Origin of the sequence: Mesorhizobium sp. M1B.F.Ca.ET.045.04.1.1 (assembly GCF_003952465.1) — a bacterium.
Taxonomy (GTDB): domain Bacteria; phylum Pseudomonadota; class Alphaproteobacteria; order Rhizobiales; family Rhizobiaceae; genus Mesorhizobium; species Mesorhizobium shonense.
The window spans coordinates 2085001-2199126 of the sequence record NZ_CP034448.1 but is presented as its reverse complement, the minus strand read 5'-3'; the positions used below and the strand labels follow the sequence as shown (position 1 = coordinate 2199126).

The window sequence follows — 114126 nt, the reverse complement described above, 5'->3', positions numbered from 1 at the left end:
CGACAGCGCATGCCGCGGCTTCGCTCCGCTCGGCCCCAATGCATCACTCGAAGGGGCTTCGCGCCGAAGGGCATCGGGCTTGGGTATGGAGGCAGCAATCTCAGCCACGCTTCTTGCCTCCGAATTCGAGATAGGCCCACGGCACGATGACGATCACCACCGAGAGCAGCATCATGGTTGAGGCGGCAAAACCCTGGCCAAGGTTCTGGGCGAAGAACATGTAGTCGTAGACGTATTTTGCCGGCACTTCGGAAGCGATGCCCGGCCCGCCGCTGGTCTGGGCGACGACCAGGTCATAGACCTTGACGATGCCGGCGGCGATGATCACCAGCGTGGTGATGAAGACCGGCCGCATCATCGGGATGACGATGAAGAGATAGGTCTTCCACATCGGTATGCCGTCCACCCTGGCGGCCTTCCAGATGTCCTCGTCGATGCCGCGCAGGCCGGCAAGCATCAGGCACATGATCAGCCCCGTGCCTTGCCAGAGTGCCGCGATCGAAATGCCGTAGATGACGATGCTGGAATTGTAGAGCGGGTCGAAGCTGAAGCTTTCCCAGCCGAGATCGCGCACGACGCGCTGGATGCCGAAATCGGGATTGAGCAGCCACTGCCAGACCAGCCCGGTGACGATGAAGGACAGCGCGAACGGGTAGAGGAAGATGGTGCGGAACGTGTCCTCGAAGCGGATCTTCTGGTCGAGCAGTGCCGCGAGGATGAAGCCGATCACCAGCGAGAACACCAGCGAGATCACGCCGTAGATCAACAGGTTCTCGATCGACACCAGCCAGCGCGGCGTCGCCCACAACCGGTAATACTGGTCGACCCCGACGAAGTTCAGCCGCGGCAGCAGCTTCGAATTGGTGAAGGAATAGAGCACCGTCCAGGCCGTGCCGCCGACGAAGACCACCAGCGCGGTCAGGATCATCGGGATCGATGCGACCTTGGCGTTGAGGTTGCGGAAAATCTGGTTGGGGCGTTCGCTGTTGCTCATCTCGGCAGCCGGGCTGGGACAATGAGGACATCATGCTCCCGACCCCGGATAGGCGGGGGCCGGGAGCTGGCGGGGGCGCCGTTGATCAGTCGGCCGAAGCGATGATGTCGGCAAAGCGCTTCTGCGCCTCTTCGAGGCTCATGTCGGGCTTGGCGAAGAATTCGGAGAACAGATCCTCCTTCTGCTTCTGGCTGTCCTGCGAGAGCAGCTGGTCCGTCCACGGGATGACGGCGCCCTTGGCGAGGATGGCGAGACCCTTCTTCATGCAGTCGTTCGCCGTGTTGAGGTCGACGTCGCCGCGCACCGGCAGCGAGCCCTTCTTGAGATTGAAGGCGACCTGGGTCTTCGGATCGAGCAGTGTCTCGGCCAGAACTTCCTGCGCCTTGGCCTTGTCGGCGTCCTTGAGCAGCGGGAAGTAGAAGGCGTCGCCGCCGGTGGCGATGACCTCGTTCAGGCCGAGGCCCGGCAGGCAGCTATAGTCCTTGCCGGCGGTCTTGCCGGCGACCTGGAACTCGCCCTGCGCCCAGTCGCCCATGATCTGTCCGCCGGCCTTGCCGGTGATGACGAGATTGGTCGCCTGGTTCCAGTCCTGCACATTGGTGTTCTTGGCCATCTTGCGGGCGTCGTCGGCCGCCTTGAACACCTTGGCGATCTCGGGACCGCCGGCGAATTTGGCGTCCTTTTCCTTGTAGACCTTGAGGAAGGCGTCGGTGCCGCCGACCGCGGCGAGCAGCACGTCGAAGGCGCCCGATGCCTGCCAAGGCTGTCCGCCGACGGCCAACGGGATGATGCCGGCCTTTTCCAGCGCCGGAGCGGCCGCCACGAATTCGTTCCAGTCCTTAGGCATCGGCACGCCGGCCTTCTGGAAGGCTTCGTTCGACAGCCAGAGCCACTGCCAGGAATGGATATTGACCGGCACGCAATAGATCTTGCCGTCGATGGTGCAAGAGTCGAGCAGGCTCTTCGGTCGCACGACTTCGGTCCATTTGCCCTTGGTGGCGATGTCGGTGAGGTCGCGCATCAGGCCGGCCTGGACGAGTTCCTCCGCCTGCCGGCCGTGGTTGAACTGGGTGGCGCCCATCGGATCGCCGCCGGTGATGCGGCTGATCATGATCGGCCGCGCCGTGCCGCCGGAGCCGGCGATGGCGCCGTCGACCCAGTGATTGCCGGTCGCATCGAAGGCCTTGGCAAGTTCAGCCACCGCCGCCGCCTCGCCGCCCGAAGTCCACCAATGGGTGACTTCGAGGTCGGTCGCGGCAGCCGGTCCGGCGAAGTTCAGCGCGACCGTCGCGGCGAACGCGGCAGTCAGGAATTTGTATTTCATTTCGGTTCCTCCCAGAATCTGAAACGTTACAGATTTTCGATACGGCAAATGGCCGGCATAGGCAACCCCTCGAATGAACTTGGTCCAAGATTTTTTCGAGGCGCGAACAAAATCCTTCTCCTGGGAGGGCCCAAACACGCTCAGCTTGACCGAATAGCGCCAAAAGCTGCAAGAAACTGAGATTTCTTTGCGATTCCAGTAGCCTTGGACCGACTTCGTCAGCGTTGACCGCGAGGATCGCGGTTTGCCTTCCGGCCTCAGGCGTTGGCAATCTGTAACGTTTCAGTATATTGAACCGTGTCACGGGCTGAAAGCCGCGAAATGTCAACGCGCACGATTGCCGGTAGGCCTCGCGGCTGCTATGCGCCGGATGGGCGGGACGAATGGATAGACGAGCTACCGAGAAGGACGACGAGACGTCGGCCAAGGAACGGCCGACGCTGAAGACGCTTGCCTTCATGACCGGGCTGGGCGTCACGACCGTCTCGCGTGCGCTGAAGGATGCGCCCGAGATCGGCGCCGAGACCAGGCGCCGCGTGCAGCTCGTCGCCAAGCAGATCGGCTACCGGCCGAACCGTGCGGGCGTCAGGCTCAGGACCGGCAAGACCAACGTCATCAGCCTGGTGCTGAACACCGAGCACGAGATCATGAGCTTTGTCTCGGACATCATCTATGGCGTCACGGAGGTGATCGCCGACACGCCCTATCACCTGATCGTCACGCCCTATTCGCGCTCGCAGGATCCGCTGGATCCGGTGCGCTACCTGGTGGAGACGGGCTCGGCCGACGGCGTCATCATTTCACGCACCCAGCCCAACGACCCCAGGGCGCGCTACATGCTGGAGCGCGGCATTCCCTTCGCCACGCATGGCCGCACCGACATGGGGCTGGTGCATCCCTATCATGACTTCGACAACTACGCCTTCGCCGGCGAGGCGGTGCGCCACCTTGTCGGCATGGGCCGTCGACGCCTCGCCTTGGTGACGCCCCCGGTCGGCCTCACCTATTACGGTCATACGGTGAACGGCTTTGCCGATGCGCTGAGCGAAGTCGGCGCCAGCGAAGTGCCGTTCAACACCGTTTCGATCGACCACACGATCGAGCAGATCAGGATGCGGACCGCGCAATTGATGCGACGCGAGAACCGCCCGGACGGCATCGTCTCGAGCGCCGCCGCCGCGACGCTCGCCGTCGTCGCCGGCATCGAGGACGCCGGCCTGAAGCTCGGCCGCGACGTCGACGTGGTTTCGAAACAGTCGTCGGAACTGCTGCACCTGTTCCGCCGGGAACTGCTGGTCGTCAACGAGAATTTCCGGCTCGCCGGCTCCGAGCTCGCCCGCGCGGTGCTCGGCTGGATCGGCGGCGCCGCGCCCGGCTCGCTGCAGTCGCTCAGCACACCGGGCGAGGTCCAGGCCTATCGGCATTCGGGAGACCAGTGACGCTGCGCCTTTCGCGACAGCGATCCTCATGCAAAGGGGTTCAGGTCGGGCTTCGCGGTCATCAACGCGACAATGAGCGCAAAGAGCGTGATCATGGTCAGGCGTCCAACCAGCGCGCGTTTGTCGCCAGCAAAGGCTTTAACCTCGACGGCGGAGACGGCGCCGCGAAGTGCTGTTTGAGCTTGCGTCGCCCATGGGCGCACGAGCTTGTGCTCGACCGCCATCAAGGCAGCGACTAGCGCAACCGACGCCACCAGCCACGGCGTCAGCAGGGACCAGCCGCCAAGAAACACAAGGACGATGCCGGCAAGCACACCGGGGCCCACCAGAAGCCCCGCAAAGCGACTGGCGAAGAAGGCCATTCTGGCCGGCCCTGGCTGCCCTCTTCGGGCAGGAATTAGCAGAAATTCATTCACCACGAACAACAGCAACGCGGCGCACATGGCGTATGCATGGAGTCCCAAAACAATCTCATAGAGCATCTGTCGTCATCCGCATCGTTAGAGCATTGGTGGACATAATGCGAGCGATAGCTCACAATTGTCTACTCGCATCGGAATCGACAGGAACATGCCGCCTAAGCCGCTCACGAACCCAAGGAAAAGCGCCTCTCAGGAGAGGTCGCGCGCGACGGTGGACGCGCTTGTCGAGGCGACCGCTCGCATTTTGGTCCGGGACGGTTTCGACAAGGCCAGCACCAACCGGATCGCCGCGGAGGCCGGCGTGAGCATCGGCTCGCTTTACCAGTATTACCCGTCCAAGGAAGCGCTCGTTGCCGCCGTCATCGATCGTCACAACCAGGATATCATGCAGGTCGTGCGCGCGGCGTTTGCCGAGGTCGCCTTGCAGCCGGTCGAGAAGGCGGCGCGGAAGCTTATTGCCGTCGCGATCGAGGCGCATCGCATCGACCCCAAGCTGCATCGTGTCCTTGCCGAACAGATTCCGCGCACGGGACGCCTCGAAAACGTGGAGGCCTTCAACCGCGAAGCCCATGCCCTCTTCAAGAGCTATCTCGAAAGCCACAGCGACGAGCTACGCGTGGCCGACCCTGGGCTTGCGGCCTTCGTGTGCGTGACTTCGATCGAGGCGCTGGCCCATACCGCCGTGCTGCACAGCTCTGAAAAGCTATCGGATGAAGCGGCCGAAGCGCTCATCGACGAGGCTGCCCGGCTGGTTATCGGATATCTGAAATAGACGTTCCGCGTGAGCGGCGCGTCTCACCCGCTCGCGCCGCTGCCCCACGGCCCGTGGAACGCGCCCTGCTCGCCGATGCGCTCGAAGCCGTGCGCGCCGAAGAAATCGCGCTGCGCCTGGATCAGGTTCGAGGTGCCGCGGCCCTGGCGGTAGCTGTCGAAATAGGCGAGCGCGGAGGACAGCGCCGGCACCGGCGAGCCGGCCTCGGAGGCCCCCGCTACGATGCGCCGCAGCGACGGGTGCGCTTCCTTCATCATCGCGATGAAAGCCGGCGCCATCAGGAGATTGGTGGACGCGCCGCCCGCGCCGAAAGCCTCGGCCATCGTGTCCAGCATCTGCGAGCGGATGATGCAGCCGGCGCGCCAGATCTTGGCGATGGTCGGCATCGGCAGGTTCCAGTTGAACTCCTTCGAGGCGCCGCTCATCACCGCGAAGCCTTGCGCGTAGGCGGCGATCTTGCCGGCGAACAGCGCGAGTTCCAGATCCTTCAAAAGGGCCGCCTTGTCGCCGGAAATCTTCCCGACGCCAATATTGCCATAGGCCTTTTCCGCCGCCTGCCGCTCGTCCTTGATCGACGACAGCACGCGCGCCGCGACCGCAGCCTCGATGGCTGTTGCCGGAATGCCGAGCTGTTGCGCCTCGATGACCGACCATTTGCCGGTGCCTTTCTGACCGGCGCGGTCGAGGATGATGTCGACCACCGGCTTGCCGGTCTTGGGGTCGTCGGCGGCCAGGACCTTGGCGGTGATCTCGATCAGGTAGGAGTTGAGCCGGCCCTTGTTCCAGTCTTCGAAGACCTTGCCGATCTCCTTCGGCCCCATGCCCAGGCCGTCGCGCAGGATGCCGTATATCTCGGCGATCATCTGCATGTCGGCATATTCGATGCCGTTGTGGATGGTCTTGACGAAATGGCCGGCGCCGTCGGTGCCGAGCCAGGCGGCGCAGGGCTCGTCCTTGAACTTGGCCGAGATCGCCTTCAGCACCTTCTCGACGCGCTTCCAGGAATCCTCGGTGCCGCCGACCATGATCGACGGCCCATGGCGCGCGCCCTCCTCGCCGCCCGACACGCCCATGCCGATGAAGGTCAGGCCGGAGCCGGAGAGTTCGGAGAAGCGCCGCATCGTGTCGCGGAAATTGGCGTTGCCGGCATCGATGACGATGTCGTTGTCGGAGAGCACCCCGCGCAGCGCCGCGATCTGCTCGTCGACCGGCTTGCCGGCCAGCACCATGATGATGATCGGCCTCGGCGGCCGGATCGCCGCAGCCAGTTGCTCCAGGCTGTAGCAGGGAACGACCATGTCCTTCAGCGCTCCGGCGCTCTCGACGAAGGCGTCGGTGCGCGATGGCGTGCGGTTGAAGACGGCGATGCGGTGCCCGTGCTCGGCGATGTTGAGCGCCAGGTTGGAGCCCATCGTGCCAAGGCCGATCAGGCCGATTTCGGCTTTTTCCATCGTTTCTTCCCTGCTTTCGAATGCTTTTGTTGAGCCCGTCGATTTGCAGGCGATGATTGACCAGCCTTCGCCGCGGCGTCAACCGCCTCGCCGAATTGTGTCTCGGTCTAGGTTACTGGGCTCTGATATCAATTGGCGCCTCTATCTTCACCATCTCGAAGTCGGAGACCAAAATGTCGAGGCGAGCGTTCCATCGACCGGATATCGGGATGACGAGATTGTCGATCCGCCAGGTGCCGTCGCCGGGTTTCGTCGCCGGCCGCTTGATCGGTTCGATGCCGGAATCCGGCTTCGACAGCACCAGCGTCACCTGCTTGGCATCGAGCGGGCCGAAATCGCCCGTCATCACGACGATCGAAGCCGCGACCTGTCCCGCATGGCCGGGCGTGATGCTGAGATCGGCCATCGCCTTCAGCGTGTGGATGTGGACCGACACCGGCTGCGCCGCGGCGATCGCCAGCGCGCGCGGCGGCGGCGTGAAGCGCCAGCCGGCGGCGACGCCGAAGACGGCGAGCGCGATCAGCATCTCGATGCCGATCGAACGCACCAGCCGCCGCTGCACTTCGGTGTCGCCCGCCTCGGCTGGGGCGGTCAGCGTCCACCGGTTGACGGAGGCCAGCGTGAACAGGAACAACAGCAAGGCCAGTTTCAACAGCAGCAGGCGGCCATAGGCGGTGTTGATCAGCGCCGCAGGCTCCCGCACCTGGATAACCGACATCACGATACCGCTTGCGGCAAGCACGGCAACGACGGGCAGGATCGTGCGCGAGAACCGGCGCAGGAAAACCTTCGCTTCAGCCGGCTGGTGTCGCAAAACGAGGCCGAGCGGCGCCAGCGCGCCCGTCCAAAAGGCAATGGCTGTGCCGTGCAGGAACACCAAAGGCCGCATCAGCCATTGCGGCTCGGCCGCACTTGCATGTCCGCTGGCGGCAAGCGCTAAGCCCACGCCGACAAGTCCTGCCAGCGCAAGCAGCTTGCGAGAAGCGCCCGGTGCGACAAGGGACAGCAATGCCAGCCCAAGCGCGATCAAGCCAACCAGCACGGTCCAACTGAAGCTGGTTTCAATCGCGGTCTGCCAGACGACCGGCGCCGCGAACCGGACGAGCGGCGCGCCGAGCGAGTCCAGTCCCTGCAAGCCAAGCGAAAACGGGGCGGCGGCCAGCCCGCAGAGCAGAGCGCCGATGACGAAGCGCTGGCCGCAGCGGCGGTATTCGGCGAGCCAGGCGAGAGAGAAGGCGCCGCCGACGCCGAGAAAGAGGCCGGCATAGAGGAAGAACTTTCCGATCCAGATCATCGTGCGCAGCGACCAGTCGACGGTTTCACCGGCGACAGGCGCCGCGGTTGGCGCGCCGACGGAAAACAGCGCCGAACCGCCGACCGGATGGCCGTCCTCCGAAATCACCCGCCAGCTCAGCACATGCGTGCCCGATTTGAGCGTCTCGGGATTATCGATCTCGACGGTCCGTTCCGTGAGACGGAATGAGGTCAGCGCAAGCCGCGTGCCGTCCGGTCGCACGAGAGTGAGGACCAATGGCGAGACCGGCTCACTGAAGGTCAGCGAGAAATGCGCAGGATTCTGCATCAGCACGGTGCCGTCGGCCGGATCGGTTGCGACCAGGGCCGCATGCGCGAAGGCGCGGCAAGGCGAGACCAGCAGCGCGATCAGCACGAAGGCCGCCACCAGGCTACTGGTGACTGGGCTGATGCGGGTGCCGCTCAGGCGGGCGGGGAAAATTGCTGCGTTCATGCGGTCTTTCGAGAAGCGATGGCGCGCCCGAATAGGACGCGCCATCAAGAGATCATTTCTTCGGCAGCAATTTGATGCCGGGCGCCGGATTTTCCAGCGCATCCTCATCCTGGCCCGCCGCCGGAATTTCGATCCAACGAGCGGCGGCATCGCCGCATTCCTGCACCACCGGGAAATAGAGCATCTGGCCGGCCGGCAGATCGGCCGCGAGGGACGCGCGGAAGACGAACTCGTCATAGAAGTCGTCAGGCAAATTGCCGCCGCTCCAGTCGACCTCCTTGACGCCGGTGGTCAGCGTCTCGCCATAGAGCTGGTACGACTTTTCGTATCTGCCCTTCTTGGTCTGCAGCGTCCAGCCGGGCTTCGGCATCGGCTTCACCGAAATGACGCCTTCCGGAATCTGCACCCGCACCGCTGTCGTCGCCTTGCCTTCACAGCCATGCGGCACCCGCAAGACAGCCTTGTAGGTCGAGCCGACGGCCGCTTCCTGGGTTTCGAGCGTAATGTGAGCGAGCGCGGCATTGGTGCCAAGCGCGCAAAGCGCGCCCACCGCCAAAAGATACTTTTTCATGAATTGTCCCTCTGATTTCGAATTGGCGGATGGCGGATTCACTCGGCGTGATCGTCCATACCACCCATTTCGCCCATGCCTTCGACGGCGAACTCGACGGTGACGCTGCCGGCCTTCTCGAAGGTCAAAGTGGCCGGGAATTTCTCGCCCTGCTTGGGCTGCCGCTTGAGGCCGACGAACATCAGGTGGTAGCCGCCGGGCTTCAGCTCGACCTTGCCACCGGCCGGAATTTCCAGCCCGCCGCTGACCGGCCGCATGGTCATGACGCCGTCCTTGACGCCCATCTCATGCAGTTCGGCCTTGTCGGAGACCTCGGAGGAAATCGACTGCAGCCGGTCGGGCGCGCTGCCCTTGTTGGTCACGGTGAAATAGCCGCCGGCCACCTTGGCGCCGGGCGGCGTCGCGCGCGACCACGGGTGCCCGATTTCCAGGTCGCCGGCCTTGAATTCATGCGCGATGGCACCGGGAACGCAGGCGAGCAGGAGAAGGAGGGCGAACACGGCAAGGCTGAAGTGTTCGAAGCCGCGCTGAGCATGCGCACGCGCTGCAAGAAGAAAACTGGACATGGTTGCTCCATGGATACGAGGTCGCGCCGTCATCCGGTCGCGAGCAGTCTGACTTGGATGAATGCACCCGCGAAAGGTTCCGCGGGTCGTGCCGTCAGACCGTAGCCGGCGGCGCGCGCGGATTGGCCGGAGAGCGGTCGCGGGCGAAATCGAGATGCCGGAAGGCGGGAAGCTGGAAAGCGACCGCCTCGAAAACGAGTGTTCTGGCTAACGCGCCGGCATCTTGCGGCGGCATATGCGCCGGCGATACCATGCTGCAGCCAAGCGAGCAGCAGGTCGGCATATGCTGCCGAGGCGGATCGCCGCCTGGAAGCTTGACCGCCCCTTCATGTGTACAGATGACGTTGCCGAAGGCATCGAGCTGCGAAGGCGCGCCGAAGGCAAAGGCGCCGAGTGCCGACTGGACCAACAGCAGCAGCGCCGCGACGAACGCGGCTGGCATGCTCCATCGTCTCAGCCGGATATCCAACAGACTGCCTCTTCCAAGCAAGTTGACAGACCCTAGCATGCGGGCAGCAACCGGAAAATCGGCAAAACCATCCTGCGGCAACGCGGCGCGATGTGCCGCATCAGGCAGGCTGTACCTGCCGCCCTTCCGGAATGGAGCTCAGCAGCGTCTGGCGCGCCGACTTCAGATGCTTTCGGCAAGCGGCATCCACCTTGCCGGGATCGCGCGATTTCAGCGCCACGATATAGGCCAGATGCTCCTGGACCGCGACCTCATTGCGCTCACGTTCCTGCGCCTTGTTCCACTGGTAGTGGTAATGGAAGATCATCGCGATCACATCGTAGAAATCGACGATGAAGCGGTTGTGCGAGGCGCGGTGGATCAGCCGGTGGAAGCGCTCGTCGAGCTCGGAGAATTCGTTGAAGCGGGTGGCGATCTCGCCGGCCAGTTGGCGGTGCTCCTCCTCCAGCCTGTCGAGATCGGCCCAGACCGCGCTCTCTTCCGGCAGCGCGACGAAAGCGGCAGCCGAGCGCAGCTCGAACATTTCGCGGATTTCGGTCAGCTCCAGCGCGAAAGCGCGGGTGAAGCCCTTCAGCACCCAGTGGCTGTTGCGTCGCTTTTCGATCAGGCCGAAGCGCGAGAAGCGGATCAGGAATTCGCGCACGCTGGTGGTGCCGACGCCGATCTCGCGCGCCAGCTCCAGCTCGTTGAGCTGCATGCCGGCTTCGGCGCCTTCGGCAAGCAGCCGGCGCATGAAGGAGCGCTCGATGATTTCGGCCAGCGAATCGGTCTCTTCCTCGGGAAAGAAATCTTCCGGCTTCGGCGCCCGCAGCACGGTCTTGTTGCGCTTGTTCCAGGCGATCAGCCCGGTCTCCTCCATGCGCGAAAGGATGCTGCGCACCGTGGTGCGGCTGACGCCGAGCAGCGTCCCAAGCTCCGGCTCCGACGGCAGGCTCTTGGTTTCATCGAGCAGCCGCAAGCCGCGGTTGAAGGCGTCCTTGTAGACGTTGTTGCTCTTCGACATGCCCCGTATCCCCAACGCTTGCGGCGGCCCGCCGGAAGCGCGATATGATCGGTGTTCCTAGCGCAAGCCTCCAAAAGCGGAACGGCTTTCGCCGGCTTGCCGAACGAGCAATTGCGCACCGAAAGAACGCGCGCCGCTCGCGGTGAAAAAACAATTGACGCAAAAATGTTTTTTCACGATAAAAGACATTATCCTCAAACGGGCGCATGTCAATCCGCCCACATTCCCAGGACTACCCAGGACAGCCGCCCGTGAACGCCGCAAACACCATCCTTCTTTCCCCCGCCGACAATGTCGCGGTCGCCAATGGCCGCATCGAGATCGGCACGGCCTTGCCCGGCGGCGCGGTTGCCGTGGCAGCGATAGACCCCGGCCACAAGGTGGCGATCAAGCCGATCGCGGCCGGCGAAGCGGTGGTGAAATATGCGCAGGCAATCGGCCGCGCAACGCAGGACATCGCGCCGGGCGAGCATGTCCACTCGCACAATCTGGTGTTCGAGAGCGGGCGCTTGCCGGTGGTGCCGCCGAGCGCGGCCGAGCATGCCACCGAGGCCGACCGCAAGCGCACCTTCATGGGCTATCGCCGCGCCGACGGCCGCGCGGGAACGCGCAACTTCATCGGCATTGTCGCCAGCGTCAATTGCTCGTCCACCGTCTGCCATGCCATCGCCGACGAGGCCAACCGCACGCTTTTGCCCAAATATCCCGGCATCGACGGCTTCGTGCCGATCGTGCACGGCCAAGGCTGCGGCATGAGCGCCACCGGCGACGGCATGATGGTTCTGCATCGCACGCTCGCCGGCTATGCGCGCCACCCGAATTTCGGCGGCGTGCTGATGGTGGGGCTGGGCTGCGAGGTCAACCAGCTCACGCTTTACGGCCAGAAAGGCGTCGCGGCGGGAAAACGCCACTTCAATATCCAGGAAGCCGGCGGCTCGCGAAAATCCGTCGAGAAGGCGATGGGCGTGCTGGCGGAGATCGCCGAGGAAGTGGGCCAGTTGAAGCGCGAGCCGATCCCGGTCAGCGAGATCGTCGTCGGCCTGCAATGCGGCGGCTCGGACGGCATGTCCGGCATCACCGCCAACCCGGCGCTGGGTGCCGCGGTCGACATCCTCGCCGGCGTCGGCGGCATAGGCATTCTGTCCGAGACCACCGAGATTTACGGAGCCGAGCATCTGCTCGCCTACCGCGCCGCCTCGCCGGAAATCGCCGCCAAGCTCGACAGCTATGTCAAGTGGTGGGAAGACCATACTGCCAAGCACGGCGCCTCGATCGACAACAACCCCTCGCCCGGCAACAAGCGCGGCGGTCTGACCACGATCCTGGAGAAGTCGCTGGGCGCGGTCGCGAAGGGCGGCCAGACGCCGCTCAACGGCGTCTTCGGCTATGCCGAAAAGGTCAGCGGCAGCGGCCTGGTGTTCATGGACACGCCCGGCTACGACCCGGTCTCGGCCACTGGCCAGGTCGCCGGCGGCGCCAACGTCATCGTCTTCACCACCGGCCGCGGCTCCTGCTTCGGCTGCCGGCCGACACCGTCGATCAAGGTCGCCACCAACTCGACCATGTACCACCAGATGGAGGAGGACATGGACGTCAATTGCGGCGTCATCGCCTCAGGCGAGAAGACCATCGCCGGCATGGGCCGCGAGATCTTCGAGCTGATCATCGAGACGGCGTCCGGCCGCAAGACCAAGAGCGAGGCGTTCGGCTACGGCGATAACGAGTTCGTGCCCTGGCACCTCGGCGCAACGCTCTAAGTATTTCAAAACATCGGCCGGGCGAACGGCAAGGGGAGGCTTTGATGAACAAACGCCGGATCGGCACGACTGCGCTCGAAGTGACCGAAATCAGCTTCGGCGGCGCAGCGATCGGCGGGCTTTATCGCGCCTGTCCGCGCGAACCCGCGATGGAAACGCTGCAGACGGCCTGGGATGGCGGCCTGCGCTATTTCGACACCGCGCCCTTCTACGGCTTCGGCCTGTCGGAGCGCCGGACCGGCGACTTCCTGCGCGAGAAGCCGCGCTCGTCTTATGTGCTCTCGACCAAGGTCGGGCGCCTGTTCCGGCCGGTGCCGGAGGACCAGGTTCCCGATCACTCCTATGTCGATCCGCTGCCCTTCGCGCTCGACTACGACTATTCCTATGACGGCATCATGCGCTCAGTGGATTTTTCCTACGCGCGGCTCGGCCTCAACAGAATAGACATCCTGTTCGTCCACGACATCGGCATCTACACGCATGGCGTCGAGGCGACGAAAATCCATTTCCGCCAGCTCATGGATGGCGGACTGAAAGCGCTGGAAGAACTGAAGTCATCCGGCACGATCTCAGCCTACGGCCTCGGCGTCAACGAGGTGCAAATCTGCGTCGACGTGCTCAGCCGCGCGCCGCTCGACTGCATCCTGCTCGCCAGCCGCTATTCGCTGCTCGACCGCAGCGCCGAGCCCGAATTGCTGCCGCTCTGCCGCACAAGGCAGACATCGCTGATCATCGGCGGTGTCTTCAACTCGGGCATATTGGCGACGGGCCCGGTGCACGGCGCGCATTTCGATTATCTGCCGGCGAGCAAGGATATCCTCGACCGGGTCGGCGCGATGGAAAGGATCGCCGCGGAAGGCGGCTACCCGCTGGCCGCCGCCGCGTTCCAGTTTCCACTGCATGAGCCGGTCGTCGCCTCGGTGCTGACCGGCACGGCCAAGCCCGCCAATCTGACGCGCAACCTCGAACTGCTCGACATCGAGGTGCCAGCGGCTGAGTTCGCCAAATACGACCCTTACACGGTCGTCCAGCAGCTCGGTTGAGATGCCGATGGCTACGTGCTTGTTGGCACGTGTCGGCTTCACAATCGTGCGATTTCCCGAATCGGAATGAATATTCCACATTGACATAATTATGGAATTGACGTTCCATATTGGAAGGGAGGATCGGAAGCATCTGGGTGCCGCATAGGAGGAGCCGGCGAAGCGGACGCGCCGGCCGGCACCACGCAAAAGACATCAGACACCGCTTGCATCGGCCGGATCGATGCACTATCAAAAGGCGGCAAATGTTTTTTATTGATAAAGTTCTGTTTGGCTCGCGCCTGTCCAGATGGAGCTTCCGAACCTTCACCAGGCGACCTTAGGGAGGAACCTAATGAAATTCGTGACCAGCCTTCTCAACCGCCGCGCCTTCGTGGCTCTCGCCGCCGCCTCGATGCTCGCGGGCGCGATGCATTCCGCACCAGCCTCGGCGGCCGACGTGACCATCCCGATCATCGTCAAGGACACCACCTCCTTCTACTGGCAGATCGTGCTGGCCGGCGCGCGCAAGGCCGGCAAGGACCTCGGCATCAACGTGCCGGAGCTCGGCGCGCAGGCTGAGACCGATGTCAACGGCCAGATCTCGATCCTCGAGAACGCCGTCGCCGGCAATCCCGCTGCGGTCGTGATCGCGCCGACCGAGGCCAAGGCGCTCGGCAAGCCGATCGACGAGGCGGCTTCCAAGGTCAAGGTCATCGGCATCGACTCCAGCGCCGAATCCAAGGCCTTCACCTCCTTCCTGACCACCGACAACGTCCAGGGCGGCCGCGTCGCGGCTGACGGTCTGGCGGCGGCGATCGGCGCGGCCAATGGCGGTAAGGTCGAGGGCAAGGTTGCGCTGATCACCGCGCTGCCTGGCGCCGGCTCGCTCGAGCAGCGCGCGCAAGGGTTCAAGGAAGAGCTCAAGGCGAAATATCCCGGCCTCGAGCTCGTCGCCGACAAATATGCCGACGGTCAGGCCACGACCGGCCTCAACATCGCGACCGACCTGATCACCGCCAATCCGGACCTCAAGGGCATCTTCGCCTCGAACCTGATCATGGCGCAGGGCGTCGGCCAGGCGATCGCCGAGAACAGCCTTGCAGGCAAGGTAGCGCTGATCGGCTTCGACAGTGACGAGAAGCTGATCAAGTTCCTCAACGACGGCGTCATCTCCGGCCTCGTCGTCCAGGATCCGTACCGGATGGGTTACGACGGCATCAAGACCGCGCTCGCCGCCTCGAAGGGCGAGAAGGTCGAGGCCAATGTCGACACCGGCGCCAACCTCGTCACCAAGGACAACATGAAGGATGCGAAGATCGACGCGCTGCTCAACCCGAAGCTTAACTGAGCGGCATCGCGACAATCGTTTCCGGGGCCTCGCCGCCCCGGAAACATCCACCGCAAGCGGTTTGGAAATTCGTCGGCTTGCCCTGCGCAATTCCAGGAAAAGTGTGTAGCGGTTTTCCGTACGGAATTGCGTAAACTAGCTTTAGGCTCCGCCAACAAGATGCGCGCCAGACGCATCGCTGCGTACCCAACGGTTGAGATCGATCTGGAGGACTGTCATGACGTCGACGGCGCAGGAACTGCACCCCGCACCAACGCTGGAGCCCGGCCGGACGATCCTGGAACTCAAAGGGCTCGAAAAGCGCTATCCCGGCACGCATGCGCTGAAGCCGGTGGACCTTGCCTTCAAGGCAGCCGAGATCCACGCCATCGTCGGCGAGAACGGCGCCGGCAAATCGACGCTCATCAAACTTTTGACCGGCGTCATGCCGCGCACCTCCGGCGAGGTGATCTGGGAAGGCAAGGCGGAAGCGCTGGCCACGCCGCATGAGGCGATGGCGCTCGGCATCAATGCCGTCCATCAGGAGGTCGTGCTCTGTCGCCACCTCACCGTCGCCGCCAACATGTTCCTCGGCGAGGAGAATTCGCGCTTCGGTCTGCTGCAGCAGCGCGCCATGGTGAAGGAAGCGCAGAAGATCATCGACGGGCTGGGCTTCGACCTGCCGGCGCATGTCATGCTCGGCGACCTCACCATCGGCCAGCAGCAGCTGATCGCCGCAGCCCGCGCCACGGTGCGCGGCACCAAGTTCCTGATCTTCGACGAGCCGACCGCCTATCTCACCCGCAAGGAAGCCGACCAGCTCTTCAAGCTGATCCGCCGGCTGAAGGGCGAAGGCGTCACCATCATCTATATCAGCCACCGCATGGAGGAGGTCTTCGAGCTTGCCGACCGCGTTTCGGTGCTGCGCGACGGCACCCTCGTCGGCACCCGGAAGATCGCCGAGACCAACGAGCCGGAACTGGTCAAGCTGATGATCAACCGCTCGATCGAGCAGATCTATCACAAGGAGCATTTCACGCCGGGCGCGACGATCGTCGAGACGCGGAGCCTCTCGGGCAAGGGTTTCGAGAACGTTTCGGTGACCGTCCGCGCCGGCGAGATCGTCGGCCTTTACGGCCTGATCGGCGCCGGCCGCAGCGAGTTCGTCACCACGCTCTACGGCCGTCACAGGAAGTCGGCCGGCCAGATTTTTTGGCAAGGCAAGGAGGTGCAGGTCAATTCCGAGCATGATGCTATAAGGCTCGGTATGGCGCTGGCGCCGGAAAGCCGCCGCGACCAGGGCCTTTGCCTCAACCTGCCGGTCGGCATGAACCTCAACCTGCCGATCTACAAGCGCATATCGAGCAATCTTCTGATCTCCGGCGCACGCGAGAAGGCCGAAGCCGACCGCCAGATCGCCGATCTCAGGATCAAGACGCCGACGCGCAACGCGCTGGCCTCCAGCCTGTCGGGCGGCAACCAGCAGAAGATCGTCATCGGCAAATGGCTGGCGCATGGCGCCAAGCTGTTCATCTTCGACGAGCCGACGGTGGGCGTCGATGTCGGCACCAAGGCCGAGATCTACCGCCTGTTCTCGACGCTTTTGTCCAAGGGCGCCGGCATCATCCTGATCTCGTCCTATCTGCCGGAAGTCTATGAGCTCGCCGACACGCTGCATGTGTTCCGGCGCGGCAAGCTGGTCGCCACGCATGGTTTCCGCACCGCCAGCCACGAGGACATTTTGGGTCAGGCGCTGGCCGAGAAACAAGAAAAGTCGGGAGGACAAAAATGAGCACCGAGGCGATCCCCGCCGAAAAACCCAAGCGCAATTTCAATGCCTTGTTCGGGCTGACGCTGCTTGGCCTTTTGCTGCTGATGTGGATCGTGCTGGCTCTCGCCACGCCTTCCTTCGCCACGGCGCTCAACATCACCAATCTTCTGCGCCAGGGCTCGCTGATCGCCATCCTCGCCGTCGGCCAGACCTTCGTCATCATCACCGGCGGCATCGACCTTTCCGTCGGTGCCGTGGTCGGTTTCACTACAGTCGTCGTCGCGCTACTGATCAACGCCGGCTGGCCGATCTGGGCGGCTGTGCTGATCACCCTGCTGGTCGGCGTCGCCATCGGCCTCTTCCACGGTTTCGGCATCGTCAAGATGGGCCTGCCGCCCTTCATCATCACTTTGGCCACCATGACGTCGCTGCGCGGCATCGGTCTCCTGATGACCAACGGCAACTCGATCTCGATCAACAGCGATTCGTTCCAGGCCTTCTCGCGCGGTTCGCTGCTCGGCATCCCCTACCTCTTCTGGATGGTGATCCTGGTCGCGATACCGTCCTACGTTTTCCTGCACCACACGCGCTGGGGCCGCTATTTGTTCTCGGTCGGCTCCAACGCCGAGGCCGCGCGCCTGTCCGGCGTCAACGTGCCGCGCACCATCTTCATGGCCTATATCCTGTCGGGCCTGCTGGCGGCCTTCGTCGGCGTGCTCTTGGCGTCCCGCATCGGTATCGGCAATCCGACGCAGGGCGACACCTATGAACTGCAGGCCATCGCCTCGTCGGTGATCGGCGGCACCTCGCTGTTCGGCGCCATCGGCTCGGTGCACGGTCCGCTGATCGGCTCCTTCATCCTTTCCACGATCAACAACGGCGCCAACCTGCTCAACGTCAACACCTTCTGGCAGCGCGTCATCACCGGTGTCTTGATCATCGTCATCGTCTACTTCGACGGCCTGCGCCGTCGCGGCAAATAGTCCCTGAAATGACGCGCCGGCCTGATCGACCGATGGGCCGGCGCTCTCTTGAATACTGGATCAGCGCATGAAAGCCGTCGTCTGCCGCTCGCCCGGCGACCTTGTTCTCGAAGACCGCGCCGCGCCCGGCGCGCCGCCGCCCGGCTGGGCGCGGGTGGCGGTCAGCCATGTCGGCATCTGCGGCACCGACTACCACATCTTCGAAGGCAAGCACCCTTTCCTCGCCTATCCGCGCATCATGGGCCACGAGGTTTCGGGCACAGTCGTGGAAAGCGGTGAAGGCGTCGACCTTCCCGTCGGCGAGCCGGTGATCATCAATCCCTATCTCGCCTGCGGCAAATGCATCGCCTGCCGGCACGACAAGCCGAACTGCTGCGTCAGGATCGAGGTGCTTGGCGTACACCGCGACGGCGCCATGTGCGACGAGATCCTGGTGCCGGCCGAGAATCTTTACCCGGCAAACGGCCTGACGCTGGCCGATGCGGCCGCGGTCGAATTCCTGGCGATCGGCGCGCACGCCGTTCGGCGTTCGCTTGGTGCGCAAGGCGCGCGCACGCTGGTCATCGGCGCCGGTCCGATCGGACTCGGTACAGCGATCTTCGCGCGCATTGCCGGGTTTAACGTCAGCCTGCTCGACATGAGCACGGAACGGCTCGGTTTCGCAGAAGGCGCGCTCGGCTTTGCCGCGCTCGACGGTTCGAAAGCACCAGCGACCGACCTGGTACGGGAGGCGACGAGCGGCGAAGGCTTCGACCTGGTCTTCGACGCCACCGGCAACACGCAGTCGGTAGAGTCGGCCTTCGCCCATGTCGCACATGGCGGCACGCTGGTGCTGGTCAGCGTCGTCAAGGACGACATCACCTTCTCCGATCCCGAGTTCCACAAACGCGAGATGACGCTGGTCGGCAGCCGCAATGCGCTCCGTGCCGATTTCGACCACGTCGCCGCCTCGATCCGCAATGGTGCGGTGCCGCTCGGGAAACTCGTCACGCATCGCACGACGCTCGCCGGAACGCCGCGCGATCTCGCGCGATGGGCGCATGAGAAGTCGGGATTGATCAAGGCGGTTATCGAGGTTGGGTGAGACGCTGGTTCGCAGGTCGGCTTGCGTCGGCGATTGGCGGAAAACGCCAAGGGAGTCGTCCTAGGGTGAAGCAAGGGGCGAAGACTCTGGGACCCTATGACTTCAGAACGCCTCAGCAGCGCAGCACTCCGAAACGCTGGCGGGACAGCACCCCCCTCTGTCCTGCCGGACATCTCCTCCGCAAGGGGGGAGATCGGATGTTGCGCGGCTTTCGCCAATTGTCGACGTCGAAGAAGGGCGCGGCGCTTAAGCTGCCAATCTCCCCCCTTGCAGGGGAGATGTCCGGCAGGACAGAGGGGGGTGTGAAAGAACGCGGCGTCACAGTACCTTTCTTAATCGTCTTTATCCAAGGGATCTCCGCGACGGAGCTTCGCTCCTGCTACGCCCCGGATGACGACGTCGAAGGCTAATCGTTCGCCGAAAGCCTGAGTTCCACCCGCTCCGCGGGAAAGCGCGACTCCGCGAACTGGATCGGCTGGCCGTCGAGCGTGACGTTGACCGCAACCGCCACCAGCACGATGGCGCCAGGCTGCAAATCCAGTGCGGCAAGATCGTCGGCATCGGCATGACGGGCCGACAACACCGTCGAGTGCCTCAGATAGTCGTTGATGCCGAAGCGCTTGAGCGAGGCGGTGATCGATCCCGTCTCCGCCATCGCGGCCTCGATGCCGGCGAAGCGCTTGGCGTCGAACCAGGTCGTCGCCCGCGACACCGGATGCCCGTCGGCCTCGCCGCGCGTTTCCAGCCGGATCACCGCTGCCCCCCTGGCGATCCCGAGCGCCTCGGCGATGCGCCGGTTGGCCGGCTCGGTCGAGGACGACAACAGAGCGATGTGGCGCTCGGTCGTCTGTCCCTGCAGCCCGGTCGAAAAGCGTGTGCGGGCGCCGATCGGATAGGACAGCCGCTTGCGCGATAAGACGAAGGTGCCGCGCCCCTGCTCGGCCTTGAGCACGCCGTCCTGCACCAGGGCTGCAATGGCGCTGCGCACCGTATGGCGATTGACGCCGTAGCGTTCCGCCAGCGCGACCTCGGGCGGCAGCGCCGCGTTCTCGGCGAAATCGCCGCTCGCGATCCCCTGCAATATCTTGTCGGCGATCTGGCGCCACAGCGACACGCCGCTGCGCCTTTCAATGCTGCTCGCAATTCCGATCATTTCCCCGCCGCCAAACTTTTACGCTCCTTTGTCATCCACCCGTCATGGACTCTCGCTAGGTGATGAGTATAATTTGTATAGTTGTCTATATCAATAGATAAATTATCTTCATGCGAGGAGTGAAGCCATGCGAGGACAGGAAGCGCGCGAGCAGGCCGAGCGGAAGGCTATGATGGCGACGCTGGCGCATGCGGCGGCCGATGAAATCACGCGTCTTTGGAACGGCTCCGGCCTGCCCTCCGAGGCCGAACTGCTGCGCGGCCCGGAAACCGGGCTGGTGACGGTGCGCGGGCGGATCGGCGGCGGCGGCGCGCCCTTCAATGTCGGCGAGGCGACGGTCACCCGCGCCACCGTGCGGCTGCCCTCCGGACAGGTCGGCCATTCCTATGCGCTCGGCCGCGACAAGGGGAAGGCGAAGCTCGCGGCAATAGCCGACGCGCTCTGGCAGGACCCGGCTCATCGCGAGGCGGTCGAGAGAAAACTGGTCGCGCCGTTGCGCGCGGTGCTCGAGGCGGCGCACGAGAAGCGGCGTGTCGAGACGGCGGCCACGAAGGTCGATTTCTTCACCATGGTGCGCGGAGAGGACTGATGGACATCGCCACGCAATCGATCGAAGGCGGCTTCGTCGATCCCGTCTTCAACGCTCAAGTCGTGTTTCGCGCCATCATGGATGCGATGGCGCGCCCCGGCAGCGTGCAGGCCCTGCCGCCGCTCGCCCATCCGCCGGCGCCGCTGTCGGCGACCGCCGGCGCCGTGGCGCTTTCGCTCTGCGACAACGACACGCCGATCTGGCTCGATCCACGGCTGCAGGCGGAAGCTTCCGTCAAGGCCTGGCTCGGCTTCCACACCGGCGCGCCCTTGGCCAACACGCCGGCCGATGCCCATTTCGCTTTGATCGCCAATCCGGCGGAGATGGCGGCGCTCGACGGCTTTTCGCAAGGCACGCAGGAATATCCCGACCGCTCGACGACGCTGATCCTGTTGGTCGACGATCTCGCCTCCGGTCCGTCGCTGCTGCTTGAAGGGCCGGGCATCGAGAAGACCGCGATGATCGCGCCGACAGCCATGCCGCGCCATTTCGTCGAGCAGTGGAAGCAGAACAACCAGCGGTTCCCGCGCGGCGTCGACATCGTCCTCGCGGCGCCCGGCAGCCTCGCCTGCCTGCCGCGCACCACCCGCATCAAGACGATGGAGGCATGACATGTATGTCGCGGTGAAAGGTGGCGAAGCCGCAATTGCCAATGCGCACCGCCTGCTTGCCGATCGCCGGCGCGGCGACCGCTCGGTGCCTGCGCTGCGCCTCGACCAGATCGTCGAGCAGCTGGCGCTTGGCGTCGACCGGGTGATGAGCGAGGGCTCGCTCTATGACCGCGAGCTTGCGGCTTTAGCCGTCGTCCAGGCCCGCGGCGACATGATCGAGGCGATCTTCCTGGTGCGCGCCTACCGCACCACGCTGCCGCGCTTCGGCTACACCAGTCCGGTCGACACCGGCGCCATGCAGGTCGAGCGGCGCGTGTCGGCCACCTACAAGGATCTGCCCGGCGGCCAGGTGCTCGGCCCGACCTTCGACTACACCCATCGCCTGCTCGACCCCGAGCTTGCCGTCGGCGCCGATGTCGAGGCGCCCGCGCAGCGTCCGGCCGAAGCCGAAGCCATGCCGCGCGTTTCCGCGATCCTCGCCCATGAAGGGCTGATCGAGGCCGATGGGGAGATGCCGCTGGACCATGTGCCCGGCGACATCACGCGCGAGCCGCTGCAGTTCCCGATGGCGCGCGACATCCGCCTGCAAGCGCTGTCACGCGGCGACGAGGGGTTCCTGCTGGCGCTCGGCTATTCGACGCAGCGCGGCTATGCCCGCAACCATCCCTTCGTCGGCGAGATCCGCATCGGCGAGGTCGAGCTGGAGCTTGATGTGCCGGAGTTGCCTTTCGCCGTGCCGCTCGGTTCCATCCGCGTCACCGAATGCCAGATGGTCAACCAGTTCAAGGGCTCGGCCAAGGCGCCGCCGCAATTCACCCGCGGCTATGGCCTGGTCTTCGGCCAGAGCGAGCGCAAGGCGATGGCCATGGCGCTCTGCGACCGGGCGCTGCGCGCGAGCGAGCTCGGCGAGGATGTGATTGCCGCCGCGCAGGACGAGGAGTTCGTCATCTCGCACTCCGACAATGTCCAGGCAACGGGCTTCGTCGAGCATCTGAAGCTGCCGCACTATGTCGACTTCCAGGCCGAGCTCGACCTCGTGCGCCGCATGCGCGCCGAATACGAGGCGCGCGATAATGAAGACAAGGCCGAGGAGAAGAGGGAGGCCGCGGAATGACAGCGCAACCGACAGAGATCGCCACCTACAACTTCGCCTATCTCGACGAACAGACCAAGCGGATGATCCGCCGCGCCATCCTGAAGGGCATTGCCATTCCCGGCTACCAGGTGCCCTTCGCCTCGCGCGAGATGCCGATGCCTTACGGCTGGGGCACAGGCGGCGTTCAGGTCACCGCCTCGATCATCGGTCCGGATGACGTGCTGAAGGTCATCGACCAGGGCGCCGACGACACCACCAACGCCGTCTCGATCCGCGCCTTCTTCAAGAAGGTCGCCAACGTCGCCGTCACCACCGAGACGGCGAAGGCCACCATCATCCAGACCCGTCACCGCATCCCCGAACATCCGCTCGATGCCGGCCAGGTGCTGGTCTTCCAGGTGCCGATCCCCGAGCCGCTGCGTTTCCTTGAGCCGCGCGAGACCGAGACCCGCAAGATGCATGCGCTCGAGGAATACGGCCTCATGCATGTGAAGCTCTATGAGGACATCGCCAGGCACGGCCGCATCGCCACCACCTACGCCTATCCGGTCAAGGTCGAGGGCCGCTATGTGATGGACCCCTCGCCGACGCCCAAATTCGACAATCCGAAGATGCACCGTTCCCCGGCCCTGCAGCTTTTCGGCGCCGGCCGCGAGAAGCGCATCTACGCGGTGCCGCCCTTCACCGACGTCGTCAGCCTCGATTTCGAGGATCATCCCTTCGAGGTGCAGACCTTCGACCAGCCCTGCGCGCTTTGCGGCGCCGAGAACGTCTACCTCGACGAGGTCATCCTCGACGACCATGGCGGGCACATGTTCGTCTGTTCCGACACCGATCACTGCGAGAAGCGGCGCGCCGATCCTACCTCCTCCTTGTGGGGAGGTAGCGCCGAAGGCGCGGGTGGGGGTGATGGCGAATTCCTCTCAACCCCCACGCCGGCGCTGCGCGCCGACCCTCCCCACAAGGGAGGGTAAGGAGGCAAAATGACCGACGAACCGCTGCTGCGCGTTTCAGCGCTTTCCAAGTTCTACGGCTCGCGCGTCGGCTGCGAGGACATCTCCTTCGACCTCTGGCCGGGCGAGGTGCTGGCGGTGGTCGGCGAGTCCGGCTCGGGCAAGACGACGTTGCTCAACTGCCTGTCCACCAGGCTGCTGCCGTCGTCCGGCACGGCGAGCTACCGCATGCGCGATGGCCAGTGGCGCGAGCTCTACCGCATGAGCGAGGCAGAGCGCCGTTTCCTGATGCGCACCGACTGGGGCTTTGTGCATCAGAACCCTGCGGACGGCCTGCGCATGACCGTATCGGCCGGCGCCAATGTCGGCGAGAGGCTGATGGCGGTCGGCGACCGCCACTACGGCAAGATCCGCGCCACCGCAGTGGACTGGCTGTCGCGGGTCGAGATCGACGAGGACCGCATCGACGACGAGCCGCGCGCCTTTTCCGGCGGCATGCGCCAGCGCCTGCAGATCGCCCGCAACCTGGTGACGGGACCGCGGCTGGTGTTCATGGACGAGCCGACCGGCGGCCTCGACGTCTCGGTGCAGGCGCGCCTGCTCGACCTGTTGCGCGGCCTGGTCACCGATCTCGGCCTCGCGGCCGTCGTCGTCACCCACGATCTCGCCGTTGCGCGGCTTCTGTCGCAGCGCATGATGGTGATGAAGGACGGCCGCGTCGTCGAAAGCGGCCTCACCGACCGCGTGCTCGACGACCCGCGCGCGCCTTACACCCAGTTGCTCGTTTCTTCGATCTTGCAGGTGTGATGATGGCGCCAAGTCACCCCCCTCTGGCCTGCCGGCCATCTCCCCCTCAAGGGGGGAGATCGACGGCTTTCATGTCCCGCTCATTCTGCAACGCGGGAGAGTGGCGAAACCGAATGCGACAGCCGATCTCCCCCCTAGAGGGGGAGATGTCCGGCAGGACAGAGGGGGGCGCTGTCCCGCTAACGGATGACAATTGGAGGATTTTCTGATGGCCACCCCTCTCGTCGTTTCCGATGTCGCCAAAAGCTTCACCATGCATCTGCGTGACGGCGTCACGCTGCCGGTGGTGGCGGGCGTCTCCTTCTCGATCCGCGCCGGCGAGTGCGCCGTGCTCGGCGGCCCATCCGGCGCGGGAAAAAGCTCGATCCTGAAGATGCTCTACGGCAACTATGCCGTCGACGAGGGCCAGATCATCGTCCAGCATGAGGGCGGGCTGATCGATCTCGCCTCCGCCAGTCCGCGCACCGTGCTTGCCGTGCGCCGCCGCACCATCGGCTATGTCAGCCAGTTCCTGCGCACCGTGCCGCGCGTTTCGGCGCTCGACGTCGTCGCCGAGCCGCTGGTCGAGCGCGGCGAGGACAGGGAAGGCGCGCGGGAGAAAGCACGCATCTTGCTTGCGCAGCTCAATTTGCCGGAAAAGCTCTGGGCCCTGCCGCCGGCGACCTTCTCCGGCGGCGAGCAGCAGCGCGTCAACATCGCGCGTGGCTTCATCACCGAGCATCCGATCCTTTTGCTCGACGAGCCGACCGCTTCGCTCGACGCGAGGAACCGCGATGTGGTGGTCGAGCTCATCGCCGCCAAAAAGGCGGCGGGCGTCGCCCTGCTCGGCATCTTTCACGACCAGGATGTGCGCGACGCGGTGGCCGACCGCATCATCGACGTCACCGCCTTCGCCGCGGGCAGGATCGCCGCATGAGGAAGCTTTCGGAGACGCCGCTGGTCCACGAGACGGCGCAGGTCGAGAACTCCAAGCTCGGCCGCTGGACCGAGATCGCCGAGCGCAGCCGCATCTCGGAAAGCGAGCTTGGCGATTATTCCTACATGATGCAGGACTGCGCCGTCTGGTGCACGACCATTCGAAAATTCTCCAACATCGCGGCAAGCGTGCGCATCAACGCCACCAACCACCCGACCTGGCGGCCGACACTGCATCACTTCACCTACCGCGCCTCGGACTACTGGGACGATGCCGAGCACGAGAGCGAGTTCTTCGCAGAGCGCCGCGCCAGACGGGTCACCATCGGCCACGACACCTGGCTCGGCCACGGCTCGACCATCCTGCCCGGCGTGACCGTCGGCGATGGCGCCGCGGTCGGCGCGGGCGTCGTGGTATCGAAGGATGTCGCGCCTTACACCATCGTTGCCGGCGTGCCGGCGAAACCGATCCGCGAACGTTTCGACCGCCGCACCGCCGAGCGCTACCAGGCGCTCGCCTGGTGGGACTGGGACCATGCAAGGCTGCGTGCCGCGCTCGATGATTTCCGCGAGCTGGAGGCGGAGGCGTTTCTGGAGAAGTACGGTTGACGCCAGTGATGTTTTTGTCGAATTAGTATCCGCGCAAATTTGCGCGGTGGAGCACATGTGTGAGCCCTATTTTCGCAATACCTCTTTTCATTGGACTGGCGTTAATCGCATTGGGAATTTGGATGGTGAGACTTGGAGTTACGCGCTGGGGACAATCTGACAAAGTCTCGGCAATAACATTGGTAATTTTGGGTTTTGTTTTGTTGGCAGCAGCCATAGCTCCGCTCTATATCTTGTGGTTCCTCGCGAACCTTACAGGAAAGCCAGGCTGACAACCTCTGCACGTTTACGTTGTCAGTCTTCCATTTTACAGCTTTACCACCAAGGCCCCCGGAACATGCGCCGAGTTTCACGTCCTTGACACATGACTCGGACAAGAGCCGATCTCCCCCAGGAGATCGCCATGCTCGCCACTGTTAGACCCTCGCTCGCCGGATTTTTCGAAGGCACGAACCCGGCGCCGCCCGCGCATCTCGGCACCCGTTACGACGCATCTGGCAACTTCCTGCCGGAACCCGGCAACACGGTCGTCAGCCATCTCGTTGAGGGCTCGCCTTCGGAAGTCGCCATCATCGAGGTGCGTGAGCGGATGCTCGCCATGCCGGACGCGGATCGCCTCGCCTTTACGCCGATCTCCAGCCTGCATATGACCCTTTTCCAGGGCATCATCGAATACCGGCGCCGCCTTCCTTACTGGCCGTCGGACGTGCCGTTCGACACCGGAATAGGCGACATGACTCGCCTCTATCTCGAGCGCCTCCAAGGCTTCGAGGACCGCGGCGCATTCAACATCAAGGTCGTCGAAGTCCTGCCGACCGGCCTGACCGTCGCCGGCGCCACCGAGGAAGACCGCCTGATCCTGAAAGCCTGGCGCGACGCGCTGTCGGTGCCGTTCGGCTACCGTCACCCCGACCACGACACTTACGTCTTCCACATCACCTTCGCTTACCAGATCCGCCGGCTTGCCGATGAACGTGTGTCCGCCTGGCAGCACCTGTTCGACGACTGCCTGTCGTTCCTCGACCGCGAGGCCCCGGTGATCGAATTGCGCCCGCCAGCCTTCTGCAGCTTCAAGGACATGAAACGTTTCGAGGAATTGCTGGTCCTTGGATAATCCGATGCATGTCGCCCAAAAGTGCCTGGCGGTTTTTGGACAACGACATGCATAAACAAGGATTCCTGCCTGTGGGTCGTAACAAAACTGACATCAATCCGACACCCCAGCTTCATGGGGCTGCGCTAGCGAAGGTTAACGGACCTTCGAAACCGCGACGTACCGGAGTCTTGCCATGTCAGCATCATCGGCCACGCTGGAAATCCGCGGCGTAACCCGACGATTTGGCAAGAACACTGCCGTCAGCGACATCAACATCTCGATCCCGCAGGGCCAGATGGTCGGCATCATCGGCCGCTCCGGCGCCGGCAAATCGACGCTTCTGCGCATGATCAACCGTCTCATCGATCCCAGCCAGGGATCGATTTTCTTTGACGGCGCCGAGGTTTCCAGCCTGCAAGGCTCGCCGCTGCGCCGCTGGCAGCGCGACTGCGCCATGATCTTCCAGCAGTTCAACCTGGTGCCGCGCCTTGACGTGCTGACCAACGTGCTGCTCGGCCGGCTCAACCACCGTTCGACGTTCTCCAACCTGCTCGGCATGTTCTCGCGCACCGAATGCGCCGAGGCGGTGGCCGCGCTCGAGCGCCTCGACATCGCCCGCACCGCGCTGCAGCCGGCCGGCACGCTTTCCGGCGGCCAGCAGCAGCGCGTGGCGATCGCGCGCGCTATGATGCAGCAGCCGAAGGTGCTTCTGGCAGACGAACCGATTGCCTCTCTCGACCCGCTCAACGCCAAGGTGGTGATGGATTCGCTGCGCGACATCAATTTGCGCGAAGGCATCACCGTCGTCACCAACCTGCACACGCTGGATACCGCCCGCGCCTACTGCAACCGCATCATCGGCATGGCCGCCGGCAAGGTCGTGTTCGACGGCGCGCCGGAGGATCTCGACCGGGACGCCGTCCGCACGGTCTATGGCGCCGACGCCAATGGCGTCGAGATCTCCGAGGCCATCACGTCGACCAGCGTCACCGTCAAGCCGAAGATCACCGCATCCGCCGGCCCGCTCGAACCAGCCTTCCCTGGCTACTGAGTCCACCGCCGGCCGAAATGGTCCCGGCAACTCGTTAGCAAGAGCAACCCGGATCGCACGCCCGCGTCAAAGGCTGAATTCAAAATTCGAACGCTGCCGGCGCGAAGCCGGCAAAACAGGAGAGAGGTCAAAATGTTCAGGAAAATGGTTTTTGGCGCCGTATCGTTGCTCGCCATGGCGGCAAGCGCCGCTCACGCCGCCGACATCAAGGAGTTCCGCGTCGGCATCCTCGGCGGCGAGAACGAAACCGATCGTCTGCGCAACTACCAGTGCCTTGCCGACCATCTAAAGGCCGAATTCGGCTTCGAGAAGGTGTCGCTGTTCCCGGCCGCCGACTATGACGGCGTCATCCAGGGCCTGCTTGGCGGCACGCTCGACTTCGCCGAGCTCGGCGCGTCCGGCTACGCCAGCGTCTATCTCAAGGACCCGAAGGCCGTCACCCCGATCCTCACCACCAAGCAGACCGACGGCTCGACCGGCTACTATTCGATCGGCCTGGCGCTGAAGACTTCCGGCATCACCGACATCAAGTCGGCCAAGGGCAAGAAGCTCGGCTATGCCGACCCGGATTCGACCTCGGGCTATCTGATCCCGCTGACCCAGATTCCGAAGGACACCGGCGCCTCCAACGAGACCTACTTCGCCTCGACACAGTTCAACGGCGGCCATGAGAACAACGTTCTCGCCGTCCGCGACGGCAAGGTCGACGTGGCGGTGGACGATTCGTCCGGCATCGGCGACTTCAAGAACGGCTACACCTCCGGCACCTTCCACAAGGAAGTCGCCAAGGGCGCCGTCGACCCGAACGACTTCGTCGAAGTCTGGCGCTCGGGCCTGATCCCGAACGGCCCGCTGGTCGTCCGCACCGCGCTGGGCGCCGACATGACCGCCAAGCTCGCCGACTTCTTCACCCAACTGCCGGCCAAGGACAAGCCCTGCTTCGAAGGCGTCGAAGGCGGCGATTTCACCGGCTATGTTCCCGTGAAGCCGGACTTCTACAGCGTCATCGTCGAAGCCCGCAAAGCCGCTATCGGCGGCTGACGGCATCAGGAAAAAGGGCGGCGTCCACTAAAGCGACGTGCGTCCACTTGGACGCACAAAGTACGCTTTAGCACTTTGGATTGCCGCATCGGACTTTCCGAAAATCGGATTTCGATTTTCGGGCCGATGCGGCGGCGCCGCCCTTTTTTCATGTTCCGATCATGACAGCCTCAGCGACAATCCATTCCGAAGCGACAAGGCAGCAGGCGGACGCCTGGCGGCGCCAGACGTCGCTCCGCCGCTTCTACACCGCGCTCGGCGTCGGCCTTCTTCTGGTTGCCATGTGCGCGACCATGTGGTTTGCCGACGAGGCCAATGCCGGCCATTTCTTCGAGCGGCTGCCGCATATACTCGATTTCCTGAGCTGGCTTGTCCCGAAGGACTGGTACGATGTCTGGCGGGCGCTGTTCGACATCGCCTCGCCGCACGACAAGGGCACGCAGGAATTCAACTTCCCGCTCGGCCGCGTCTATGTCTGGGGCGGCTTCTACGTCCCCGAATATTTCGAGCTGATGCTGACCACCGTCAATGTTGCGCTGGTCTCGACCTTCATCGGCTTCGTTTTCGCTGTTCCCTTCTCCTTCATCGCCGCGCGCAACCTGACGCCGAACCCGATCCTGCGGCTCGTCGTCAAGCGCTTCATGGAACTGCTGCGCGCCTTCCCGGAGATCGTCATCGCCGGCCTGTTCGCCGCCATCGTCTCGATCGGCCCGGTCGCAGCGATCATCGCCATCGGCCTGCATTCGATCGGCGCGCTGGGCAAGCTGTTCTACGAGATCAACGAGAATATCGACATGCGGCCTGAAGAGGGTCTGCGCGCAGTCGGCGCCAACTGGATCGAGCGCGTGCGCTTCGCCGACCTGCCGCAAGTGCTGCCCAATTTCATGTCCTACACGCTGCTCCGGATCGAGATCAACGTGCGCATCTCGACCATCATGGGCGCCGTCGGCGGCGGCGGCATCGGCGAGGAGCTGAAGCTTTCGATCTCGCGCGGCTTCGGCGCCAAGACGCTGGCGCTGGTGCTGCTGCTCTTCGTCACCATCTTCCTCGTCGACCAGTTCTCCGCCTGGCTGCGCCGCAAGCTCGTCGGCGAGCAAGCCTTTTTGATGAGCGCCTAAAATGGCCCTGACAGTCGACGAGATCAAAGCCATCGAGGATCGCCACCCGCAGGTGTTCCAGCGGCCGACCTACAAGCGCTTCTGGCCGCTGCTCCTGATCGCGGGCACGGTCCTCTATCTCGCCTACGCCCTGTGGTTCTTCAGCCTGCCGCAGGTGTTGAAGGAATCGCATTGGGAGCGCCTGCCGCTCTTCCTGTCGCAGTGGATCAGCTACGACCTGCAGCCGGAATTCCGGCTCGACCAGCCTCAGATCACGCCGAAATATCCGCGCTTCTCGGCGCTTGGCGAGAACCCCAATCCGGACTGGGTGATCAGGAATCCTGACGGCACCTTCACCGTGCAGATCGACGGGGAAGCCAAATCCGTCACCTTCGACAAGACCCGGGCGACGATTGTCGCCAACGGCGAGACCATTCCGATATCGCTTACCGGCGGCAAACCGGTCGTCGCGGGCCCGGTGCCCTCCTGGGTGACCGTGCATGACGACGAGGTCGTCGCCAGGATGGGCTTTGCCGGCGAGGTGCGCGTCACCGTCGACCGCGTCAAGGTGCGCAAGCGCTTCCTCGGCTGGGCGAACTTCGTCTTCGACACGCGCTCGCCCTTCTTCGGCAAATCGGCCGGCGAGGTGATTTCGCTGATCGTCTCGGGGCCTGAGCTCCAGCCCGGCACCTCGAACCTCACGCTTGCCGCCGACAACATCTGGAACAACGCGCAGTGGCAGCACGGCGATGTCTGGACGAAGCTGCTGCAGACCATCGTCATGGCCTTCCTTGGCACGCTGCTCGGCGGCATCGTCGCCTTCCCGCTTGCCTTCTTCGCCGCCCGCAACATCACGCCGAGCGGCCTGCTCAGCCAGGTCTTGAAACGCTTCTTCGATTTCATGCGCTCGGTCGACATGCTGATCTGGGCGCTGTTCTTCACCCGCGCCTTCGGCCCCGGCCCGCTGGCTGGAAGTGCCGCGATCTTCTTCACCGAGATCGGCACGCTCGGCAAAACCTATTCCGAGGCGTTGGAGAACATCGACGACAAGCCGCGCGAAGGCGTGCTCTCGACCGGCGCCAACGGCCTGCTCGTGCAGCGCTACGGCGTGCTGCCGGAAGTGGTGCCGATCTTCATCAGCCAGACGCTCTACCAGTGGGAATCGAACACCCGCGGCGCGACCATCATCGGCGCCGTCGGCGCCGGCGGCATCGGCCTGAAGCTGTGGGAGGCCATGCGCACCAACTCGAACTGGGCCAACGTCTTCTACATGGTGCTGCTGACGCTGTTCGTCGTCTTCGTCTTCGACAACATCTCGAATTTTTTGCGCCGAAGGCTGAGCCGCACGCTGCATGATTACAATAGGCTACAGGCGGCGCATGAGTGATGAACTCAGCGCCGGATGGGTGCGCCGAGATTCAGGTCAGGCCGAGTCGAAAATGGTGGCTTCCGAGAACCGGAGCGGAGCGTACTTGAAGTACGTGAGCACCGGAAGCGCAGGAAGCCGGCATTTGCAGGCCGGCCTCACCTGAATATCGGTGCGCCCTAAGCGGCCTTCTTCCACCCGTCCCTGATATGCCGATACCCCTCGCGATAAACCGCCTCCGGGCTCTCCGCAAAATCCCGCCACACCTTGGTCGCCGCCGCCAGATCCTTCAGCGAGCGGCCGAAGGACTCGATGGTCAGCCAGTCGCCATAGCCGCTCTTGCGGATGGCTGAAAAAGTATCCTTCCAGGGGATGTTGCCGCGCCCCGGCACACCGCGGTCGTTCTCCGAAATATGGATGTGGACGACGTTTCGGCGATTGCGCGTATAGGCGCCGATCGGGTCGGCCTCCTCGATATTGGCATGAAACGTGTCGTACATCGCCTTGACGTGCGGCCGGTCGATCGCGTCGATATGCTCGCACAGATCGTCCATGGTGTTCACCAGATAGCACTCGAAGCGATTGAGCGCTTCGAGCCCGATGGTCACGCCCTTCTTGCCGGCATGGTCGCCGATGGCGCGTTGCGAGGCGACCGAGCGTTTCTTCTCGGCAGCCGTCGGCCCGCTGCCCGAGAAGGCGCCGAGCGTCGAGTGCAGCGGCCCGCTCAGCCTGTTCGCGCCGAGTGCCGCGCTGCAGTCGATCGCCCATTTCATGTAGTCGATGCCGGCCTTGCGTGTCGCGCCGTCAGGCGAGATCAGGTTCATCGCCGGATCGCCCATGGCCGAGACCGCCGTGCGCTCCAGGCCGATGCGGTCGAGCATCGAGCCGAGCTTCTTGTAGTCGTCAGGCGCGCCAGCGAAGACCGGTATCTCGACGCCGTCAAAGCCTGTCGCCTTGATGTCCTTCAGCAGCGCCTCGTGCTTCTTCGAGACGCTGGTCGTCCACAAGAACATGCACATGCCGATTTTCAACGACACCTCCCCCCTTTGACGGCCGACATTTTCCCTCCCGTCGGCGCTGCCCCCTCATCCGGCCGCTTCGCGGCCACCTTCTCCCCGGTGGGGAGAAGAGACGCGCGCCACCCTCGGCGACCTCCTCTCCCCTCGGGGAGAGGTCGGAATGCCCCGAATTGCCCTTCGCAATTCGGCTGGCAATCCGGGTGAGGGGGACTCCCCTTTAGCCGACAGCTGCCGCGACTACAGCTTCGTCCACGCCCCGTTCTTCTTCGACGACTTCACGCAGGCCTCGATGAAGGCCATGCCTTCGACGCCGTCCGCGATCGTCGGGAAGACGACATCCTTGGCCAGCTTGCCGCCCTTCCTGCGCGCCGCGCGGATCGCTCGTGCGGCCTCCTGGTAGATGTTGGCAAAACCTTCGAGATAGCCTTCGGGGTGACCGGACGGCACGCGCGACACGCGCGCCGCGACAGGCATCGCGCCGGCGCCGGCGCGGGTCAGCAATTGCTTCGGCTGGCCGAACGGCGTGTACCAGAGGTAGTTCGGGTCCGCCTGCACCCACTCCAGCCCGCCCTTCGAGCCGTAGATGCGCAGCTTAAGCCCGTTCTCGTGCCCAGGCGCGACCTGGCTCGCCCAGATTATGCCCTTGGCTGGATGCGCCTTGCCGACCGGCTTGAAGCGCAGCATGACGTTGACATTGTCGTCGAGCTGGCGTCCCGGCACGAAAGCATCGAGGTCGGCCGAAAGCGAATCGAGCTCCAGCCCCGAGACGAAGCGGGCGAGGTTGTAGGCATGGGTGCCGATGTCGCCGAGCGCGCCGCCGGCGCCGGCCTGCTTGGGGTCGGAGCGCCATGAGGCCTGCTTCTGGCCGGTGGCGGCGAGGTCTTCGGTCAACCAGTCCTGCGGATATTCCGACTGCACGATGCGGATATCGCCGAGCTGGCCCTTGGCCACCATCTCGCGCGCCTGCCGGATCATCGGATAGGCGGTGTAGTTGTGGGTGAGCACGAACACCTTGCCGGTCTTTTCGACCAGGGCCGCAAGCTTCTTCGCCTCGGCCAGCGAAGTCGCCAGCGGCTTGTCGCAAATGACATGGATGCCCGCCTCCAGGAAGGCTTTTGCCGCCGGCACATGCACATTGTTGGGCGTGACGATCGCCACCGCCTCGATGCCGTCCGGACGCTTGGCTTCCGCTTTTGCCATCTCGGCGTAGGAGCCGTAGCTGCGCGCCGGGTCGAGCCCGAGTTCTTCGGCCGAGGCCCTTGCCCGTTCCGGATTCGACGACAGCGCGCCGGCCACCAGCACAAAATCATTGTCCATGCGCGCCGCGATGCGATGCACCGCCCCGATGAAGGCGCCCTGCCCGCCGCCGACCATGCCGTAGCGGATCGGGCCGCCTCCCGTTTCCGACTTCGATGCGCCGACCATTTCTGTCTCCCTTGTCTGAGATACCCCTCCCCCTCGAGGGGAGGGTGGCCCGTAGGGCCGGAAGGGGTCGGTTCATGCCGAGCTCTACGCCCGGCGACCCCACCCCGATCCGCATTGCGGATCGACCCTCCCCTCAAGGGGGAGGGTAAACTGTGCTAAATCCCCATCATCGCGCGCAGCAGCTTCTTGTCGCTGGTGCCGCCGGCGAAATCGTCGAATGCCCTCTCGGTGACCCGGATGATGTGGTGCTGGATGAAGGGCGCGCCTTCGGCGGCGCCGTCCTCGGGATGCTTGAGGCAGCATTCCCATTCCAGCACCGCCCAGGAGTCGTAATTGTACTGGGTGAGCTTGGAGAAGATGCCGCTGAAATCCACCTGCCCGTCGCCGAGCGAGCGGAAGCGTCCGGCCCGGTTCACCCAGCCCTGATAGCCGGAATAGACGCCCTGCCGCCCCGTCGGGTTGAACTCGGCATCCTTGACGTGGAAGGCTTTGATCCGCTCGTGGTAGATGTCGATGAACTCGAGATAGTCGAGCTGCTGCAACAGGAAGTGCGACGGGTCGTAATTGATGTTGCAGCGTTTGTGGCCGCCGACCGCGTCGAGGAACATCTCGAAGGTCGCGCCATCGAACACATCCTCGCCCGGATGGATCTCGTAGCCGACATCGACGCCGTTCTCGTCATAGACGTCGAGGATCGGCTTCCAGCGCTTGCCGAGCTCGGCGAAGGCCTCCTCGATCAGCCCCGGCGGCCGCTGCGGCCAGGGATAGAGGTACGGAAAGGCGAGCGCGCCGCTGAAGGACACCGAGGCCTTGAGCCCGAGATTCTTCGACGCCTTGGCGCCGAACTCCATCTGCTCGACCGCCCATTTCTGCCGGGCTTTCGGATTGTTGTGCACCTCGGCCGGCGCGAAGCCGTCGAACTGCGCGTCGTAGGCCGGATGGACCGCCACCAACTGCCCCTGCAGATGCGTCGACAGCTCGGTGATCTCGACGCCGGCGTCGGCGCAGATGCCCTTCACCTCGTCGCAATAGGCCTTCGACGACGCCGCTTTCTTGAGGTCGAACAGGCGCCCGTCCCAGGTCGGGACCTGCACGCCCTTGTAGCCGAGACCGGCCGCCCATTTGGTGATCGAGGCCAGCGAATTGAACGGCGCCGCGTCGCCCGCGAACTGCGCCAGAAACAGGCCGGGACCCTTCATCGTCGTCGGCATCGGCATCCTCCCTCTCTCGTTTGTCGCGACCAAGCATAGCGCCGATTGGAGTGAGGGCCAGCCTGTTTGGTCGTTCGGTGTTGGCGCCAGAACATGGCGTCATTCTGGTATTACCAAATCCAGCCATTCGGTCAAGCCGTTGCAAACGGCGAGAAGGCGGCGGCCACAACCGCAAAGCGAAGATTTAATCCATTGAAATCAACGCATTGCTTAACGACCCGGGTGCCATATCCGGTCTCCTTGCCGTTCATACGAATTTGCTGTAGAGGTCTTGTCAGGCCCAATTGGTCGAACCAGTTTCAAAGAAAAATCGCTGGAGCGCCTTGGGGAGGAATCGTGTGGCGAGCTCTTTTGAAGTCGTCGCGGGCAAACATGACAGGCGAATTCTGGGAAGGATAGACCATGCATCTTTCGACGCACAACTGGATGCGGGCGGAGCCTCTGGAGACGACGCTCAAGCGCATCAAGAAGCTCGGCTATGAGTCGATCGAGATTTCCGGCGAGCCCGAGCAGTACAAGACCAAGGAAACGCGCGCGCTGCTGAAGGAGCACGGCATCCGCTGCTGGGGCTCGGTGACGCTGATGTTGGGCGAGCGCAATCTCGCCGCCAAGAACCAGGGCCAGCGCGAACGCTCGGTGCAGTATGTCAAGGACGTGCTGACCATGGTGAGCGAGCTCGATGGCGAGATCATCACGCTGGTTCCCGCGACCGTCGGCAAGGTGGTGCCGGACGGCACCGAAGCCGAAGAATGGGGCTGGGTTGTGGATGCCACGCGCGAATGCTTCGCCCATGCCAAGAAGGTCGGCGTCAAGGTCGCCGTCGAGCCGCTCAACCGCTTCGAGACCTATCTCTTCAATCGGGGCGCCCAGGCGCTCGCCCTTGCCGATGCGGTGAGCCCGGAATGCGGCGTCTGCCTCGACGCCTACCACATCCACATGGAGGAATTTAACGTCTACGACGCCATCCGCCAGGTCGGAAAGCGCCTCTACGACTTCCATGTCGCCGACAACAACCGCTTCGCCGCCGGCCTCGGCCAGATCGATTGGCCGAAGATCGTCGGCACGCTGAAGGAGATCGGCTATGACGGCGCGCTGACCAACGAGTTCGTCGCGCCCGTCGACCGCACGCCGGCCGCGCCCTATCCGGAGATGGTGGAGCGCAACCCGGTCGATATCTCGCCCGAGCAGCTCAAATTTATCCAGGACCACGGCTCCAGCCTGCTCACCGAGAAGTTCTACACCGATCAGATGCGCATCACCGCTGAAACGCTGCTGCCGCTGATCAAGTAGCCGATCGAAGCTTAGCCCTTCCGCCCTCGCCGGGCGGCGGGGCCGGGGATGAAGATGCACATCAAAAGCGTCCAGGCCTGGTGGGTTCGCATACCGATCGAAGTCGCGAAGCAGCACCGCAGCGACTTCGGTCAGGTGACGACGTTCGACGCCGCCATTTTGCGCATCGAGACCGATGACGGCCTGGTCGGCTGGGGCGAAGGCAAGAACGCCGCCGGCAGCGCCGGCAGCTATGGCGCGCTGGTCCACATGCTGAATCACGAGATTGCGCCGCAGCTTATCGGCCGCGACCCGGCCGACATCGGCATCATCTGGGAGATGCTTTATAACGGCGTGCGCCACCACACGGCAGCCCACACCGGCCATGCCATGCCGCAGCTGGCGCGGCGCGGCATGAGCGTGGCGGCGATCAGCGCCGTCGACATCGCGCTCTGGGACATCCTCGGCAAGTCCTTGGGACAGCCGGTCTGGCGGCTGCTCGGCGGCCGCAAGGTCGAGCGCATGCAGGCCTATGCCTCGGGCGGCTGGGCATCGGCGGACGCAATCGGCGAGCAGCTCAAATCCTACATCGCCAGGGGCGGCTTCAAGGCGCTGAAGATGCGCGTCGGCGCCATGGACGGCGCGCCGCATATTTCCGCGGCCCGTGTGCGCGCCGCCAGGGAAGCGATCGGCCCCGACGTCGACCTGATGGTCGACGCGCATGGCACCTACACCGTTGCCGAGGCGAAGCGCTTCATCCAGCTCACCGCCGATCTCGACCTCGCCTGGTTCGAGGAGCCGGTGATCGCCGACGACAAGCCGGGCATGGCCGAGGTGCGCGCCTCAGGTTCGGTTCCGGTCGCCACCGGCGAGAGCGAGGCGACGCGCTATGCCTTCCGCGATCTGGCGGTGCTGAAATCGGCCGATATCTTCCAGCCGGATCCCGCTTTCTGCGGCGGCATCAGCGAGGCAATGAAGATCGGCACCATCGCCAGCGCCTTCAACCTGCGTTTCGCGCCGCATCTTTGGGCCGGCGCGCCCTGCTTCTTCGCCGGGCTGCATGTCTGCGCCGCTTCGCCCGCGAGCTTCACCGTCGAATATTCGCTCGGCGCCAACCCGATGATCCACGATCTCGTCGAAGAGACTGTCGAAGCAAAGGACGGTATGATAGCGATCCCTGAAAAGCCTGGATTGGGATTCACCGTTTCGGAGCGATTCGTGGAGGCGCACGCGCAACGCATTTGACGATGAAAGAAAAGAACCTTCTCGCGGAACTCGCCGCCTATCTGTTCTCCAACTCGGACAAGGAGTCGGGCCGCACGCCGTCGGAGCGCGAGCTGGCGGAACATTTCGGTGTCAGCCGCGGGCAAATCCGAGAAGCGTTGGCAATTTTGGAAGCCATGCGCATCGTCGAGCGCCGCGCCAAATCCGGCATCTATATCGACACCAAGCAGGCCAGCGTAGAAGCGTTGGCGCTTTTCGCCCGCGCGGGCCTGCCGCTCGATCCGGTACAGATCTACGAGACGGTCGAGCTGCGCAAAATCCACGAGATCAAGGCGGCCGAGCTTGCCTGCTCGCGCGCCACCGAGGAGAATTTCGAGCGTCTGCGCGAGATACTGAAAGCTTCCGAGGAGCGCATCGCCGCCGGTGAAGGCCTCGCCAAGGAAGACCGCGAGTTCCATCTCGAGATCGTGCGTGCGACCAAGAACGGCGTCTTCCACAACATCTGCAGCGTCTATTATCTGATGGGCGAGCAGCGCCTGCCGATCTATTTCAACGATCCCGAGCGCAATATGCGTTCGCATGCCGAGCACATCCAGATCTACGAGGCGCTGCTGCGCCGTGACGGCAATCTGGCGCAAGCGCTGATGAGCGCCCATCTGCAGGGCGCCGAGAGCTACTGGAAGGGCCTGATCGAAGGCCGTGGGGCCGAGCCGAAAAGCGCGGCGCTCGAAAAGGCCTGAGCCCGATGCGCAAGATTCTCTCGACGCATCCGCTGCACCCGCGCGCCACGGCCATGCTGGCGGGGGCTGGCCGGCTGGCGATCGCTTCCGCCCTCGACGCCAGGACGCTGACCGCTGAAGCCAGGGACGCCGACATCGTCATCGTCCGTGCGCCGCTGCCGCCGGATCTCTTCGACGGCGCCAAGGATCTGCGCGCCGCGATCCGCCACGGCGCCGGGCTGGACATGATTCCGGTCGAAGCGGCGACCGCCGCCGGCGTGCTGGTGGCGAATGTGCCGGCCGTCAATGCCCGCTCGGTCGCCGAGCATGTGATGTTCACCGCACTCGCGCTCTCGCGGCGCTTCCGCGTGATGGACCGCGACTTGCGCGCCAAGGGCTGGCTCGCCGGGCGCGAGCACGCCAATTCGACCAGCGAGCTTGCCGGCAAGACCATCGGCATCGTCGGCCTGGGCGCCGTCGGTCAGGCCGTCGGCCATATCGCCGCGCACGGTTTCGACCTCAATGTCGTGGCGACCACGCGCAGCTTGCGTCCGGCACCGGAACGCGTCGGCTTCCTGTCGATCGACGCGCTTGTCGAGCAGAGCGACATCATCGTGCTCTGCTGTCCGCTGACCGAGGAGACGCGCGGCCTGATCAACCGCGAGCGTATCGGCCGCATGAAACCGCATGCGCTTTTGATCAATGTCTCACGCGGACCGGTGGTCGATGACGAGGCGCTGATCGAAGCCCTGCGAAAGAGCCGCATCGGCGGCGCCGCGCTCGACGTCTTTTCGACTCAGCCGCTGCCGCCGAACCATCCCTATTTCGGCTTCGACAACGTCATCGCCACCCCGCATTTGGCTGGCATCACCGAGGAATCGATGATGCGCATGGGCGTCGGCGCGGCGAACGAGGCCCTGCTGGTGCTCGCCAACAAGCTGCCGGTCAACTTGCGCAATCCGGAAGTGATCGAACACTATCGGCGGCGGTTTCCGGCCGGCGGTTAGTTTCGCGGCGAGCATCGAGACAGAGCAGACCTGAGATGCCGGCCGGACAGCGCCCCCCTCTGTCCTGCCGGACATCTCCCCCACAAGGGGGGAGATTGGACGTCACCCCCGGCTTTCGCCAATCACCAACGTCGCAGGTTGAGCGCGGCCCTGAAACTGCCAATCTCCCCCAAAGTGGGGGAGATGGCCGGCAGGCCAGAGGGGGGCGCCAAGGAACGCAACGCAAATTTCCCTGATGCCAATTTGCCTCGGTTCGCGGCGTCCCTATCAACGGCCAAGCAAAGCCTCTATCGCGGCAGCAATCGCAAGCAAACGACGATCATCCCCATGCCTTGCCACCAGCATCAGCCCGGCCGGCAGGCTTGTCCCAGGCATCGGCAGCGAGATCGCGCAGAGATCGAACTGGTTGGCGACCTGAGTGTTGCGCAAGAGGAGGCCTTCCGTTCGTTCGCGAAGCGCTTGATCGCCGGCCATGGCGGCAATGGACGGCGCGACCATCGGCACGGTCGGCAGGGCAAGCACGTCGACTGCTTGCAGCCGTTCCTCCATGGCTGCGGCCAATTCCCCGCGGCGGCGGATTGTTCGGATATAGACGGAAGCGGGAACGGCGAGCGCGCGAGACAACGGCCCGCTCACGTGCAGATCGACCGGCACCGAGGAGCCAGCGGCCAGCCAGTCGGCATGCACTTCTGCGCCTTCTATTGCTGCGATCGAGGCCCGCTTTGTCGCCAAGCGCATCTCGGCGATCAGATCATCGATCGGCAAGTCAGCGAGGCGCGCGCCCACCTGATCCATCCCGCTAACACATCTGTCGAAGGCCTCAGTCACCTCGGATTGCGTCTCGCCGAAGAGCACGCCACGTGGAATGCCGACGCGCAGGCCGGCAAGCGGGATCGGCTGGAGAGAAACCGGCTCCTCTCCCGCCATGATCGCGTCGGCAGCCATGCAATCGGCTACGCTGCGGGCAAGCGGACCGATCGAATCCAGCGTTGCCGACAAAGGCAAGGCGCCGGCCAGCGGCACGCGCCGCGCCGTCGGCTTGAAGCCGACGACACCGTTGAGCGAGGCTGGAATGCGCACCGAGCCGCCTGTGTCCGAGCCGATAGAGATGTCGCTGCTGCCCTCGCCCACCGCGACCGCCGCTCCGGACGACGAGCCACCCGGGATCAGGCTGGCATCGGCGGCATTGCCCGGCGTGCCGTAATGCAGATTGTCGCCGATCGCGGTGAAGGCGAATTCGGTCATGTTGGTCTTGCCGAGGATCACGGCTCCCGCCTGGCGCAATCGGCGCACGACTGCCGCGTCCCGCGCGGCAGGCTGGGCACCGGCGAGCATCAGCGAACCCGCCCTGGTCGGCTCGCCGGCGATATCGAACAGATCCTTGATCGAGACGATCGCGCCGTCTAGCGGCCCGAGGCTCATCCCGGCTTTGCGGCGGGCATCGGATGCATCGGCGGCTGCCCGCGCGGCCTCGGCATAGAGCCTTGTGTAAACCCTCTCGTCCGCGGCGCGATTGGCAAGACGTGACAGGATGGTTTCGAGACGGTCGCGGACGGGTTGCATGTCGATGTCGGACTCCGCAAGAATCGAACGTCTTTAGAGCAATTCCAGGAAAAGTGCACAGCGGTTTTCCGTCCGGAATTGCGTAGGAACAAAGGCACGGGCCGATTGGGCCTGCGGAAGGGATAACCCGGCAGGCGTGCCTTTGCACCTGCCAGCGACAGGAAGAGACTGATGCTGTACAAAGGCAGTTGCCACTGCGGCAAGGTGGCGTTCGAGGTCGAAGGCGAGCTCGGCGGTGCGGTGCGCTGCAACTGTTCGATCTGCGCGCGCAAGGGCGCGCTGCTCTGGGCCGTGCCGCACGGCAGCCTGCGTCTGGTCGCCTGGGGCGACGACCTCGGCAAATACACTTTCGGCAAGGGCTCGATCGCGCATCGCTTCTGCCGGACCTGCGGCATTCATCCCTTCGCCGAGGATGCCAGCCTGGGCAGCGAGCGCAGCGCCTACATCAATATCAATTGCCTCGAGGACGTCGACCTCGCGGCGGTGCAGGTGTTCGAGTTCGACGGCCGCTCTGCCTAGTTCCTCGGATACAAGGTGTAGGAAATCCGAATGCCGGCGGGACAGCGCCCCCTCTGTCCTGCCGGACATCTCCCCCACTTGGGGGGAGATCGGACACCACCACGGCTTTCGCCAATCGCCAACGTTGCAGGAAGAGCGCCTTCGGCAAAGCTGCCAATCTCCCCCATTGTGGGGGAGATGTCCGGCAGGACAGAGGGGGCGCGAAGGATCGCGGCCTATCCCTGTTTCGGGCCGATGGCGAAAGTCACCAGCGCCGCGAGCAGCGTCGCCACGGCGCCGTAGGCAAAGGCGCTGGCCACGCCGGCGTGGTCGACCAGCAGGCCGCCGAACACCGCGCCCAGCGCGATCGCCACCTGGAAGGTCGCGACCATCAGGCCGCCGGCGCTCTCGGCCTGGTCGGGCGCGGCGTGCACCAGCCAGGTCTGCAGCCCGACCGGCACCGCGCCGAAGGCAAAACCCCAGGTGGTGACCGCGACGGCTGCCGTTACCGGCGAAGCGCCGAGCGTGAGCAGCGCCAGCGCCGACACTGCGATCAGCAGTGGCGCCAGGCCGACTGCGAGCTTGAGGTTACGCTCGGCCAGGAAGGCGCCGGCGAAATTGCCGAAAAAGCCGCCGATGCCATAGGCGAGCAGCACCAGCGAGATCGTCTCGATCGGCATCACCGGCACCGTCTCCAGGAACGGCCGCACATAGGTGAAGCCGGCAAACTGTCCGGACGCGACCAGCAGCACGACAAGAAGCGCGACGCGGATCGTCCGCCGCTTCAGAACCTCGATCAGGGTGCGGAAGCCTGCCACGGCCGTCGGCGGCAGGCTGGGAATGGTGGCAAGCTGCACCAGCAAGGTCAGCGCGCCGACGACCGCCGCGATCATGAAGGCCGTGCGCCAGCCCCAGATGTCGCCGACATAGGCGCCTACCGGCGCCGCGGTGACGGTGGCGACCGACACGCCGGTCAGGATGATCGACATGGCCCGCGGCATCAGCCGCATCGGCACCAGCCGCATCGCCATGGCGGCCGACATCGACCAGAAGCCGCCAAGCGCGATACCCAGAACCACGCGGGCCAGAAGCAGGACGGTGAGCGAGGATGCAAAGGCGGCAAGCAGGTTGGAGACGATCAGAAGCACCGTGAGCATCCACATCACCAGCCTGCGGTCGAGCCGCTTGGTGACTATGGCCATGGTCGGTGCCGCGATCGCGCCGACAACGGCGGTCGCGGTGACCGCCTGGCCGGCGGCGCCTTCGCTGACGCCGAGATCCTGCGCCAGCCGCGTCAGCAGGCTGGCGGGCAGGAATTCGGCGGTCACCAGGCCGAACACCCCGAGCGCCAGCGAGACCACCGCGCCCCACACAGGCTCGGTTCGTTCTTCGTCATCGGTTCGGTCGAGGATAGCGGCGTCGATAACGCCTGTGGCAGGTTCGGTCATGGAAGCGTCTCCGGGAAAGTTGCAGCGCAACATTTGACTGCAGTGCAACATAGGGAGTGACGACCTGGAGTTTCCATGTTAAAAACACCGAAATGAATTACAATTCGTCCAAAACCACCGTACCGGCATCCGGCGATCCGCTGACCGACATGCTGCGCGGATTGCGGCTCGACGGCGTCGATTATGGCCGCTGCGTGCTGGGCGAGCCCTGGGCCGTTTCCTTCCCAGCGCAGAATGCGGCGCGGTTCCATTTCATCGGCCAGCAGGGCTGCTGGCTGTTCTCGCCGGCGAAGGAATGGATCGAGCTCTCGGTGGGCGACGCGCTGCTGATCCCGCGCGGCGACGAGCACGTGCTGGCCAGCGCGCCGGGCGTGCCGCCCGTGCCGATCGGCCGCTACACCATCGAGCCGGTCTGCGAGAACATCTACGATGTCTCCAACGGCTGCGATGGCTGCAAGACGCTGCTGTTTTGCGGCAGCATGCATTTCAATCTCGACGGCTCGCATCCGCTGCTCGACATGATGCCCGACCTGATGCAGGCGCATAAGCTGATGGCGAACGCGCCGGGCATCCAGCACCTGCTCGACGCGATGGCCGGCGAGGTGACGATGGACCGGGTCGGCTCCGGCGGCATCCTGGCTCGGTTGGCCGACGTGCTCGCCGCCACCATCATCCGCTCCTGGGTGGAGAATGGCTGCGGCGATGCCACCGGGTGGATCGCCGCGGTCCGCAATCCCGATGTCGGCAAGGTGCTCGCTTCCATCCACCTGCAGCCCGACCGCGACTGGTCGGTCGAGTCCCTGGCGCGATTGATGGGGGCGTCGCGCTCCGCCTTCGCGCAACGCTTCGCAACGGTGGTCGGCGAGACGCCGGCTAAATATGTGCTGCGTGTGCGCATGCACCAGGCACGGCAGTGGCTCGCCCGCGACGGCATGAGGGTGTCGGTGGTGGCGGCGAAGCTCGGCTATGACTCGGAAGCTTCCTTCAGCCGCGCCTTCAAGCGCGTGATGGGCGTCGCGCCGAGCCATCTGCGCAGCGCCGGCGGCGACGAACAACCCTGACACCCGCGGTCATGCTGGAGCTGACCTGCCGCCGGCTGGAGGAATTGCCAAGTCTTTTGGACGACGCGTCATTCCGCGCCTGCTGAGGCGGCATAAGCTCTTCGGCGGAGGAAACCGTCATGGCCAAACATCTTGCTCCGCTGACGCTTGCCGCACTCACGATCTTTTCGGGGCAGGCATTCGCTCTCGAAGACAACTATCTGCCCGCCGACAAGATCCCTTATGCCGTCGAAGCGCCGGACCAGCCGCAACGCCTCGGCCCGCTATGGGGCGAGCGCGCCAAAGGCCCGGCCGGCACCTTGCTGAAAGTTCCCGGCAACTGGCATGCGCCTGTCCACGCGCACACCGCCGATTACCGCGCCGTGGTTATCAAGGGGCTTTGGGCGCATTGGCAGATGGACGGCGGCGAAGCAACCAAGGTCGAATTGCCTCCGGGCTCCTACTGGACCCAGAAGGCCAACGAGATGCATGACGATGCCTGCCTGTCGGACACCGAATGCGTGATCCTGCTGATCAACGACACGCCTTACGAGACTTATCTGCCGAAATAGCCGGCCGGCGGCCGGCGGGTCTCTGCGGACGAAAAGGCAGGCTCGTCAGCCAGCTTGATCGGATGCGTTGGGGTCTCTTCCGCTATCCTGCATGCCTCATTTTTGAGACGCAGCCGCTCCATGGTCTTCACCTTCAGCCTGATGATGCCCCCCACCTTCAGAGGCTTCGGTGATCTTCTCGTATTCGGATAGCGACATCTTCGGAAGACGGCGAACAAAGGCCACCATCGCCCATAGCTCTTCCTGGTTATGCGTTGAACCAAACGCAGGCATCCCGGTCATCTTTATGCCGTTTTGCAGGACCCAATAGAGCTCAGCATCATTTAAGGTGGCAGTGGTTCTTGTAAGGTCCGGCGGCTGGGGCTGCATGTTCCTAGCGAATTCTGCCCGGGAAATTCCCGGACCACCGTGACAGGCGACGCAGCCTTCCTCCTTGAAGTGAAGGCCACCAGTGTGGATCATCTCCGGATCGTCAAGCGATCGAGCGAAGCTGACATTGTGGCCGGCGTGGCGTTCAATAGAATTGGTCCGGATTTTCTCAAGCGACCAGCGGACAACGTTCGCGTCCTGCTCGTTGGCAGCAACATTGTAGAATCCGAAATAGGCGTAGCTTGCCACTCCGATGATGATTGCAAACAGGAAAACAGCGATCGCAGCCAGGGTTCGCACGGGTTAACTCCGTGGCGGCAGGCGTTATCGCGTATACCCACCGTCTGCCAAAGTGAACGCCTGGAGCCGCCAAATTATTCCACGGCTTATCATCGCGACATCGCGAGCCGCGTACCCGAGACCAACGCAGTGATAGCCCGGCTGGTGTGTCAGTCAGAGCATCGAATCGGGATTCTTATTGGGTGCGCGCCTGCGCGGATAGATCAGGTGAGGAAGCGCTGCGTGGCCTGGCCGAACGCCGGGACGTGTCGCGCAACCTGATCCGAGGCGCGGCGAAGCGCCAGCCCACATAGTCCCGCGCTCCGCATAATTCGGCTTATGCCCAGTTCAACATAGGTCAAAAACCGTTCCGATTTTTGCGGCCATGCCCTACCCGGCGTGCCGCAGGCTCACCCCGCTGCCCTTGTCGAACATCACCACCTTGTCTGAGTTCCAGGCAAAGCGGACCGGCTGCTCGATCTCGACGGCGGTCCTGGCAGGCACGGTGGCTCTCAGCATCGCGTCGCCGACCCTCAGCGTCACGATCTTCTCGACGCCGTGATTCTCGACGTCGTGGACGCGTGCCTCGACCGGTGCGCCGCTTTCCAGATAGACGTCCTCCGGACGGATGCCGAAGACGAGCGGGCGACCGTCGATCGCACCGCCCGTCCTGGCTCCCCCGCTAACCGGCAATTCGAAACTCATCGGCGCCATCACCGCGCGGTCGTCGACCAGCTTGCCGTCGATGAGGTTCATCGGCGGCGAGCCGACGAAGCTCGCCACATAGGTGTCGCGCGGATTGTTGTAGATCTCCTGTGGCGTGCCGGTCTGGACGATGCGGCCGTGATTGAGCACGCCGACCTTGTCGCCCATCGACATCGCCTCGATCTGGTCGTGGGTGACGAACAAAAAGGTTGCGCCAAGCTGCATCTGCAGGTTCTTCAACTCGGTCCGCAGCGCCTCGCGCAGCTTGGCGTCGAGCGCCGACAGCGGCTCGTCCATCAGGAACACGCGCGGCTTGCGCACGATCGCCCGGCCGATCGAGACGCGCTGCATCTCGCCGCCGGACAACCGGTCGGTCTTGCGGTCGAGCAGGTGCTCGATGCGCAGCGTGCGGGCGGCGCGCGCGACACGGTCCTTGATCTCGGCATCGGGCAAGCGACGGATCTTCGGCTTCAGCGGGAACTCGAGATTCTGCCGCACCGTGTAGCGCGGATAGAGCGAATATTGCTGCAGCACCAGGGCCACGTCGCGCTCGGCCGCGCCCCAGTCGGCGACGTCGACGCCGTCGATGAAGACCTGGCCCTCGGTCGGCTTCTCGAGGCCCGCGATCATCCTGAGCGTCGTCGTCTTGCCGGCGCCGGTTTCGCCGAGCAGCACGAAGAATTCGCCGTCGGCGATGTCGAGGTTGAGCCCCGACAGCGCGGTGTGCGTGCCGAACGTCTTTGAAATGTTCTTGAGCTGGATATGGGCCATGTCTACCGTCTCAATTTCTTTTCGAGGGCGTCTGCCCTCCGCTATGGCTCCGGACGTTCGGTTGTTCGAAAGGCCAAATCGTTGGCCTTTCGCGTCCTTCGGCCATCACAATCTCACTCCGAGCGACTTGCCGCTCGCGGTGTCGAAGAAATGCGCCTGCGAGGGATCGATCCGGGCATAGACCTTCTCGCCCGGTCCGCTGACAAAGCCGCTCTTGGTGCGGGCGCGCAGCATCTTGGAGCCGACCTTGAGGTCGACGATGTCGAAGGAGCCGAGCGGCTCGACGATCTGCGCCTCGACCGGCAGGAAACCTGCCGCCGCCTCGTGACGCACAAGCACGCCCTCCGGCCGGATGCCAAGCGCAAGCTGGCCGCCGGCACGGCCGTTGAGTTTCGACAGCAGCGCGCGCGGGAACTCGAAGCCGCTGGCCGCATCCCCGACCGTGACCGACGCGGCCGAGGCGTTTTCGGCGACCTTGGCTTCGGCCACATTCATCACCGGGCTGCCGACGAACTGCGCGACGAACAGATTGGCCGGGTGCGAATAGACCTCGTCCGGTGTGCCGACCTGCTGCAGCACGCCTTCGTGCATGATGACGATGCGGTCGGCGAGGCTCATCGCCTCGATCTGGTCGTGGGTGACGTAGATGCTGGTCGAGCCCTGCTTGATGTGCAGCCGCTTGATCTCGGCACGCATTTCCTCGCGCAGCTTGGCGTCGAGCGCGCCGATCGGCTCGTCCATCAGCATTGCCTTGGGACGCCGCACCAGCGCGCGGCCGATCGCCACGCGCTGCATGTCGCCGCCCGACAGCGCCGAAGGCTTCTTGTTGATGAGGTCGGTGATCTGCAGCGTCTTGGCGACCGAGCGCACTTCGGTATCGATCTCGCTCCTGCTCTTGCGCGTCGCGCGCAGCGGGAAGGCGATGTTCTCGTAGACGTTCATGTGCGGATAGAGCGAGAACGACTGGAACACCATGGCGATGTCGCGGTCGGCGGCCTTGAGATGCTGCACCGGCTTGCCGTCGATCAGGATGTCGCCCTGGTCGATCGTCTCCAGCCCGGCTATGGCGCGCAGCGTCGTCGTCTTGCCGCAGCCCGACTGTCCAAGCAGCACGATGAACTCGTTGTCGTCGATCTTGAGGTTCAGGTCCTTGATGACCTGGACCGCGCCGAAGAATTTCTGGACGCTGCGAAGCTCGATCTGGGTCAATGCTGTGCCCCCTGATTTCGCGCCTGCTCAGCCGCCCCGTGTCCGGTGCCGGCTTCCTCCTCGCGCGGGATCTTGGAGGTGATGTTGAAGCCGATCAGCCCGATCAGAATGATGGTCACGCCATAGCTGTGGAGCAGCATGTTCCAAGGCTGGCAGAGCGCAATGATGCCCAGCACCATCAGGATCTGCGATCCAGGCTCCAGGTACTTTTCGTTGATGGCGCGAAAACTCATTTGCGGATCGCTCCGAAGGACATGCCGCGCAAGAGATGGTTGCGGAGCAGGAAGGTGAAGATCGCGACCGGCAGCAGGAACAGGAACGTGCCCGCCGCGATCACCGTCCAGTCGGGCAGGCCGGAACCGACCTGGCTGGGGATGAAGGGCGGCGCCGTCTGCGCGCGGCGGTTGGTCATGATCAGCGCGAAGGCATATTCGTTCCAGGCCGTGATGAAGCAGAACACAGCTGTGGCGGCGATGCCGGTCGCGGCCTCGGGCAGCACGATCTTGAAGAAGGCTTCCATGCGGGTATAGCCGTCGACCAGCGCCGCCTCCTCATATTCCTTCGGGATCTCGTCGATGAAGCCCTTCATCAGCCAGACCGAGAAGGAGAGATTGAAAGCAGTGTAGAGGATTATGAGGCCGAGATGGGAATCGTTGAGACCCGCAGCCCGGTACATCAGGAACATGGGAATCGCGACCACCACCGGCGGCAGCATGCGCGTCGACAGGATGAAGAAGAGCAGGTCCGCCTCTCCCTTCACCTTGAAGCGCGAGAAGCCGTAGGCGGTGAAGGTGCCCATGCCGACCGCCAGGATCGTCGAGGTGATGGCGACGATCAGCGAATTCATGAAGCGGCTCGGATAGCCCGACCACTGCACATTGCCCTGGCCGTCGCGCACGATCTTCTCGCCGCCGTTGAAGACGACGCGCTCCCACCACGGGGCGGCCGCATACTCTTCCGGCGTCGGCGGGCTGCGCAGTTGCGAGCGCTTGGCGAACAGTTTCACGAAGGGCGATATCTCCGGCTGGAACACCACCGTCGGCGGGATCGTCGTGGCGAGGTTGCGCGGCTTGAAGGCGGTCGAGGCGATCCAGTAGATCGGCGCCAGGAAGATGATCGTCACCACCAGCACGGCGACGATAGCGATGCGGTTGAAGGCGACTTCGGAAGACGTGCGGACGGCAGCCATCTCAGCGCTCCTTCACCTTGTTGAGGTATTTCACGTAGATGTTGGTGATCGCCAGCACCATGATCAACACGATGTAGGCCATGGCGCAGGAGCGGCCGGTCTGCCATTCCTGGAAGGCCATCTTGTAGAGCCGGATCGAGATCAGCTCGGCCGTCGGCTGGCTGGTCAGGATATAGGCGAGGTCGAAGGTCTTGAACGCTTCCATGGTGCGGAAGATGATCGCGATCATCAGGATCGGCGCGACCAGCGGCAGGGTGATGCGGAAGAAGGTATAGAATGGGCCGGCCCGATCGATCGCGGCGGCCTCGTAGAGATGCTTCGGCACCGCCGAGAGACCGGCCAGCGACAGAAGCATGACGAAGGGCGACCACATCCAGATGTCGGTGAGCGCCACCGCATAGAGCGCCATCTTCGGATCGGACAGCCATTCGAACGTGCCGAGCCCGAGCGCGTAGTTGATGATGCCGAAGGACGGATCGTAGAGCAGCTTCCAGAACAGGCCGACAACGGCCATCGAGAGCATCATCGGCAACAGAAGCAGCGTCGTAAGAAGGCCCTTCATCGGGATGTCGCGATTGAGCAGCATCGCCACGCCGAAGCCGACGAACAGCTGGCCGGCAACCGAGATGATCACATATTTCGCGGTGATGGCGAAGTTCGACCACACATAGGGATCGTTGAGCAGGTCGCGATAGTTCTGCAACCCAACGAAATTAGCCGGCGCATTGGTCGAGGCGCGGAAGTCGGTGAACGAGTAGCCCAGCGAATAGATCAGCGGGAAGATGTTGAAGACGATCAGGAACAGGATCGTCGGGATGATGAAGAGATTGCGGATCGAAATGTCGCTGAGGCCGCGGGCCGCGGCCCGGGAGGACCTGTCCAGCGTGGTGATCATCGTGGTCGCCAAAACCCTGCTCCAGATTTCAGAAAAAAGAGCGGAGGAGGCATGGAATGCCTCCTCCGTGAGGCATGTCGGTTACTTCACGCGGCCGTATTTCTTGAAGGTCGCGTTCCAGTCGCCAGCCAGTGCGTCGAGCGTCTCCTTGGCCGTGCCGGGTCCGCCGATCACATAGGGATAGATGCGCTGGTTGAGCTGCTGCAGCAGTTCGGCATATTCCGGCACCGCCCAGAAGTCCTTCACCTTGAACATGGTCTCGTAGAAGGCCTTGTTGTAAGGCGTGGCGTTCTGGAATTCAGGCGACTTCAGCACGGCCGCGCTGCAGGTGTAGCCGCCGAGCGCCGCCCACTTCTTCTGGGTCTCGTCCTTGATGAACCATTCGAGGAACTTCATCGCCTCGTCCTGCTTCTGCGAGTAGGAGACGATGGAGATGCCCTGGCCGCCCAGCGCTGCGAACTGATCGCCGTTAGGTCCCGGAGGATTGGCGAAGAAACCGGTGTTCTTGGCGTTCGGGTTCGACGCCTCGTTGATCAGCGAGGGGAAGAACGCGAAATAGTTCATGCTCATCGCCGCAAGGTTCTCGGTGATCGCCTGGTTGTCCTCGACGAAGAACGACTTGGCCCAGCCCGGAGGGGTGAACTTGTAGAGATCCCGGTAGGCATCGAGTGCGGCGACCGCCTTGTCCGAATTGATGATGCCATCGACCTTGTAGGTCGAATAGTCGCCCAATTCGCCGCCATACGAGAACAGCGCGTTCTCGAAGCCCATCGCCATCGCGTCGTAGGAATTGTCGGTGTAGATGGCGATGCCGTATTTCTTCTGGTCCGGCCGGTGGAAGAACTCGGCGATGTCATGCAGCGCCTTGAAATCCTTCGGCACGTCGAGGTCGTAGCCGTATTTGGCCTTGAAGGCTTCCTTTTCCTTCGGATCCTCGAACCAGTCCTTGCGATAGGACCAGCCGACGGCGTCGCCTTCGAGCGGGATCGCCCAGTACTTGCCGCTGTTGCCGGGATATTCGGCGTAATATTTCACCGTCGCCGGCGCCATCACGTCGTTCAGCTTGTGCTTGTTGAAGAAGTCGGTCAGGTCGACATAGTGGCCGCCGGTCGAGCCGGCGCCGAGCCATTGCGAGTCGCCGACCACCATGTCGTAGGCATCGCCATGGGCATTGAATTCGGTGAAGGCCTTGGTCTGGAAGTCCGACCAGGGCGTGGTTTCCACCGTGATCTTGACGCCGGTTTCCTTCTCGTACTCGTTGCCGAGTTCCTGCAAATAGTTGGCCGGATCCCATTCCGCCCAGAAGATGGTGAGTTCCTTGTCCTGCGCATAGACGGATGTCCCGCAGGCAAGCGACAGGCCGATACCAGCAAGCACGCTGGTTACTATCTTGCGCATAGTTTTCCTCCCTGGTGCGCATTCTACCGTGTCATTGAGAGCCGGCAGCATGGTCGGCCCTGGTAGTTCCTCCCGTGACGGCACTTTTCCGGCATCGAGCCTCCTCATCCTGCCGGAAAAAATGGATCGCAGCCCTCACTTTCGATCCGCTTTATGTCTACTGATCTGGTATTACCAATTCAAGAGGGACGTCAAGCGCTTTCTTGGACGCCTCGAAGCGGTTCGACAAGCCAATCGAGACAGTATCTGTCTGTTTTCCCTTATTTTTCCTACTCCTTGATACATGAAGGCCTTGCTTCCGACGATGCACCACAATTATTATCGGTAGCTGGCCCTCCAATCTGGTCGAACCAGATTTAAGACATCTCCGTCTTGGGCGATGTCGAAACTCCACCCGCTTTCGCCTCTGATTCCGCTATCGCCGCGCGCACCAGCGCGCCCGCCGCCCAATCGGCGACCGACATCATGTCGCGGCTCTCCAGCCCCCATATATCCTTCAGCACGATCAGCACCTCGACGCCGAACATCATCGACAGCGCTTGGGCAAGACGCTTGAACTGACGCGGCTTGAGCTGACCCTTGAGCGGCGCGATCGCGTCCTTCAAAAGATCGACGCGATGACCGCGCTTGAAGGCCGGCTCGGTGCCCAGCGTGCCCGCCTGCCGCTGCGCCCACTGGTCGAGCGAAAGCTTGAGCGCCGCCTTGAACGTCGCCTCGAAAGCCTCGATGCGCGGCATGGCGGTGGCGAACAGCTCCGCCACTCGCCGCTCCGGATCGGTCGAAGCCGATTTCCAGGTCAGGATCGGGCCGAGTCCTTCGTCGACGACCGCCTGCACCAGTGCCGCCTGGCTTGGGAAGTAGCGGTAGGCGGTCGCGCGCGACACCTCCGCCGCCTCGGCCACCTCGCTCACCGAAGGCGTCACGCCAGCCTGCATCAGCCGCGTCGCCGTCTCCAGCATCAGCCGCCTCGTCCGCGCGCGTGGCCCCTTTTCGGCTGCCGGCATTTGTTCGGCGTCGTCGTTCGATGTGGCTTGTTGACGTGAGACATCCATATCAATACGATACGCGCGTCTCAAAAAATTGCAATGGCATCGCGCCGTGCGAGAAGCGGCAGGCGGCAACGCCGGACGCGCCGGAGAACAGGAGAGACAACGGGGAAACGCGGATGAAGCGCATCTATGTGGCCGGCACGGCCGACACCAAGGGTGAGGAACTCGCCTTCCTGGCCGATGCCGTCACTGCCGCCGGTGGCGCGGTCGCCCGCGTCGACGTCGGCACGCGCGACGCAACCGTGCCGGTGGACATCCAGGCCAGCGAGGTCGCCGCGCATCATCCGGACGGAGCCGGCGCGGTGCTCGGCATCGACGATCGCGGCACCGCCGTTGCCGGCATGGGCGTCGCGTTTGCCCGCTTCATGCAATCGCGCGACGACGTCGTCGGCGTGATCGGCATCGGCGGCGGCGGCGGCACCTCGATCATCACCGCCGGCATGCGCGCGCTGCCGCTCGGCCTGCCGAAGATCATGGTCTCGACGCTCGCCTCCGGCGACACCGCGCCTTACGTCGACGTCTCCGACATCATCATGATGCCGTCGGTGACCGACATGGCCGGCCTCAACCGCCTGTCGCGGGTCGTGCTGCACAATGCCGCCCAGGCCATCGCCGGCATGGCCGCGAAGCCGGCGCCGTCCGCCGCCGGCAAGCCGGCGCTGGGCTTGACCATGTTCGGCGTCACCACGCCATGCGTCACCGCAATCGCCGACCGGTTGCGCGCCGACTATGACTGCATGGTCTTCCACGCCACCGGCACCGGCGGCCGCTCGATGGAGAAGCTCGCCGACAGCGGCCTGCTCGCCGGCGTCATCGACATCACCACGACGGAAGTCTGCGACCTGCTGTTCGGTGGCGTGTTGCCGGCGACCGAGGATCGCTTCGGCGCCATTGCCCGTACGAAACTGCCTTATGCCGGCTCGGTCGGCGCGCTCGACATGGTGAATTTCTGGGCCCCGCCGACCATTCCCGAACGTTATCGCGGCCGTCTCTTCTACGAGCACAATCCGAACGTCACGCTGATGCGTACCACGGCCGATGAATGCCGCCAGATCGGCGAATGGATCGGCGGCCGCCTCGCCCGCTGCGACGGTCCGGTCCGTTTCCTCATCCCGGAAAAAGGTGTGTCCGCGCTCGACATCGAGGGCGGCGCCTTCTTCGATGCGGAAGCCGATGCCGCCCTGTTCGACGCCATCGAGCGCACGATCCAGCCGACGAAGAACCGCACCGTGACGCGCCTGCCGATGCACATCAACGACCCCGCATTCGCCAAGGCCGCGGCCGAGGCTTTCCTCGACATCGCCAAGAAGTGAGACCGGACAAGCATGGCCGCCATTCCCCGCAAGACGATTCTGGAGAAGTTCCGCAAGATGATCGCCGAGGGCGTGCCGATCGTCGGCGGCGGCGCCGGCACCGGCCTGTCGGCCAAGGCCGAGGAAGCCGGCGGCATCGACTTGATCATCATCTACAATTCCGGTCGCTACCGCATGGCGGGGCGCGGCTCGGCGGCCGGCCTGCTCGCCTATGGCAATGCCAACGAGATCGTCAAGGAAATGGCCTATGAGGTGCTGCCGGTGGTGAGGAAAACGCCGGTGCTGGCCGGCGTCAACGGCACCGACCCTTTCGTCATCATGCCGCTGCTGCTCACCGAGCTGAAGACGATGGGCTTCTCCGGCGTGCAGAACTTTCCGACTGTCGGCCTGTTCGACGGCACCATGCGCCAGAGTTTTGAGGAGACCGGCATGGGTTTTGGCCTTGAGGTCGACATGATCGCCGAGGCGCACAAGCTCGACCTGCTGACCACGCCCTACGTCTTCAATCCGGACGAAGCGCGCGCCATGACGAGGGCCGGCGCCGACATCGTCGTCGCCCATATGGGCGTGACCACGGGTGGATCGATCGGCGCCACCTCGGCGAAGTCGCTCGACGGCTGCGTGAAGGAGATCGACGCCATTGCCGATGCCGCGCGATCGGTACGCAGGGACGTCATCCTGCTTTGCCATGGCGGGCCGATCTCGATGCCCGACGACGCGCGCTACATCCTGGAGCGCTGTGAGGGTCTGCACGGCTTCTACGGCGCAAGCTCGATGGAGCGGCTGCCGGCCGAGGCGGCGATCGCCAGGCAGACGGCGGATTTCAAGGCCGCGGCAATCGGCAAAGCGAAGACCGCCAGCAACTAGGAAGGGATGAGGCAAATGGCCGACAGGAGCAAAGTGTTCGTCTACCCGAAGGATGTCAGCGCCTTCGGCTTCGACTGGGGCAGACTGGCCCTCACCGTCGCGCCGGAAGTGAACGGCGCGGAGCGCTTTTCCGGCGGCGTCGTCGACCTGCCGCCCGGCAAGGGGCACACGCGCCACAACCATCCGGGCGCCGAAGAGATCATCTTCGTCATCTCGGGCAATGGCGAACAGATGGTCGAGGACGAGAAGGGTAATCCCGTGGTCGCGAAGGTCGGCCCCGGCTGCACCATCTACGTGCCGGAAAGCCGTTTCCACTCGACGCTCAACACCGGCGACCAGCCGATGCAGCTTTTCGTCGTCTACTCGCCGGCCGGACCGGAGCTTGCGCTGCGCGACCTACCGGACTTCAGGCTGCTGCCGCCGGGTAAGCAGTAGATTGATTCCTGTTCACGGCAGCGCCGCCCCTCATTGTCCTGCCGGACATTTCTCCCCGTATAGTGACGGGGAGAAAGACGCTTTCATCAATGCTTTCGCCAATTTTCCACGTCGGAAGGTAAGCGCCGAGGTTGCGGCCATCTGCCTTCTCCCCGTCACTATACGGGGAGAAGGTGCCGGCAGGCGGATGAGGGGGCAGCGCCTACCTTCGGCTCTATGAAGCTCCCCTGTTCCACCCCCTACCCCGATCGCCGAACATCACATAGCCGGTGTCGGTCACCGCGACGGTGTCCTCCAGCTTGATGAAGCCGCGCTTCGGGTGAAGCATGGTCGTCTCGACCGAGAGCACCATGTTCTTTTCCAGCGGCTTGGCGGCATAGGTGCCTTCATAGGTGACCGGATGGTTAGTCATCAGGAACGGCGCCTCGTGGGTTATCAGCCCCATGCCGTGGGCGAAGAAATCCGTATAGGCCGCTACCTTCGAGGCCTTCAGCACGCTTTCGGCATGCGCGATCATATCGCCGCCAAGCGTGCCCGCCTTGACCTTGGAAAAGGCCGCCTGCTGCACCGCTTCAACTTCGGCCAGCAGATCCTGGAGCTCCGCATCCGGCTCGCCAAGCACGCCCATGCGGCAGAGGTCGCCGATATAGCCGTGATAATTGCCGCCGGAATCGATCGACAGCACCTCGCCCTTCTTCCACGCCTGGTCTGACGCCGCGCGGTTGTGGCTGGAGCCCAACGTCAGCAGGCAATATTCGAAATGCGCGCCGCGATTGGTCTCCTCACGCCTGAGCCGCTCTATGATGTCGGTTTTCGTCGTGTCCTCGCGCGCCCAGGCGATCGTTGCCAGCATCGAGTCGGTGATGAGCTCGGAGGCGATGCGCAGCTTTTCGAGCTCGGCCTCGGTCTTGATGGCGCGCATATTCTCCAGCATGCCGGTCGCATCGATCAGCTTGGCATCCGGCAGCGCCTTGCGGATCAGCGTATAGGCATCCGACGGCAGGAAGCCCGGCTCGATGCCGATGCGCGCCGTCGACTTGCCGATCTTCTGCAAATGCTCCACCGCAAGGTTGGCGGCATCGAGCGTGCCCCAGCAGGCGGCATGCAATGTCGGTGTCCAGAACGGGTGGTTCTGATGCTCGCCGCCTTCCATCTTGTTGCCGATATAGGCGGCATGCTCCGGCCCGCCCTTTTCGTAAAGGACGATCGGCAGGTAGCGGCTGTGGCCGATGGCATCCATCGCCGCGAAGAAGATGAACTTGTAGCCGCCGAGCAGATATTGCGTGTTGTGCTTGGAGGTGGCGAAGAGCACATCGATGCCGGCCTCCTCCATGAGCCGGTCCACCCGCGCCTGGTCGAACGGGATACCGCTGACCTCGGTTTTGCCCGGAGCGATGTTCATCGGCCTCTCCCTGAATCTTCCGGCCGCTCGAGCGGCCTCTTCTTGAACTTTTGGCTGTCGGCCAATCTGCATCATTTGACCACTCTGGTCCAGCCAGAATCGACGGCGCTTGGCGGATCCAGCCCTACCCAGCGGCCTCAAGTGGCATTACGCCCCTATCTGGTCCTACCAGGTGGCGGCAACTGCAGCCTGCATATAACTGGTCCAGTGAACGAAAATTTCAAAGCCAAGCCATCCTGCGCCAAAACCGTCTCTGGCGAAACCTTTGCCAAGGGCCATAATCCCGTCCATTTCGAGGTCGCCCACGCTGTCGCGGGTGAAGAGGGGAGTTGAGCGATGTCCGAATTGACGATTTCACGCCGCGGCCTGCTTGCCGGTTCGGCGCTGCTTTTGGCCTCGACCGCGCTGCCGGCCATAGGTCGCGCGCAGGCGCCGAAGAAAGGCGGAAGGCTGATCGTCGCCGCCGACTCCGAGCCGCGCAACTTGAACCCGGCGATCGTCGCCTCCAACGGCGTCTTCTTCATCTCCAGCAAGATCGTCGAGACGCTGGCCGAGGCCTCCTTCGACGGCAAGGATGGACTTGAGCCGCGCCTCGCTCTCTCCTGGGAAGGCGCTGCCGATGGCCTGTCGGTGACCTTCAAATTGCGCGACGGCGTCAAATGGCATGACGGCAAGCCCTTCACCTCTGCCGACGTCGCCTTCTCGGCGCTGCAGATCTGGAAGCCGCTGCAGAATCTCGGGCGCACCGTGTTCAAGGATCTCAGCGCGGTCGACACGCCCGATGATCTCACCGCCGTATTCAAATTCGCCAAACCGACGCCGTTCCAGCTGATCCGCAACGCTCTGCCGGCACTGTCGAGCGTCGTGCCGAAGCATGTCTATGAGGTGGGCAAGATCGAGGACAACCCGGCCAACAACGCGCCGGTCGGCACCGGGCCGTTCAAGTTCGCCGAATACAAGGCCGGCCAGTACTACCGGCTGGCGCGGAACGACGACTATTGGGGCAAGGACGAGCCTTATCTCGACGAGATCGTCTACCAGGTGCTGCCCGACCGCACCTCGGCGGCGGCGGCGCTCGAGGCGGAAGAGATCCAGCTCGCCGCCTTCTCCGCCGTGCCGCTCGCCGATCTCGACCGCATCTCCAAGGTGCCGGGCCTGAAGGTCATCACCAAGGGCTATGAGGGGCTCACCTACCAGCTCGTCGTCGAGATCAACCATCGCCGCAAGGAGCTGGCCGACCTCAAGGTGCGCCAGGCCATCGCCCATGCCATCGACAAGGACTTCGTCGTCAAGACGATCTTCCTCGGCTACGCCGCGACCGCAACCGGCCCGGTGCCGAAGAACGATCCGCAATTCTACACCGCCGATGTCCCGACTTACGCGTTCGATGTCGCCAAGGCCAACGACCTGCTGGACGAAGCCGGCTATAGGCGCGCCGACGACGGCAAGCGCTTTTCGCTGAAACTGCTGCCGGCGCCCTACTTCAACGAGACGAAGCAATTCGGCGACTATCTGCGCCAGGCCCTGGCCGCGATCGGCATCGACGCCGAGATCGTCAACAACGACTCGGCAGCCCACATCAAAGCCGTCTACACCGATCATGCCTTCGATCTCGCTATCGGCCCGCCGGTGTTCCGCGGCGACCCGGCGATCTCCACCACCATCCTGGTGCAGAGCGGCATTCCGGACGGCGTGCCCTTCTCCAACCAGGGCGGCTACAAGAATGCCGACCTGGACGCGCTGATCGCGAAAGCCTCGGAGACGCTCGATACCGGCGCCCGCACCGAGCTGTACAAAGAATTCCAGAAGAAGGTCGCTGCCGACCTGCCGTTGATCAACGTCGCCGAATGGAGCTTCATTTCCGTCGCCCGCGATACGGTCGGAAACATCGCCGACAACCCGCGCTGGGCGGTGTCGAACTGGGCGGACACCTATTTGGAATCGTGACACACTCGCGCGGATGAGCGTTCGCGAGGAAATGGGAACTTTGGCAAAGGCCGAGTTCCCGCCCACCCCCCTCTGTCCTGCCGGACATCTCCCCCGCAAGGGGGGAGATCAGATTTCATCTCGGCCTTCGCCAATCTCCAACATTGCTGCCCAGCAGAACAGGCGCCGTCGGCGAAGCTGCCAATCTCCCCCCTTGCGGGGGAGATGTCCGGCAGGACAGAGGGGGGTGCCTGGGCGCATTCCTGGCCAGCTTGTCGTCAACCCTTCGAGGCGCGCATGACACGCGCCCTCATCCTCCTGCGCCGCCGTCTCGTCGGCAGCATCTTCGTCCTCCTGATCGTCGTCATCGGCAGCTTCCTCCTGCTCGAAGCGGCACCAGGCGATGCGGTCGACGCCTATATCGTCTCGACCGGCGGCGATGCCGGCATGATCGAATTGCTACGCCACCGCTGGGGCCTCGACCAATCCGAACTGACCCGGCTGGCAAACTACCTCTGGGCATTGCTGCATCTCGATCTCGGCCAGTCGGTCACCTTCTCGCGGCCGATCCGCGAAATCATCCTCGAACGTCTCCCCACCACGCTCATCCTGATGGGCAGCGCCACCGCCCTTTCCTTCGGCCTCGGTTCGGCGCTCGGCATCTTTGCCGGCGCGAGGCCCGGCAGTTTTCGCGATCGCTTCTTGTCGATCGGTTCGCTGGCGCTCTATGCGGTGCCCGGATTCTGGCTCGGCCTGGTGCTGATCGTCGTCTTCGCCGTCGACCTGCGCTGGCTGCCGATCGGTGGCATCGAAACAATCGCCTCCGGCAAGACCGGGTTTTCCCGCTCCGCCGACATTGCGGTGCATCTCGTGCTGCCGGTATCGGCGCTGGGCTTCATCTACCTCGCGCTCTATCTGCGCATGATGCGCGCCGGCATGGCCGAGGCCTGGCGGCAGGACTTTGTCCTCGCCGCCCGCGCCCGGGGCCTGCCGCGCTGCCGCATCGTGCTTGCCCATGTCGCCCGCAACGCGCTCTTACCCTTGGTCACCATGCTCGGCCTGCAATCGGCGCAGATGCTGGGCGGCAGCGTCGTCATCGAAAGCGTCTTTGCAGTCCCCGGCCTCGGCCGGCTGGCGCAGGAAGCCGTCGCCGGGCGCGACACGCCGTTGCTGCTGGGGATCATCCTGGTGAGCGCGGTCCTCGTGGTCGTCATCAATCTCCTGGTCGACCTCGCCTATGCCTTCCTCGATCCGCGTGTCGGCGCCGGCGAGGCAGGCGCATGAACGGGCTGCTTCGTTTCTTCCGCACGCCGGAGGCGATCGCCGGCGCAGTCATTCTAGCCTTGCTGGTGGCGATGGCGCTGGCGGCGCCGCTGCTTTTCCCGGGCGATCCGCAGGCGATCGCCGGCCCGGCGCTGCTGCCGCCGTTCCAGGACTGGTCGCTGCCGCTCGGCACCGATCGGCTTGGCCGCGACGTGCTGGCCGAGCTGTTCCACGGTGCCCGCACATCGCTGGCGGTCGGGCTGGCGGCAGCCGCCGCGGCGCTTCTGATCGGCGCGGTGGTCGGTACGCTGGCCGGTTTCGCGGGAGGCCTCGTCGACGAGGTGCTGATGCGCATCACCGACGCGTTCCAGACCGTACCGAGCTTCCTGCTGACACTGGCATTTGTCAGCATCGTCGGCCCCTCGCTCGGTGTCGTCGTCTGGGCAATAGCGCTCGGCGCCTGGACCGGACCGGCTCGCGTTGCCCGCGCCGAAGTCCTGTCGATCCGCGAGCGCGACTATGTCGCCGGCGCCCGCGTCATCGGCATGCATCCGTTGGAAATTGCTTTTCGCGAGGTGCTGCCCAATGCGCTGCCGCCGGTGCTGGCGCTCTCGTCGGTGATCGTCGCGGCGGCCATCCTCACCGAAGCGGCGCTCTCCTTCCTCGGTCTCGGCGATCCCAACCGCGTCACCTGGGGCGGCATGATCGCCGAAGGCCGCGCTGTCTTGCGCACCGCGCCGTATCTGTCGATCGTTCCCGGCATCGCGCTGGTGCTGACCGTGCTCGGCGTCTACCTCGCCGGCGAAAGTGTGGTTGAAAGCACCGCGGTGCGCAGGAGCCTGTCGTGACGGCGCTGCTCACGATCCGTGATCTGATGGTTGCCTACCGTCGCGATGGGGTAGCGGCGCTGAGCGGTGTGAGCCTGGATGTCGAGGCCGGCGAGCGCCTGGCGATCATTGGCGAGAGCGGCTCGGGCAAGAGCACGCTGGCGCTGGCGATTGCGGGGTTGTTGACTAGGTCGGCTGGGATTGAAGGACGCGTCGACTGGTTCTTGTCGGCAAACGTTGGTGCCAAGGCACCCCCCTCTGTCCTGCCGGACATCTCCCCCTCAAGGGGGGAGATTGGCAGCGTCAACGCCGGCTCGCTTCCTGCAGTGTCAACATTTGGCGAAAGCGGAAATGAGAGCGCAATCTCCCCCCTAGAGGGGGAGATGTCCGGCAGGGCAGAGGGGGGCGTGACAGAACGCGACCTGTCCAAGATTGATAGCAACCAAATCCCCCTCCTCGGCCGTGACATCGGCTTCGTCTTCCAGGATCCCTCCTCCAGCCTCGACCCGGTCATGCCGATCGGCAAGCAGATCGCCGAAGTCACACGCACGCACATCGGCCTGACCTGGTCGCAAGCCTACGCCAAAGCCAAAACCCTCCTCGAGCGCGTCCGCCTCCCCGCCCCGGAAGCCGTCCTACATGCCTATCCGCACCAGCTTTCCGGCGGCCAGAAACAGCGCGTGGCGATTGCCGCGGCCATCGCCGCCGCGCCCAAGCTTTTGATCGCCGACGAGGCGACCAGCGCGCTCGATACCATCGTCCAGGCCGAAATTGTCGCCCTGATCCGCTGGCTGGTCGCCGAGGACGGTATGACGCTCATCTTCATCAGCCACGACATTGCGCTGGCGGCCACGCTGGCCGAGCGCATCGCCGTGCTGCGCAGTGGCGAACTGGTCGAGCTCGGCGAAACCCGTCAAATCATCAACGCGCCGCGCCATGCCTATACCCGGGCACTGCTCGATGCCCATCTCGGTCTCGACGCCGAACCGTTGCTCGACCGGCAAGGCGTGTTGACATGAGCCTCCTCGCCGTTTCCAACCTTGCCAAGCACTATCGCCGTGGCGGCAAACCCTTCGCCGCTGTCGACGACGTTTCCTTCGAGATCGGGCCGGCCGAGACGCTGGCGCTTGCCGGCCCGTCCGGCAGCGGCAAGTCGACGATCGCCCGTCTGGTGTCGCGGCTGCTCGAGCCGGACTCCGGCCGCATCGACTTCGAGGGCACGGACTTTCTTGCGCTTTCGGGCGCCGCATTGCGCGCCCGCCGCGCCCGTCTTCAGATGGTGTTCCAGGACCCGCTCGCCGCCTTCAACCCGCGCGCCACGGTAGCGCGCGTGCTGGACGACCCTCTGCGCGTCCATGGCATCGCTCCGCGCGCCGAGCGCCCGCGTCGCATCGCGGCGCTGCTGGAGCGCGTCGGCCTCGATGTCGGCCTTGCCGCGCGCGCCATCCACGAGATCTCCGGCGGCCAGCGCCAGCGCATCGCGATTGCCCGCGCCATCGCCACGCGGCCATCCCTGGTCGTGCTCGACGAGGCGGTGTCGGCGCTCGACGTTTCGGTGCGCGGGCAAATCCTGGAATTGCTGCTCGATCTGCAAAGACAGGAACGGATTGCCTATCTTTTCATTTCCCATGACCTCGGCGTCATCCGCGCCGTCGCGCATCGCGTCGTCATCCTCGATGCCGGCCGGGTCGCCGAGAGCGGCGATGCTCGCACGGTGATCGCGTCGCCACAGTCGGCGATCGGCAAGGCGCTGGTGGCGGCAACGCCGAAGCTTGTCAGAACCAGTCAGGACGCATCATGACCGACCCCGCAGCCAGAGCCGAAAACCTGTCGCGCGAACTCGATTCCGCTTTCCGCAACCGGGCCGATCTCTATCGCCTCTTCCTGGATGAACTGACCGCTGAGCTTGGCGCCGAGAGGGCCGAGGCGGTCATGATCCGCACCATCGAAAAGCGCGGCCGGGAAGTCGCCGCGGCTGCCTTTACCGGTTTCGGCCCTAATGATGCGCTGGCGATCGGCGAGGCCTTCCTTTCGGTCAGTCCGGATGGCGGCCGCATGTACCCGACCGACGTCGATCGCGGGCCCGACCACATCGCCTTCAAGGTGAAGCGCTGCCCGCTCAAGGACGCCTGGGTCGAGGCCGGGGTCGGCGAGGAAAAGCTCGCCACGCTCTGCCGCATCGCCGGCGCCTTCGACCGCGGCCTGTTCGAGGCGACCGGCGTGCGTTTCGCCAACGTCACCTGGACGCCGGGCCACGGCTCCGGCTGCTGCCACATCGCGCTGACCAACCGCGACGCCGGCTAAAGCATGATCCCGAACCGAAGGTCAGCGTAGCAAAAAGTGGGAACCGGTTTTCGGACAAGATCATGCTCAAAAAGACCTAGAGCAATTCCAGGAAAAGTGTGAAACGGTTTTCTGTCCGGAATTGCGTCAAACCAAAGAGATAGAGCGGTTCGCCGTTTCCGTGAAACGGTGAAACGCTCTAGCCGCCGACCATCAGCTTGACGACTTCGTCGTGATTGGTCTCGGAGATCTTGCGCTCGCCCGCCTGGACGCCTCGCCTCAGCACGACGATGCGGTCGGAGACGGCGAAGATGTCCTGCAGATTGTGCGAGATGAAGATCACGCCGCGCCCTTGCGCCTTGAGTTGACGGATCAGCAAAATGACCTTGCGCTGCTCCGGAACGCCGAGCGCCGCGGTAGGCTCGTCCATGATCAGGATCTGCGCGTCCCAGTAGACGGCGCGGCCGATGGCGACGGCCTGACGCTGGCCGCCGGAGAAATTGCTGACCGGCGCCTCCAGCCGGCTGACATGGAAATCGAGCCGGCTCATCGTCTCCTTGGCCGCCCTGGCCATCGCCTTGCGGTCGAGCACCGGCAGGAAGCCGAATGCCTTGCGCATCGGCTCGCGGCCAAGAAAGATGTTGGCGCCGATCGACAGATTGTCGGCCAAAGCGAGATCCTGGTAGATCGTCTCGATGCCTTTCTCGCGCGCCTCCTGCGGCGTGGCGAAGCTCACCGGCTGGCCTCTCAGCAGGATTTCGCCGCCGGTCGGCTGATAGACCCCGGATATCGCCTTGATCAGCGTCGTCTTGCCGGCGCCGTTGTCGCCGGCAAGCGCCACGACTTCGCCCGGCCGCACGACCATGGAGAAATCGTTGAGCGCGCGCACGGCGCCGAAATGCTTGGACAGATTCCGGACTTCGAGGAGGGGAGCGGTCTCAACGCTTCTATTCATCCTGACGGGCTCCACTGAACCGGCGCTGCGCCTGGTCGATGAGGACGGAAATGATGATGACGACGCCGACGGCGATGAACTGCCAGAACGGCTCGACATTGACGAAGACCAGCCCGTACTGGATGACCGCGATCACCAGCGCGCCGGCCACGGTGCCTAAGATCGTGCCGGACCCGCCGAACAGGCTGGCGCCGCCGATCACCACCGCGGCGACACTGTCGAGCAAGAGCGGCTCGCCGGCCTGCGCGGCGCCCGCCGTGAAGCGCGCGGCATAGAGCGCGCCGCCGAGGCCGGCGCACATCGCCGACAGCACGTAGAGGCGCAAGATGTGATCCTTGATGTCGATGCCGGCGCGGCGCGCGGCCTGCGCATTGGCGCCGATCGCGTAATTGTGCTGGCCGAACCGCGTCTGGCTCAGAATGTAGTGCATCACGATGACGAAGATCGCGGTGATGATGACAAGGTAGGGCACGCTGTAGAACTTGCCGTTGCCGAGCAGTGCGAACCAGGAATTCTGCACCGGCACCGTTGTGCCCCCGGCAAGCAGGTAAGCGGCACCGCGCGCGACGCCGAACATGCCGAGCGTGCCGATGAAAGGCGGTACCCTGAGGCGCGAGATCAAGAGGCCGTTGATGACGCCGGGCACGCCGGCGACGATCACGGCGGCAAGGATTCCGGCCAGCATCGCCAGCGGCAACGGGATAGCGGCCCCGGCCATGTTGGTCGCATGCGCGGCGATGACGGCGGCGAGCCCCATGATGAAGCCGAGCGACAGGTCGATGCCGCCCGAAATGATGACGAAGGTCTGCCCGGTCGCGAGCAGCAGCGGCGCCACGGCGAATATCGCAATCGATTGCAGGTTGAACGGATTGAGCACGAAGGTCGCGCCATAGACGACCCTTGACCAGACCTCGAAACAGATGATCAAGGCGGCGAGGAACAGCCATGCGCGCCCTTCGGCGATGCGTCGGATCCAGCTCTTGGCCGCTTCGCTGTGGTCGGCCTGAGGGGCGATATGCTTTTCGGCCTGCTGGGCCGGTGTTGTTGAGGTCATGAATGCTCCGCGGCGCGGCTCGCTTCAGGCGCAGGTCCCCTCCCGGCAGGCCGGGAGGAGACCAAACGTGTTTGGTTACTCGGAGTATAGATACTTCGAGATGTTCGGATCCGCGATGTTGGACTTGTCCATGATCGTGAAGCCGGTGCCGATCGAAACCGGGATCGAATGGCCGGTCAGGTGCGCATAGGCCGAGACGACGCCGAAATAACCGATCTCGGCCGGATGCTGGGCGATCGCCACGTCCACCAGGCCGGTGTTGATGTTGTCGACGATGCTGGTCGGAGCATCGAAGGCGACCACCTTGACGGTGCCGGTCTGCCCGGCCTGCTTGACGCCGTTGGCGGCGCCCAGCGCCGAGAACAGGTTGGCGCCGAAGACGCCGACGAGATCGGGATTGCGGGCGAACACCGCCTGCAATTGCGAGGCCGCCTTGTTGGCGTCGTCGTCGTTGAACTGGGTCTCCAGCACGGTGATGCCGGGATGCTTGGCCATTTCCTTTTTGAAGCCCTCTTCCCGCTGGTCGGTGGTCGAGATGCCGGGCTTGACGTTCGAGACATAGACCTTGCCCTTGTCGCCGATGGCGGTAGCCAAAGCCCGTGCCGCGATTTCACCGCCGAGCACGTTGTCGGAAGCGATGTAGGCCAGCGGGAAATCGGCGTCGCCGGCGCCGGTCTGGTAGGTCCCGCTGCCGATGAAGGTGTCGACGGTGATGACCGGAATGCCGGCGTCATTGGCCTTGCGCAGCGGCTCGACCAGCTGAACCTTGTCGGTCGGCGCGATCAGGATCGCATCCGGCTTCTTGGCGATGACCGCGTCAAGCACAGGCACCTGGGTGACCGGATTGAACTCCGGGGCACCCTGGAAAACCAGGTTCACGCCGAGCGCGTCGGCCGCCGCCTGGGCGCCTTTGCGCATGGTGATGTAGAAACCGTCGGTGGTCAGGCCCGGAATGAGCGCGATGGTGTATTTCTTGTCCTGCGCTTGCGCGGGCGCAATCAGCACCCCGGCGCTGACGGCGAGCGCCGCGAGCGCGGCAACAATCTTCTTCATGAATTCCTCCTCTTCGTGGTTGGCAGATTTGCCGTTGCGAGTGACTGGAATGGCCATCGATCCGCCCAGGATGCCGACGGCCGGGAACGCCTGTCTGCTGTCGCGGGCAGCTTTCCTCCCAAGCGCCCTCCGGTCGATATGCGAGCCGGTCGAAGCCGACCGGCCATTAGCCGCAGTCTCGTTTGCCGGCCTCAGCCAGGCCCGAGGAACTGCGCCGCTCGGAGTTCATCCACACCGAGTGCGCAAACTTGTAACACTTTGCAGAAATAAATTGCAACTCGGTTTTCCGAGACCGCAGCGACAGCTTTTTCGCACCGGACAGCATCTGCCTGCTCCGAAGAGGCCCCGGCGGACTATTGCTCCGAGCTTGCGGCGACACAACTGATTTCGCGCCGGCGACCTGCACTGGCCGGCTGCCAGCGGTTTAACGAGGCGGCATGGCGTCGAGGACGGCCTGCGCCGTCTTCGTGTCCGTCACAAGAGCATTGATGAGCCCGGCTCGGACGGCGCCGATGATCGCGGTTGCCTTCTCCGGCGAAGCTGCGACGCCGATCGCCAGCGGCGCGGCGCGAAGCTGTGCCGGCGACATCGCGATCATCCGGCTCTCTCCTTCCCAAGGGATCAGCACGCCATCGGCATCGAAATAGTGCCGAAGCACATCGCCCGCCGCATGGACCAGCGCCTGCTCGCTCGGCGTCGCGGCGCTCGCCTCCGGCGCGTTGATGGCATGCGGCAGGCCGACGCCGACGATCGCGACGTCGGTCCGGTCCCAGAGTGCCACGGCATCGCGGATCGCGGCATCGCCAAGGAAAACCTCGCGCAACTCGCTCGACGGCAGATAGGGCGCATGGATGAAGTGCGGCGTGCCGCCGAACTCTTCGGCTGCAAGCCGCACGAACTCGTTGATCTGGAAATGCGGGGCGTGCTGCTGCATGCCGCCAGTGGCGGCAACGGTGAGAACGCCCGGAATGCGCGGCAGACCGGCCCGGATCACCTCGCGCACGGCGCGTCCCCAGCCGATGGCCACCACGGAGCCGGCCACCAGTTGCGCCTGTTTGAGCAGGCCGCCGAGCGGGGCGGAGAGCGCCGTCAGCGCGCCGGCCGACGGCGTCTCGATCACCGCGGCGTCACGAAGCCCCAGCCGGTCGATCAGCTGTCGGGTGACGTCCTCCGGCGTCACCAGATCGATAACCTCGATCCTCACGATCCCTTCGGCCCGCGCGCGCTGCAGCAGGCGCGAGATCGTCGCCGTCGACACGCCGAGCTGCCGCGCGATATCGACCTGCGACATCTCCGCTTCGTAATGCAGCTTGGCGACCGTGTGCAGCATCGTGCGCGATGTGGTCGCATCCTGGATCGGAGAGACAGGCAGCTTGCAATTCCTTTCAGCAACGTGTTACACACACATACGCCGACGGGAGTTATCGCGCAAATCCGGCGAAGCCGCAACTTGAGGTCACTGCTCCGGCGAGGCCGCCTTCTGCAGCAGCCGACGGCACCATCAAAGGCGCAAAAATCGCCCTGCGGCGGGTGAAACTGAGCATCCCTGATCCGCGCTCTCGGCGAGGGCGCGCCCAACATCGGACGAAAAGACCATGGCGAAGATGACCACCGCGGAGTTGCGCGGCTACCAGCAAATCTGCGGACCGGACGGGGCCATGATGGCTATCGCATGCGACCAGCGCGGCGGCATGCGCACCTTGCTGGCGTCGGATCCGGCCGAACAGGCCAAGATCACCAACGACATGCTCGGCGACACCAAGACGGACATCACGCGCTACCTCGCCAGCGCCGCGTCCTGCGTGTTGCTCGACCCGCTTTGCGCCGTGCCGCGTGTGGTCGACAAGGGCGTGCTGAGCCGCGACACCGCCCTGCTCATCGGTCTCGACGCCTCCGGCTTCGATGTCTCGCCCGAGGGTTACCGCCTGTCGCGCCTGGTTCCCGGCATCGACGCGCGGCGCGTGCGCGAGCTGGGCGGCACCGGCGGCAAGATCATGGTCTACCTCAGGGCCGACAGGCCGGCGGCCAACGAGCATAACATCGCTATCCTGCGCCAGTGCATCGCCGATTTCGGCAAAGAGGACCTGCTGCTCGTGGTCGAGTTCCTGACCTATCAGCTCGAAGGCGAAAGCCCCGAGGATTATGCGGCCAGGACGCCCTGGCTCGTCGAGGAAGGCACGAGGATTTCGCTGGAGTGCGGCGCCAAGGTGCTGAAGCTTCCTTATCCCGGCACGGCCGAGGCCTGCGCCAACATCACCAGGATGGCGGGCGAGGTGCCGTGGGCGGTGCTGTCGGCCGGCGTCAATCATGCGACCTTCCTCGGCCAGGTCGAGATCGCTATGCAGAACGGCGCGTCCGGCGTCATCGCCGGCCGTTCGCTGTGGAAGGACTGCATCTCGCTCGACCGTGACATCCAGCGCGAAAGGCTGAAGACCATCGCCGTGCCGCGACTGCGCGAGATCCAGGCGGTGATCGGGCGCTACCGGCAAAAGGCCGCCTAGAGCATGATGCCGAAAAGTGTGAAGCGGTTTTCGGGCGACATCATGCTCTATTTCTTTGATTTAGAGCCGGATTCAGACTTCAGGTCGGTTCGACCTGAAATCATCCGGCTCTAGGGCATTGTGATTCAGGTGATGCGGGCCTGACCTCAATCGCAGGCCGGCGCCGGACAAGTGCGGAACATCATGCCACAAAGGTCGATGGCCATCGGGATCGATATAGGCGGCACCAATCTGCGTGCCGCCCGCATCTCGGGCGCGGGTGAAATCCTCAAGCGCGTCGCCGAGCAAAGCGCGCCCGATCCGGAACTGGTGCTCGGCCGCATCGCCGACATGGTGCGCCTGCTCGACACGCCCGAGGTGGCGGCCATCGGCGTCGGCGTTCCCGGCCGCGTCGATGCAAGGCGCGGCGCGGTGTTGTCAGGCGGTTACGTCGACCTTGCCTCGGTCGCCCTGCAACAGCGTCTGGAGAGCATGGCCGGCAAGCCCGTCGTGCTCGACAACGACTGCAACATGGCGCTGGTCGCCGAGATGGCGCTGGGGGCGGCCGCGGGGCACGACAATATCGTCATGTTCACCATCGGCACCGGCATCGGCGGCGCCGTTGCACAGAACCGTCAGATCATGCGCGGGCGCGCAACCGCCGGCCAGCTCGGCCACATCAGCGTCGACGCCAACGGCGAGATCTGCGCCTGCGGCCGGCGCGGCTGCGTCGAGACCACCAGTTCGGGCACGGCGCTCGGCCGCCACATCGCACGCGCAGGCCTGGGGCCGGGCATCTCCGTCGATCAGCTCTTTGCCCGCGACGCGGCCGGCGACGGCACGACGCGCGGCATACTGGAAGCCTGGGCCAAGCCGTTGCGGGCGGCAATCGATTCGGTTGTCGCCATGTTCGACCCCGACCTCGTTCTGCTCGGCGGCGGCCTGGGCCGGGCGGCGCACCGGGCGCTCGCATATGCGCCGGCGCTGGCGCCCTGGTATCAATGCAAGGTGGAACCGGCTAAGCTCGGCGACGACGCCGGCGTGATCGGCGCCGGCCTGCAGGCGCTCAAAGCGAAGGCAGGCACGCCATCGCCGAGGCGCGCCGTGCTCGTCAACGGCATCCCGGCAAGCGGCAAGGGCACCGTCTCGCGCGGCATCGCCGACCGCATGGGCTGGCCGCTGCTGGCGCTCGACACGGTCAAGAACCCGTTCCTCGAAATACTCGGCGGCGCCGACCGCGAGTTCAACCGGACGCTTGGCCGCGCCAGCTACCAGGCGATCTGGTCCGTTGTCGGCGAAGCTCCGGCGGGCGTCACTTTCGTCGTCGATGCCTGGTTCGGTTTCCAGCCACGAGACGTTCTCGAGGACCATCTGCGCAAAGCCGGCGTCGAGCGGACCGCCGAAATCTGGTGCCACGCGCCCGGCGAGGTCCTTGCCGAGCGCTACCGCGCCCGGCTTGACCAGAGGCCCGCCGGCCATCCGGGCGCGGCTTACATCCCCGAGCTGATCGAACTGGCCAAGCGCGCCGAGCCGCTGCGGCGCGGACCGCTTTTCGACGTCGATACGACGCAGCCGGTCGACTTCGACGCCATCACGGCGTGGCTGCGGTCGGCGATGGAGGGGTAGGAGTATTATTGAGCGCAATTTTTCTGCGACGACTACCAACTTCTTGCCGCTTGTAGCAGCCGCTCCCGCACGAATGCGTTCAGCGGCTGCCGCAGCCCCAGCCGATTCCAGGCGAGAAGAATGTCGTTGCTCGGCGGGTCAGAAGGGTCGTGCATCACCACCAGGGAACCTGTTGCGAGATATGATGCGCATAGATACTTCGGCAGCACGGTGATGCCGGCTCCGGCAACACAGGCATCGGTCAACGCGCGCAGGTCGGGGATAACTTGGACGGCCTCGGGCGGCGGTTCAGCGCGGAAGACCTGGCGGAAATAGCGCCGCACGATCGGCAGATCAGGCCCGTAACTGAGCCAAGGCAAGCCGGTGACCGCCGCTGCTCCGGTGCGCGACACCATCGCCGGCGGCATCAACGCCGCCCACCTCGGCGCCCCGACGAGCACAAAGGTTTCGCGGAACACCGGATCATATCCGATCATCTTGCGCGGAATGCGGACGGTGGCAATCGCCATGTCCAGTTCGCTGCTTTGGACACCCTCGATTAGGTCGCGCGCCACACCGAACCGCAATTCGATCCGAATGCCCATGTCCGGGAACCCGCTCAGCGCCGGGAGCACCTTCTCGGTCATGAATTCTATGGGACCGCCCAAGCGCACCGTACCGACAAGACTGTCGTGGCGCATTGCTGCCGCGGCCAAGGCTGCCTCGATGCCGTCGAGATGCGGCGCAACGGCACGGGCAAGGGATTCCGCGGCGGCTGTCGGCGCTATGCCGCGTCCAACTCGCCGGAAAAGCTTGCGCTTGAGATGAGTTTCCAGCGCTTTGATGTGCCCGGACGCGGCAGGCTGCGTGAGAGCGAGTTGGACCGCGGCCTTCGTTACCGAGCCGACACGGTAAACGGCGAGGAAGGTTCGCAGTTGGTTGAGCTGATTCATAATTATTTTTATCAATTCGGCTCAACAATATGATTTTTCAGATGTGAGGCCAAGCCATATGAGCAGCATCAAGCGGTTTGTTATGGAGACCTCCGATGCCCAAGATACTCATCGTCACCACGTCGCACGACCAACTCGGCGGCACCGGTCGTCAGACGGGTTTGTGGCTCGAAGAGCTGGCAACGCCCTATTATGCCCTGCTCGATAGCGGCGCCGACATCATCGTGGCATCGATAAAGGGCGGTGAGGTGCCCTTCGACGCGAGGAGCATCAAAGCTGATGGCAACAATCCTCCGCCGGTGCAGCGGTTCCTTTCCGACGATCATGCGATGGCCTGCGTGAGGTCGACACCCTCCATCGATAAGGTACGCGCCTCGGATTATGACGCGATCTTTCTGCCGGGAGGCCACGCTGCGATGTGGGATCTTCCAGGCAATGCGGCGCTCGCCAACGCCCTAGGCCAAGCGTTCGACGAGGGGCGCGTGGTCGCCGCGGTGTGTCACGGTGCGGCGGGCCTCATATCTGCCAAGCGCGCGGACGGCAGCCCCATCGTGCGCGACAGGCGCGTCAGCGGGTTCACGGACGCAGAGGAGGAGGCGGAAGGTTTGACGGAGATCGTGCCCTTCCTGCTCGAGACGCGCTTGCGCGAACTGGGCGCACGTTTTGAGAAGACGTCCAACTTCCGACCATTCGCGGTGCAAGACGGCAACCTGATCACCGGTCAGAATCCGATGTCATCTGCGAAGGTGGCCGAGCTCGTGCTGCAGGCCGTCACATCGGCGAGTGACAGGCCGCCGGCCTTTGCAACTCCCACCGACGCAAGGCCGATGTTTATCACCATGCGGCTTAGCGCAAAGGACGCGGACACGTTCAAGCGCCACTTGTTGAACGTGATCCCCGTGACGCGGCTCGCGCCGGGTTGCCGCTACAGCCATTCCTATCAAGGCACCTCAACCGCGAACGCCTTTCTATTGGTTCAAGGCTGGGACTCGATCGAACAGCAGCACGCCTATGTCGCCTGGCGCACACGACGCGGCGATTTTGTCCGGTTTCGCGCCCTTCTCGACAAGGACCCTGAGGTCGAGTCGTTCACGCTGTTCGATGCTTAGCGCCAAGATGGCAATATCGCACTCTGGTATGGCTTTGACGAACCCGACAGGATTCGAACCTGCCGTGATCTCCGTCTTCGCGAACGCTATAGATCCCGACCCTCCCATCGGCCTGCCGGCCGCCCCGGCGCCGCTAACATCCCCGAGCTGATCGAACTGGCCAGACGCGCCGAACCGCTGCTGCGCGGCTCACCTCTCGACGTCGACACGACGCAGCCGATCGACTTCGACGCCATCACGACGTGGCTGCGGTCGGCGATGTCGACGGGAGCGTAGAGAGCAAGCTGGCCGCCCTCGGTCACGCCGGCGACGGCTGCAGCGCCGTGCGGGCGATCTTCCAGGCGGACTCGACATGGCGCCGCGCCGCGGCTTCCGCCTCCTCCGGCTTGCGCGCCCTGATCGCATTCATGATCTCGTTCATCTCGGCGATCGCCGGCTCGCGCCGGTTCACTGAAGCGATCGTCATCGAGCGTAGCTGGTTGATACGCACATTCAGTCCGCTCACGATCTCCCAGGCGACGCGCTTGTCCGCCGCCTCGAACAGCGCCTCATAGAATCCGGTCGTCGCCCGCATCACCGCCGGCGGCTTGCCGGATGCCCAAGCCTCAAAAAGGGCCTCGAGCGCACGTTCGAGGACAGCCAATTGCCCGTCAGTCGCCGACAAGGCGCAGGCGCGCGCCGCGATCCCCTCGAGCAGGGCCCTGAGCTCATAGATCTCGTCGGTGCGGCCGAGGTCCGGCCGTGCCACCGCCGGCCCGTGCCCGGGGATCATCTGCACGAGACCTTCAGCTTCCAGCTGCCGCAAAACCTCGCGCACAACCGAACGGCTGACGCCGAGCTGGTCGCAAAGCGGCCGCTCGATCAGCCTTTCGCCGGGCTGGAAATGAAAATCCATGATGGCCTCGCGCATGCGCTCGAGAGCCAATGTTCTCAAGGTCTTGGCGCTGCGATCGATGCGAAGCGTGTCGTCCTGCATGTGCTTGCTCCCTGCCTCGCCACAAAAACAGATTCCATGGCCGATTGACAAGGTATTTGGTGCTCCATAGTATGGTATACCATAAGACAACGCGGGAAATGGCGCCTTTTCAAGCGTCGCCCGACAGAGGTTTCCATGCAGCCGGCCATTCGCAAGATCGTCACCTATACCGAAAACACGCTGATCGAAGGCGGCAAGGCGGCACCCAGGCCGCTGCGTCTGATCGGCGTCGCCGCCGTGCTGACGAACCCCTGGGCAGGTCGCGGCTTCACCGAGGACCTCTCGCCCGAGATCCGCGCCTGTGCGCCGGTGCTCGGAGAAATGCTGACCCGCGAGATTATTGCAGTCGCCGGCTCGGGCGACGCGATCGAAGGTTACGGCAAGGCCGCCATCTGCGGCACGTCGGGCGAGATCGAGCACGCCTCGGCGCTGATCCACACGCTGCATTTCGGCAACCATTATCGCCGCGCCGTCGGCGCCAAGACCTATCTCGCCTTCACCAATCTGCGCGGCGGGCCGAACACGCCGATCATGATCCCGCTGATGGACAAGAACGACGAAGGCCGGCGCTCGCATTACCTGACCGTGCATTTCCAGATCAGCGACGCCCCAGCCCCCGACGAGCTGGTCGTGGCGCTTGGCGCTTCCATCGGCGGCCGCCCGCATCATCGCATCGGCGATCGCTATCAGGACCTCAAGGAAGTGGGCGACCTGCATGGCTGACGCCGCGCTTGAATGGACCCGGGCCGCCGCGCCCGACGGCACCAGCTTCATCCGCGCCGGATCAGGCGCGCCGGTGCTTTTCATTCACGGCGTCGGCATGAACGCTGCGATCTGGCAGCCGCAGATCGAGCGCATGGCGGATCGTTGGGACGTCATCGCCATCGACATGCTCGGTCACGGCCGCTCGCCGCTGCCGCCGCAGGTGCCGGAGCTGGCCGACTATGCCAGGCAGGCGATCCGGCTGCTCGACCATCTCGGCCTCAATAGCGTATCCGTCGTCGGCCACTCGATGGGCGCGCTGGTCGCGCAGGAACTCGCTCTGCTCGCGCCCGAGCGCGTCAGCCGCATCGTTTCGCTGAACGCCGTGTTCCGCCGGCCGCCCGACCTCGCCGAAGCCGTTCGCGAGCGAGCCGCCGCCCTCACCGGCCACGGCGACACGGCAGGCGCCGCGCAGACCATTGCGCGCTGGTTCGGCGATCCGATTTCTGCGGAGCTCATGGCGGCAGCCGAAAAGGCGGCGGCGGCGCTGGGTGAGGTCGACCCCGAAGGCTATGCCCGCACCTATCGCCTCTTCGCCCGCGCCGATAGCGATCACGCCGAGCGCCTGCCGGCGCTGGCCATGCCGGCCCTGTTCATCACCGGCTCGGAAGACAAGAACTCCTCGCCGGCAATGTCGGCCGCCATGGCGCGACTGGCGCCGCACGGCCGCTGTACCGTGCTTGGCGGCGAACGGCACATGATGGCGGTGGCGGCGCCCGATTTCACCACGCGTCACATCGTCGACTTCCTGACGGACGGCGAAGTCGCCGCGCAGAGCAACGGAGCGGATGCAGGCGCCAGCTTCGACAGCGGCGAGTTCCGCCGCGCGCTGGGCTCGTTCCTCACCGGCGTCACCATCGTCACCACGATCGGACCGGAAGGCGAGCCGCGCGGCTTCACCGCCAACTCCTTCGCCTCGGTGTCGCTCGATCCGCCCCTGGTGCTGGTCTGCATCGCCCACAAGGCGCTAGGCCATCCGGTTTTCGCGACATCGAAGAGCTTCGCCATCAACATCTTGAACGAAAGCCAGAAGGCGGCCTCCGGCATCTTCGCCTCGAAAGCGGCGGACAAGTTCGCCTCGGTCGACTGGCGCCCGGGACAGACCGGCAGCCCCGCCTTGGACGGCTCGGTCGCGTGCTTCGACTGCGACATGGAGCGGCTGGTCGACGCGGGCGATCATTCGATCCTCATCGGCCGCGTCCGCGATTTCCAGCACAACGCAGCGCAGCCGCTCGGCTATTGCCGCGGCGCCTACGTCACGCCAGGCCTCAGCCAGGAGGCGCTGGCCGCCGCCCAGCCCGGCACCGATGTCGGCGCCATCCTTGAAAACGGCGGCCGCATCCTGTTTCTGGATACACCGGACGGCTTTCTCGAACTGCCGCGCGGCCGGGGCCTTGGCTCGGCAGGCGACGGCAAGAGCCTCAACGGGCTTCTCGCCGCGAAAGCCATCGAAGCCCAGCTCGGCTTCCTCTACGCGGTCTGGGACGATGCCGGGGACGTCTCGCGCACGCATGTCTATTATCGCGGCACCTTCGATGTGCCGGCGTCCAGCGATCGCGGCATCCGGCTGATCGACATCGACGCGATCGATGGATTGAAGATCGCCGACCCGGCGATCCGCTCGATGCTGGCGCGCTATGTGCGCGAATGCACCGAAGACGCATTCGGCGTCTATGTCGGCAACGAGGTCGAAGGCGAGGTGCGGCCACTCGCCAGGGCTGCCTCGCTCAACACAGGTGACCAGGGATGAAGTTCTCGCTTTTCGTGCATATGGAACGCTCGGACCTCGCCAAGCCGCATACGGAGCTGCTGAGCGAGCTGGGTGAACTGGTCGTTCTGGCGGAAGACGCGGGTTTCGAGACCGCCTGGATCGGCGAGCACCACGGGATGGAGTTCACCATCTCGCCCAATCCGTTCATCAACATTGCCTATCTGGCGGCCAAGACCAGCCGCATCCGTCTCGGCACCGGCACCGTGATCGCGCCCTTCTGGCACCCTATCAAGCTTGCCGGCGAAGCCGCGATGGCCGACGTCATCACCGACGGCCGGCTCGACATCGGCATCGCGCGCGGCGCCTACAGCTACGAATACCAGCGTGTCTTCCCGGGGCTCGATGCCTGGGGCGCCGGCCAGCGCATGCGCGAGATCATCCCGGCGATCCGCGGCCTTTGGGACGGCGATTTCGAGTTCTCCGGCGAGTTCTGGCAGTTTCCTTCGACCACCTCCTCGCCAAAGCCCCTGCAGAAGCCGTATCCGCCGATCTGGGTGGCCGCCCGCGACCCGAACTCGCACGACTTTGCCGTCGCCAACCAATGCAAGGTGCAGGTGACGCCGCTGGCTTCCGGCGACGACGAGGTCGCTAGCTTGATGCAGCGCTTCAACACCGCCTGCGCCGCGCATTCAGACATCGCACGGCCGGAAATCATGCTTTTGATGCATACATTCGTCGCCGAGGACGCGACCGACGCCGATCGGCTGAGCCAGGATCTGTCGAGCTTCTACTGCCAGTTCGGCGCCTGGTTCCAGAACAAGAAGCCGGTGCATCAAGGCATATTGGAGCCGCTGACCGCCGACGAGATTGCCGCCATGCCGCAATACGCGCCGGACAAGATGCGCCAGAACCTGGTGATCGGCGAAGCCGATGAAGTGATCACCCGGCTAAAGGCCTATGACGCGCTCGGCTACGACCAGTACTCGATCTGGATCGACAGCGGCCTTTCACACGAGCGCAAGAAGAAGTCGCTGCAACTGTTCATCGACCGGGTGATGCCGGCCTTCCTCTGATCGCGAGCCCATGACCGACGCTCTTTTCAGGAACTTCATCGACGGCCGCTTCGACGAGCCGTCCGCCACCTTCGACAGCGTCGACCCCTCGACCGGCGCGCCGTGGGCGAAGATGCCGGCGGCGAGCGAAGCCGACGTCGACCGCGCCGTCGGGGCGGCGCACCGCGCGTTGCGCTCGGGGCCGTGGCGGACGACGACGGCGAGTGCGCGTGGAAAACTGCTGGTCAGGCTTGGCGACCTCGTCGCCGCCAATGCCGGCCGCCTGGCCGAGCTGGAGACGCGCGACACCGGCAAGATCATCCGCGAGACCCGCGCCCAGATCGCCTATGTCGGCGACTACTACCGCTACTATGGCGGGCTCGCCGACAAGCACGAAGGCGCGCATGTGCCGATCGACAAGGCGGATCTCGACGTCACCATCCGCCGCGAGCCGATCGGCGTCGTCGCCGCGGTGGTGCCGTGGAACTCGCAGCTCTTCCTCTCGGCCGTCAAGCTCGGTCCGGCGCTGGCCGCCGGCTGCACGGTCGTGCTCAAGGCATCCGAGGACGGCCCGGCGCCGCTGCTCGCCTTTGCCGAGTTGGTCCACGAAGCTGGGTTTCCGGCCGGCACCGTCAACATCCTCACCGGCTTCGGCCAGGATTGCGGACGGCGCCTGACCAGCCATCCGCTGGTCTCGCGCGTCGCCTTCACCGGCGGCCCGTCGACGGCGCGCACCATCGTCAGGAACACGGCGGAGAACCTCGCCTACACCACGCTGGAGCTCGGCGGCAAAAGCCCGGTCGTCGTCTTCGCCGACGCCGATCTCGAAAGCGCCGCCAATGCGGTCGTCGCCGGCATCTTCGCCGCGACGGGGCAGAGCTGCGTCGCCGGTTCGCGCCTGCTGATCGAACGGCCGGTGAGGCAAGAATTCCTCGGCCGGCTGAAGCGCAAAGCCGAAGCGATCCGCATCGGCGACCCGCAGGATCCGGCTACCGAGATGGGGCCTTTAGCCACGCTGCGCCAACGCGACCGGATCGAGACCATCGTCGCCGAAAGCCTCGCCGCCGGCGGCACGCTGGTCACCGGCGGCAAGCGCCCCGACATCGGCGACGGCTTCTACTACGCGCCGACCATCATCGACGCCGGCAACATCAACCTGCCCTGCGTGCGCGAGGAACTGTTCGGCCCGGTGCTCAGCGTGCTTGCCTTCGACAGCGAGGCCGAGGCACTGGCTTTAGCCAACGACACGCCCTTCGGCCTGGCCTCCGGCGTCTTCACCTCAAATCTCGGTAAGGCGCACCGCATGGCGCGCGACATCCATGCCGGCGTCGTCTGGGTCAACACCTACCGCGCCGTGTCGCCGCTCGTCCCCTTCGGCGGCTACGGCCTGTCCGGTCTCGGCCGCGAGGGCGGGCTCGACGCCATCCGCGACTACACGCGCTCGAAATCGGTCTGGATCAAGACCTCGGACGAGCCGATCCCCGATCCCTTCGTCATGCGCTGAGAACGGCATGACGAAGGTGCACTGACAAGAACAAGAAACGGAACACAGAAATCAGAGGAGAATGACATGAAACTGATCTTAGCCGGCGTCCTGGCCGGATTGCTTTCGGCGACCGCCGCCAAGGCCGATGAAATGGTGTTCACCAGTTGGGGCGGCACCACGCAGGAAGCGCAGACCAAGTCCTGGGCCGAGCCGTTCGCGGCCGGTTCGGGCATCAAGGTGCTGCAGGACGGCCCGACCGACTACGGCAAGCTGAAGGCCATGGTCGACGCCAAGAACGTCACCTGGGACGTGGTCGACGTGGAGATGGACTTCGCCATCAAGGCCGCCAAGGACGGACTGCTGGAGCCGATCGACTTCGCCGTCGTGCCCAAGGCCGATCTCGATCCGCGCTTCAGCAACGAGAACGCCGTCGGCAGCTTCTATTATTCCTTCGTGCTGGCCTGGAACAAGAGCGCGGTCTCGGGCGAGCCGACCAGCTGGGCCGACATGTTCGACACCAAGAAATTTCCCGGCAAACGGACCTTCTACAAATGGTCGGCACCTGGCGTGATCGAGATCGCATTGCTCGCCGACGGCGTGCCGGCGGACAAGCTCTATCCGCTCGACCTCGACCGCGCCTTCAAGAAGCTCGACACGATCAAGTCGGACATCGTCTGGTGGGGCGGCGGCGCGGAGTCGCAGCAGCTGATCGCTTCGGGCGAAGCCGCCTTCGGCCAGCTCTGGAACGGCCGTGTCTTCGCGCTGGAGAAGGACGGCGCCGATGTCGGCGTCTCGTGGAACCAGAACCTCACCGCCGCCGACGTCCTCGTCGTGCCGAAAGGCGCCAAGAACAAGGACAGCGCGATGAAGTTTCTCGCCACTGCCACCAGTCCGACCGGCCAGGCGAAATTCGCCGAGGCTAGCGGCTACGCGCCGATCAACACCAAAGCCAAGGCCGAGATGGCCGCCGACGTGGTCAAGGGCCTGCCCGACGCCCATGTCGACGGCCAGATCAACCTCGACATGAACTACTGGGCCGAGCATCGCGACGAGATCGCCACGCGCTGGTACGCCTGGCAGACCAAGTAGCCCCACGACGGGAGCGGGGCGCGGCAACGCGCCCCGTTTGAAAGGGACGTCCCATGACGGCGAATGCTTTCAGACGCCAGTCCTTCGCCGGCCTGCCGGCCGGCAGCGGCGGCGCCTTGCCGGCGCTGACCCTGGTCGGCCTATTCTTCATCGTGCCGGTGGTCGCGCTTCTCCTGCGCAGCGTCACCGATCCCGAGCCCGGCCTGCAGAACTACGCCGCGCTGTTCGGCAGCGGCACCTATGCGCGCGTGTTCCTCAACACTTTCCTGGTCGCTGCCGTCGTCACCGCCGTCACCATCGTAGTGGCATTTCCGGTTGCCTGGATGCTGGCGATCATGCCGCCGGCGCTCGGCTCGATCGTCTTCGGCGTCATCATCCTGTCGATGTGGACCAACCTTCTCACCCGCACCTATGCCTGGATGGTGCTTTTGCAGCGCACCGGGGTGATCAACCGTGCGCTGATGGGGCTCGGCGTCATTCACGAGCCGCTGCCACTCATCAACAACCTGACCGGCGTGACCATCGGCATGGTCTACATCATGCTGCCCTTCATGATCCTGCCGCTGGTCGGCACGCTGCGCGCCATCGATCCGATGACGCTGCGCGCCGCCGCCCTTTGTGGCGCAAGCCCGTTCGAAGCCTTCCGCCGCATCCTGCTGCCGCTGTCGCTGCCCGGCATCGCCGCCGGCGGGCTGATGGTGTTCGTCATGTCGCTCGGCTATTTCGTGACGCCCGCGCTGCTCGGCGGCACATCCAACATGATGCTCGCCGAGATGATCGCCCAGACGGTGCAATCGCTGCTCAACTGGGGGCTCGGAAGTGCCGCCGCCTTCGTGCTGCTCGCTGTCACCATGGCGCTCTACGCGATCCAGCTGCGCATGGTCGGTGCCAAACGCCTCGCCGGAGGCGTCTGACGATGCTGCTCGACTACGATCGCCTTGGATGGCTCCGCGCGGCACTTGCCGGCTTCACCGCGCTGGTCGCCGCTTTCCTTCTGCTGCCGGTGGTCTTCATCGTCTTGCTGTCGTTCGGCTCGTCGCGCTGGCTGGCCTTCCCGCCGCCCGGCTGGACGCTGAAATGGTATCAGGAACTGCTGGCCGATCCGACCTGGATCGACGCGGCTTTGACCAGCGCGCGCATCGCCGCGATGGCCGCCATACTTGCCGTGCTGATCGGCCTGCTTGCTTCCTTCAGCCTGGTCAGGGGCGAATTTCGCGGGCGGCAATTGCTGCGCGGGTTGCTGCTCACGCCGATGGTGCTGCCGGTGGTGGTTTTCGCCATTGCCATCTACGCCTTCTTCCTGCGCATCGGGCTCGCCGGCACCACGATAGGCTTCGTCGTCGCCCACACCATCCTGGCGCTGCCCTTCGCCATCATCCCGATCGCCACCGCGCTCGAGGGTTTCGACAAATCCATCGAGGACGCGGCGATCGTCTGCGGCGCGAGTCCGCTGCAGGCGAGGCTCAGGATCACCCTGCCCTCGATCCGCATCGGCATCTTCTCGGCGGCGATCTTTTCCTTCCTTGCCTCCTGGGACGAGGTGGTGGTGGCAATCTTCATGGCGAGCCCGACCCTGCAGACCCTGCCGGTGAAGATCTGGGGCAGCCTGCGCGCCGACTTGAGCCCGGTCGTCGCCGCCGCCTCCAGCCTGCTCGTCGGGCTCACTTTGTGCCTGATGATCGTGACCGCACTCCTTCGCAGAAAACTCTCCAGATGACCCGGCCATTCCTGTCCATTCGCGCGGTGAGAAAGACGTTCGGCGCCTTCGTCGCCGTCCATGACGTCACCATCGATGTGCCCAAGGGCGAATTCCTGACCTTTCTCGGACCGTCCGGCTCCGGCAAGTCGACGACGCTCTATGCGATCGCCGGGTTCCAGGACCCGACATCCGGCGACGTGCTTTTGGAAGACAAGTCGCTGCTTGCCGTGCCGTCGCACAAGCGCAACATCGGCATGGTGTTCCAGCGCTACACGCTGTTCCCGCATCTGAGCGTCGCCGAGAACGTCGCCTTTCCGCTGCGCGTGCGCGGGCGGCCGGATGCCGAGGTGAAGCGCAAGGTAGCCGACATGCTGGCGCTGGTGCGCCTGGAAAAGTTTGCCGACCGCTATCCGGGCGCGCTGTCGGGCGGCCAGCAGCAGCGCGTCGCGCTTGCCCGCGCGCTGGCCTACGACCCGCCGATCCTGTTGATGGACGAGCCGCTGTCGGCCCTCGACAAGAAGCTGCGCCAGGAAATCCAGGCCGAGATCCGCCGCATCCACCGCGAGACGGGCGTCACCGTTCTTTATGTCACGCACGACCAGGAAGAGGCGCTGCACCTCTCCGACCGCATCGCGCTGTTCAAGGAAGGACGCATCGAGCAGATCGGCACCGGCGAGGACCTTTATCTGAGGCCAGCGAGCGAGTTCGTCGCCGGCTTCATCGGCAACTCCAACTTCCTGCCGGCGGAGCATCTGGAGACTGAGAGCGGCGCAGCAACGGTGCGGCTTGCCGACGGCTCGGTCGTCACGGGCGTGAAGACCACGCAAGCCCTGGATCGCGGCCAGAAGGCCAGGCTGATGGTGCGCCCCGAAGCCTTCCGCCTCACCGCCGCTCCAGGAAATGCAGCACTCGCCGTGGAGATCGTCGACGCAGCCTTCTTCGGCGACCGCCGGCGCGTCGTGGCCCGCACCGCGTCGGGCGACGAGATCGACGTCAGGCCGACCTCGGACGCGGCGGAGCCGGACGACGCAAATGGCGCTTCGAGCCGGCAAATCTTCTTCGATCCCGCGTCGGCCTTCCTGTTTCCGGTCTGACGGCCAGCTATCCGGCGGCAGCTCTATCAGCCGGCGGCGAAGACGTGCAGTTCCGCGCCCGCTTCGTCGATCGCGGCGCGAAGCTCTGCCGCCGGCTCGCTGTCGGTGACGACGTCGGAGATATCGCCCAAAGCGCAGACGCGTTCCAGGCTGTTGCGGCCGAACTTGTCGTTGGTGACGACCAGCATCGTCGACAGCGACCGCGCCATCATCGCCCGCTTCACCGCCGCGGCGCCTGAGACCATGTCGCTCGGCCCTTCGGCATTGACGGCCGATGCGCCGATGATGGCGACGTCGGCATTGTAGCGGCGCACGAATTCGACGGTGTCCTCGCCGAGCACGCTGGCTTCGCGGTGGTCATAGGTGCCGGGGCAAAGGATGACCCGAAAACTCGGATTGGCACCCGCAACCGACGCGATGCCGATCGAGTTGGTGATGACCGTTAGATCCCGTCTTAGCTGGGAAAAGCTGCGCGCAACCTCATAGGTCGTCGATCCGCCGTCGATCATCACGATGCGCCCGTTCTCGATCAGGCCGGCGGCGCCCCGCCCGATGCGGGCGCGCTCCTCGATCATGGTGAGGCCGCGGTCGGTGATCGCCGGCTCCGACGTCATCAGCGAGATCGTGGCGCCGCCATAGGTGCGGTTGATCAGCCCCGCCTCGCCGAGCTCGATCAGGTCGCGGCGGATGGTCTCGCCAGCGACGCCGATGCGGCGGGCGAGCTTGGAGACGCGGATCGATGCCGAGCGCCTGACTTCCGACAGGATCAGCTCGTGTCGCTCCTTCTTCGTCAGCCGGCCCGGCTCGATGTTCATCCTCTTCCTTACCCGGATTTCGTCCCCGGCGCCTGGACACTAGAGCATGTCTCCCGAAAGTGGGAACCGGTTTCGGGACAAAGACATGCGTAAAATCAAAAACCTAAAGCGCACGGAGCGAATCTGAAAGATCGCGACGCGCTTTAGCCGCGCCGGGGACCGGAAAGCCAGTATCAATGTCTCAGACGGTCGCGCATGGCATACCACAGCATGCCGAGCACGTAGAGCGGTCCGCGCAGCGCCGTGCCGCCCGGGAACGGCAGCGGCGTCAGCGTCGAGAACAGGTCGAGCCGCGCGGCGTCGCCCGTGATCGCTTCCGCCAGCAGCTTGCCCGACAGCGTCGACAGGATGACGCCCTTGCCGGAATAGCCATGCGCGAAATAGACCTCGCCGTAATGCCCGACATGCGGCAGGCGCGACGTCGTCACCGACACCAGCCCGCCCCACGCGTGATCGATCCGGCAGCCTCTGAGTTGCGGGAAGGTCTTTTCCATATGCGGCCGCACGAAGCCGGCGATGTCGGCCGGCGGCGAAGGCGTGTAGCGCTCGCCGCCTCCGAACAGCAGGCGGCCGTCAGCCGACAGGCGGTAGTAGTTGACGACGAAAAGCGTGTCGGAAACCGCGACATTGGAAGGGATGACGTTGCGCTCGCCCAAAGGCTCGGTGGCGACGATGTAGTTGCCGATCGGCATGATGCGGCTGTTGACGCGCGGCTCGAGCCCCTGGAGCAGCGCATCGCCGGCCAGCACGACATGTTTGGCGCGAACCGAACCCTTGTCCGTGAACACCCGAATGGACGGCTCGCGCTCCAGCCGCACCGCGACCGAGTTCTCGTAGATGGCAACACCCGCGGCGGAAGTCGCGCGCGCGAGCCCGAGTGTGTAGTTCAGCGGATGCATGTGGCCGCCGAGCCTCTCGAAGACCGCGCCCTGGTAGGGTGTATCTACCATCTGCCGCGCCTGCGCCGCCGAGAGGATCTCGACATCGGCAAAGTTCATCACCTTGGCGAGGCACTCGGCTTCCTCCTCGAAGTCGCGCATATCCGAGCCGTTGACGGCGCCGACCAAGTGGCCAGTCAGGCGAAGGTCACACTCGATGCCATGGCGCTCGATGATGTCGAGCACCAACCCGCGCGCCTCGAAGGCGAGGTCGAACAGCGCCTTCGCCCGTTCGCGCCCAAATGCCTTGACCAGCCCCTTGGCGCCTTTGCGCAGGCCGGGGATCATCTGGCCGCCGTTGCGCCCGGAGGCGCCCCAGCCGATCTTGCCACCCTCCAGCAGCACCACCTTCAGACCGCGCTCGGCCGCATGAAGCGCAGCCGACAGGCCGGTGCAGCCGCCGCCGACGACCACCAGGTCGGCTTCGACGTCACGAACGAGCGCCGGATGGTCCGGCGCCGGATTGGCGGTGGCGACATAGTAGGATTTGCCGATATCGAGACCGGAATTGAAACCAGTTGAACGGGAAGCCACGGTCACACCTTGAGCAGCAGATGGTCGCGTTCCCACGACGTCACCACGGTCTGGAACAGGTCGAGCTCGACACTTTTGACGCGCAGATAGGTCTGGAAGAAATCCTCGCCGAGCAGCGCCCGCACCGGCTCGCAGGCGGCGAAGCGGTCGAGCGCTTCCTCCATGGTCTTCGGCAGCGTGCTTTGGCTGCGATAGGCATTGCCGAAAGCTTCCGCCGAGCGGGCGAGCTTCTCCTCGATGCCGAGATAGCCGGCGATCAGCGAGCCGGCCATGGCGAGATACGGATTGGCATCGGCGCCGGGCAGCCGGTTCTCCACCCGCCGCGCGGCGCGCCCGCCCATCGGCACCCGCAGGCCGCAGGAGCGGTTGTCGTGCGACCATTCGATATTGGCCGGCGCGCTGTGACCCGGCCGGATGCGACGATACGAGTTCACATTGGGCGCGAACAGCGGCATCACTTCGGGGATGTATTTCTGCAGGCCGCCGATGAACTGCGCGAACATCTCGCTGTCGGTGCCATCTTTGCCGGCAAACAAGGGCTCGCCCTTCTCGTCGACGATCGACATGTGCAGATGCATCGAGCTGCCGGCCTGCGCCGCGATCGGCTTGGCCATGAAGGTGGCATGCAGGCCGCTCGCCTGCGCCGCCTGCCTCGTCAGGCGCTTGAACAGCAGCACCTTGTCGGCCAGCGCCAGCGGATCGCCATGCAGGAAATTGATCTCGAGCTGCGCCGTGCCGGATTCGTGGATCAGCGTGTCGAGCGGCAGGCCGGCGGCGGCCGAATGCGCGTAGATGCGCTGTATGACCGGTTCGAATTCTTCCAGCGCCTGCATGTCGTAGGGATGCTGCACGCTTTCCGGCCGGCCGTTGCGCCCGACCGGCGCGGTCAGCGGCCGGTCCGGATCGGGGTTTGGCGCCGTGACATAGAATTCGAGCTCGGGCGCCATCACTGCGCGCCAGCCGCGCCGGCGGTAGAGGTCGAGCACCGCCCTCAGCACATGGCGCGGCGAAGCCATCCATGGCCGGTCGTCCATATGGAATGTGTCGGCAAAGACATAGGCTCTGCCGGCGCCGCCGCCTGGCGCAAGGCAGAGCGTCGAAAGGTCGGGCACCATCCGCATGTCGGGGTCCTGATAGGCGAACCCTTCGTCGATGGAGCCGGAATAGCGGCCGTCGATGGCGACCAGGAAGGCGCTGCTCGGCAAGTAAAGCGCCCGGTCCTCGAGTGACTTGAAGAACTTCGCCGCCGGCAAGGCCTTGCCGCGCAGCACGCCGTTCACGTCGGGCACGAGGCACTCGACCTCGTTTATCCCACGCGTTGTCAGCCAGCTTTGCGGATCGGCGCTGCTGGAGAGGGGAAAGTATTGTTTGTCAGGCATCGGTCATGTCCGTACGAAGGAGAAATCGCTTCGGCGGGCACGTCCGTTGGGTTTTGAGCGTTAAATAAGCTGCGCTATCTGAATGACGGACGCCCGCCTGGTGGCCGGCCGAGAGGCCGGATCGAGCGTCCTGCTACTCCCTCGGTCCAGCCGTCACGGACGACATGCGAGCCGACCTTGGTCTCCTCCGCGCGTTGCAGGTTCTCGTGCCGGCAGCAGCGCATGATCAGTGGCACCCCGCTCGCGCAAATGAAACACCGCCGGCAGAAATCGAATGCCTTTCGCGATATCGCTGTTTTGCGGCTTGCATGACGGGTCTCATCAAGGTGGAGCCTATGGTTTGACCGATCCTGGCTGTCGGCGCAAGTCCGCTCTGTTGGAACAGCTCAGCCTATGCTCTCGCCGCCATCGACGACCAGCGCCTGGCCGGTCATGAAGGACGAACGGTCGGAAACGAGGAACAGAATGGCTTCGGCGATCTCCTCCGCGCTCGCCCAGCGCCCCATCGGAATCTTGGTCCGGACATAGTTTTCGATCGCATCGCGTCCGCCCATCTGGGCGATGAACGGCTCGTTGAACGGGGTGTCGACCCAGCCCGGACAAAGCGCGTTGATGCGCACGTTGTGTTTGGCATAGTCGAGCGACATCTGCCTGGTCATTGCCACCACGGCGTGCTTGGACGTGGCGTAGGCGATCATCTCGCGGTCGTAGAACACGCCGGAATTGGAGGCGGTGTTCAGGATGACGCCGCCGCCCTGCGCGATCATTGCTGGCATCACCGCCTTGGCCGCGAGGAACTGCGCCCGCACATTGATCCGCCACGAAGCGTCCATGCCGTCGGTGCTGACTTCGGTAAGCGTGCCGCCGACCTGGATGCCGGCATGGCTGTGCAGGATATCGATCCGACCATGCTTGCCGAGCGTTCCCGCGATCAGCTCTTCGACCGCGGTGTCGTTGCCGACATCGGTGGCGACCGCCTCGGCGTGGCCACCGGCTTCACGGATATCCGACGCCGTGGCTTCGCCGGCCGCCGGATCCCGGTCGGCGATCATCACGACCGCCCCTTCTCTTGCCATGATCATGGCGCCGGCGCGCCCGATGCCCGACCCGGCGCCCGTCACCACGGCGATGCGATCTTTCAAAATCATGGACTTGTCTTTCAAGGCGATGGTTTTCGTCGGCCGAGCTGCCATTGCGCGAGCAGGACGAGCAGAACCGAGGCGGCGAGCACGATCGTCGCGACGGCGTTGATTTCCGGCGTCACGCCGCGGCGAATGGAGGCAAAGACATAGATCGGCAACGTCGTCTGCGCGCCGGCGACGAAGAAGGCGATGATGAAATCGTCGAAGGAGAAGGTGAAGGCGAGCAGGAAGCCGGCGACCACCGCCGGCATAATCTGCGGCAGCACGATCGAGCGGAACGTCGTCAGCGGCGTGGCGTAGAGATCGCTCGAGGCCTCGACCAGATTGCGGTCGAGGCTGCTGAGCCGCGTGCCGACGATCATCGTCACCAGCGCCATCGAGAACAGGCCGTGCGCGGCGATGATCGAGCCGTAGCCGAGCGCCAGGCGCGGCGGCTGGTCGGTCGGCCAGAGCGAAGCGAGGAACGGATTGACGACGGCAAAAAGCTGCACCAGCGCCACCAGCGTCGAGATGCCGATGACCACGCCCGGCACGACGATCGCGGCGCCCAGCAGCGCATCGAAGAGCGCCCGCGTCCGCGCGCCGACCCGCTGCAGACCGAGCGCCGCGGCGGTGCCGCAGAAGGCCGCAAGCAGCGCGCTGGTGGTGGCGATGAACAGGCTGTTCTTCAGCGCCTCGACCAGGAACGGGTTCGACAGCGCCTTGCCGTACCATTGCGCCGAGAAGCCGGTGAACTCGCTGGCATGGTGGCCGGCATTGAAGGAGAACAGCACGACCAGCGCGATCGGCAGATAGAGGAAGGCAAAGACGGCGACGACGAAAGCGCGCATCAGATCAGGTCCACGCGGCGTGCACCCGAAAGCCGGGTCGAGATGCGGTTGGCGACGATCAGCACCACCACCGAGACCAGCACCAGCGTGATGGCGATCGCCGATCCGAACGGCCAGTTGCGCGACTGCAGGAAGAGGTCGACCAGCGCGTTGCCGATGAAGAACACCTTGCCGCCGCCGAGCAGCGTCGGGATCAGATATTCGCCGAGCAAGAGGATCATCACCAGCGAGAAGCCGGTCATCACGCCGGGCAGCGACAGCCTGAGCGTCACGCCGAGAAAGGTCGACACCGGCGTCGCGCCGAGATCGGCGGAGGCTTCCAGCAGCCGGCGGTCGAGCCGCTCCAGGCTGACATAGATCGGCAGGATCATCAGCGGCAGATAGCCGTAGACGATGCCGAGCAGCACCGCACCCGGCGTGTTGATCAGCCTGAGGTCCTCGATGCCGACATAGGCGAGCAGAGCCGGAATGCCGCGCCCGCCGAGGATGTACATCCAGGCATAGGTGCGCATCAGGAGGCTGGTCCAGAACGGGATGACGATCAGCGCGAGCAGGATCAGCCGCCAGCGCTGCGGCGCGCGCAGCGCCAGATAATAGGCGACGGGATAGGCGACGAGCAGGCAGGCGAGCGCGCCAGCGGGCGCCAGCACCATAGTGTTCCAGAAGGCGGTCGCCCGCGCCGGCAGGTTGGCATATTGCGCGAAGGTCAGCGCCGCCTGATAGCCGCCCTCGGGCGCCCGCTCGCCGACGCTGAAGATGGCGATGGCGACGAAGGGCAGCACCAGGAAGACGACCAGCCACAGCGTGGCCGGAGCGAGCAGCAGCGCCGTCAGGATATTTTTGCGAACGAGACTGCCGCGCATCGAGAAAGCCGGTTCAGAGCCGGCGGACATTCGTCCGCCGGTCTCGTTGTCTGGAGCGGGTTTGTGGCTGGCGCCGGTCAAGCCGACTTGAAGCGCGCCATCAGCTCGGCGCGGCCCGGATCGGTGAGGGTCGCGGCGGCGCCGAATTCGAGCGGCTTCAACAGGTCGGCGGCCGGATAGAGGATCGGATTGTCGAGCACCTCCTTCGGCAGCAGCGCGTTGACGCGGGCATCGGTCGAGGGTGCTCCGTTGGCCAGATGCTCCTTCACCGCCACCTTCGGGTTCATCAGGTAGTTGAGCAGCGCATAGCCGGCAGGCTTGTTCGGCGCATCCTTCGGAATGGCGTAGAAGTCGGTCCAGATCTCGCCGCCTTCCTTGCCGAGCACATAGGCGATCTCGGGGATGTCGCGATGGAGTTGCGCCCCGTCATTGGTCCAGCACATCGTCATCCAGGCATCGCCGGCGCGCATCCCGGGCTGATAGTCGCTCGACACCGCGAAGAGATGCGGCTTGACCTTGAGCAGCAGTTCCTCGGCCTTGGCGAGCTCGTCCTGCTTCAGCGAGTTGAACGAATAGCCGTAATATTTCAGCGCGTTGCCGATCGTGGTGAGCTGGTAGTCATGCACCATGGTGCGGCCGTCGCCTTCGGCCATGGCCGTATCCCAGAACTCCTTCCAGCTCGACATCGGCTTGGCGAGCTTCTTGGTGTTGACGGCGAAGCCGGTCGTGCCCCAGTTCTTCGGCACGGCGTAGATCGTCCCGTCGATCGTGCCTTCCGCCGTGAACCGCGCATCCTCCTGCGAGCCGTCGAAATTGCCGAGCTTGGCCATGTCCAGCGGCTCGATGATGCCGAGCTTCTTGTAGGTCGAGATGGTGTAGTTGGTCGGCACGAACAGGCTCCAGCCCGAGCCGCCGGCCTGCAGCTTGGCCAGCATCTCCTCGTTCGAGCCGAACACATTGACCTCGACGGCGACGCCGGTCTCGGCCTTGAAGTTCTCGAAGGTTGCCGGATCGTGGTAGTTCGGCCAGGTGGCGATCGACATGCGGTCGCCGAGGTTTTCTGCGGCAAAGGCCGGCGTCGGCATGATGCCGAGCTCGCGCGCCATCACCGCGGTCGCGACGCCGAGGCCGGTGAGGCCGAGGAAGTCGCGCCGGCTGATCGAGCCGCGCTTCAGACGCATCAATTGGTCGACGAATTTTTCGGGGCTTATCGGCAGTCCGTCACGATAGGATTTCGACATGTTGGTCTTCCCTCTGGTTGGTCCCGTTGTTCTTGGCCCCCGGAAATGCCAGCGGCGCTCCGGCGGCAAAGCCGATGGCGACGGGTTCGCCCGGCTTGAAAAATTTGCCCTGGCCGATCACGTGGTCGGCCTTGGCGAGCAGCGATCCGATGCCCTGGACCTCGATCGCGTATTCCGCGGTCGAGCCCAGGAAAATCCGGTTGCGGACGATGCCTTGCAGGCTGCCGCTTCCGGGCGCGGAGAGGTTCAGCGATTCCGGCCGCAGGCTCACCGATACCGCTTCGCCCCGGCTGAGCGGCACCCGCTTGCGGGCGGCGATGACCGTACCGTCGGCGAGCGCCACGTCGACGAGCTCGCCCGACAAGCCAGCCACCTTGCCGCTGAGCAGATTGGTCTTGCCGACGAAGTCGGCGACGAAGAGATCAGCCGGCTCGTCATAGATCTCGCTCGGCTGTCCAAGTTGGACGACACGGCCGCCATTCATGACACAGACGAAGTCGCTCATCGACAGCGCTTCCTCCTGGTCGTGGGTAACCAGCACGAAGGTGATGCCGATCTCGCGCTGCAGGTTCTGCAGCTCGATCTGCATGTCGGTGCGCAGCTTCTTGTCGAGCGCCGCCAGCGGCTCGTCGAGAAGCAGCACCGCCGGCTTGTTGACCAGCGCCCGGGCCAGCGCGACGCGCTGCTGCTGGCCGCCGGACAGCTCGTGGATCTTGCGGCGTCCGTAGCCGGCGAGCTGCACCATGGCCAGCGCCTCGCCCGCCTTCAGGCTGATCTCGCGCGACGACAGGCGCGGTCGTGCCTGGCGCAGGCCGTAGGAAATGTTCTCCTCGACATCGAGATGCGGAAACAGCGCGTATTGCTGGAACACCATGTTGACCGGGCGCCGGTAGGGCGGCGTTCCGGCCATGTCGCGGCCGCGGATCAGCACCTGGCCTGCGCTCGGCTGCTCGAAGCCGCCGATCATGCGCAGGCAAGTCGTCTTGCCGCAGCCCGAAGGGCCGAGCAGCGCGACGAAAGCCGAAGGCGGGATGGCGAGGTCGATGCCGCTGACCGCGGTGACGGCGCCATAGCGCTTGGTGACCGCGCGAAACTCGATATCGTGCACTGCAGTCAAGCCACGGGCTCCAGCGACAGCGTGAGGCAATTTCCTGACGCTAGCAGAGCCAATGCCGGCTAGTATATACCTCGCGGGTGGTATATTTAGCCGATTTTATCGTTCAGAGGGGTATGGATTGGCCGCCTCCCGCAGTGACGACTACAACGCTTTAGCCGCCGTCATCGCTGCGACGCGCGAGACCGGCGGCGATCATTTCGGCAAGGCGATCGTCGGCTGGCTGCGCGGACACGTCCGCTTCGACCACTGCGTGATCTTCGGTTATCGCGGTGCTGCGCGGCCGCCACTCTTGTTCGAGACTTTCTCCCCGGCGGAGAGCCACATCTTCGTCGCCCTCTATCAGGAGGGACCCTACCTGCTCGACCCGTTCCATCACGCCGCGGTCAAGCGCAAGGAAGGGTTCTGGCGCATGCGCGAGTTGGCACCGGACCGCTTCTATGCCAGCGAGTACTACCGCTCCTACTACAGCCAGACCCGGCTCGCCGAGGAGGTCGGCTTCTTCGTTCCGCTGGCCGGCAAGGACGCGCTGGTGCTGTCGCTGATGCGGCTGCGCGCCTCGGGACCGTTCGGGACTGCCGATGCCAGGCTGCTGCGCGACATGGCCCCGGCGGTGGTCGGCTTCTGCAAGCTGCGCTGGCCGGCCCTGCCTGCCGACGAGGTTGCGGTCCCGCCGCCGGGCGAAACCGTCGCGACGGCCAACGAATTGGATCGCGCCCATATCTGGAAAAGCCTGTCGCTGACGTCGCGCGAAAAACAGGTCGTCGACCTGGTGCTTCAGGGTCACTCCACGGAATCGATCGCCAGGGCGCTCAGGATCGTGCCCGGCACCGTCAAGGTCCATCGCCGCAACATCTATCGCAAGCTCAAGATCAAGTCGCAGGCCGGCCTGTTCGCGCGCTTCGTCGAGATCATCGACGCGCGGATCGGCTGAGCACGGGGGGCATCGGATCGACGGCCGCGAACACGGCGCTGGCCTCGCTGACGATCGAGACATGATCCCTGGCAGCCTTGCCCGCAGCCGCCGCGTCACCGCGCATGATCGCGGTGACGATCACATCATGCTCCTGCCAGGACTTGGCCAGCCGGCCCGGCAGCATGAACTGCGCGCGCCGGAACGGCGCCAGCCGGCTGCGCGTCGTCACGGTCAGATCGTGGATATGCGTGTTGTGGGCGCCGCGATAAAGCCGGCTGTGGAATTCTGTGTTGAAATACTCGTAGTCCTCCTCGGCGCCGAGCTGCACCAGGCGCGCCGAGGCCTGATGCTCCATCTCCAGTGAGCGCCGCTCGGCACCGGTCATGCGCTCGGCCGAGAAGCGCGCGCAGATTGCCTCCAGCTCGGCCATGCTCTCGAACATCGAGGCGAGGTGTTCCTGCGTGACCACGGCGACGATGGCGCCCCTATTGGGCCGTCTTTCGACCAGCCCCATGGCGCTCAAATGGCCGAGCGCCTCCCGGACGGGCGTGCGCGAGACGTCGAAGCGGGCGGCGAGCGAGCCCTCGTCGAGCCTTTCGCCGGGGCGCAGATAGCCGGTGACGATGCGATCCGCGATCGTCCTCACCATCTGATCCACGGTCGTGCCCGACCTGACCAAGCGCCTTCCCGACACGTCTCCTCCGTCCAGTTTCTTGTATCCGGACCCGCGACGTGGACGGCTCGCGGGTTGATTTCGACTCAGGCTGCACCTCTGTATGCCTAGATTTTGACCCTTATGTCAAATTGATCATTTTTCAGGCATAAAGTGCATGCACTTGCCTTGCCTTTATGCAGGCCTTCTAAAGTTATCTATTGATTTTATTACGGAAAACCTCGTCTTGGAACTGGCATAGCGATTGCATGCACTTTCTTGACAGGAGATCAACCGACCCGTGCCGGGTCCAAGAAAGGGGAGCATTCGATATGACCGAGAGATTCATGCTTAGCCGCCGCGATCTGCTCAAGACCTCCGCCGCCGGAGCGGCGCTGGGCCTTGCCTCGGCAGCCTTTCCGATCCGCGCGGCGCGCGCCGCCGCCGCTACCGTCGGCTTCATCTATGTCGGCCCGAAGGACGACTATGGCTACAACCAGGCGCATGCCGAAGGGGCTGCGTCGCTGAAGGGCATCGAAGGCATTTCCATCGTCGAGGAAGAAAACGTTCCCGAAACGGTCGACGTCCAGAAGACGATGGAATCGATGATCAATCTCGACGGCGCCTCGCTGATCTTCCCGACCTCGTTCGGCTATTTCGATCCGCATATGCTGGCCATGTGCGCCAAGTTCCCCGACGTGCAGTTCCGCCATTGCGGCGGCATGTGGAACAAGGACAAGCACCCGATGAACGCCGGGTCCTATTTCGGCTATATCGGCATGGGCCAGTACCTCAACGGCGTCGTCGCCGGTCACACCACCAAGTCGAAGAAGCTCGGTTTCGTCGCCGCCAAGCCGATCCCGCAGGTTCTGCTCAACATCAATTCCTTCCTGCTGGGCGCGCGCTCGGTCGATCCGGCGATCACCTGCCAGGTGATCTTCACCGGCGAATGGTCGCTGGCGGTCAAGGAGGCCGAGGCCACCAACGCGCTGGTCGACCAGGGCGCCGATGTGATCACCTGCCATGTCGACAGTCCGAAAGTGGTGGTCGAGACGGCGGCCGGACGCGGCGCCTTCATCTGCGGCTATCACGCCAACCAGAGTCCGCTGGCACCCGAAAAATATCTCACGGGCGCAGAGTGGAACTGGGCCAAGGTCTACAAGATGTTCGTCGACGACCTCGTCGCCGGCAAGCCGCTGCCTAATTTCACGCGCGGCGGACTGGCTGACGGCTTCGTCAAGATGAGCCCGCTCGGTCCTGCCGTCGGCGAAGCCGCCCGCAAGCAGTTCGACGGCACGCTGGCCGAAATGATGAAGGGCGGCTTCTCCGTCATCAAGGGCCCGTTGAAGAGCAACAAGGGCGCCGTCGTCGCGACCGAAGGCCAGGCCTTCGTCGAAACCGCCATCGAACTCGAAAGCATGGACTATCTCGTCGAAGGCGTCGTCGGCTCGACGGCCTGAGGCATTGCGTGTCGCCCAAAAGTGCGCAGCGGTTTGGGGATGACGACACGCATCCGAACAAGAGCTTGAAGCACGTGCTTCAGGCGAGCCGAGGGAGACGGAACATGGCGGACACAGTGAGCAGCCCGGATGTGCGGACCGTCCTCGACGCCGGGGGATACCGGGCGGCGCTCGAATGGACCGCCAGGCGGGCGGAGGCCTTCGTCATTCCGCTTGCGGCGCTGGTCGTCGGCATGGTGCTGTTCAGCCTGTTCATCTTGGCTGTCGGCAAGTCGCCGGTCCAGCTCTACCAGACGATGTGGCGGGGCGGCTTCGGCTCCTGGTTCTCGATCCAGAACTCGCTGTCGCGCGGCGCGCCGCTCTTGCTTGCTGCGCTCTGCGTGGCGCTGCCCGCGCGCCTCGGCCTGGTCGTCATCGGCGGCGAGGGCGCGATCGTGCTCGGCGGCGTCGCCGCGGCCGCCATCGGCGCTGCGCTGAACGGCGCGCCGTCTTTTCTCGTCATCCTTCTCATGGGCGTGGGGGGTCTGGCCGCCGGCGGCATCTGGATCGGTGCCGTCGGCGCGCTGCGCCATTACCGGGCCGTCAACGAAACCATCTCCAGCCTGCTGATGGCCTACATCGCCATCGCCCTGATGAACCATCTGGTGGAAGGGCCGTTGCGCGACCCGGCCTCGCTGAACAAACCCTCGACCCAGCCGCTGGCCGACATCTACCGCGTCGGCAACATCCCGGGCATGGAAGTGCATTGGGGGCTCGTCGTCGGCATCCTTGCCTGCGTGCTCTCCTGGCTGCTGATCGAAAAAACCCGCTGGGGCTTCGCCGCCCGCATCGCCGGCGGCAATGTCAGGGCGGCGCAGGTGCAGGGGTTGGCCGTCGGTCCGCTGATCGTCGGCTTCACTGCGCTCGCCGGCGGTTTCGCCGGTCTTGCCGGCATGCTGGAGGTCGCGGCCGTGCAAGGCGGCGCCAACGGCTCGCTTGCCGCCGGCTACGGCTATACCGGCATCCTCGTCGCCTTCCTTGCCCGCCACAATCCGCTCGCCATCATCCCCGTCGCCATCCTGCTTGGCGGCATCGACGCGTCGGGCGGCCTGATCCAGCGCCGCATGGACCTGCCGGACGCGACCGTCCTGGTGTTGCAGGGCATGCTCTTCGTCGTCATCCTGTTCAGCGAGACCTTCTACGGCCGCTTCAAGCTCTTCAATCCCGACCTCTGGCAGGGGCCCGGTTTCTTGAAGGGGACTGTCTGATGGAAGCCACCGATATCGGGCTGTGGGGGGTGCCGCTCGCCATGTTGGGCGGCGCCATCCGCGTCTCCACCCCGTTCATCTTCGTCTCGATCGGCGAAGCCATCACCGAACGCTCGGGCCGCATCAATCTCGGCCTCGAAGGCACGCTGGTGTTCGGCGCCATGAGCGCCTATGCGGTGGCGGTGATGACCGGCTCGCCGTGGCTCGGCCTTTTGGCCGCGATGGTCGCCGGCCTCTGCTTCGGCCTCTTCCACGGCTGGATCTGCAAATTCCCGAAGGTCAACGATATCGCCATCGGCATCGCCCTGATGCTGTTCGGCACCGGCCTCGCCTTCTTCTTCGGCAAGCCCTTCATCCAGCCTTCGGCGCCGGACCTGCCGGCAATTCCCTTCGGCGCTTGGTCCGATATCCCGCAGGTGCAGGCGGCGCTCAACGTCAACGTGCTGTTCCTGATCGGTGCTGCCCTCGCCGTCTTCCTCTGGTGGGCGGTTCGCAACACGCGCATCGGCCTGATCGTGCGTGTGGTCGGCGACAGCGCCGATGCCGCGCGCGCCATGGGCCTCAACCCGAACACGGTGCGCCTTTTCGCCACCGGCGTCGGCGGCGCGCTCGCCGGTATCGGCGGTGCCTATCTGTCGCTCTACTATCCGGGCAGCTGGACCGAACGCATCTCGTCGGGCCAGGGGCTGATGGCGGTGGCGCTGGTCATCTTCGCGCGCTGGAACCCGCTCGGCTGCTTTGCCGCCGCGCTTCTGTTCGGTGGCGCCGGCGCCCTCGGTCCGGCGCTGCAGTCGGTGGGCGTCACGCAAGGCTACTACCTCTTCTACGCCGCGCCCTACATCCTCACCCTCATCATCATGATCGCCACCTCTTCGCCGAGCCGCACGCTCGCCGGCGCGCCCGGCGAACTGTCGATCACCAAATAACTGCGCATCACGAACCGCTCGCGAGACCGGAGTTTTTGCCATGAACGCCAGACCCGAGATCACCCAGCGCTACATCGACGCCGATCCTTATCCCTGGCCCTACAACGGCGATCTGCGGCCGGACAACACCGCGCTGATTATCATCGACATGCAGACCGATTTCTGCGGGCCGGGCGGCTATGTCGACCACATGGGCTATGACCTCTCGCTGGTCAGGGCGCCGATCGAGCCGATCAAGGCGGTGCTTTCGGCCATGCGCGACAAGGGCTACACCATCATCCACACCCGCGAGGGCCATCGCCCAGACCTCGCCGACCTGCCCGCCAACAAGGGCTGGCGCTCGCGCCGCATCAATGCCGGCATCGGCGACCCCGGTCCATGCGGGCGTATCCTGGTGCGCGGCGAGCCGGGCTGGGACATCATCCCCGACCTCTATCCGGCCGAGGGCGAACCGATCATCGACAAGCCCGGCAAGGGCTCGTTCTGCGCCACGGACCTCGAGCTGATCCTCAACCAGCGCGGCATCGAAAACATCGTGCTCACCGGCATCACCACCGATGTCTGCGTGCACACCACCATGCGCGAGGCCAACGATCGCGGCTTCGAATGCGTGATGCTGGAGGATTGCTGCGGGGCTACCGACTACGGCAATCACCTGGCGGCGATCAAGATGATCAAGATGCAGGGCGGCGTGTTCGGCGCGGTCTCGCACTCCGCCGCGCTCGTCGCTCAACTGCCGTGAGGAACCGGCGATGAGCAGCAGCTTCCACGGAAAGGCGATCGGCGTCGAGACCATCGGCATGACCATGCGTTTCGGCGCATTCACCGCGCTGGACGATGTCTCCATCAAGGTGCCGGCAGGCTCCTTCCATGCCTTGCTCGGTGAGAACGGCGCCGGCAAGTCGACGCTGGTCAAATGCATGATGGGTTTCTACCACCCGACGTCGGGCGACATGCTGGTCGACGGACGCGAAGTGACGATCGCCAGCCCCAGGGATGCCTCGGCGCTCGGCCTCGGCATGGTCTATCAGCATTTCACGCTCGTGCCTTCGCTGACGGGCGCCGAGAACCTGGTCATCTCGCGTGAGAAGGTGCCCGGCGTCATCGACTGGCGCAAGGAGCGCACAGCGCTTGCCGCCTTCATGAGCGGCATGCCGTTCAAGGTGCCGCTCGACGTCAAGGTGGCCGAACTCGCCGCTGGAGTGAAGCAGAAGCTCGAGATCATCAAGCAGCTTTATCTCGGCCGCAATTTCCTGGTGCTGGACGAGCCGACTTCCGTGCTTACCCCGGGCGAGGCGCAGGAAGTGCTCGGCCTGGTGCGCGGTATGACGAAGGCCGGCGACCTCACCGTGCTGATGATCTCGCACAAGTTCCACGAGGTTACGGCATTCGCCGACGACATCACGGTGCTGCGCAAGGGCAGGCTCACCGGAACCGGGAAGGTCTCCGATCTCTCCCACAGGGAGATGGCGGCGATGATGATCGGCGACCAGCCGATCGCCGCGCTCGACAGCCGCGCCGAGCCGAGGCCGGACGCCGAGATCATGCTCAAGGTGAAGGCGCTGAAGGCGCCCGATCGCACGGGCCTCAAATCGATCGACATCGCGGATCTTGGGGTGCGTTCGGGCGAGATCGTCGGCATCGCGGGCATCTCAGGCAACGGCCAGAAGGAGTTCCTGGAAGTGCTGGCCGGGCAGCGCCCACGCAATGGTGGCGAGGTCATGGTTCGCGGCGCCGCCTATGCGGCGACGCGCGCCGAGGCGCGCGCGCTCAACGTGCGGCTGATCCCGGAGGAGCCGCTGAAGAATGCCTGCGCGCCAAGGATGACGGTCGCCGAGAACATCGCCTTCCGCACCTTCGACGTCGACGGCAACGGCAAGCCGGTGAGCTGGATCAGCGCCGGCGCCATCAAATCCTTCAGCGCCCGCCTGGTCGAGCAGTTCAAGGTCAAGACGGCATCGCTCTCCTCGCCGATCGCCTCGCTGTCGGGCGGCAATGTGCAGCGCGCCGTGCTGGCCCGCGAGCTCACCGGCGAGGTCGACCTGTTGATCGTCTCCAATCCTTGCTTCGGCCTCGATTTCTCCGCCGTCGCCGAAATCCGCGCCCGCATCATGAGGGCGCGCAATGCCGGCGCCGCGGTGCTGCTGATGTCGGAAGACCTCGACGAGCTCCTGGAACTCTCCGACCGCATCCTCGTCATGTCCGACGGCGCGCTGGTCTACGAGACTTCGATCGCGCAGGCGAGCGTGCACACGATCGGCGAATACATGGCGGGGCATCACTGATGGCGAAAATCGAAGCGCAGCCCTTCGCCTTCGCCTTCGAGCCGGAGACGACGGCGCTGATCGTCATCGACATGCAGCGCGACTTCGCCGAGCCGGGCGGCTTCGGCGCCAGCCTCGGCAACGATGTCGGCCGGGTCGTGGCGATCGTGCCGACGGTAAAGCGGCTGATCGAAGGCTTTCGCGCCGCCGGCCTGCCGGTGATCCACACAATGGAGTGCCACAGGCCCGACCTTTCGGACCTGCCACCCGCCAAGCGAGACCGTGGCAACCCGTCGATCCGCATCGGCGACGTTGGTCCGATGGGCCGCGTGCTGATCGCGGGCGAGCCCGGCACGGCGATCCTCGAGGAGCTCGCGCCCTTGCCCGGCGAGATCGTCATCGAGAAGCCGGGCAAGGGCGCCTTCTACGCGACCGGACTCGGCGAGGACCTGAAACGGCTCGGCGCCCGGCAGCTGGTCTTTGCCGGCGTGACGACCGAAGTCTGTGTGCAGACGACGATGCGCGAGGCCAACGACCGTGGCTACGAATGCCTGGTCGCCGAGGACGCGACGGAAAGCTACTTTCCCGAATTCAAGGCAGCCGCGCTCGCCATGATCAGGGCACAGGGCGCGATCGTCGGCTGGACGGCGACGGCGGATCAGGTGCTCGAGGGAATTGCGAATGCCTAATCTTGCCTTTGCCGGCCTCGTCGACGGTGGCTGGCGCGATCTGGCGTTCGAGCCTTTCCGCGACGGTGTCGCGGCGCATTGGCTGCTCAAAGGCGGGCCGGTCGAACCGTCCGTAGCGGTCCTTAGATACCAGCCGGGTGCCGGCGTGCCGCGCCATCGCCATGCCGGGCTGGAAACCATCGTCGTGCTGGAAGGCATCCAGAGCGACGAGAATGGGAACTATCCTGCGGGCAGCGTGATTCTCAATCCGGTCGGTTCCGAACATTCGGTGTGGACGAAGGACGGCTGCGTCGTGCTGATCCAATGGGACCTGCCGGTGATCTTTCTGGGGGAGACGAAATGAGCGACATTCACTTCGACATCGGCAGCCTGCATGCCGCTTACGAGAGCGGAATCAGCGTCGCCGAGGTGATCGATACGGTCCTTGCCCGCATCGAGGCGGCGGGCGACCCCGGCATATTCATCCACCTTGCGACGAAAGCCGCGATGCTGGCCGAGGCCGAAGCGTTAGGCCGTTTCGATCCGGTGGCCAGGCCGCTCTGGGGCATCCCCTTCGCCGTCAAGGACAACATCGACGTCGCCGGCATGCCGACCACGGCCGCCTGCGCCGAGTTTGCCTACACGCCCTCCACGGACGCCACAGTGGTGGCGAAGCTCAAGGCCGCCGGCGCCCTCGTCGTCGGCAAGACCAATCTCGACCAGTTCGCCACGGGCCTCGTCGGCGTTCGCACACCCTGGCCGATCCCAAGGAATGCGATCGATCCGGAACTGGTACCCGGCGGCTCCTCCTCCGGCTCCGCGGTGGCGACGGCGCGCGGCATCGTCTCCTTCGCGCTCGGCACCGATACCGCCGGCTCGGGGCGCATCCCGGCCGGCCTCAACAGCATCGTCGGGCTGAAGCCGACGGTCGGCGCGCTTTCGACGACGGGCGTGGTGCCGGCCTGCCGGACGCTCGACTGCGTCTCGGTCTTCGCGCTGACAGTCGACGACGCCTATGCGGTGTTCTCGGTTGCCGCCGCGCACGATGCCGCCGATCCTTATTCGCGCGGCATCGCCGTCGAGCCACTCGCCGTGCGACCGCCGGTGCTGAACGTCGGCATCCCGGCAAGGGCCGACCTGAAGTTCTTCGGCGACGCATCGATGCAGGCCGGCTTCGAGGCCGCTCTCGCCGCCCTGGAGGCGCTCGGCGCCAGGCTTGTCGAGATCCCGTTCGGCGACTTCTACGCCACCGCCGATCTTCTCTACGAAGGCGCCTGGGTTGCAGAGCGCTACGCGGCGATCCGCGATTTCTTCGAGGCCAACGAGGCCGCGCTCCATCCGGTCACGCGCAAGATCATCGGCGGCGCGAGAAACCTGTCGGCAGCCGACGCCTTCCGCGGGCTCTATGCCTTGCAGGCCTGCAAGGCGCGGCTCGCCCCGGTCATCGCCTCCGTCGATCTCTTCTGCGTGCCGACGGCGCCGACCCACTACACCGTCGATGCCGTGCTTGCCGATCCGATCGCCACCAACAGCCGGCTGGGCACCTACACCAATTTCGTCAACCTGCTCAACATGTGCGGCATCGCCGTGCCGACCGGCACGCGCGATGATGGCTTGCCGATGAGCGTTACCCTGCTTGCGGCCGCCGGGTGGGACGGTCTCGTGGCGTCAGTCGCGCGCGATCTCCATGCCGCGAGCGGTCTCGCTCTCGGCGCGACCGGATGGCCGCAGCCAAGCGCGCAGCCCGTTGCCGCGTTGGCCGAGGACGAGATGATCGAACTGGTGGTGGTCGGCGCGCATCTATCGGGAATGCCGCTGAATGGCCAACTGAAGAACGTTGGCGCGCGATTCTGCAGGGCAGCAAGGACGGCGCCCTCTTACAGGCTCTATGAGCTTGCTGGCCAAATCCCACCCAAGCCCGGGCTGGTCCGGGTCGGCAGCGGGGGCGCGGCCATCGAGGTCGAAGTCTGGCGACTCTGCCCCGACGCCTTTGGCCGTTTCGTCGCCGCCATTCCGCCACCGCTCGGCATCGGCACCATCGATCTCGGCGACGGCACGTCGGCAAAGGGTTTTCTGGCAGAGACCGCTAGCCTGTCGGCGGCGACAGATATCTCCGCCTATGGCGGCTGGCGCAGCTATGTCGCAAGGTCGAACGGGGCGCAACGACAACTGGAGCGCGCTCCCTCCAATTGACCGAGGGAGTTCGTCGGATCGCCGAGCGCCTTGAAGCGCACCCCGACGGAAGGCTCGCCGGCCCGACCTCAGGCCAGTTCGAACCGCTCCACCGCCCGCATGATGCCGCGCAGCTCCGCAAGACCTTTCAGCCGGCCGATCAGCGAATAGCCGGGATTGATATTCGTCTTGCCGATGTCGTCGGCAAGCAAATGGCCATGGTCGGGGCGCATCGGGATGCGCCAGTCGGACCGGCCTTCTCTCCGCCGCCGCGCTTCCTCCTTCGTCAGCGCCAGGATCACTTCGGCCATGTCGGTCGAGCCTTCCAGATGCTCCGCTTCGTAGAAGGAGCCGTCGGCGCGAACTCCTCGATCATCGCGACCAGATCGTTGTCGGCGCGCACGCCGTAGGAGCCGGTGCAGAAGGTCAGCCCGTTCGCCGGGCTGTCGACCACTCCCAGGATGAAGCGCGCGTCATCGGCGGTGGAGACGACGCACGGCAGGCCGTAGAGCGAGAACAGCGGATCGTCCGGATGGATGCACATGCGCGCGCCGACTTCCTCGGCGGCCGGGATGATCTCCTTCAGGAACCAGGCGAGATTGGCGCGCAGCTGCGTAATCCGCGAGCGCCCCGCGCATTGTGTCGCGATTGTAGGTGCGCTCGGTTGCCGGCAGGCCGGCGATCAGGTTGCGCTCGGTGCTCAAAGTCTTGAGCCGCGCTTCCGCCTCCTCGAGGCGCGCCGGGCTGTAGCTCGCCTCGGCGTTCGGCCGCTTCAGCACGAAGACGTCATAGGCGGCGAAATCGATCGCATCGAAGCGCAGCTCGTAACCGGTGGTGGGCAGCCGGTACATGAGGTCGGTGCGGTCCAGTCGACGACCGGCATGAAATTGTAGCAGATGGTGGAGATGCCGGCCTTGGCCAGCGCCCGGATCGTGTCCTTGTACCAGCCGACGTAGCGCTCCCGCTCGGGCGAGCCGATCTTGATCGAGTTGTGGACGGGAATGCTCTCCACCACCGACCAGGTGAGGCCGGTCGCCTCGACGATGCGCTTGCGCTCGAGAATGGCCTCGAGCGGCCAGGCGCTGCGGTCATAGATGTTGTGCAGCGCCGTCACGATGCCCGCAGCACCCGCCTGCTTGATATTGTCGAGCGTGACCGGATCGTTCGGGCCGTACCAACGCCAGCATTGTTCCATTGCTGCCTCTTTCCATGATTGCGATCGACCATATTGTCGGACGACGACATCCGTCAAACGGAGGATTGCGGCAGGGCCCCGGCACCGGCCATGGCGCCGTTGGGTCAGCCGGGATAGCGCCCTGGCCTCCCTTGCGGCGGCGCGCGTTAACCGTCTATCGTGCGGCTCGAAGCCGCCGGCCAAGCATTGCGGCGGCAGATTGCGTGACGAAACGGGTTTCAGGACGGACGAAGCAGCGCATAGCCAATGGCCGACAAAACACAATTCGGACTGACTGCCCTCGACACGGTACCCCTGCATGAGAAAGTCTATCTGGAACTGGTGCGGGCGCTGATGTCGGGTCAGCTCCAACCCGGCCAGAAGCTGACCTCGCGCAAGCTCGCCAAGGAGCTCGGCACCAGCGACATGCCAGTGCGCAGCGCCTTCATGCGGCTGCAGGCGCTCAGGGCGCTGAGCCCGAAGCCGAACGGCAGTGTCGAGGTGCCGATGATCTCGGCCGATCGCTTCCAGCAGCTGACCGACGTGCGGACGGTCCTGGAAGGCACCGCCACCGAGCTCGCGACAAAGCTCATCAATGGCAACAATCTGCGCGCCATCCGCCGCCACTGCACCGAGCTCACCCAGGCCGCCCGCAGCGGCGACATCGGCGACTATCTGCGCAAAAACCACGACTTCAAATTCTCGATCTACCGCCACTGCGGCAACGAGCAGATGATCTTCCTGATCGAGACGGTGTGGATGCAGGTCGGACCGTTTCTTCGGAACCTGCGCATCGGCTTCGAGGACGACCTCGCCGGCATCCTCGGCATCGACTATCACGAGGAGGTCGTGGCGGCGATCGAGGCCCAGGACGGCGAAAGAGCCCGCGCGGCCATCGTGCGCGACATCGAAGAGGGCGCCGCGCACATCCTCAAGCAGATCAAATTCCCGGAATTGCGGCAGTAGGAAAGCCTTCGAGATTGGCCGAAAGCGTCCCAACTTCGTCATCCCAGGGCGAAGCAGGAGCGAAGCTCCGTTGCGGAGACCCTGGGATCCATTCCGTGACCTCCGGCGTAGAATGCGGCGGGGCAGAATTCTGCACCGCTGCACCGCTCATATGTAACGAAATGGATCCTATGGTCTGCGCCGCGTCGCTTCGCTCCTTGCTCGTCAATAGGATGACGACGGGATGGGCGTTGCCGCCAATTCCCAACTCCCGGCTTGGCTTTCTCTTTGCATGTCGCTATGTTGCGATCGCAGATCGCACAATATGGACCCGAAATGCCGCCCGATATCCCGACTAGTGAATTGAAAAAATGAAGGAAACACGCCCGGACATCTCCAGGGCGGCCTTCATGAACTCACAAGTTGAAAAATGGATATCGTAGCCGAAAGGGCTACAGCACCTCAAAAACAGGGGCTGGAAATTGGGCGATGCAATCGCGGACGTTTTGAACTGGCTTGAAAGCAGGAACGACATCCAGAGCCTGAGGGCCGCGGTGTGCGACCTGAACGGCATCATGCGCGGCAAGCGCATTCCGGTCGAGCAGGCGCGCAAGGCGCTCGAAGGCAAGCTGCGCATGCCCTATTCGCTGATCGGGCTCGACATCTGGGGCGAGGATATCGAAGGCAATGCGCAGGTCTTCTCGACCGGCGACGCCGACGGGCTTTGCCATTGGACGGGACGCGGCATCCTGCCGGTCAACTGGACGGCGCATCCGACAGCGCTTCTGCCGCTCTGGCTCGCCGATGAAGCCGGCGCGCCCTATCTCGGCGACCCGCGCCGCGCGCTCGCCCGCATCCTCGATCGCTACGCGGCGCTTGGCCTGACGCCTGTCACCGCCACCGAGCTCGAATTCTATCTCGTCGACCCGACGTCCCAGCGGCCGGTCGGCCCTGTCTCGCCCGTCACCGGCCGGCGCCTCGATTCCGACGCAGCGCTCTCGATCGACGAGATCGACGATTTCGAGGCCTTCATCCACGACATCTACGAAGCCTGCCGCATGCAGGGCATTCCGGTCGACACCGCGATCGCCGAGAACGGCGTCGGCCAGTTCGAGATCAACCTCAATCACGTTCCCGACGCCCTGCGCGCCGCGGACGACGCCGTGCTCTTCAAGCGCACCGTCAAGGGCATCGCCCGCAAGCATGGCTTTGCCGCCTGCTTCATGGCCAAGCCCTATGGCGAGCGCGCCGGCAACGGTTTTCACGTCCACTTCAGCGTCGTCGACAAGGAAGGCCGCAACATCTTCGACGATGGCAGCGACCAGGGCTCGGACACGATGCGTCACGCGGTCGGCGGTCTGCTCGCCGCGATGGCCGAAAGCACGCTGGTGTTCGCGCCGCATTTCAACTCCTACCGGCGGCTGCGGCCGCGTTCCTATGCGCCGACGGCCGTCGCCTGGGGTTACGAGAACCGCATGGTGGCGATCCGCATTCCCGGCGGCCCTTCCGCCGCGCGCCGCATCGAGCATCGTGTCTCGGGCGCCGACGCCAACCCCTATCTGGTGCTGGCGGCGATCCTGGGCGCCGCGCTGATGGGCATCGAAAAGGAATTGTCGCCCGGCGAGCCGACCGGCGGCGAGGGGCAAGGGCTGACGCTCGCCAAGCTGCCGCCGGATTGGGCCTCGGCGATCGCCGCCTTCGAGACCGGGCCGCGTGTCGCCGAAATCTTCCCGGCCGTGCTGCGCGACGGCTTCATCGCCTGCAAGCGCCAGGAATTGAACACCTTCGCGCTCAACGTCAGCGACTTCGAGATCGAGACTTATCTCGAAAGTGTTTAACCCGGCACGGGCTACTCTCCCGACCGCGCCCGCTGGCGCTCCTGCACGATGACCGCGAGGATCAGCAGCGCTCCCTTGGCGAGCAGCTGGTAGAAGGTCGGCACGCTGGTCAGGATCATGCCGTTATTGAGCACGCCGATGATCAGCACCCCCAGCATGGCGCCGACGATCGTGCCCTTGCCGCCCTGCAGCGCGCAGCCGCCGAGGATCGCAGCGGTGATCGCTTCCAGCTCAAGCCCCTGGCTGCCCGAGGCCGGCTGCCCGGACATGGTGCGGCTGGCGAGCACCAGGCCAGCCACCGCCGCGGCGAAGCCGCTCATCGCATAGATCGAGATCTGGTAGCGGCGGATCGGGATGCCGGCGAGCCGCGCCACGGTCGGATTGCCGCCGAGCGCATAGATGTTCCTGCCGACCACAGTCTCGCGGGTGAAGACAATGAACGCCGCCATCGCGGCGATCAGCAGCCAGATGGCGAAAGGCATGCCGAACAGCGTGCCGATGCCGAGCGCGCGCAGGCTGTCGCCGGTGATCGGGATCGAGTTGCCGTTGTTCATCAGATAGGCGAGACCGCGGAAGGCGGACATGGTTCCAAGCGTCGCGATCACCGCGTTGACCGGGCCGTAGACGATGATCAGCCCGTTGACGGCGCCCGCCACCAGCCCGGCAAGAAGGCCGGCAAGGATGCCGAGCGGTATCGAGCCGGTTTCCTGGGCTGCGACGGCCAGCACCATGGTGCTCAGGCCGACGATCGATCCGACCGAGATGTCGAGCCCGCCCGACACGATGACGACGGTCTGCGCCATGGCCAGGATGCCGAGGATGGTGACCGCCAGCCCGATATTGATGAGGTTGCGCGGCGTGAAGAAGACGTCTGGCCGCAGCGCGCCGAAGATCGCCAGCAGCACGACAAGCGCGATGAGCAGGCTGATATTCTGCGCACCGATGCGGCCAAACAGGCTTGCCGGCGCGCGTTCGCGGGTGGCCGTTACGGTATCGGTCACGACACTTTCCTTTCGATCGTCTCTTTCCCCGAGCGCATGGCCAGCGCCAGCACGGCCTCTTCGCTAGCCTCGCGCCACGGAAGCTCGCCGCTGATGCGGCCGCTCTGCATGACCAGCACGCGATCGGCGAGACCGAGCAGTTCCGGCATTTCCGAGGAGATGAGGAGGATGGCGAGACCCTGGTCGGCCAAGCTTTCGATCAGCCTGTAGATCTCGGCCTTGGCGCCGACATCGATGCCGCGCGTCGGCTCGTCGAGGATCAGCACCGCCGGCCCGCGCGCCTGCCAGCGCGCGAACACCACCTTCTGCTGGTTGCCGCCGGACAGTTTTCCGACGGCCTGTTCTATGGACGGCGTCTTCACCCTGAGCTCGGCGACGTGGCGGGCGACCAGCGCGCGCTCGCGCCTGCGGCTGAAGAAGCCATAGCGCGACACCTTGTCGGGCACCACCAAGCTGACATTGTCGCGCACCGCCTGCATCAAAAGCAGCGCTTCCTGCTTGCGGTCCTCCGGCACCAGCCCGATGCCGGCCGCAACCGCATCCGCCGGCTCGCGCGGCCTGTACGGCCGGCCGCCGGCGGTCATCCGACCGGACAGCAGCGGATCGAGGCCGACGATGGCGCGCGCAACTTCGGTCCGTCCGGCGCCGACCAGGCCGCCCAGCCCGACGATCTCGCCGGCCCTCACCTCGAAGCTGATCTCCTTGAGGCGACGTGTGGTGACATTCTCCAGCGCCAGCCGGACCGGTCCCAGCGTGCGCTCCTTTCGGTTGAACAGGTCGCTCACCGGCCTGCCGACCATCAGCCGCACCATACGCTGCTCGTCGAGCGCCGCGATCGGCTCGTCGGCGACGCGGCTGCCGTCGCGCATCACCACGCAGCGGTTGGCAAGCTCGATGATCTCGCGCAACCGGTGCGAGATGTAGATCACCGCGACGCCGTCGGCCTTCAAGCGTCGGATGACGCGGAACAGCCGCTGCGCCTCGTCTTCTGTCAAGGACGAGGTCGGCTCGTCGAAGGCGAGCAGCCGCGCGCCCGGCCTCAGCGCGCGCATGATCTCGATCAGCTGCCTGAGCGCCGGGCTCAGGCCATGGCAGCGCTGCCCGGGCGAAAGCACATCGGCCACGCCGAAGGTGCCGAGCAGTTCGAGGCTGCGCCGCTCGAGGTCGGCGCGGTCGAGGAACAGCCCGCCCCGCGCCTTGATGTCGCCGATGAAGATGTTTTCCGCCACCGTCAGTTCCGGGATGATCTCCGGCTCCTGATGGATGACGCGGATGCCAGAGCCATGCGCCGCGCGCGGCGAGCTGAGCTGGACCGGCTGCCCGTTGACCAGAACCCGGCCGGTATCGGGGCGATGCTCGCCCTCCAGCACGCGCATCAGCGTCGACTTGCCGGCGCCGTTCTCGCCGATGAGCGCAGTGATCTCACCGGCGTTGAAGGCGACCGAAACGTCGCGCAGCGCCTGCACAGCGCCGAAGCGCTTGCTGACGTTCTCGACGGAAACGACGGGCACGGTCATCGGCGGGCGGCTCCGGATGAAGCCGCCCGCCGTGAAGCCGCCAGCCATGCGGCTGAAGGAAACCCTAGGACTTGCAACCGAGCGTGTCCTTGAACTTGGCGAAGTTCTCGCCGCTGATCAGCGTGGCGTCCTGGAAGTAGTCCTTCTGCATCTCCTTGCCGGTGGCCTGGTCATAGAGCGCCTGGATGGCGGCCGCGCCATGCTTGGCGCTGTCCAGCCACATCGTCCCGCGGAAGCCCGTGGGCTTGCCGGCGCCGAAGGCCTCGCAGGAGCGCGAGCCGTCGATGCCGATGCCGATGACGTTCTCCGGCTTCATGCCGGCATTCTCGGTGGCGCGCACGCCGCCGAGCACGCCGTCGTCGTTGCAGGAGAAGAAGATCCACTTCTCGGCGTCCGGATTGGCCGTCAGCGTCGTCGACACCACGTCGATCGAGTTGACCATGGTGTTGTCGTAGGGGATCGAGACGATGCGCGACTTGATCTCCGGGATCGCCGCGACCAGCGCCTCCTCCGCGCCCTTGTTGCGGCGCATGCAGGTGTCGGCCTTCTGGTCCTCGATCGAGCCGACGCGAACCTTCGACAGATCCTTGTCCCAGCCCTCGGCCTTGGCGATGCGGGCGATCTCGGCCCCGACCTGCTTGCCGATGTTGAGCGCGTTCATGCCGACATAGGCGACTGGCGTGCCGTCGGCGAAGGCGATGTCGTCGTCGACCGCGATCAGGCCGATCTTGGCCGCCTTCGCCTTGTCGGCGACGACCGGGCCGAGCGAGCGATCCGGCACCACCACGGCGATGCCCTTGACGCCGTCGCCGACATAGGTGTCGAAGGTGGTGACGGCGAGGTTGGCGTCGAACTGCACGTCCTGGACAAGCAGGTCGACGCCGAGCTCGGCGGCCTTGTCCTTGGCGCCCTTCACCTCGCGCACGAACCAGGGATGGTCGCCCATCTTGTTGATGTAGCCGAACTTCATCTTGTCCTGCGCGCCGGCGCCGTGGACCGTCAGCGCGACGGCGGCTGTGGCTGCTGCCACAAGGCATGCGTTGATCATCTTTTTCATTGGCTTTCCTCCCTATCGATCCCGGCCGGCGGGACGTGATCTGCTTGAAGACGTTTCCGGCGACCGGCCGCCGGGGCGAAACCTCACTCGTGGTAGAGAACCGAGCGCCCGCCATCGATGACGATGCAGGCGGCGTTGATGAACGGCGCCTCGTCGGAGCCGAGGAAGACGGCGGTCATCGCCACCTCTTCCGGCTTGCCGATGCGGCGCGGCGGATGCAGGTCGTAGGTGCGCTGGCGCTCGGCCTCAGGGTCGGGGAACGTGTTCCAGTAGTCGACCGCGATCTGCGTCTCGATATAGCCGGGCGCGATCGCGTTCACGCGCACACCTTCGGCCGCGTACTGGATGCCGAGCGACCGCACCAGGCCGAGCAGCCCGTGCTTGGCGACCGGATAGGGAAAGGTCGAGGGGATGATCGCGAAGGAATGACAGGACGCGATGGCGACGACCGACCCCTGCTTCCGGGCCCGCATCGCCGGCAGAACCGCGCGCGCCGAGTACCACACGCCGTCGAGATCGACGGCAAAGCAGCGCCGCCATTCCTCTTCCGTGGTTTCCAGCGGCTCGTGGAACACGTTGATGCCGGCATTGGCGACGAGCACATCGATGTGGCCGAAGGCGCCAAGCGTCTGTTCGGCCATCGCTTCGCAGGATCTGCTGTCGGCGACGTCGGTTTCCACGAACAGCGCCCGCGCCCCGCCTTCGACCAGCGATGCGGCAACGCTTGTTCCGCTTACCGCATCCTTTTCCGCCACGACGATCACGGCGCCTTCCGCCGCCATGGCGCGCGCCGTCGCCTCGCCGATGCCGCGTCCGGCGCCAGTGATGATCGCCACCTTGTCCTTGAGACGCCCGGCCATCGTCACCAGTCCACGACAGTGCCGTCGGCAAGCACGGCGTTGGTGGTGTGCATGACCTCCGGCCTGTAGGGATGCCGGTCGGCGACCGCCTCGTCGACCTCGACACCAAGTCCCGGCGCGTCCGGCACCTGCCAGCAGCCGTCGGCCATGCGGATCGGCCCCTTCACCACCTCGAAATACCAGGGCACGGCGCCGACCATTTCTTCCTGGATCAGGTGGTTGGGCGTGGAGACCGCGAAATGCAGCGCCGCAGCGCCGGCGATCGGACCGAGCGGGTTGTGCGGCGCAACGCCCACCGAAACAGCCTCGGCCATGGCCGCTATCTTCTTGGCCTCTAGCAGGCCGCCGCAATGGCAGATGTCCGGCTGCACGATGTCGACTGCCCTTGCCCGGAAAAGGTCATCGAATTCGGGACGATCGACCAGCCGCTCGCCGGTGGCGATCGGCACGCGCGACTTGGCGGCGAGTTGCGCCAGCGCGCCGGTCTCGCCGGGCGGCAGCGGCTCCTCGATGAACATCGGCCGGTGCGGCGCCAGCGCGTCGATATAGGCGAGCGCGGTTGCGGCCGAGGCGGGGCGCCCGTGGAAGTCGACCATGATCTCGACCTCCGGCCCGACCGCCTTGCGCAGCGCCTCCATGAGCCGGCCGACCTTGTCGACCTCGACGAGCGGCGCGTGATAGTGGCTGTAAGGGATGAAGACGGCCTTCAGCGCGCGATAGCCCCTTGCCACCACCTCGGAGGCGCGCTGCACCAGCGGCTCGGCGTCGAGCGTCTCATAGACGGCGCGCATATCGCCGAGGCCGAGATGCGTATAGACCTTGACCCGGTCGCGCACCTTGCCGCCGAGCAATCGCCAGACCGGTTGATCGAGCCATTTGCCGAAAATGTCCCAGAGCGCCAGCTCGATGCCGGAGACCGCCGACATGCCGATGACGCCCAGCCGCCAGAACGAGTGCTTCTTGAGGATGCGCACCGCCTGCTCGATGTCGCGAGGATCGCGGCCAACCAGAAGCGGGGCCAGATCGTTGACGGCGCCGACGACGGCCTGGGTTTTCCATTCCAGCGTCGCCTCGCCCCACCCGTAGAGACCCGGCTGGTCGGTTTCGATGCGCACGAACACCCAGTTGCGCATATCCGCGTTCACGACGCGCGTGGTGATCGCCACGATTCTCAAGCGCAACTCCTCCCAGGCGACACTTAGATCATATGAAAAGGAATTATCATACGATCTAAAATGGCGTCAAGGCGGAAACGTCAGTCCTTGGCGTGGAGATCGTCGGCGGCGATGTCGAGGAGCCTGTTCATGGCGGCGCGAGCGCCGGCGGTATCGCGGATACGGATCGCCTCCAGCACCGCGACATGGGCGGAAAGCGCGCGCGACTGCGCTTCCATCAAGGGGTTGGTGACCAGAAATGTGGCGCGCAGCGCGGCTTCCAGCATGCCGACAAGCCCCTTGAGCACGACATTGTGGCTGGCCGCGATGACGCCCTTGTGGAAGGCAAGATCCGCCTGGCAGACCGCGTTGAGATCATTGGGGATGTTTTCGCGCATGCCGACCACCGCGCGCTCGATCTCGGCGAGGTCGGCGGCAGTGGCTCGCCTGGCCGCGAGTTCGGCCGCCGCCGGCTCGAAGATGCGGCGCGCCTCCAGCAGGCCGGAAACCAGTTCCTGATCGTCCTGGATCGCAGGGTGCCAGCCGAGCACAACGGGATCGAGCAGCCGCCAGCTGTCACGCGGCAGCACACGCACGCCGGCCCGCCGCCTGGCTTCGACCAGGCCTTTGGCCGACAGCACCTTGACCGCTTCCCTGACGGAAGTGCGGCTGACGCCCAGCATGGCGCAGAGCTCGTCCTCGCGCGGCAGGGCGTCGCCGGGAGCATAGTTCCCTCCCAGGATGCGGCTGCCCAGCACGCTGACGACGGCGTTGTGCACGCTTGCGCCACCCTGGTCGACCGAAGGCATCCAGCCGATTGCATCCGAAGGAACGATGGTTTCCACGCAATCCTCTCCGGTGAAAGCACGCTACTGTCTGTTGTATGAAACGTTAGGTCTTATGTAAATTGGATATTCATATGATGAATATCGCCAGTTGCCGGGCTACGTGGCGGAGAGTCGAACCGACCAAGCAGCCGGCGGCGCTGAGTTCAGCGAGCCGCCCACACCAGTCCGCGGCGCAGGATCGTGCGCATCTGCGGCACCTCGAACTCCTTGGCCACATGGCCGAGCGACGAATAAAACACCCGTCCCTTGCCATGCCGGCGCTTCCAGACCACCGGCATGACGACGCCGTCGATCCATGGCGCATCGTCGCCCGAGAAGGTGGTGGTCGCCAGCACTTCGTTCGAGGGATCGACATGCATGTAATACTGCTCGGAGCGGTAGGCGAAATCGTCGATGCCCTCCATGACCGGATCGTCGCGCCGCACGATGTTGACCCGATAGTCGATGATGTTGCCGGGATGCGCGACCCACTGCCCGCCGCACATGAACTGGTAGTCCGTCGATTCGCGGAACGCGTCCCCCATGCCGCCATGATAGCCGCCGAGGCCGACGCCGCTCTCGACCGCTTTCGTCAGATTGGCCTCTTCGGCCTTGGCGAGCTTGGACATGGTGTAGATCGGCACGATCAGGCTGAGCTCGGCGATTGCCGGGTCGGCCAGCGCCGCGGTCGTGTTTTCCACGCGCACGGCGAAGCCTTCCTCCTCGAGCATCGCCTTGACGACTCGCGCCCCTGCTTCGGGTTCGTGCCCTTCCCAACCGCCCCATACGATCAGTGCCTGCCGCATCTTCCGCTCCTCATGCCTTGCCCTCGCGGCCGACCTGCGGCAGCGCGGAGTCGGGCGACCATCGCTGCAAAGCCCCGCCAAGTCGAGATGGAAAGAGACGTTGGCGAAAAACAAAAACGGCCCGCGCGAGGCGGGCCGTTCTCAGATCTGGTTTCGGGGACAGGATTTGGCTTCTTTGTCCCGCGGCGTCGGCTTCGCCTTCTTGCGGGCCCCTGATGAGCGCTCAAATCAGCCGGCCACCACAAGCCGAATGCCAAAACGGCCCGCGCGAGGCGGGCCGTTTTTGGTATTTGGTTGCGGGGACAGGATTTGAACCTGTGACCTTCAGGTTATGAGCCTGACGAGCTACCGGGCTGCTCCACCCCGCGCCAACCATAGAGGTAAGCTTTCGCTTACCGGATTCAAGAGACCGCCAAATGAAAGGGCCGCTTGCGCGGCCCAGGATCCCGTTTGGCGGGCCTTATGCATGTCGCCCAAAAGTGCCGCGCGGTTTTGCGGCAACGACATGCATCAAAAACCGTAAGGAGAAGATTTGTCTCCATCCGGATCCGATCCGGATGTGAGATGAACGTGCGCTTGGCAGACCTGGCAGCGACCTACTCTCCCGCGTCTTGAGACGAAGTACCATCAGCGCTGGAGCGTTTCACGGCCGAGTTCGGAATGGGATCGGGTGCAGCCGCTCCGCCATAACCACCAGGTCGGCAAAACGCACGTTCAAATCGAGAAGCTGTTCAAGCGCGATCCAAGGATCGTCGCCTTGTGCCTTGGCTATTCTGTTGGCCCGGCGCCTTTCGAAGCGAAGCTTCGCAAGGTCGACCGACCGTCGGCGCCGATGCGCCGCACCCACGTAGCGCCGCCCGAAGGGCGGAACAAGCGTGAGTGAGAACAAGCCATCCGACTTGTCGGATGGATATTAGGAATGAGAACGATCAAGCCGATCGAACTATTAGTACCGGTAAGCTTCAAGCGTTGCCGCTCTTCCACACCCGGCCTATCAACGTGGTCGTCTTCCACGGTTCTCAGGGAATACTCGTTTCAAGGTGGGTTTCCCGCTTAGATGCCTTCAGCGGTTATCCCGTCCGGATATAGCTACCCTGCAATGCGGCTGGCGCCACAACAGGTCCACCAGAGATCCGTCCATCCCGGTCCTCTCGTACTAGGGACAGATCCTTTCAATATTCCTACACCCACGGCAGATAGGGACCGAACTGTCTCACGACGTTCTGAACCCAACTCACGTACCGCTTTAAATGGCGAACAGCCATACCCTTGGGACCTGCTCCAGCCCCAGGATGCGATGAGTCGACATCGAGGTGCCAAACAACCCCGTCGATATGGACTCTTGGGGGTCATCAGCCTGTTATCCCCGGCGTACCTTTTATCCGTTGAGCGATGGCCCTTCCACGCGGGACCACCGGATCACTATGACCGACTTTCGTCTCTGCTCGACTTGTCAGTCTCGCAGTCAGGCAGGCTTATGCCATTGCACTCAGCGAACGATTTCCGACCGTTCTGAGCCCACCATCGCGCGCCTCCGTTACTCTTTAGGAGGCGACCGCCCCAGTCAAACTACCCACCATACATTGTCCCGGACCCGGATAACGGGCCGCGGTTAGACATCCATAGTAATAAGGGTGGTATTTCAAGGGTGGCTCCACCTGAGCTGGCGCCCAGGCTTCAAAGCCTACCACCTATCCTACACATGCCACTACGAATGCCAATGTAAAGCTATAGTAAAGGTGCACGGGGTCTTTCCGTCTAACCGCAGGAACCCCGCATCTTCACGGGGAATTCAATTTCACTGAGTCTATGCTGGAGACAGCGGGGAAGTCGTTACGCCATTCGTGCAGGTCGGAACTTACCCGACAAGGAATTTCGCTACCTTAGGACCGTTATAGTTACGGCCGCCGTTTACTGGGGCTTCGATTCAGAGCTTGCACCCCTCCTCTTAACCTTCCAGCACCGGGCAGGCGTCAGACCCTATACGTCGCCTTGCGGCTTCGCAGAGCCCTGTGTTTTTGATAAACAGTCGCTACCCCCTGGTCTGTGCCACCCTCCTCTGCTTGCGCAGAAAAGGGTCACGCTTCTTCCGAAGTTACGCGTGCAATTTGCCGAGTTCCTTCAGCATAGTTCTCTCAAGCGCCTTGGTATACTCTACCTGACCACCAGTGTCGGTTTCGGGTACGGTCTATAAGGAGGAGCTATTTCCTGGAACCACTCCGCTGCCCTTTCAATCCGATAAGATTGGACAACTTGTGTGATCCGTCACTACCTCCAGGCCCACGAATATTAACGTGGTTCCCATCGACTACGCGTTTCCGCCTCGTCTTAGGGGCCGGCTAACCCTGCTCAGATTAACTTTAAGCAGGAACCCTTGGTCTTTCGGCGGGGGAGTCTCTCACTCCCCTTACGTTACTCATGTCAGCATTCGCACTTCTGATACC

106 protein-coding genes, 1 tRNA gene, 2 rRNA genes and 1 pseudogene (2 of these 110 cut by a window edge) are annotated in these 114126 nt (G+C 64.6%); 58 read left to right on the top strand and 52 right to left on the bottom strand.

Going from position 1 to position 114126, the window contains the following annotated elements; translation table 11 throughout:
• The 3 genes from EJ071_RS10760 to EJ071_RS10750 form a co-directional block, all read right to left on the bottom strand.
• Nucleotides 1-87, bottom strand: the 5' end (the start) of a protein-coding gene (locus EJ071_RS10760) for a carbohydrate ABC transporter permease (protein ID WP_126102534.1). The gene continues 840 nt to the left of window position 1, outside the view; 87 of the gene's 927 nt are visible here — the first part of the coding sequence; its start codon is at nt 85-87; its stop codon lies off the left edge, out of view.
• A 13-nt stretch (nt 88-100) separates the two neighbouring features.
• A complete protein-coding gene (locus EJ071_RS10755) occupies nt 101-994 on the bottom strand; it encodes a sugar ABC transporter permease (protein ID WP_126097842.1) in 894 nt (297 codons plus the stop codon).
• An 85-nt stretch (nt 995-1079) separates the two neighbouring features.
• Nucleotides 1080-2318 carry an ABC transporter substrate-binding protein gene (locus tag EJ071_RS10750; protein ID WP_126097841.1) on the bottom strand — a complete coding sequence of 413 codons (1239 nt, stop codon included), beginning with the start codon at nt 2316-2318 and terminating at the stop codon, nt 1080-1082.
• 383 nt (nt 2319-2701) lie between these two features.
• On the opposite strand from EJ071_RS10750, the gene EJ071_RS10745 reads away from it, so the two are divergent.
• Entirely contained in the window at nt 2702-3757 is a 1056-nt protein-coding gene (locus EJ071_RS10745; protein ID WP_126097840.1) for a LacI family transcriptional regulator, read from the top strand.
• Between the two features lie 26 nt (nt 3758-3783).
• Here the strand turns inward: EJ071_RS10745 and EJ071_RS10740 are convergent, their stop codons facing one another.
• Nucleotides 3784-4239 carry a hypothetical protein gene (locus tag EJ071_RS10740; RefSeq protein ID WP_126097839.1) on the bottom strand — a complete coding sequence of 152 codons (456 nt, stop codon included), beginning with the start codon at nt 4237-4239 and terminating at the stop codon, nt 3784-3786.
• Nucleotides 4240-4390: 151 nt separating this feature from the next.
• Between EJ071_RS10740 and EJ071_RS10735 the strand changes: the two genes are divergently transcribed.
• On the top strand, nt 4391-4951 hold the full coding sequence (locus tag EJ071_RS10735) for a TetR/AcrR family transcriptional regulator (protein WP_245460196.1): 561 nt from the start codon (nt 4391-4393) through the stop codon (nt 4949-4951).
• Between the two features lie 23 nt (nt 4952-4974).
• Here EJ071_RS10735 and gndA read toward each other — a convergent pair whose 3' ends face one another.
• The 6 genes from gndA to EJ071_RS10705 form a co-directional block, all read right to left on the bottom strand.
• On the bottom strand, nt 4975-6402 hold the full coding sequence (gene gndA, locus EJ071_RS10730; RefSeq protein ID WP_126097837.1) for an NADP-dependent phosphogluconate dehydrogenase: 1428 nt from the start codon (nt 6400-6402) through the stop codon (nt 4975-4977).
• Nucleotides 6403-6514: 112 nt separating this feature from the next.
• Nucleotides 6515-8149 carry a copper resistance CopC/CopD family protein gene (locus EJ071_RS10725; protein ID WP_126097836.1) on the bottom strand — a complete coding sequence of 545 codons (1635 nt, stop codon included), beginning with the start codon at nt 8147-8149 and terminating at the stop codon, nt 6515-6517.
• Nucleotides 8150-8201: 52 nt separating this feature from the next.
• A complete protein-coding gene (locus EJ071_RS10720; RefSeq protein ID WP_126097835.1) occupies nt 8202-8720 on the bottom strand; it encodes a YcnI family protein in 519 nt (172 codons plus the stop codon).
• 38 nt (nt 8721-8758) lie between these two features.
• Nucleotides 8759-9286 carry a copper chaperone PCu(A)C gene (locus EJ071_RS10715; RefSeq protein ID WP_126097834.1) on the bottom strand — a complete coding sequence of 176 codons (528 nt, stop codon included), beginning with the start codon at nt 9284-9286 and terminating at the stop codon, nt 8759-8761.
• 94 nt (nt 9287-9380) lie between these two features.
• On the bottom strand, nt 9381-9728 hold the full coding sequence (locus EJ071_RS10710; protein ID WP_126097833.1) for a hypothetical protein: 348 nt from the start codon (nt 9726-9728) through the stop codon (nt 9381-9383).
• 127 nt (nt 9729-9855) lie between these two features.
• A complete protein-coding gene (locus EJ071_RS10705) occupies nt 9856-10758 on the bottom strand; it encodes a GntR family transcriptional regulator (RefSeq protein WP_126097832.1) in 903 nt (300 codons plus the stop codon).
• Nucleotides 10759-11009: 251 nt separating this feature from the next.
• Here EJ071_RS10705 and EJ071_RS10700 point away from each other — a divergent pair, with 251 nt between their 5' ends.
• The 6 genes from EJ071_RS10700 (at nt 11010) to EJ071_RS10675 (ending at nt 18705) form a co-directional block, all read left to right on the top strand.
• On the top strand, nt 11010-12515 hold the full coding sequence (locus EJ071_RS10700; protein ID WP_126097831.1) for an altronate dehydratase family protein: 1506 nt from the start codon (nt 11010-11012) through the stop codon (nt 12513-12515).
• A 44-nt stretch (nt 12516-12559) separates the two neighbouring features.
• Complete coding sequence (locus EJ071_RS10695; protein WP_126097830.1) at nt 12560-13558, top strand: aldo/keto reductase; 999 nt, start codon at nt 12560-12562, stop codon at nt 13556-13558.
• Nucleotides 13559-13892: 334 nt separating this feature from the next.
• The gene (locus EJ071_RS10690) at nt 13893-14888 is read left to right on the top strand and encodes an ABC transporter substrate-binding protein (RefSeq protein WP_126097829.1); all 996 of its coding nucleotides are present in this window, start codon (nt 13893-13895) and stop codon (nt 14886-14888) included.
• A gap of 217 nt (nt 14889-15105) precedes the next feature.
• Entirely contained in the window at nt 15106-16659 is a 1554-nt protein-coding gene (locus tag EJ071_RS10685) for a sugar ABC transporter ATP-binding protein (RefSeq protein WP_126097828.1), read from the top strand.
• Nucleotides 16656-17621 (top strand): ABC transporter permease, encoded by a 966-nt coding sequence (locus EJ071_RS10680; protein WP_126097827.1) that lies wholly within the window; start codon nt 16656-16658, stop codon nt 17619-17621. Before EJ071_RS10685 ends, EJ071_RS10680 begins: the two co-directional genes overlap by 4 nt.
• Before the next feature lie 67 nt (nt 17622-17688).
• Nucleotides 17689-18705, top strand: a complete 1017-nt coding sequence (locus EJ071_RS10675; protein WP_126097826.1) for a zinc-binding alcohol dehydrogenase family protein — start codon at nt 17689-17691, stop codon at nt 18703-18705.
• A 406-nt stretch (nt 18706-19111) separates the two neighbouring features.
• Here EJ071_RS10675 and phnF read toward each other — a convergent pair whose 3' ends face one another.
• On the bottom strand, nt 19112-19858 hold the full coding sequence (gene phnF / locus EJ071_RS10665) for a phosphonate metabolism transcriptional regulator PhnF (RefSeq protein ID WP_126097825.1): 747 nt from the start codon (nt 19856-19858) through the stop codon (nt 19112-19114).
• 127 nt (nt 19859-19985) lie between these two features.
• On the opposite strand from phnF, the gene phnG reads away from it, so the two are divergent.
• The 12 genes from phnG (at nt 19986) to phnE (EJ071_RS10605) (ending at nt 31110) form a co-directional block, all read left to right on the top strand.
• Nucleotides 19986-20447 (top strand): phosphonate C-P lyase system protein PhnG, encoded by a 462-nt coding sequence (phnG, locus tag EJ071_RS10660; RefSeq protein WP_126097824.1) that lies wholly within the window; start codon nt 19986-19988, stop codon nt 20445-20447.
• On the top strand, nt 20447-21058 hold the full coding sequence (phnH, locus tag EJ071_RS10655) for a phosphonate C-P lyase system protein PhnH (RefSeq protein ID WP_126097823.1): 612 nt from the start codon (nt 20447-20449) through the stop codon (nt 21056-21058). Before phnG ends, phnH begins: the two co-directional genes overlap by 1 nt.
• A gap of 1 nt (nt 21059) precedes the next feature.
• A complete protein-coding gene (locus EJ071_RS10650) occupies nt 21060-22172 on the top strand; it encodes a carbon-phosphorus lyase complex subunit PhnI (RefSeq protein WP_126097822.1) in 1113 nt (370 codons plus the stop codon).
• Nucleotides 22169-23128, top strand: coding sequence for an alpha-D-ribose 1-methylphosphonate 5-phosphate C-P-lyase PhnJ (locus EJ071_RS10645; RefSeq protein ID WP_245460195.1), 960 nt, complete (start codon nt 22169-22171; stop codon nt 23126-23128). Before EJ071_RS10650 ends, EJ071_RS10645 begins: the two co-directional genes overlap by 4 nt.
• 9 nt (nt 23129-23137) lie before the next feature.
• The gene (gene phnK, locus EJ071_RS10640; RefSeq protein WP_126097821.1) at nt 23138-23914 is read left to right on the top strand and encodes a phosphonate C-P lyase system protein PhnK; all 777 of its coding nucleotides are present in this window, start codon (nt 23138-23140) and stop codon (nt 23912-23914) included.
• A gap of 208 nt (nt 23915-24122) precedes the next feature.
• Nucleotides 24123-24830 (top strand): phosphonate C-P lyase system protein PhnL, encoded by a 708-nt coding sequence (gene phnL, locus EJ071_RS10635; RefSeq protein ID WP_126097820.1) that lies wholly within the window; start codon nt 24123-24125, stop codon nt 24828-24830.
• Complete coding sequence (locus EJ071_RS10630) at nt 24827-25438, top strand: DapH/DapD/GlmU-related protein (RefSeq protein ID WP_126097819.1); 612 nt, start codon at nt 24827-24829, stop codon at nt 25436-25438. Before phnL ends, EJ071_RS10630 begins: the two co-directional genes overlap by 4 nt.
• Before the next feature lie 403 nt (nt 25439-25841).
• Nucleotides 25842-26552 (top strand): DUF1868 domain-containing protein, encoded by a 711-nt coding sequence (locus tag EJ071_RS10625; RefSeq protein ID WP_126097818.1) that lies wholly within the window; start codon nt 25842-25844, stop codon nt 26550-26552.
• A 175-nt stretch (nt 26553-26727) separates the two neighbouring features.
• Nucleotides 26728-27585 (top strand): phosphonate ABC transporter ATP-binding protein, encoded by an 858-nt coding sequence (phnC, locus tag EJ071_RS10620; RefSeq protein WP_126097817.1) that lies wholly within the window; start codon nt 26728-26730, stop codon nt 27583-27585.
• 132 nt (nt 27586-27717) lie between these two features.
• The gene (gene phnD / locus EJ071_RS10615) at nt 27718-28626 is read left to right on the top strand and encodes a phosphonate ABC transporter substrate-binding protein (RefSeq protein WP_126097816.1); all 909 of its coding nucleotides are present in this window, start codon (nt 27718-27720) and stop codon (nt 28624-28626) included.
• Nucleotides 28627-28787: 161 nt separating this feature from the next.
• Nucleotides 28788-29744, top strand: coding sequence for a phosphonate ABC transporter, permease protein PhnE (gene phnE / locus EJ071_RS10610; RefSeq protein ID WP_126097815.1), 957 nt, complete (start codon nt 28788-28790; stop codon nt 29742-29744).
• 1 nt (nt 29745) lies between these two features.
• A complete protein-coding gene (phnE, locus tag EJ071_RS10605) occupies nt 29746-31110 on the top strand; it encodes a phosphonate ABC transporter, permease protein PhnE (protein ID WP_126097814.1) in 1365 nt (454 codons plus the stop codon).
• 158 nt (nt 31111-31268) lie between these two features.
• Here phnE (EJ071_RS10605) and EJ071_RS10600 read toward each other — a convergent pair whose 3' ends face one another.
• The 3 genes from EJ071_RS10600 to EJ071_RS10590 all read right to left on the bottom strand — a co-directional run bounded on the left by EJ071_RS10600 (nt 31269) and on the right by EJ071_RS10590 (nt 34744).
• On the bottom strand, nt 31269-32120 hold the full coding sequence (locus EJ071_RS10600) for a sugar phosphate isomerase/epimerase (RefSeq protein WP_126097813.1): 852 nt from the start codon (nt 32118-32120) through the stop codon (nt 31269-31271).
• A 225-nt stretch (nt 32121-32345) separates the two neighbouring features.
• Complete coding sequence (locus EJ071_RS10595) at nt 32346-33533, bottom strand: Gfo/Idh/MocA family oxidoreductase (protein ID WP_126097812.1); 1188 nt, start codon at nt 33531-33533, stop codon at nt 32346-32348.
• A gap of 155 nt (nt 33534-33688) precedes the next feature.
• Entirely contained in the window at nt 33689-34744 is a 1056-nt protein-coding gene (locus EJ071_RS10590; protein WP_126097811.1) for a sugar phosphate isomerase/epimerase, read from the bottom strand.
• Nucleotides 34745-35146: 402 nt separating this feature from the next.
• Here EJ071_RS10590 and EJ071_RS10585 point away from each other — a divergent pair, with 402 nt between their 5' ends.
• Genes EJ071_RS10585 through EJ071_RS10570 form a run of 4 tightly spaced genes read left to right on the top strand, consistent with a single transcriptional unit; the run spans nt 35147 to nt 38963 of the window.
• Nucleotides 35147-36034, top strand: coding sequence for a sugar phosphate isomerase/epimerase (locus EJ071_RS10585; protein WP_126097810.1), 888 nt, complete (start codon nt 35147-35149; stop codon nt 36032-36034).
• A 54-nt stretch (nt 36035-36088) separates the two neighbouring features.
• Nucleotides 36089-37258, top strand: coding sequence for a mandelate racemase/muconate lactonizing enzyme family protein (locus EJ071_RS10580; protein ID WP_126097809.1), 1170 nt, complete (start codon nt 36089-36091; stop codon nt 37256-37258).
• A 2-nt stretch (nt 37259-37260) separates the two neighbouring features.
• Nucleotides 37261-37977 carry a FadR/GntR family transcriptional regulator gene (locus tag EJ071_RS10575; protein ID WP_126097808.1) on the top strand — a complete coding sequence of 239 codons (717 nt, stop codon included), beginning with the start codon at nt 37261-37263 and terminating at the stop codon, nt 37975-37977.
• A 5-nt stretch (nt 37978-37982) separates the two neighbouring features.
• Complete coding sequence (locus tag EJ071_RS10570) at nt 37983-38963, top strand: hydroxyacid dehydrogenase (protein WP_126097807.1); 981 nt, start codon at nt 37983-37985, stop codon at nt 38961-38963.
• Nucleotides 38964-39230: 267 nt separating this feature from the next.
• Here EJ071_RS10570 and EJ071_RS10560 read toward each other — a convergent pair whose 3' ends face one another.
• Nucleotides 39231-40526: an amidase gene (locus tag EJ071_RS10560; RefSeq protein ID WP_126097806.1), complete on the bottom strand. Its 1296-nt coding sequence runs from the start codon at nt 40524-40526 to the stop codon at nt 39231-39233.
• Between the two features lie 171 nt (nt 40527-40697).
• On the opposite strand from EJ071_RS10560, the gene EJ071_RS10555 reads away from it, so the two are divergent.
• Complete coding sequence (locus EJ071_RS10555; protein ID WP_126097805.1) at nt 40698-41045, top strand: GFA family protein; 348 nt, start codon at nt 40698-40700, stop codon at nt 41043-41045.
• 215 nt (nt 41046-41260) lie between these two features.
• On the opposite strand, the gene EJ071_RS10545 is transcribed toward EJ071_RS10555, so the two are convergent.
• Nucleotides 41261-42472: an MFS transporter gene (locus EJ071_RS10545; RefSeq protein WP_126097804.1), complete on the bottom strand. Its 1212-nt coding sequence runs from the start codon at nt 42470-42472 to the stop codon at nt 41261-41263.
• Nucleotides 42473-42564: 92 nt separating this feature from the next.
• On the opposite strand from EJ071_RS10545, the gene EJ071_RS10540 reads away from it, so the two are divergent.
• Nucleotides 42565-43533 (top strand): AraC family transcriptional regulator, encoded by a 969-nt coding sequence (locus EJ071_RS10540; protein ID WP_126097803.1) that lies wholly within the window; start codon nt 42565-42567, stop codon nt 43531-43533.
• A gap of 119 nt (nt 43534-43652) precedes the next feature.
• Entirely contained in the window at nt 43653-44084 is a 432-nt protein-coding gene (locus EJ071_RS10535) for a DUF4437 domain-containing protein (protein ID WP_126097802.1), read from the top strand.
• A gap of 96 nt (nt 44085-44180) precedes the next feature.
• Here the strand turns inward: EJ071_RS10535 and EJ071_RS10530 are convergent, their stop codons facing one another.
• From EJ071_RS10530 to EJ071_RS10495, 8 genes are all read right to left on the bottom strand, one after another.
• Entirely contained in the window at nt 44181-44753 is a 573-nt protein-coding gene (locus EJ071_RS10530) for a cytochrome c (protein WP_126097801.1), read from the bottom strand.
• A 369-nt stretch (nt 44754-45122) separates the two neighbouring features.
• Nucleotides 45123-46208, bottom strand: coding sequence for an ABC transporter ATP-binding protein (locus EJ071_RS10525; RefSeq protein ID WP_126097800.1), 1086 nt, complete (start codon nt 46206-46208; stop codon nt 45123-45125).
• 105 nt (nt 46209-46313) lie between these two features.
• Nucleotides 46314-47417: an ABC transporter ATP-binding protein gene (locus EJ071_RS10520; protein WP_126097799.1), complete on the bottom strand. Its 1104-nt coding sequence runs from the start codon at nt 47415-47417 to the stop codon at nt 46314-46316.
• Nucleotides 47414-47650 (bottom strand): hypothetical protein, encoded by a 237-nt coding sequence (locus tag EJ071_RS10515; RefSeq protein WP_126097798.1) that lies wholly within the window; start codon nt 47648-47650, stop codon nt 47414-47416. The genes EJ071_RS10520 and EJ071_RS10515 overlap by 4 nt, the downstream gene beginning before the upstream one ends.
• Nucleotides 47647-48606 (bottom strand): carbohydrate ABC transporter permease, encoded by a 960-nt coding sequence (locus EJ071_RS10510; RefSeq protein WP_126097797.1) that lies wholly within the window; start codon nt 48604-48606, stop codon nt 47647-47649. Before EJ071_RS10510 ends, EJ071_RS10515 begins: the two co-directional genes overlap by 4 nt.
• A 1-nt stretch (nt 48607) precedes the next feature.
• A complete protein-coding gene (locus EJ071_RS10505) occupies nt 48608-49513 on the bottom strand; it encodes a sugar ABC transporter permease (RefSeq protein WP_126097796.1) in 906 nt (301 codons plus the stop codon).
• A 69-nt stretch (nt 49514-49582) separates the two neighbouring features.
• Nucleotides 49583-50899 carry an ABC transporter substrate-binding protein gene (locus EJ071_RS10500; RefSeq protein ID WP_126097795.1) on the bottom strand — a complete coding sequence of 439 codons (1317 nt, stop codon included), beginning with the start codon at nt 50897-50899 and terminating at the stop codon, nt 49583-49585.
• A 356-nt stretch (nt 50900-51255) separates the two neighbouring features.
• Nucleotides 51256-51951 (bottom strand): TetR/AcrR family transcriptional regulator, encoded by a 696-nt coding sequence (locus EJ071_RS10495; protein ID WP_126097794.1) that lies wholly within the window; start codon nt 51949-51951, stop codon nt 51256-51258.
• A gap of 113 nt (nt 51952-52064) precedes the next feature.
• Between EJ071_RS10495 and EJ071_RS10490 the strand changes: the two genes are divergently transcribed.
• From EJ071_RS10490 to EJ071_RS10480, 3 genes are read left to right on the top strand one after another with little or no spacing between them, the layout of a single operon-like run.
• The gene (locus EJ071_RS10490) at nt 52065-53261 is read left to right on the top strand and encodes a Tm-1-like ATP-binding domain-containing protein (protein WP_126097793.1); all 1197 of its coding nucleotides are present in this window, start codon (nt 52065-52067) and stop codon (nt 53259-53261) included.
• 12 nt (nt 53262-53273) lie between these two features.
• Nucleotides 53274-54128 (top strand): phosphoenolpyruvate hydrolase family protein, encoded by an 855-nt coding sequence (locus EJ071_RS10485; RefSeq protein ID WP_126097792.1) that lies wholly within the window; start codon nt 53274-53276, stop codon nt 54126-54128.
• 15 nt (nt 54129-54143) lie between these two features.
• Nucleotides 54144-54563 carry a cupin domain-containing protein gene (locus EJ071_RS10480; RefSeq protein WP_126097791.1) on the top strand — a complete coding sequence of 140 codons (420 nt, stop codon included), beginning with the start codon at nt 54144-54146 and terminating at the stop codon, nt 54561-54563.
• Nucleotides 54564-54777: 214 nt separating this feature from the next.
• Here the strand turns inward: EJ071_RS10480 and EJ071_RS10470 are convergent, their stop codons facing one another.
• Both EJ071_RS10470 and EJ071_RS40025 read right to left on the bottom strand, forming a co-directional pair.
• Nucleotides 54778-55965 carry a Xaa-Pro peptidase family protein gene (locus EJ071_RS10470; RefSeq protein WP_126097789.1) on the bottom strand — a complete coding sequence of 396 codons (1188 nt, stop codon included), beginning with the start codon at nt 55963-55965 and terminating at the stop codon, nt 54778-54780.
• 165 nt (nt 55966-56130) lie between these two features.
• Nucleotides 56131-56256, bottom strand: coding sequence for a hypothetical protein (locus tag EJ071_RS40025; RefSeq protein WP_281058900.1), 126 nt, complete (start codon nt 56254-56256; stop codon nt 56131-56133).
• 45 nt (nt 56257-56301) lie between these two features.
• On the opposite strand from EJ071_RS40025, the gene EJ071_RS10465 reads away from it, so the two are divergent.
• The 6 genes from EJ071_RS10465 (at nt 56302) to EJ071_RS10435 (ending at nt 62285) form a co-directional block, all read left to right on the top strand.
• Entirely contained in the window at nt 56302-57912 is a 1611-nt protein-coding gene (locus EJ071_RS10465; protein ID WP_126097788.1) for an ABC transporter substrate-binding protein, read from the top strand.
• Between the two features lie 276 nt (nt 57913-58188).
• Nucleotides 58189-59175 (top strand): ABC transporter permease, encoded by a 987-nt coding sequence (locus tag EJ071_RS10455; RefSeq protein WP_126097787.1) that lies wholly within the window; start codon nt 58189-58191, stop codon nt 59173-59175.
• Nucleotides 59172-60002: an ABC transporter permease gene (locus EJ071_RS10450; protein ID WP_126097786.1), complete on the top strand. Its 831-nt coding sequence runs from the start codon at nt 59172-59174 to the stop codon at nt 60000-60002. The genes EJ071_RS10455 and EJ071_RS10450 overlap by 4 nt, the downstream gene beginning before the upstream one ends.
• The gene (locus tag EJ071_RS10445) at nt 59999-61000 is read left to right on the top strand and encodes an ABC transporter ATP-binding protein (protein WP_245460194.1); all 1002 of its coding nucleotides are present in this window, start codon (nt 59999-60001) and stop codon (nt 60998-61000) included. Before EJ071_RS10450 ends, EJ071_RS10445 begins: the two co-directional genes overlap by 4 nt.
• Nucleotides 60997-61782, top strand: a complete 786-nt coding sequence (locus tag EJ071_RS10440; protein WP_126097785.1) for an ATP-binding cassette domain-containing protein — start codon at nt 60997-60999, stop codon at nt 61780-61782. Before EJ071_RS10445 ends, EJ071_RS10440 begins: the two co-directional genes overlap by 4 nt.
• Entirely contained in the window at nt 61779-62285 is a 507-nt protein-coding gene (locus EJ071_RS10435; RefSeq protein WP_126097784.1) for an L-2-amino-thiazoline-4-carboxylic acid hydrolase, read from the top strand. The genes EJ071_RS10440 and EJ071_RS10435 overlap by 4 nt, the downstream gene beginning before the upstream one ends.
• Nucleotides 62286-62463: 178 nt before the next feature.
• Here the strand turns inward: EJ071_RS10435 and EJ071_RS10430 are convergent, their stop codons facing one another.
• The 4 genes from EJ071_RS10430 to EJ071_RS10415 all read right to left on the bottom strand — a co-directional run bounded on the left by EJ071_RS10430 (nt 62464) and on the right by EJ071_RS10415 (nt 66656).
• On the bottom strand, nt 62464-63219 hold the full coding sequence (locus EJ071_RS10430) for an ATP-binding cassette domain-containing protein (RefSeq protein ID WP_126097783.1): 756 nt from the start codon (nt 63217-63219) through the stop codon (nt 62464-62466).
• A complete protein-coding gene (locus EJ071_RS10425) occupies nt 63212-64273 on the bottom strand; it encodes a ribose ABC transporter (protein WP_126097782.1) in 1062 nt (353 codons plus the stop codon). Before EJ071_RS10425 ends, EJ071_RS10430 begins: the two co-directional genes overlap by 8 nt.
• A 75-nt stretch (nt 64274-64348) precedes the next feature.
• Nucleotides 64349-65326 (bottom strand): ABC transporter substrate-binding protein, encoded by a 978-nt coding sequence (locus EJ071_RS10420; RefSeq protein WP_126097781.1) that lies wholly within the window; start codon nt 65324-65326, stop codon nt 64349-64351.
• A 424-nt stretch (nt 65327-65750) separates the two neighbouring features.
• Nucleotides 65751-66656 carry a sugar-binding transcriptional regulator gene (locus tag EJ071_RS10415; protein WP_126097780.1) on the bottom strand — a complete coding sequence of 302 codons (906 nt, stop codon included), beginning with the start codon at nt 66654-66656 and terminating at the stop codon, nt 65751-65753.
• A 265-nt stretch (nt 66657-66921) separates the two neighbouring features.
• Here EJ071_RS10415 and EJ071_RS10410 point away from each other — a divergent pair, with 265 nt between their 5' ends.
• Nucleotides 66922-67827: a tagatose-bisphosphate aldolase gene (locus tag EJ071_RS10410; RefSeq protein WP_126097779.1), complete on the top strand. Its 906-nt coding sequence runs from the start codon at nt 66922-66924 to the stop codon at nt 67825-67827.
• Between the two features lie 183 nt (nt 67828-68010).
• The gene (locus EJ071_RS10405; protein ID WP_126097778.1) at nt 68011-69432 is read left to right on the top strand and encodes an ROK family protein; all 1422 of its coding nucleotides are present in this window, start codon (nt 68011-68013) and stop codon (nt 69430-69432) included.
• A 32-nt stretch (nt 69433-69464) separates the two neighbouring features.
• Here the strand turns inward: EJ071_RS10405 and EJ071_RS10400 are convergent, their stop codons facing one another.
• Nucleotides 69465-70364 carry a LysR family transcriptional regulator gene (locus tag EJ071_RS10400; RefSeq protein ID WP_126097777.1) on the bottom strand — a complete coding sequence of 300 codons (900 nt, stop codon included), beginning with the start codon at nt 70362-70364 and terminating at the stop codon, nt 69465-69467.
• Nucleotides 70365-70459: 95 nt separating this feature from the next.
• Between EJ071_RS10400 and EJ071_RS10395 the strand changes: the two genes are divergently transcribed.
• Nucleotides 70460-71473, top strand: coding sequence for a DJ-1/PfpI family protein (locus EJ071_RS10395; protein WP_126097776.1), 1014 nt, complete (start codon nt 70460-70462; stop codon nt 71471-71473).
• Nucleotides 71474-71771: 298 nt separating this feature from the next.
• On the opposite strand, the gene EJ071_RS10385 is transcribed toward EJ071_RS10395, so the two are convergent.
• The gene (locus tag EJ071_RS10385) at nt 71772-72449 is read right to left on the bottom strand and encodes a GntR family transcriptional regulator (RefSeq protein WP_126097775.1); all 678 of its coding nucleotides are present in this window, start codon (nt 72447-72449) and stop codon (nt 71772-71774) included.
• Nucleotides 72450-72584: 135 nt separating this feature from the next.
• On the opposite strand from EJ071_RS10385, the gene EJ071_RS10380 reads away from it, so the two are divergent.
• The 8 genes from EJ071_RS10380 (at nt 72585) to EJ071_RS10345 (ending at nt 81342) form a co-directional block, all read left to right on the top strand.
• Entirely contained in the window at nt 72585-73172 is a 588-nt protein-coding gene (locus EJ071_RS10380) for an amino acid synthesis family protein (RefSeq protein ID WP_126097774.1), read from the top strand.
• Entirely contained in the window at nt 73165-74961 is a 1797-nt protein-coding gene (locus tag EJ071_RS40020; protein ID WP_126097773.1) for an alpha/beta fold hydrolase, read from the top strand. The genes EJ071_RS10380 and EJ071_RS40020 overlap by 8 nt, the downstream gene beginning before the upstream one ends.
• Nucleotides 74958-75995, top strand: a complete 1038-nt coding sequence (locus EJ071_RS10370) for an LLM class flavin-dependent oxidoreductase (RefSeq protein ID WP_126097772.1) — start codon at nt 74958-74960, stop codon at nt 75993-75995. The genes EJ071_RS40020 and EJ071_RS10370 overlap by 4 nt, the downstream gene beginning before the upstream one ends.
• A 10-nt stretch (nt 75996-76005) precedes the next feature.
• On the top strand, nt 76006-77478 hold the full coding sequence (locus EJ071_RS10365; protein WP_126097771.1) for an aldehyde dehydrogenase: 1473 nt from the start codon (nt 76006-76008) through the stop codon (nt 77476-77478).
• A 66-nt stretch (nt 77479-77544) separates the two neighbouring features.
• Complete coding sequence (locus tag EJ071_RS10360) at nt 77545-78549, top strand: ABC transporter substrate-binding protein (RefSeq protein WP_126097770.1); 1005 nt, start codon at nt 77545-77547, stop codon at nt 78547-78549.
• Nucleotides 78550-78602: 53 nt separating this feature from the next.
• Nucleotides 78603-79463: an ABC transporter permease gene (locus EJ071_RS10355; protein WP_126097769.1), complete on the top strand. Its 861-nt coding sequence runs from the start codon at nt 78603-78605 to the stop codon at nt 79461-79463.
• Nucleotides 79464-79465: 2 nt separating this feature from the next.
• Entirely contained in the window at nt 79466-80266 is an 801-nt protein-coding gene (locus tag EJ071_RS10350; protein WP_126097768.1) for an ABC transporter permease, read from the top strand.
• On the top strand, nt 80263-81342 hold the full coding sequence (locus tag EJ071_RS10345; RefSeq protein WP_126097767.1) for an ABC transporter ATP-binding protein: 1080 nt from the start codon (nt 80263-80265) through the stop codon (nt 81340-81342). Before EJ071_RS10350 ends, EJ071_RS10345 begins: the two co-directional genes overlap by 4 nt.
• Nucleotides 81343-81368: 26 nt before the next feature.
• Here the strand turns inward: EJ071_RS10345 and EJ071_RS10340 are convergent, their stop codons facing one another.
• From EJ071_RS10340 to EJ071_RS10305, 8 genes are all read right to left on the bottom strand, one after another.
• The gene (locus tag EJ071_RS10340) at nt 81369-82157 is read right to left on the bottom strand and encodes a DeoR/GlpR family DNA-binding transcription regulator (RefSeq protein ID WP_245460193.1); all 789 of its coding nucleotides are present in this window, start codon (nt 82155-82157) and stop codon (nt 81369-81371) included.
• Between the two features lie 173 nt (nt 82158-82330).
• Nucleotides 82331-83629, bottom strand: coding sequence for an FAD-binding oxidoreductase (locus EJ071_RS10335; protein ID WP_126097766.1), 1299 nt, complete (start codon nt 83627-83629; stop codon nt 82331-82333).
• A gap of 2 nt (nt 83630-83631) precedes the next feature.
• Nucleotides 83632-85008: a glutamine synthetase family protein gene (locus tag EJ071_RS10330; RefSeq protein ID WP_126097765.1), complete on the bottom strand. Its 1377-nt coding sequence runs from the start codon at nt 85006-85008 to the stop codon at nt 83632-83634.
• A 386-nt stretch (nt 85009-85394) separates the two neighbouring features.
• The gene (locus EJ071_RS10325; RefSeq protein ID WP_126097764.1) at nt 85395-86156 is read right to left on the bottom strand and encodes a glucose 1-dehydrogenase; all 762 of its coding nucleotides are present in this window, start codon (nt 86154-86156) and stop codon (nt 85395-85397) included.
• An 11-nt stretch (nt 86157-86167) separates the two neighbouring features.
• The gene (locus EJ071_RS10320; RefSeq protein ID WP_126097763.1) at nt 86168-86980 is read right to left on the bottom strand and encodes an ABC transporter permease; all 813 of its coding nucleotides are present in this window, start codon (nt 86978-86980) and stop codon (nt 86168-86170) included.
• Nucleotides 86980-87873, bottom strand: coding sequence for an ABC transporter permease (locus EJ071_RS10315; RefSeq protein ID WP_189521438.1), 894 nt, complete (start codon nt 87871-87873; stop codon nt 86980-86982). Before EJ071_RS10315 ends, EJ071_RS10320 begins: the two co-directional genes overlap by 1 nt.
• 47 nt (nt 87874-87920) lie before the next feature.
• Nucleotides 87921-89084: a spermidine/putrescine ABC transporter substrate-binding protein gene (locus tag EJ071_RS10310; RefSeq protein WP_126097762.1), complete on the bottom strand. Its 1164-nt coding sequence runs from the start codon at nt 89082-89084 to the stop codon at nt 87921-87923.
• Complete coding sequence (locus EJ071_RS10305; protein ID WP_126097761.1) at nt 89065-90201, bottom strand: ABC transporter ATP-binding protein; 1137 nt, start codon at nt 90199-90201, stop codon at nt 89065-89067. The genes EJ071_RS10310 and EJ071_RS10305 overlap by 20 nt, the downstream gene beginning before the upstream one ends.
• A 118-nt stretch (nt 90202-90319) precedes the next feature.
• On the opposite strand from EJ071_RS10305, the gene EJ071_RS10300 reads away from it, so the two are divergent.
• Nucleotides 90320-91132 (top strand): LuxR C-terminal-related transcriptional regulator, encoded by an 813-nt coding sequence (locus EJ071_RS10300; RefSeq protein ID WP_245460192.1) that lies wholly within the window; start codon nt 90320-90322, stop codon nt 91130-91132.
• Here the strand turns inward: EJ071_RS10300 and EJ071_RS10295 are convergent.
• On the bottom strand, nt 91110-91763 hold the full coding sequence (locus tag EJ071_RS10295) for a GntR family transcriptional regulator (protein ID WP_189521534.1): 654 nt from the start codon (nt 91761-91763) through the stop codon (nt 91110-91112). The genes EJ071_RS10300 and EJ071_RS10295 overlap by 23 nt on opposite strands.
• Before the next feature lie 335 nt (nt 91764-92098).
• On the opposite strand from EJ071_RS10295, the gene EJ071_RS10290 reads away from it, so the two are divergent.
• The 8 genes from EJ071_RS10290 (at nt 92099) to atzF (ending at nt 100524) form a co-directional block, all read left to right on the top strand.
• Nucleotides 92099-93226 carry a BMP family ABC transporter substrate-binding protein gene (locus EJ071_RS10290; RefSeq protein ID WP_126097759.1) on the top strand — a complete coding sequence of 376 codons (1128 nt, stop codon included), beginning with the start codon at nt 92099-92101 and terminating at the stop codon, nt 93224-93226.
• A 104-nt stretch (nt 93227-93330) separates the two neighbouring features.
• The gene (locus tag EJ071_RS10285; RefSeq protein ID WP_126097758.1) at nt 93331-94473 is read left to right on the top strand and encodes an ABC transporter permease; all 1143 of its coding nucleotides are present in this window, start codon (nt 93331-93333) and stop codon (nt 94471-94473) included.
• Nucleotides 94473-95399: an ABC transporter permease gene (locus tag EJ071_RS10280; protein ID WP_126097757.1), complete on the top strand. Its 927-nt coding sequence runs from the start codon at nt 94473-94475 to the stop codon at nt 95397-95399. The genes EJ071_RS10285 and EJ071_RS10280 overlap by 1 nt, the downstream gene beginning before the upstream one ends.
• 40 nt (nt 95400-95439) lie before the next feature.
• Entirely contained in the window at nt 95440-96141 is a 702-nt protein-coding gene (locus EJ071_RS10275; RefSeq protein WP_126097756.1) for an isochorismatase family cysteine hydrolase, read from the top strand.
• 10 nt (nt 96142-96151) lie between these two features.
• Entirely contained in the window at nt 96152-97684 is a 1533-nt protein-coding gene (locus EJ071_RS10270; protein ID WP_126097755.1) for an ABC transporter ATP-binding protein, read from the top strand.
• A complete protein-coding gene (locus EJ071_RS10265) occupies nt 97684-98352 on the top strand; it encodes an isochorismatase family cysteine hydrolase (protein ID WP_126097754.1) in 669 nt (222 codons plus the stop codon). The genes EJ071_RS10270 and EJ071_RS10265 overlap by 1 nt, the downstream gene beginning before the upstream one ends.
• Complete coding sequence (locus EJ071_RS10260) at nt 98345-98695, top strand: cupin domain-containing protein (protein WP_126097753.1); 351 nt, start codon at nt 98345-98347, stop codon at nt 98693-98695. Before EJ071_RS10265 ends, EJ071_RS10260 begins: the two co-directional genes overlap by 8 nt.
• Complete coding sequence (gene atzF / locus EJ071_RS10255; RefSeq protein ID WP_126097752.1) at nt 98692-100524, top strand: allophanate hydrolase; 1833 nt, start codon at nt 98692-98694, stop codon at nt 100522-100524. The genes EJ071_RS10260 and atzF overlap by 4 nt, the downstream gene beginning before the upstream one ends.
• 68 nt (nt 100525-100592) lie before the next feature.
• Here the strand turns inward: atzF and uxuA are convergent.
• A pseudogene (gene uxuA, locus EJ071_RS10250) lies at nt 100593-101698 on the bottom strand (mannonate dehydratase).
• 246 nt (nt 101699-101944) lie between these two features.
• Here uxuA and EJ071_RS10245 point away from each other — a divergent pair.
• Together EJ071_RS10245 and EJ071_RS10240 are read left to right on the top strand one after the other, a co-directional pair.
• A complete protein-coding gene (locus EJ071_RS10245) occupies nt 101945-102643 on the top strand; it encodes a GntR family transcriptional regulator (RefSeq protein ID WP_126097751.1) in 699 nt (232 codons plus the stop codon).
• 461 nt (nt 102644-103104) lie between these two features.
• Nucleotides 103105-104460 (top strand): glutamine synthetase family protein, encoded by a 1356-nt coding sequence (locus EJ071_RS10240; RefSeq protein ID WP_126097750.1) that lies wholly within the window; start codon nt 103105-103107, stop codon nt 104458-104460.
• 11 nt (nt 104461-104471) lie between these two features.
• On the opposite strand, the gene EJ071_RS10235 is transcribed toward EJ071_RS10240, so the two are convergent.
• From EJ071_RS10235 to EJ071_RS10190, 10 genes are all read right to left on the bottom strand, one after another.
• Complete coding sequence (locus EJ071_RS10235; protein ID WP_126097749.1) at nt 104472-105461, bottom strand: ABC transporter permease; 990 nt, start codon at nt 105459-105461, stop codon at nt 104472-104474.
• On the bottom strand, nt 105458-106978 hold the full coding sequence (locus EJ071_RS10230; protein WP_126097748.1) for a sugar ABC transporter ATP-binding protein: 1521 nt from the start codon (nt 106976-106978) through the stop codon (nt 105458-105460). The genes EJ071_RS10235 and EJ071_RS10230 overlap by 4 nt, the downstream gene beginning before the upstream one ends.
• A 64-nt stretch (nt 106979-107042) precedes the next feature.
• Complete coding sequence (locus EJ071_RS10225) at nt 107043-108035, bottom strand: substrate-binding domain-containing protein (RefSeq protein ID WP_245460191.1); 993 nt, start codon at nt 108033-108035, stop codon at nt 107043-107045.
• An 83-nt stretch (nt 108036-108118) separates the two neighbouring features.
• Nucleotides 108119-108895 carry an SDR family oxidoreductase gene (locus EJ071_RS10220; RefSeq protein ID WP_126097747.1) on the bottom strand — a complete coding sequence of 259 codons (777 nt, stop codon included), beginning with the start codon at nt 108893-108895 and terminating at the stop codon, nt 108119-108121.
• Between the two features lie 2 nt (nt 108896-108897).
• Nucleotides 108898-110061: a galactonate dehydratase gene (dgoD, locus tag EJ071_RS10215; RefSeq protein WP_245460316.1), complete on the bottom strand. Its 1164-nt coding sequence runs from the start codon at nt 110059-110061 to the stop codon at nt 108898-108900.
• A gap of 89 nt (nt 110062-110150) precedes the next feature.
• Nucleotides 110151-110894 carry a FadR/GntR family transcriptional regulator gene (locus EJ071_RS10210; RefSeq protein ID WP_126097745.1) on the bottom strand — a complete coding sequence of 248 codons (744 nt, stop codon included), beginning with the start codon at nt 110892-110894 and terminating at the stop codon, nt 110151-110153.
• A 146-nt stretch (nt 110895-111040) separates the two neighbouring features.
• On the bottom strand, nt 111041-111682 hold the full coding sequence (locus EJ071_RS10205) for a ThuA domain-containing protein (protein ID WP_126097744.1): 642 nt from the start codon (nt 111680-111682) through the stop codon (nt 111041-111043).
• Between the two features lie 291 nt (nt 111683-111973).
• Nucleotides 111974-112050: transfer RNA gene (locus EJ071_RS10200), tRNA-Met, on the bottom strand.
• 215 nt (nt 112051-112265) lie between these two features.
• Nucleotides 112266-112380: ribosomal RNA gene (gene rrf / locus EJ071_RS10195) — 5S ribosomal RNA — on the bottom strand.
• Between the two features lie 227 nt (nt 112381-112607).
• Nucleotides 112608-114126: ribosomal RNA gene (locus tag EJ071_RS10190) — 23S ribosomal RNA — on the bottom strand; it runs 1369 nt beyond the window's last position.

Bases quoted from the DNA above. Each gene is read 5' to 3' on its own strand.
- EJ071_RS10285 (WP_126097758.1), top strand. From the start codon at position 93,331: ATGGCGGACACAGTGAGCAGCCCGGATGTGCGGACCGTCCTCGACGCC.
- EJ071_RS10570 (WP_126097807.1), top strand. From the start codon at position 37,983: ATGCGCAAGATTCTCTCGACGCATCCGCTGCACCCGCGCGCCACGGCC.
- atzF (WP_126097752.1), top strand. From the start codon at position 98,692: ATGAGCGACATTCACTTCGACATCGGCAGCCTGCATGCCGCTTACGAG.
- EJ071_RS10400 (WP_126097777.1), bottom strand. From the start codon at position 70,364: ATGAATCAGCTCAACCAACTGCGAACCTTCCTCGCCGTTTACCGTGTC.
- EJ071_RS10280 (WP_126097757.1), top strand. From the start codon at position 94,473: ATGGAAGCCACCGATATCGGGCTGTGGGGGGTGCCGCTCGCCATGTTG.
- phnH (WP_126097823.1), top strand. From the start codon at position 20,447: ATGGACATCGCCACGCAATCGATCGAAGGCGGCTTCGTCGATCCCGTC.
- EJ071_RS10340 (WP_245460193.1), bottom strand. From the start codon at position 82,157: ATGAACATCGAGCCGGGCCGGCTGACGAAGAAGGAGCGACACGAGCTG.
- EJ071_RS10270 (WP_126097755.1), top strand. From the start codon at position 96,152: ATGAGCAGCAGCTTCCACGGAAAGGCGATCGGCGTCGAGACCATCGGC.
- EJ071_RS10265 (WP_126097754.1), top strand. From the start codon at position 97,684: ATGGCGAAAATCGAAGCGCAGCCCTTCGCCTTCGCCTTCGAGCCGGAG.
- phnG (WP_126097824.1), top strand. From the start codon at position 19,986: ATGCGAGGACAGGAAGCGCGCGAGCAGGCCGAGCGGAAGGCTATGATG.
- EJ071_RS10630 (WP_126097819.1), top strand. From the start codon at position 24,827: ATGAGGAAGCTTTCGGAGACGCCGCTGGTCCACGAGACGGCGCAGGTC.
- EJ071_RS10325 (WP_126097764.1), bottom strand. From the start codon at position 86,156: ATGATTTTGAAAGATCGCATCGCCGTGGTGACGGGCGCCGGGTCGGGC.
- EJ071_RS10480 (WP_126097791.1), top strand. From the start codon at position 54,144: ATGGCCGACAGGAGCAAAGTGTTCGTCTACCCGAAGGATGTCAGCGCC.
- EJ071_RS10220 (WP_126097747.1), bottom strand. From the start codon at position 108,895: ATGGCCGGGCGTCTCAAGGACAAGGTGGCGATCATCACTGGCGCCGGA.
- EJ071_RS10595 (WP_126097812.1), bottom strand. From the start codon at position 33,533: ATGGTCGGCGCATCGAAGTCGGAAACGGGAGGCGGCCCGATCCGCTAC.
- EJ071_RS10205 (WP_126097744.1), bottom strand. From the start codon at position 111,682: ATGCGGCAGGCACTGATCGTATGGGGCGGTTGGGAAGGGCACGAACCC.
- EJ071_RS10725 (WP_126097836.1), bottom strand. From the start codon at position 8,149: ATGAACGCAGCAATTTTCCCCGCCCGCCTGAGCGGCACCCGCATCAGC.
- EJ071_RS10590 (WP_126097811.1), bottom strand. From the start codon at position 34,744: ATGCCGACGACGATGAAGGGTCCCGGCCTGTTTCTGGCGCAGTTCGCG.
- EJ071_RS10395 (WP_126097776.1), top strand. From the start codon at position 70,460: ATGCCCAAGATACTCATCGTCACCACGTCGCACGACCAACTCGGCGGC.
- phnE (WP_126097814.1), top strand. From the start codon at position 29,746: ATGGCCCTGACAGTCGACGAGATCAAAGCCATCGAGGATCGCCACCCG.
- EJ071_RS10365 (WP_126097771.1), top strand. From the start codon at position 76,006: ATGACCGACGCTCTTTTCAGGAACTTCATCGACGGCCGCTTCGACGAG.
- EJ071_RS10695 (WP_126097830.1), top strand. From the start codon at position 12,560: ATGAACAAACGCCGGATCGGCACGACTGCGCTCGAAGTGACCGAAATC.
- EJ071_RS10345 (WP_126097767.1), top strand. From the start codon at position 80,263: ATGACCCGGCCATTCCTGTCCATTCGCGCGGTGAGAAAGACGTTCGGC.
- phnL (WP_126097820.1), top strand. From the start codon at position 24,123: ATGGCCACCCCTCTCGTCGTTTCCGATGTCGCCAAAAGCTTCACCATG.
- EJ071_RS10465 (WP_126097788.1), top strand. From the start codon at position 56,302: ATGTCCGAATTGACGATTTCACGCCGCGGCCTGCTTGCCGGTTCGGCG.
- EJ071_RS10260 (WP_126097753.1), top strand. From the start codon at position 98,345: ATGCCTAATCTTGCCTTTGCCGGCCTCGTCGACGGTGGCTGGCGCGAT.
- EJ071_RS10450 (WP_126097786.1), top strand. From the start codon at position 59,172: ATGAACGGGCTGCTTCGTTTCTTCCGCACGCCGGAGGCGATCGCCGGC.
- EJ071_RS10645 (WP_245460195.1), top strand. From the start codon at position 22,169: ATGACAGCGCAACCGACAGAGATCGCCACCTACAACTTCGCCTATCTC.
- EJ071_RS10455 (WP_126097787.1), top strand. From the start codon at position 58,189: ATGACACGCGCCCTCATCCTCCTGCGCCGCCGTCTCGTCGGCAGCATC.
- EJ071_RS10470 (WP_126097789.1), bottom strand. From the start codon at position 55,965: ATGAACATCGCTCCGGGCAAAACCGAGGTCAGCGGTATCCCGTTCGAC.
- EJ071_RS10580 (WP_126097809.1), top strand. From the start codon at position 36,089: ATGCACATCAAAAGCGTCCAGGCCTGGTGGGTTCGCATACCGATCGAA.
- EJ071_RS10540 (WP_126097803.1), top strand. From the start codon at position 42,565: ATGAATTACAATTCGTCCAAAACCACCGTACCGGCATCCGGCGATCCG.
- EJ071_RS10360 (WP_126097770.1), top strand. From the start codon at position 77,545: ATGAAACTGATCTTAGCCGGCGTCCTGGCCGGATTGCTTTCGGCGACC.
- EJ071_RS10715 (WP_126097834.1), bottom strand. From the start codon at position 9,286: ATGTCCAGTTTTCTTCTTGCAGCGCGTGCGCATGCTCAGCGCGGCTTC.
- EJ071_RS10740 (WP_126097839.1), bottom strand. From the start codon at position 4,239: ATGCTCTATGAGATTGTTTTGGGACTCCATGCATACGCCATGTGCGCC.
- EJ071_RS10440 (WP_126097785.1), top strand. From the start codon at position 60,997: ATGAGCCTCCTCGCCGTTTCCAACCTTGCCAAGCACTATCGCCGTGGC.
- EJ071_RS10545 (WP_126097804.1), bottom strand. From the start codon at position 42,472: ATGACCGAACCTGCCACAGGCGTTATCGACGCCGCTATCCTCGACCGA.
- EJ071_RS10230 (WP_126097748.1), bottom strand. From the start codon at position 106,978: ATGACCGTGCCCGTCGTTTCCGTCGAGAACGTCAGCAAGCGCTTCGGC.
- EJ071_RS10415 (WP_126097780.1), bottom strand. From the start codon at position 66,656: ATGCTGCACACGGTCGCCAAGCTGCATTACGAAGCGGAGATGTCGCAG.
- EJ071_RS40025 (WP_281058900.1), bottom strand. From the start codon at position 56,256: ATGGACGGGATTATGGCCCTTGGCAAAGGTTTCGCCAGAGACGGTTTT.
- EJ071_RS10755 (WP_126097842.1), bottom strand. From the start codon at position 994: ATGAGCAACAGCGAACGCCCCAACCAGATTTTCCGCAACCTCAACGCC.
- EJ071_RS10650 (WP_126097822.1), top strand. From the start codon at position 21,060: ATGTATGTCGCGGTGAAAGGTGGCGAAGCCGCAATTGCCAATGCGCAC.
- EJ071_RS10515 (WP_126097798.1), bottom strand. From the start codon at position 47,650: ATGAGTTTTCGCGCCATCAACGAAAAGTACCTGGAGCCTGGATCGCAG.
- EJ071_RS10485 (WP_126097792.1), top strand. From the start codon at position 53,274: ATGGCCGCCATTCCCCGCAAGACGATTCTGGAGAAGTTCCGCAAGATG.
- phnE (WP_126097815.1), top strand. From the start codon at position 28,788: ATGACAGCCTCAGCGACAATCCATTCCGAAGCGACAAGGCAGCAGGCG.
- EJ071_RS10500 (WP_126097795.1), bottom strand. From the start codon at position 50,899: ATGCGCAAGATAGTAACCAGCGTGCTTGCTGGTATCGGCCTGTCGCTT.
- EJ071_RS10275 (WP_126097756.1), top strand. From the start codon at position 95,440: ATGAACGCCAGACCCGAGATCACCCAGCGCTACATCGACGCCGATCCT.
- EJ071_RS10385 (WP_126097775.1), bottom strand. From the start codon at position 72,449: ATGCAGGACGACACGCTTCGCATCGATCGCAGCGCCAAGACCTTGAGA.
- EJ071_RS10320 (WP_126097763.1), bottom strand. From the start codon at position 86,980: ATGCGCGCTTTCGTCGTCGCCGTCTTTGCCTTCCTCTATCTGCCGATC.
- EJ071_RS10510 (WP_126097797.1), bottom strand. From the start codon at position 48,606: ATGGCTGCCGTCCGCACGTCTTCCGAAGTCGCCTTCAACCGCATCGCT.
- EJ071_RS10430 (WP_126097783.1), bottom strand. From the start codon at position 63,219: ATGAATAGAAGCGTTGAGACCGCTCCCCTCCTCGAAGTCCGGAATCTG.
- phnF (WP_126097825.1), bottom strand. From the start codon at position 19,858: ATGATCGGAATTGCGAGCAGCATTGAAAGGCGCAGCGGCGTGTCGCTG.
- EJ071_RS10690 (WP_126097829.1), top strand. From the start codon at position 13,893: ATGAAATTCGTGACCAGCCTTCTCAACCGCCGCGCCTTCGTGGCTCTC.
- EJ071_RS10705 (WP_126097832.1), bottom strand. From the start codon at position 10,758: ATGTCGAAGAGCAACAACGTCTACAAGGACGCCTTCAACCGCGGCTTG.
- EJ071_RS10585 (WP_126097810.1), top strand. From the start codon at position 35,147: ATGCATCTTTCGACGCACAACTGGATGCGGGCGGAGCCTCTGGAGACG.
- EJ071_RS10710 (WP_126097833.1), bottom strand. From the start codon at position 9,728: ATGCCAGCCGCGTTCGTCGCGGCGCTGCTGCTGTTGGTCCAGTCGGCA.
- EJ071_RS10560 (WP_126097806.1), bottom strand. From the start codon at position 40,526: ATGCAACCCGTCCGCGACCGTCTCGAAACCATCCTGTCACGTCTTGCC.
- EJ071_RS10225 (WP_245460191.1), bottom strand. From the start codon at position 108,035: ATGAAAAAGATGATCAACGCATGCCTTGTGGCAGCAGCCACAGCCGCC.
- EJ071_RS10420 (WP_126097781.1), bottom strand. From the start codon at position 65,326: ATGAAGAAGATTGTTGCCGCGCTCGCGGCGCTCGCCGTCAGCGCCGGG.
- EJ071_RS10625 (WP_126097818.1), top strand. From the start codon at position 25,842: ATGCTCGCCACTGTTAGACCCTCGCTCGCCGGATTTTTCGAAGGCACG.
- EJ071_RS10410 (WP_126097779.1), top strand. From the start codon at position 66,922: ATGGCGAAGATGACCACCGCGGAGTTGCGCGGCTACCAGCAAATCTGC.
- EJ071_RS10355 (WP_126097769.1), top strand. From the start codon at position 78,603: ATGACGGCGAATGCTTTCAGACGCCAGTCCTTCGCCGGCCTGCCGGCC.
- EJ071_RS10405 (WP_126097778.1), top strand. From the start codon at position 68,011: ATGCCACAAAGGTCGATGGCCATCGGGATCGATATAGGCGGCACCAAT.
- gndA (WP_126097837.1), bottom strand. From the start codon at position 6,402: ATGGAAAAAGCCGAAATCGGCCTGATCGGCCTTGGCACGATGGGCTCC.
- phnK (WP_126097821.1), top strand. From the start codon at position 23,138: ATGACCGACGAACCGCTGCTGCGCGTTTCAGCGCTTTCCAAGTTCTAC.
- EJ071_RS10750 (WP_126097841.1), bottom strand. From the start codon at position 2,318: ATGAAATACAAATTCCTGACTGCCGCGTTCGCCGCGACGGTCGCGCTG.
- EJ071_RS10575 (WP_126097808.1), top strand. From the start codon at position 37,261: ATGAAAGAAAAGAACCTTCTCGCGGAACTCGCCGCCTATCTGTTCTCC.
- EJ071_RS10490 (WP_126097793.1), top strand. From the start codon at position 52,065: ATGAAGCGCATCTATGTGGCCGGCACGGCCGACACCAAGGGTGAGGAA.
- phnC (WP_126097817.1), top strand. From the start codon at position 26,728: ATGTCAGCATCATCGGCCACGCTGGAAATCCGCGGCGTAACCCGACGA.
- EJ071_RS10425 (WP_126097782.1), bottom strand. From the start codon at position 64,273: ATGACCTCAACAACACCGGCCCAGCAGGCCGAAAAGCATATCGCCCCT.
- EJ071_RS10315 (WP_189521438.1), bottom strand. From the start codon at position 87,873: ATGTCCGCCGGCTCTGAACCGGCTTTCTCGATGCGCGGCAGTCTCGTT.
- EJ071_RS10290 (WP_126097759.1), top strand. From the start codon at position 92,099: ATGACCGAGAGATTCATGCTTAGCCGCCGCGATCTGCTCAAGACCTCC.
- EJ071_RS10435 (WP_126097784.1), top strand. From the start codon at position 61,779: ATGACCGACCCCGCAGCCAGAGCCGAAAACCTGTCGCGCGAACTCGAT.
- EJ071_RS10675 (WP_126097826.1), top strand. From the start codon at position 17,689: ATGAAAGCCGTCGTCTGCCGCTCGCCCGGCGACCTTGTTCTCGAAGAC.
- EJ071_RS10380 (WP_126097774.1), top strand. From the start codon at position 72,585: ATGCAGCCGGCCATTCGCAAGATCGTCACCTATACCGAAAACACGCTG.
- EJ071_RS10245 (WP_126097751.1), top strand. From the start codon at position 101,945: ATGGCCGACAAAACACAATTCGGACTGACTGCCCTCGACACGGTACCC.
- EJ071_RS10680 (WP_126097827.1), top strand. From the start codon at position 16,656: ATGAGCACCGAGGCGATCCCCGCCGAAAAACCCAAGCGCAATTTCAAT.
- EJ071_RS10350 (WP_126097768.1), top strand. From the start codon at position 79,466: ATGCTGCTCGACTACGATCGCCTTGGATGGCTCCGCGCGGCACTTGCC.
- EJ071_RS10495 (WP_126097794.1), bottom strand. From the start codon at position 51,951: ATGGATGTCTCACGTCAACAAGCCACATCGAACGACGACGCCGAACAA.
- EJ071_RS10330 (WP_126097765.1), bottom strand. From the start codon at position 85,008: ATGCCTGACAAACAATACTTTCCCCTCTCCAGCAGCGCCGATCCGCAA.
- EJ071_RS10525 (WP_126097800.1), bottom strand. From the start codon at position 46,208: ATGGCCCATATCCAGCTCAAGAACATTTCAAAGACGTTCGGCACGCAC.
- EJ071_RS10310 (WP_126097762.1), bottom strand. From the start codon at position 89,084: ATGTCGAAATCCTATCGTGACGGACTGCCGATAAGCCCCGAAAAATTC.
- EJ071_RS10295 (WP_189521534.1), bottom strand. From the start codon at position 91,763: ATGGTGAGGACGATCGCGGATCGCATCGTCACCGGCTATCTGCGCCCC.
- EJ071_RS10720 (WP_126097835.1), bottom strand. From the start codon at position 8,720: ATGAAAAAGTATCTTTTGGCGGTGGGCGCGCTTTGCGCGCTTGGCACC.
- phnD (WP_126097816.1), top strand. From the start codon at position 27,718: ATGTTCAGGAAAATGGTTTTTGGCGCCGTATCGTTGCTCGCCATGGCG.
- EJ071_RS10685 (WP_126097828.1), top strand. From the start codon at position 15,106: ATGACGTCGACGGCGCAGGAACTGCACCCCGCACCAACGCTGGAGCCC.
- EJ071_RS40020 (WP_126097773.1), top strand. From the start codon at position 73,165: ATGGCTGACGCCGCGCTTGAATGGACCCGGGCCGCCGCGCCCGACGGC.
- EJ071_RS10745 (WP_126097840.1), top strand. From the start codon at position 2,702: ATGGATAGACGAGCTACCGAGAAGGACGACGAGACGTCGGCCAAGGAA.
- EJ071_RS10535 (WP_126097802.1), top strand. From the start codon at position 43,653: ATGGCCAAACATCTTGCTCCGCTGACGCTTGCCGCACTCACGATCTTT.
- EJ071_RS10370 (WP_126097772.1), top strand. From the start codon at position 74,958: ATGAAGTTCTCGCTTTTCGTGCATATGGAACGCTCGGACCTCGCCAAG.
- EJ071_RS10555 (WP_126097805.1), top strand. From the start codon at position 40,698: ATGCTGTACAAAGGCAGTTGCCACTGCGGCAAGGTGGCGTTCGAGGTC.